This is a genomic window from Micromonospora sp. RB23, assembly GCF_053585025.1.
This window is the reverse complement of sequence record NZ_CM132111.1, coordinates 2,741,236-2,856,578: the sequence shown is the minus strand read 5'-3', so window position 1 is coordinate 2,856,578 and position 115,343 is coordinate 2,741,236. Positions and strand designations below refer to the sequence as shown.

Sequence of the window (115,343 nt, the reverse complement as noted above, 5' to 3'; positions counted from 1 at the left end):
CGAGGGCGTCCGGGCGACCGACAGCGTGCTGCTGGAGACCGCCGACTCGTACCGGATCTCCCGGTGGGAACGGGTGTGGCTGCTGATCCTCCCGGCGGCGAGTCCGCGCATCATGACCGGCGTACGACAGGCGCTCTCGGTGGCCCTGATCCTCATGGTCATCTCGGAGATGTTCGCGTCCTCGGCCGGCCTCGGCTACCGGATCGCCTACTTTCAGCGGAACTACCTCATCGCCGAGATGTGGAGCGGCATCCTCCTGCTCGGCCTCATCGGCGTCCTCCTCGCCGTGGCCTTCGGCGTCGTCGAACGCCGCGTCCTGCGCTGGTACCACGGAATGAGGGAGGCCACCCGTGCCTGACGCGCGTCCGCTGCTGCGGGTCGAACACCTGCGCAAGGTCTACGCCTCCGGCCGGGGCGAGGTCGAGGCGATCGGAGACCTCAGCTTCACCATGATGCCCGGCGAACTGCTGTGCGTCGTCGGCCCCTCCGGCTGCGGTAAGACCACCCTCCTGAAATGCCTCGCCGGACTGCTCCGGCCCACCAGCGGCCTCGTCGAGATGGACGGATCTCCGGTGACGGGCCCGAGCCCGGCGATGGCAGTGGTGTTCCAGGAGTACGGCCGCAGCCTCTATCCCTGGCTGACGGTCCGGGGCAATGTGGAGCTACCGCTTCGACACCAGAAGCTCTCCCGCGCCGAACGCGACCGGAGGGTCGCCGACGCCCTCGACGCGGTCGGACTGCCGCAGTCGGCACGCAGCCATCCGTGGCAGCTCTCCGGCGGGATGCAGCAACGGGTGGCCATCGCGCGCGCCATCGCCTACCGGCCCGAAGTGCTGATCATGGATGAGCCGTTCGCGGCGGTGGACGCGCAGACCCGCGCGGACCTGGAGGACCTCGTACGCGACCTGCACCTGAACCGCGGAATCTCCACCGTCTTCGTGACGCACGACATCGACGAGTCCGTGTATCTGGGCCAGCGCGTGCTCGTCCTGTCCCACTCGCCGACCCGGGTCCAGGAAGACCTCGTGATCGACCTCCCGCGGGAACGCGACCAGCTCACCACCCGGGCGCTGCCCCGGTTCACGGAGCTGCGGACCCACGTCTACGCGCAGATCCAGCGGGCCAAGCGCGCGCCGGCCTCAGCGCCCCACCCGGCACCGTGACGCGCCTCGCCGACCCCGGCAACGCCCGCGCACTATCCAGGGTATGGCCAGTGGCGTTCAGGCAGCACTTCCGTCGAACCGTCGGCCTCGATCACCCAGGTACGCGGCTGTGTTGTCATCGTCCCTCCCACCGGACGCCGATGGCGTCAGTACAGCGACGTCCTGCGAGCCACCACGGGACAGGCGGCAGCGACGTAAGCGCCACTTGACACGCAATCAAGAGCAGGCCTGCCGCTCCATCCAGGACGCAGACGAAGCGACAGGTCAGAGCGTTGTGCGGCAGGCACGTCGACGGCCAGGTCCCGTTGCGGGCGTTGCCCGAACCGGCACCGTCGGCACGGATCCAGCAACGGGATCCGTGCCGGGTGGGCCGATCAGACGAACGTGAGCGAGCTGAAGAACGCCGGGTAGCAGTCGACATAAATGTCGTAGACGCCGGGCGGCACGTGCACGGGGCCCAGGGTGGCCCCGTTGGAGCACCGGGCGCTGACCGCAGTCGTCGGCTGGCCGGTCAGGGTGCAGCCCTGGAACACGATCAGCCACGGGTCGATGTACTGCCCGGCGTACGGGCAGGAGCCCGACATCACCGAGAAACCGCTGCCCTTCGCCGGTGAGGCGGCGGTCGCCGTCGATGTCGTGACGCTCAACGTGCCGGCGGGGCTCGCCGATGCCCGCTCGGCTGCGATGGCGGCGACAGTCGCGTCGCCGCTCGGCGCGGGTGCCGCGACCGCCGCGGACGGTGCGGCCATGACCGCGGCGAGCATCGCCGTCGCGGCCAACAGCAGACTGGATGCGCGGAGAATGCCGGATCGTGCTCCGGCGGAGGGTCGACTACGCCATGTCACAACCAGAACCACCTTTCGAGTGCTGTGCGATCTGCGGATGCCGGGGCGCATACCTGGTCGCGCCCGACCTAGCCGGGCCGTCGTCCGACGTCCATGGCGAAGCGTTCCAGGGTGCCGGTGGCCGGGTCTTCGTGACAGGGCGAGAACCGGGTCGCCGGCGTACCCCGGTTCTTGCGAATGTCCGCAAGGCTGTCCGGTCCGCGTCAACCGGGCGGCGTGACCGGAACGCATCGATTACCGTCGACCGGCATGGGCGGTCTGTTCAGCCTCTGGCGGCAGCGAGTGGCCGACAACGCCCGCCGGGCGGTGGACGCCTACCAGGAGGAGTTGCTGGAATACCGCAACCTCGCGGCCATGCCGCAGGTGCGGTCGGAGATGCTCGATTTCGCGGTCTTCCTCCGTCAGCGCACGGTCGACCTCGCGGCGGACAGCGCGCCGTTCCACGTGCAGGATCTGGACCTGATGGCCGCGATGGGCTGCCAGCGCGGCGAGAAGGGACTTACCCTGACCGCGCAGCGGCAGGTGCTGCTCGTGCACACCCGGCTGACGCTGCGTGAGGTGTACGAGGCGGCCGGCCCGAACGACATCGCCGCGACGATGCACACGCTCGCCTGGCTGGCTCCCGCGGGACTAGCCGCCCAGGGCGCGTACACCCGGGGCTGGATCGAGGGGCAGCGGCGCACGCTGGCGACCGCTGCCCAGGTGCGGCTGCTGACGGTGATGCTGCTGGCCGGCGACGACAGCGCGACCGACCTGGCGCGCGGCCTGCACATGCCGGTCCCCGATGACGTCGTCGCGACGGTGGTCCGGGTGGCCGGCGGGTCGCCCGGGCCGGACCAGGCGGCGCGGGACGAGTTCGCCGGCGCGCTGCTGAAGACGCACTGGATGCCGCTGAGCTGGCCGGAGCCGCACGAGGTGGTCGCGCTGATCCCCAGCTCGCCGGGCGGCCGGCAGCCGGCGGCCGAGCGCGGGCTCGCGCTGGCCCGCGACGTGGCCTCGATGACCGGCCGGCCGTGCGCGGCCGGCACCGCGCCTGGGCGGGTGCGCGCGTTCGGCGACGCCGTGGCGCTGGCTCGGCAGGTTAGCGAGGTCGCACCGGTGCGGGCCGTGCCGCGCCACGCTTACACCGTCACCGACGTCTTCGCCGAGCTGGGAGCCGCCCGGCTGGCGGAGGTCGGGAAGTGGCTGCAGGTGGTGGGGGCGCAACTCGACGCCGGTCCCGACCTGGTCGCCACGCTGGACGCCTACTACCAGCACGACATGAACCGGCTCGACACCGCGGCCGCGCTGTGCATCCACCCGCGCACGCTCGACTACCGGCTGACCCGGGTGCGCGACCTGACCGGGCTGGAGCCGGGCTCGACCCGCGGCGTACGCGTGCTGAGCACCGCCGTCGCCCGGATCCTCGCCGGCTGAATCATCAGCCGGATGAGCTCCATGCTCTTCATACCGATGTAGCTCAGCTGGGCGTCCTGCGAGGTCTTGCCTCACAGGGCCCCGAGGATGCCAAGACCCAAACCGAATGCGGTCGCGAAAGCAGCTCCGGCGGCCATGGTGGCCTCGGCCGCTGAGGAGCCGGTGCTTGTCTTGAGCATCGCGGTGAGGAGCGCTACGACGAGTGACGACAGTCCCACCACGAGGATCCACAGGTGGGTGCTGCTGGAGCTGCTCAAGAGGGTTCCTCCCCGTTCAGAAGGACGGTGCCGTCGGCGAGGTGCCGGGTAAAGGCTGTCCGGGTGGCACGGGCAGCGGCGAGTCGTCGCTCGATCATGGAGATCTCGTCGTCGACCAGTTGAAGTGCGTTGAGGATCTGCCGCTGATCGGCGACCGGAGGTAGCGGCATCACCAGGTCGCCGAGTGTCGTGGTGCTCAGTGAGGTGGTGAGCGACCGGACTGATCGGTCGCGGATGAGGGCTTGCACGGCTGCCTGCGACAGGTACGCCAGCAGGTAGGCGGGATCCAGCTCGGCCGGTTTGGTAACGCGCAGCCGGAGCAGGTTGGTGTGGGGCAACCAGCCGGATTCGCTGGGACGCACGAGTGCCGTCTGTCCCATTGCTCCGGTCCGGACGTAGAGCACGTCGCCGGCCTGTAGCCGGTGCTGCTGTTCAACGGTGTCGAGGTCTGCGTCAGGGGCGTCGCCCGCCTCGATGAGGCCGTCCCGCAAATGCCGCGGGTGGACGACGGGCACTGCCTCCCGTGCGGTGTGCGCCTGGGACATCGCCCGCTTGATCGGGCGTGGCGGCACGCCGCTGCGGATCTCGCAGAGGTCGCGCAGACGATGCTCGGGCCAACCCTCATCGGTGCCCGTCGTGTAGGAGGGCAGATCGAGAGCGACGGTCAGCGCGTCCAGCTCCGCGCGCGCGGCATCCGCAGAGGGTCGCGCGAGCGTACGGTCCTGGTATTCCGGCGGGTTCAGCGAGTATCCGTGGGCCCGGACCTCGTCTGGCGCGACCACGACGCTGAAGGCGGATTGAGGCTCGGCCGCCGTGAGCGTCGCCGCTATCGTCGCGATGTCCGCCGCGTCAAGGACGTGCACACCCTTCGCCTGAGGGCCGGACGGCCGGCCTAGATGGCGCGCGTCCACCATGTGTACCGGCGCGGCGCGGCCTGTCGGCTTTCCCAGCAGCCAGACGCAGACGCCGATCGAGCTCCCTGGAAACATCCGTGCCGGTAACGCCACAACAGCGTGCACAGCACCCTGTTCGATGAGTTCACGGCGGGTGTCGTACGCCCGGGCACCAGCGGCGTACCCGGCGCCGTAGGGCATGAGCACAGCGGCACGACCGTCGTCGGCGAGTGCGGCGATGCATCGTCGCAACCAGGTGGGCTGTTCCTTCTTGTCGAACGGCGGGTTGGTCAGCAGGACGTTCGCCCCACCCGATGGCGGCGAGGACGTCACGGCCAGTTCGGGGGTTGCGCCCGTCGCCGCCAGCGACATGCCGGCAAGGCGCAGGTCGGCCGGGTGTGGGTGCTCGGCATACACCTGCACGACAGCCTCGCCAGCGGCGGTCCGCCTGAACTCGGTCAACAGCTCACCGAAGCGAGCGAAGGGGTCGTAGACCGTTACTTCGCCCCGGACGGTGCGGCCGGTCAGCAGTGCGACCATGGTGCGGGCGACGCTTGTCGGGGTAGATATGACGCCGTCGCGAGTGCGCGTCTCCCGCACATATTCGGCTAGAAGCTGGTGGTATGCGCCAGGATCGAGGTGGGCACTAAGCACGACCACCCTGCGCACCGGCTCGAAGGTGCGGGGCCGCAGCCGCGTCGGCGGGGCATCCGAGCTACTGAGCAGATCCGGGTGACCGAGGGACGCGTCGACTGTCGCCACCACGAACCGCAGCAGCTTGCGGGCTGTTGCCGCATCACCGGCAGCGGGGAGATGCCGGGTCACCTGCACCCAGCGATCCTGGTCATTCAGACGCAGGAACGCCAGGCAGAGCAGCAGGTAAAGGAAATCGGTCCGGGGCGCGCCACCGCAGACATCGGAAGCCAATGCGCGCAGTGATTGCAGGACCGGGTCCGTGTCAGCGCGCGGGGCGGGACGTAGGCGCTGCCTGACACGATCACCATAGGTGACCCTGACACCCTCGCCCGGCACCAGACGGTTTGCGGGAACGTCCCGCCCATCGAGCCAACCGATCACCTCGCCAAGATGGAACCGGTCGCCGCTACCGCTCACCGGCGGTGGGAAGTCGTCGTGCCGGCGCCATTGGGTGACGGCAGCCCTCGTGACTCCCGCGAACCTGGCCACGTCTGCCTGAGAAACCGCTCTCGCAAAGTCGTTCACGAGGCGAAGCTAAAGCCCAATTCAGAAGCCGTCGAGTGTGCACTCGACGGTGCGCCGGGATCTGTTAACAAATGAGGGTCCGGGATCGGGCATCTTGGACCTATCGACAGTGGCCCTGGTCAGGCCATCCAGCATGGTCCCGGTCGGCCAGCTCCGACGAACTGCCGCAGATTCGGGAGTCAGCACGAACCGGCGGGAAGCTTTACTGCCGTCCCGCCGGGGCTGCTCTCGATCCCGCCGCTGCGGCACCCGATGCAGCATCAGTCCCACCCACCAATCCTCAAGCGCGGGGTGAGTCGGCACCCCTGACGACGAGTGGTGCTGCGCCTCTCGAAGAGCAAGTCAGCGGCTGGCAAACGCGGTCTGCCGATGCCCGCGACGTAACGAGGGTGCTCAAGGCGTTCCACATCCTGCAGAGGCAGAAACGCCTGCAGACCGGTAACGGCTAGCGGCTACGTCTTGTCAACGAACTCGTCCAGCCACAGCGCACCAACTGGCTCCGCCACCGAATCTACGAGCTGATAGCTAAGGTCGGAGTCCGCAAGATCCGACCGTACGACGCGCGGCACGCCTGCCTGACCTGCCTCGCCAGCGCCGGAGCGCCCGACGTCGTCCTTGCGCCCTGGCCGGCCACGCCGACGGCGGCCCGCTCGCCAAGCGGGTCTACGTCCACCCCGACAGCAGGCCAAGGGGACGGCCAAGCGCCTTGAATCAGGGCTGTTCGGGTGACTCGAGCGCCCGAAAAATCAGCAGTACGCGCGCGCCTGAGAAGTTGTGGAACGAAACGGCAAAAGGCCTCGACTTACCAAAGTGGATCTGGCCTTCGACCTGCCGAATCCCTGTCGGGACGGCCGGATTCGAACCGACGATCCCTTGTTACCGTCCGCAGCCATCCCGACCCTGTCATTGACTGTCACTAGACACTGAGCTGCACTGACATGATCAGGCGTTGATCGCTACGTGTTACTGATTGTCGACCGCTGGCGAGAGTTTTCGGGGGGTAACGGGGGGAGGTGACACCACTTCGGCGGGTTCCGTCTCGTCCACCCTCCACGGCGCCGCCGCCTTCCTTCCCATTCTCGGGCAGAGATGCAAGCGCCTGCAGTAAGACCCTGTTGAGTGTTCACCTCAGCAGGGTTCTGATCCCGCAGTCAGGGTGTGATCGCCGGAGGCACCGACCGGTCAGAGCCTGCGTTCGGACCGTCTTCCGGCGAGACGCCGAGGGCAGGGCCCGTCGCGAGGAGCAGCCGTTGGACCGCCTCGTGCACCGTCCTCTCCGCAACATTGTCACCGCTGATCTCGATCCGCAGCGGATCCTCGCCGGCGCGCCACGCTGTGAGCGTGAGCGACCGGCGCCGGTCCCGGCTGAGCCACATCCGCATCGCGGTCACCGCCCCAGCCACCACGCTCGGTCCGCCGAGCGCGATCACCAGTTCCGTCCATTGACCCTTGCGGCCGACCACCGGAATGCCCTCCTCGGTGGTCCGCAGGCCGTCCACCTCGCGCAGATCCATGACCAGTTCGGCGGTCGCCGACTGCAGCGGATCGTCATCGGGTGTAAGTGTGGAGAGGCCGGGGAGCAGCACGATCCGGACGGGTGGCATAAAGGGACCTCCAGACATGCGACTGTGGTCGGCCGATAGCCGTAGGGTAAGGCACTCACCGCAGGAACGTGGGCCAGGAGCCGCCGATGTATCGGGCACTTCTCGTGTGCAACTCCCTGTACGAGGCCGACCCTAAGCTGCACGCCCTGCACGGCCCGCGCATCGACGCGCGGCTGCTCAGCGCCGCATTGACCGACGGCGAGATGGGCATGTTCGCCTCAGAGCACGTAACGATCCTCTTTGACGCTTCACGCGCCGAGATCGCGGAGGCCGCCAACCGGTTCTTCAGCGACGCCGAGCCGGACGACGTGCTGCTCTTCTACTTCAGCGGGCACGGCCGCAACCGTAACCAGAAGCTCTATCTCTGCGCCCGGGACACAACGGCCAGCCTGTTGCCCGGTACAGCGGTCTCCAACGACACGCTCAACGACATCATCGGCGATTCGTTGGCCCGAGCGAAGGTGATCGTCTTGGACTGCTGCCACAGCGGTGCGTTCAAGGGGTCGGTCGCCGTCGAGCGGCTGCTGGCCGGTAAGGGCCGGTTCGTGCTCACCGCCACCGCCGCATCAGAGACGGCTGCTGACGCCGATGATGAAGGCCTGCCGAGCCCGTTCACCAACGCACTGGTCGACGGACTGTTGCACGGCGCCGACGATAAGGACGGCGACGGTATGGTAGATCTCGCTGATCTGTATGAGTACCTGCAGGTCGCCCTGCGCGGCTCGTCGGAGCCTCGGCACCGCTTTGACGGGTTCGCCAACGTGCCGATCGCCCGACGGCCCGTGTCAGTCGCCGCCGACATGCCTGACGAGCGGAACGAAGCCGAGCGGCTTTCGACGCCCCCCGAGGACCCGGATCACCCTTTCCTGGATGGTACGACCACCGCCACCGTCCTCAGCCCGCGGCGGGTTAGCCGATTCCGAGCAGCCATGCGCAAGGATGTGGGCCGCCTGGTGCCGCGTCGCGGGTCGGCGGCCGACTTCATGCGGGCTGCCCTTCTGATGCGCGAGGGTCGGCTGACTCGGGCCGGTGCGCTGCTGTTCGGCGAGGATCCGACCGCAGTGGTGCCCACCGCCACTGTGCAGTGCACCCACTACCACGGTCCCGGCAAGGACGCGCCGATGGACAAGCGCACCTTGGGAGGGACGATTCCCGAGCAGATCAAACAGGCCCGTGACTTCGTCGCTGAACTCGCTCGACTCGGCGAGGTGCCAACCGCGGGCGCTGCCGTCACCGAGCCGGTCTACCGCTACCCGATGATTGCCGTCCGCGAGGTTATCGCAAACGCGCTCGCCCACCGCGACTACCAGCAGCGCGAGATGTGCGTACACGTCCGGGTTTTTTCCGACCGAATCGAGGTGACCAGCCCTGGACCCTGGACCGGAGCCGAGCTGGCCGACGGCGAGCAATGCCTGCTCAGCGAGCTTCGCGGCGAGTCGCGGCAGCGCAACTTCTGGCTAGCACATGTGCTGAGCTGGAACAAGTTGGTGGAGAGCGAAGGGGCCGGAATTCCCCGGGCGGTCGGAGATTGCCGCCAGCAGGGCGCCGCCGGGCCGATCGTGGTTCGTTCCGGGGAGGCGGTCACGGTTAAGATCTTCCCGTCTGCCCCGCAGGGCTCGGCTGCGTTCAAGGACGACTTCGCGGCCAAGGTGACCGGCGCGCTGGCCGACGTGCACGGCTGGGCCGGGTCGTCGATCAGGGTCTACATTTCCGCTACTCAAAAGGACTTGCTGGAATACCGGGCTGCCGTGCACACCATCGCTCGCCGTTTGGAGATCGACGACGTGGCCATGGAGGCGTACGGCGCCGACATCCGGCCGCCGCTGGAACGCTGCCTCGCGGACGTACGTCGCAGCGACCTCTACATCGGGCTTTTTGCCTGGCGGTACGGGTACCGCCCGCCGGGCCAGGAATCGTCCATCACCGAACTCGAGTACCGGGAGGCACTTGCCGCCGGCAAGCCTTGCCTGATCTTCCTGCTCGCCGAGGACACGCCCTGGCCGGTCGACATGATCGACCGGGACGCCGACTGGCAGCAGATCGTCGCTCTGCGCCGGGAGCTCAAGGAACGACACCTGTGCGCCTTTTTCTCCGGCGTGGACGACCTCACCGCCAAGGTGGCCGCGGCCCTGATCGACGTCCGCAGGCATCGATCCCCGGCCCGGGAGCCCGCCGACCCGGACTCCCACCTGCCGACGGTCGTCCGCAACCAGTACTACAAGCAGTTGGCGGTGAGGTACCAGGCGGTGCCGTTGGACGGCGTCTCACCGCGACCCACCAGCGGCTACCTCACCCTTGGACTGCCACAGGTGTTCGTAGAACCACGGGTGCGTGAGGACGCCCGGCCGGAGATGCCCCTCGCCTGGTGGCGCTTGGCCAGCTCCACATCCGACGGCGATGCTAGTGGGCTGCCCGCCGGGGTGGACCCGGACAAAGTGGGACGGCTCTGGGAAGAATATGCGGCCAAGGACCCGCAAGCGCTGTTCGACGTGGTGTGCGACCCGGGCCGGCGAACCACGGTGCTGCTCGGCGACCCCGGCTCCGGCAAGTCGGCTGCCGCCCGGTACGTCGCGCTGGCGCTGGCCGGCGCCTGCGCCGAGCCTCGACTGGCGGCACTGGACGGGTACCTACCGGTCCTGATCGAGCTGCGCTCCTACGCCGTGCACCTGAGCGACGGCCGGTGCGACGGCCTGCTGGACTACGTCGGCCACCGCCACCAGCAGGGGCTGCTCGGGATCGACCAGGAGATGCTGGTGGCGTATCTGCGCCAGGGAGGCCAGGCGCTGTTCCTGTTCGACGGCCTGGACGAGGTGTTCGACCCGGCGCAGCGGGAAGAGGTGGCCGCGCAGATCGCCACGTTCGCCGACGAATACGCGGGGGTCCGGACGGTGGTCACCTCGCGGACGGCCGGCTACCCGCGGCACACCTTCGCCAACGCCGGCTTCGACCACTTCACCCTGGAGGATCTCGACGACGAGCAGATCGCGAGGTTCCTCGACAACTGGTACCGCTACGTGATGCCCACGCCGGCCGCGGAGGCCGACCGGCAGCGGCGGCAGATCCTCGACGTGGTGGGCAGTTCCCGGGCGATGCGCGAGATCGCCGGCAACCCCCTGTTGCTGATGCTCATGGCGATCGTCGGCCGGGGTCATCCGCTGCCGCGCAACCGACGCCGGCTCTACGCGCACGTGACCGACGTGCTGATCTCCGAGTGGGACGTGACCAAGCAACTGCGCGAGAGCCACGGCGACGTGCCGTCACTGGACCTGCAGGCGAAGCGTCGACTGCTGCGTCACCTGGCGTATTGGATGCAGTTCCGCGAGTCGGGTCCCGCCGGGAACTACATCGAGTCCGACGAACTGGCGCGCATCTTCCGCGACAACCTCGTCGCGTTCTACGGTTTCGAGAATGAGCGGGCGCTCGCCATGGCTTATTCGATGATCGACAAATTGCGGCAGCGAAGCTTCATCCTGGAACGCTACGGGCTACGACTGTTCGGGTTCGTGCACCGCGCGTTCCTGGAGTTCTTCTGCGCCGAAGAGATCGTGGACAGATACGAGCATGATCCGACCACCTGGGGCCTCGATCACCTACGTTCGCTGTTTCGCGAGAACTGGGCCGATCCGTCGTGGCGGGAGGTGCTTCGACTGGTCGCCAGCGCCCTGCCCGCCCCGGCCGCCAACGAGCTGGTCACCCTGCTCGCCACCGAGGTCACTCCACCGTGGCCGCCCCTGAACCTGACCGGGCCGCCGTGGAACCTGGTGCTGGCGGCGCAGTGCGTGGCCGAGGCGCCGCAGCCCGCCGAACTGGCCGGCGCGGGCGACGCGGTCCTGCGCCAGGTCGTGCGGCTCATCGAGCACGGCATCTCCGCCGACGACCCGAACCTGGTCGATCTCACCGAGCAGGAACTGCTGTCTTCGATCCGAGCGCTCGGGCCGCAGTGGCCCAGCAAGGATACATTTCTGCACTGGTATCGGCGGAGCGGGGTACGGACCAGTTGGCGCTCCGGCTCCACGTTCGCCACCCGGGCCGCCGTTGTGCTGTCTTCCCCACAGGAGCATCTGGAGGAGCTGCTGGTCAGGGAACTCGGGCGGGGCCGCGACCGGCAGGCTGGCGTCACCCTGGTCGCCGGGCTGGCCGAGGCGGCTGGCCAGCTGGACACCACGAGCCGCAGCCGCCGCTACTGTCGGGACCAACTGCTCGTCCAGGCACGGGCAGTGCTCTCCACGGCAGTCCGGCAGGCCGCAGTACGGGCGTTAGTCGCCCACTTCAGCGCCGACCCCGACCTCATCGACATACTCCGCGACCTCGCCGATTCATCCGACCCCGCGGTACGCGCGATCGCCGTCCAGTCCCTCGGCGGACGGGCCGAATCGTCCGAAGAGATTCTTTAGTTGCTACTGGCGCAGGCCGTCGAGGAACGGGACGCCACCGCGCGTTGGCCCGTACCTGCACCTCGACGCGGGTCACTTCGCCGTCCCACAATGGGCAGATGCACTCTGCGCACGCGGAGTAACGCAAGAATGTCGGTGCAAGTAGCAGCCGGCGACTCCCTGCAGTCCGCCGCTTTGTTGGCCACGCCCGGCGTTCAGGGTTCGGCCGTGCAGGCCGTCCAAATGATTCCGCGTCCTCGTGCGAGGCGCACTGGAATCCAGCGAAGACTCTGCCAACCTCAACGCCGATCAGTTGGCCCCGGGGTTGAGGTGGCCGTCGTCGCTGCCGTACCTCGTCTGCAGAGCAGGCCAGGAGGGGCACCGTTGCTGCTAGGTCAGGGGTTGAAGCGCAGGTCCCTGTAACCGGATCTGCCGAGTTGATCCATGACCTGCGCGAGGTGGTGCGAGGTTGTCCAGGCTCGCCAGCTTGCGGCGTTACCAGGCCCGCCGACGCCCTCCGCCCGCGTGGCGATCTGGTGATCTCCCCAGGAGAAGTGTCGTCCTTGTATAGGCCAATGGTCGGAGCCAACTAGTTCTTTGCACAGGTCGTACATCGCATGCCTGTCGATCGCGCCTTGGGGCCGACGGTAGATCCACCACACCTCATCGTCGCTGTAGCGGAGACTGGGCATAGGTCGCCACTTCGCTCCGGCCATCCCTGGATGCGCGATACCGTAGTCCGCGTACTGGATGCCGAGGTCCTGCACGCGGTGCCACAGCTGCAGGTCCCACCGCCGTAGGGCTGTTGGTGTATGGATCTGAAGGTGGGAGATGCCTTGCGGCATCGCGCCGGCGGCGACCGTTACCGAACGCCAAGAGTAGCGCCGAGCCCAGGACACCCATTTGCGGACGACCGGTTCGACTCTGGTCAAGTCGCGTTCGGATCGCACCTCGGACGCGTCAAGGACCACATGGCAATGCTCGGTGATCAGGCTGAATTCATTCCGAAGGCGATCCAACGCCTCCCCGGCTTTCCCGTCGTCGGGGTCGCGGGTGTCGCTGCCCAGCCGGAGAATCGTGTGGCCGCTATGGACGTCGGCCGCGTGTCGCACGTCAGCCAACCGCGCCTCGGTGTCGTACAGGTGGAGGACTGGCAGCATCGGGATCCCCCAGGCGGCGAGGTCGTCGGCGATGTCGCGCATTGGCCGACGCATGCCCTCGGTTGGATCGGTGAGATGCCGAACATCAACCGCGATCGTCAGTTCGGCAGGTACTGACTCGCGAACCTGGTTGGCGAATCGGTAGGCATCCTTGATCGGGCCGTTAGCGGTCGGGGCCACCTCAAAGATCGGCAATATGTGCCGCACCAGGGCAGCGGGCAGGTGCTCGATCGCTTTGAACTCGCCTTCTCGGCCTTTGAGGATGGGCATGTACGTGACCATGAGTCCGCCCTTGCCAGCTTCGCCCTGGGTCAGCCACCTCCATCCATGGTCAACGATTAGTAGCTGATTGGCAACTCATCGTCTAACAAGTCGCCTGCGTGCCGAGACGCCCGACGTCGAGGGATGGTTGTTGATTGCGCGAGCCCGATCAGCACAACCCGCTGCGGCGAGAGAACCTCGAGCGCAGTGTGCAGTGGGCACGGGAGGCATCGCCTGCCATCCCGCTTACCCGTCAGCCCCTGACGAAGGGGGACGGGATCTACGCGATCTACTACACCGGCTCGTACGAGCTTTACCAGCCTGTATCCGCGCCGGGGTGCTCAACGCCCCTCTTCGTAGGATCGACTCGTCCCTCAGTGCCGCGTCAGAACTCCTCCGGGTTGCCTGCGGGCAGCGGGTTCAGACGCAGATTGCTACAACACCGAAGGACGATCGAGCGATGTGACAAGTTGCGCCTCGTTGACTTTCACGTCAGGTACCTACCCGTGGAGGAGATGTTCGTTCCCGGAGCGGTACGTCTACTGGTGGGCGACCACCAGCCCGTGTGGAACACCGTCCTAGAGGGCTTCGGCTTCCACGAGCCAGGCAAAGCTCGCATGGCACGGCGATCGCCCTGGGATGAGCTTCATCCAGGTCGACCGTGGGCAGCACATATGGCACCCAACGGAAACGGCGTACAAGAATTGCGTGCGGCTATCCGTCGTCATCTCTCAAGGGGCAGTGATGAGCACAGGTAGACGAGTTGAGCGCTCGGCAACCGCCGGCGACGGCGGTGAGATCCCGGGGGCTGCGTCTGCCGTCTAAAACCGGGCAGCGCTGATCGCCTCCGACTGCGGCCAGCTCAGCTGACCCGGGAGCGGTACCACCAACATGCCGGTGGATACCTGCGCGCCCTCCCCTTGAACGTGCAGGCCGCGCGACATGCCCCGAGGTACCTGGTTAACCTCATTCGACTGCACCTCAGAGACGGCCACGGCGACGGCGCTCTTGGCTCCTCAGCGACCCTTTCCTGGCTGCCTCATCCCCAGGTGGCAACCACAGCGATGTCCTGTCGGCGACCACGGGACAGGCGGCGCCGTAGGCACCACTTAACGCGCAATCAAGAGCAAACTGCCGCTCCATCCAGGACGCAGATGAAGCGGCAGGTCAGAGCGTTGCGCAGCGGGCACGTCGACGGCCAACCACCCACGCCGTTTCCGTCAACAAAGATCATCCGTTACCGGATGTTACCGCCGCAACCCGGAAGGATCTTCATCCCCCCAGGTCAATCGGTCGGGACGGCCGGATTCGAACCGACGACCCCTTGACCCCAAGTAGTCCGGTGGCCCAGCGGCATGCTCACGCACGCTTGTCCAGGTCGCGTGAAGTGTAAACCAGCCGAGTAAAGGAGTCGTCGCACCACTCCCCCGGACCGGATGCAACGCATGCTGAATGCGGGCGAACTGGCACACGGACGCTGTCCGGGACGACCTGCGTGGCTATCCGACGCAGGTCGTCGATGAGACCGGCTCGCTGAACAGAAAAACGTCTTACGTGATAGCTACGGCCACGACGGCCACGACGCCAACCACTAGCGCGCGGATGGACCAGGTAATCCGGGTGAACTTTCGATGGGCCACCATGTTCGCGGCCCAGATTTGCCCGACGACCGCCCGTTCGAACGCGTCCTCGTCGGCTGCCGCCTTTACCCAGGCGTCGATGAAGGCTTCCCGGTCGTCGCCGTACCGACGAACGACGTGGTCGTAGTAGTGCAGCGACCATGCGGTGGTTACCTGCCGTCGCGGCGCCAGCGTGTAGAGCGCCAGCAACGCGCTAAGCATGACACTGACGCTGGCGACGAGCAGTGCGCCTTTGGCCCAAGAGCCGTGAGCCGACGGTAGTTGCCCGGCCAGGATCCCGGCGGCAGCCAGGACGGCGGCCGCCTTCACATCGGCGAAGCGGATCATCTCATTCGCCTCCTGCAGCGTGGCTCGTTCCGCCTCCCTCATGAGGCTTCCAGTCGTTCCGCCAGATCGGGCCGGTCATACGAGGAGAAGAGCTGCCCCAGCTGCCCGAGCAGATATCGGCGGTCGCCGTCCTCAAGCCGCCCAAGAAAGTCACCGATCAGCTTGGCAATCACCAGAAACCGGGACTCGCCGACATCCCCGAACTTCTCAGCGATCTTCTCGAAGTTGATGGTGAGTAGCTCGTCTGGCTGGTCAGGGTGGTGGTAGAGCCAATAGCTGCGGGCGACGTCGGGACGAGAGTAGACCCTTTCCCGCAGGTACCGTATCCGCTCGAGCTCGGCCTGCTGCTTCAGCCGTTCGAGGGCGGCTTGCCGGTCGATCTCCAGGATGGCTTCCGCTGCGATACGGGCTTGCCGAGTAACCGTCAGCTTGACGCGGACGCCGTTGACCTTCCGGGTGTTGATCTCGATCTCTGCGTTGCCGGCCTGGGTGACGCTGTATTTGGCGGTCACCTGACCGGCCCACTCCGTGATCTTCTGCCGCACCGCCCAAAGGGCGGCCTGATCGTTTCTCTGCCATGAGACCTGAAAGGTCGCGTCGAACGCTACGTGTGGATGGCAGCTGGGCAGCTCGGCGGAGAAGGTAACCGGCTGTACGGGATCCTCGGGCCTCAGCCAGAGGCCCAACAGGCGGTCAAGCCAGTTCTCGCTCATGGGGCGACCAGTGGGTTCGCTCGGTGGAGCCGCTCGTTGAGCCGATCACGCGCTTCGCGGGCGGCCGGCGCCTCGGCGTCGCGGGCGAGTGGCTGCCAGTGGTAGAGCAGGTCGGACATGCGGGCGAAGCGGCTACTGGCACCCTGGCCGAACCCGCCAGCGCGGACCATCAGACCGGTGATGAGGTCCTCGTAGGCGGGACCCTCGACCGCCGCGTCTAGCCAGCGGAAGAGCGCCTCACGGAACTCGCCCTGCGGCCCTTCGCCGGTGAACAGAAGCGTGAAGGCTTGTACCAACCCAGCTTGCAGCTCCGCGTCGCTAGCCAGCTCGGCGAGGAGGAAGCCGGCCCGGTCCCGAGTTTCGGAAATCGCCGCCAGGGCGCGCAGCCCCGCGTCGTGCCTCCGGTCCTGCGCGGCCGTCCAGTCGATGACCCGGCGCAACGTCGCCTGCCGGTGCAGCGGCCGGTCCCACAGCGACCGCACCGCATCCACGACCCCGTCGGTGACAGCATCGATCCCCCGTCCGGCCAGATTATTCAGGCGGGTCAACACCGCCTGCGGATACGCGTCTGCCAACTCGCCGCCGCACACAGCGGCGATCGCGCAGAGCAGCGTCACGCTTCCCGACTGGACGGCCCACTGATTGAGCCGACTGCGCATCGCCGCCCCGGCCTCAGGGCTCATCGCAACCGCCGTCATAAGGTCGACAACCAGCGGTCGCAGTGTCTGGTACCCCCACCACCGCTCGGTCAAGGTACGCACTTCGGGCGCGTCCGCCCCGGGAAGCGCCAGGGTCACGGCGAGCATGGCTGAGGCCACCTGCCCGGCGACACGGACGTTCGGGGATCCTCCACGGCGCATCGGCAGGTCGGACGCCCAGCTCCAGAGGCGCGTACGGAAGGCCTTGGACTGGTCGCCATGTACATACCGCAGGATCGCGACGTCGTAGGACGGCAAGGTGAAGACGATCCGGTGCTCCTCGTCGATCCGGGCGTTGACGTTCTTGGCGAGCTGGCGGATCCCCGGGGCGCCGATGCCGCCGCGCACGTTCGCTGGTTCTGACAGCTTCTCGGCGAGTTTCTCCATGGCGTGAAGGACGTTGGTGGCCTGTCCCCCCTGTAGGAAGGCAAGGGCAATGAGGAAGAGCCTGGTCCGCGCATCGACGTTGTCTTCGAACCAGGTGGCCAGTTCTTCGTCCCAGTTCTGGTAGGCCTGGACCGACTTGCCGGCGATCTCGGCCAGCGGCTCCTGGGGATTCCCGACCGCGGCCCTGATCCTGTGGGACAGCCTCGCGATCTGGGCCGGAGTGGCACCCTCTAGCATCGCCGGTATCGGCGGAGTCCTGAGCAGTGTGTCCACGTCCAGGCGGGCTCGCTGGTCGTCCAGGAGTTGGCTCAGCAGTTTCTCGCGTTCAGGAGCGGTGACCGTGAGGACGGTGAAGCCCGGAACGTCCTCGGGCCTTTCGAGGCTCTTGCGGTCGACCAAAACGACGAGGTAAGAGTCCCCCTTTTCTACCGCCTCTCGGTAGGCGATGAGAAGCTCACGCAAGCGGCCGTTGCGGCTTCCGGGCGGCACCGTGAGCAGGTAGGCGGATGGGCCGTACGACGACCAAGGCACCTCGTCGACGGGCAGGAGCCGCTGCTGATCGTCGTCGGTCGGGATCTCCCGCCGGGGCGAGGGAACGCCGCCGAGCAGCCCGACCGCGGCGGTCCGCCGACCGGTGCCGGGTTCGGCCACCAGCAGAACGTGGCGCCGCTCCCGCAGGATTCCGGCGGCAGCTTCCCTGGGCAGTCCGCCCGGGCCGTAAAAGCGCTCTACGAAGGTCCTAATCGCCTCCTGAACGAAGGCGTCGGACAGCTCCCGGGCGGCCTTGTAGCGTCCGAGCCAGTTGTGGACGTTCTGCACCATATCGCCCTCGACGCGCGAAGCCGCCTGACCGCTGTTCTCTTCGATGTAGGGGCCGTCGTCGAGGTCGTCGGCGTAGGACTCGTCGATGTCCGGATCCATCGGCTGAATCGAGTCGGTAGTCATCACTCACCGCCCCGGTGCTGCGTCATGCTCTCGACCGTGGTGGCGACCTGACCATCGTTCCGCTTCACCCTCGGCCCGGAGATCCGAGGCCCTGGGCGCTTCCCTGCCATCGGCCTCGACGGCGGCGCGGCCAGCGGTTCGGCCGGCATCACGCCGAGGAGGCTCCCGGAGACCTCCGGGATGTAGAGCCACGCCTGTCGGCTAAACGCCTTGCCGTCGACCGTCGCCGTTACCGGGAGGCAGCGGTCGGGTTCCATCTCGGCGTACCCAGCGGCTATGACATCCTCGAAAACTCGATCGGAAAAGATGCAGGCCACGAACGTTACGCGCGGACTGGCTGCGGCGAGCACCGCCTTCACCGGCACGGAGTCGAGCAGGCGGTGCGTGTCGTTGCGTGAGTCACCGTTGCCGGTCCAATTCGGATTTTCCGGGTCGGCCGGTAGCGGCCCGACGTGCAGGCTGACCCTCAGCTGAAGGCGATCATGGGCCTGTCGGTTGTGTTCCGCCAGGCGTTCCTGCAGTAGGCGCGGGAACGGGTCCACCAGGTAGGGCAGGACACGCGGCGGGAGCCCGACGGCGAAGCCATCACCGGTAGGGCCGAGGAACGCCGGACGATCCCACTCTGCCCCGAGCCCGGCGCGGGTCAGGGCGTCACCCACAAGGTCGAGCAGATTCTTGCTGATCGCCTCTTGGGCGCTGCCTGGTTCGGCGGTAAAGCCCTTGGCGTCCACTGCCAGAATCGCCCGGTACGGTGGCAGATCGATCGAACGTGCGAACGGAATGTGTTCCACAGGAGTCCTTCCTCGAGAACGGGGACCCCCTCAGCTTCAGCCGGGTACACGCGGTTCTCTGCCCAGTTCTGGGCGGAAACCCTGTGACCGACAGCTCAGCGCTGCCGGATCCACGATGGTGATCTCCCGCCGCCTGGTAGCGACGATGCCTGCCTCGCGCAGGGCGGTGAGCTCGGCAACGACCGCGTTACGCGAGGTGCCAACCAGTTCCGCGAGTTCCGCCTGGGACAGCCGGATCTGGGGCTGCCCGTCGGCACGCCGGCTCTCGTTATCGAGCTGGATCAGCGCCCGAGCCAGCCGTTCCCGCACAGGCAGCACCGCTAGCGCCACACGCTGGGCGTCCGAGGTGCGCAGCCGACCCACCGTGTAGGCGGCGAAGCCCGCAGCGAACGCGGGTCGGGTCAGGAAACGCCGAAACTGCGGGCCAGTCAGCAGGCGGGTGACCGTATTGGTGAGGGCAGTGACCGTGGCTGACCGAGGTTGCAGGTCTACGGCGGCCAGGTCGCCGACGACATCGCCAGCGGCTCGCAGCGTCAGGATTGCGCGGCTGCCGTCAATCTCCGACCGTACGATTTTGACGCAGCCGGCGAGGACCACGTGGACGTGCTGGGTGGTATCGCCCTGGCGCAGGAGCACGTCGCGGGGTTCGAAGCGTACGGGGATCCCGGTTCCCTGCACTCGGCGCCACTCGTCTTCTGGGAGATGAGCAACGAGTCCGAATTCCCCGTGGTCACGCATGCACAGAATGTATCGCCGACGATCGCGAAGGGTGGCAACGGATCAACAGCGTTGCCAGGCTTGTCTCGGTTCCGCACCGCCACCCTTCGCCGCCTCGCCTCACTGAGCGGCGTCTTGGTGAAGACGGCATCCAACGGCCGATAGCCCCTGTCTGCGGCTAATGGCCGAGTTTTCCAGCGGGCTCGTCGTGCCTGCTCTGGGCCCGGAACCCTCCCGTCACCCGCGATGCCGATGGTGGTCGCTGCTGCGATTGATGCATCTCGGGATGGCGAACATCTTCGCGGCACCCCGCCTGCCAACGACGACGAGCGACTGGACCAAGGACATCGAGATCCTCGCCCTGCGACACCAGATCATTTTGCTTCAGCGCCAGCTCGGCGAGCAGCGCCTGCGGTTCGACCCGCGCGACCAGCCTTGCTGCCCGCGCCGGCACCGCGCAACGTGGTGCGGCGGCTGGGCCGCCGGTCCGTCCAGACACAATCCTTCGGTGGCATGGGCGATTCCGCCCCGCGCCGCCGTGCTCCCGGCCCAAGCGCCCGGATCGCCGCATCCTAGCCGGGCGCCAGCTGCCGGCACAGCTCCCCATCACCAGAAGAGCCGATAGGAGCGCAGGAAATCATGCCCTTTTTGTCCAAAATCGCCTGCGGTCAAAAGGTCCAGCAGCGATCACAACGATGCCGATCCAGTACGCCTACCAGGCGGTCCACAGCGGAGGCAACCAAGATCGGCTTGCAGAACCACCCGAGTTAAGGGTTCCGGCAGCGCCTCACACGCCACTACATCGAGACACAAAAATAGACTGAGGGTTTCCGCAAGCCACTGACCTGCGGAAACCCTCACGCTGTCGGGACGGCCGGATTCGAACCGACGACCCCTTGACCCCCAGTCAAGTGCGCTACCAAGCTGCGCCACGTCCCGCCCCCGCAGAGTTCCCCCTGCGACAGCCGGTACAGCTTAGCGCAGCACTCCTGCCCCGTCCGCACAGGCCCCACCCGCGTCGCAGGAGCAGCGAACCACCCCACAACCCCTAAAGCGTCCTAGGAGGGTGGGCCAGGAGAGAACCTGGCCCACGCCTTCAAAAAGGTCAGCCGTGCGCCTTGCCCCGGCCTCCGGGGCCGAGCTTCTTGCGGGGCCGTACGGAGATCTCGATGGGGCTGCCCTCGTACCCGAACTCCTCGCGGAGCTTGCGCTCGACGAACCGCTGGTATCCGGCGTCGAGCGGGCCCGTGGTGAAGAGCACGAACCGCGGCGGCGCCACTCCGGCCTGCGTGGCGAACAGGATGCGGGGCGCCCGTCCACCGCGCACCGGGTGCGGGGTGGCCTGTACGAGCGCGGTGAGCCACTGGTTGAGGTGCGCGGTCGGTACGCGGAGTTCCCAGCTCGCCAGGGCCTTGTTGAGGGCCGGGGCCAGCTTGTCGACCGCGCGGCCGGTCATGGCCGACAGGTTCAGCCGGATCGCCCAGGGGATGCGGCGCAACTCCCGGTCGATCTCCTTGTCCAGGTAGTACCGGCGGTCGGCGTCGACCAGGTCCCACTTGTTGAACGCGATGACCAGCGCGCGGCCGGCCTCGGTCACCATCGTGAGGATCCGCTGGTCCTGCTCGCTGATCGGCTCGCTGGCGTCCAGGAGCACGACGGCCACCTCGGCGGCCTCGATCGCGCCGGCGGTGCGCAGACTGGCGTAGTACTCGGTGCCGCTGGCCTTGCCGACCCGCTTGCGCAGACCGGCGGTGTCCACGAGCTGCCAGGTCTGGCCGCCGATCTCGACCAGGCTGTCCACCGGGTCCACTGTGGTGCCGGCGACCGAGTCGACGACGGCCCGGTCCTCGCCGGAGAACCGGTTGAGCAGGCTCGACTTGCCCACGTTCGGTCGGCCGACCAACGCCACCCGGCGCGGCCCGCGCGGCCGGTTCTCGACGATCGGCGGGGCTTCCGGCAGCGCCGCGAGGATGGCGTCCAGCAGGTCACCGGAGCCGCGCCCGTGCAGCGCGGACACCGGGAACGGTTCGCCGAGGCCGAGCGACCACAGCGACACGGCCTCCATCTCGATGGAGTTGTTGTCGGCCTTGTTGGCCACCAGGATGACCGGCTTGGCGCTGCGGCGCAGCATCTTCACCGCGGCCTCGTCCACGTCGGTGGAGCCGACCATCGCGTCGACCACGAAAAGGACCACGTCGGCGGTGAGCACCGCCGTCTCGGCCTGCGCGGCGATGGCCGCCGCACGGTCCTTCGCGTCCGGTTCCCAACCGCCGGTGTCCACCACGGTGAACGACCGGCCGTTCCACTGCGCGTCGTACGGCACGCGGTCCCGGGTCACGCCGGGAATGTCCTCGACGACCGCCTGCCGGCGGCCGATGATCCGGTTGACGAGTGTCGACTTGCCCACGTTGGGGCGGCCGACGACGGCGACCACCGGCTGCGGGCCGGTCGGCTCCTCGACGACGAGGTCAGGCTCCCGCAACTCGACCCACCCGGCCGAATCGGCGCTCATGCCACTCCCCGATCGGTGAGCAGGTCACGCAGCCGGGCCACGACCTCGTCGATGCCCAGCTCGGTGGTGTCCAGCACGACGGCGTCCGGCGCCTGGGCCAGCGGGTTGACCTTGCGGGTCGAGTCGAGCCGGTCACGGCGGGCCAGGTCGGCGGCGGTGGCCGTGACGTCGGACGCGTCCTCGGCGCTTCGCCGGGCGGCGCGGGCCGCCTCGGAGGCGGTCAGGAAGACCTTCAGGTCGGCGTCCGGCGCGACGACCGAGCCGATGTCCCGGCCCTCGACCACCATCCGGCCCGCGTTGACGATCATCTCGCGCTGCCGGGCGACCAGCAGCTCACGGACGGCCGGCACGGCGGCGACGGCGGAGACCGCCTGGGTCACCTCGGGCCCACGGATGTCCGCGTCCACGCTCACGCCGTCGACGGTCACGCCGTACCCCTGGGGGTCGGTGCCGACGCGCAGGTCCGCCTCACCGGCGACCTTGGCCACCGACGCGGCGTCGGTCAGGTCCACGCCGGAGCGCAGCACGGCCCACGTGATCGCCCGGTACATCGCGCCGGTGTCCAGGTAGCGCGCACCGATGCCGGCGGCGAGCCGCCGCGACACGGTGGACTTACCCGAACCGGACGGCCCGTCCACAGCGACCACACATCGCTCGGCCCGTACGTTTTCCTCCACCGTGTCCTCCTCAGCCCGTACCTCGCGGATCGCCCGGTGCTCTGACGCCGCAAGCGGTTGTCCATCGTCATCCATCATGCCCGGGGCCCGTGGCGAACCCACGCGCGCCACCGCCCGAGGCGACCCACGCCACCCTCCGGCGGCCGCTTCCCGGCCGCTGCGGAGCCTACCGGCAGCCGTACCCGCAAGCCCGGGGGTCAGTCACCCACCGCGCGGAACAGGGCGGCTACCTCCGCGTTGGTCAGGCGCCGCAGACGCCCGGTGCGCAGGTCACCCAACCGGACCGGACCGATGGAGGTACGCACCAGACGGGTGACCGGGTGCCCGACCTCGTCCATCAACCGCCGGACGATGTGCTTGCGCCCTTCGTGCAGGCTCAGCTCCACCTGGGCGCTCTTGCCCAGGGTGCCCACCACCTTGAACGAGTCGACCTTGACCGGCCCGTCCTCCAGCTCGACGCCCGCGAGGAGCCGCTTGCTCAGGTTGCGCGGGATCGGCCCGACAACCTCGGCCAGGTACGTCTTCAGCACCTCGTACGAGGGGTGCATGAGCTTGTGCGCGAGGGTGCCGTCGTTGGTGAGCAGCAGCAGGCCCTCGCTGTCCGCGTCAAGCCGCCCGACGTGGTAGACGCGCTGGTCCAGCCGCCTGCCGATGAAGTCGGCCAGCTCGGTGCGGCCCTTGTCGTCCGCCATGGTGGTGACCACACCGCGCGGCTTGTTCATCGCCACGTAGACGAGGCGGGTGTCGACCTGGAGGCGCTCTCCGTCGACGTGGATCACGGCGTTGGCCGGGTCGACCTTGTCGCCGAGCTTGGCGACCCGCCCGTCCACGGTGACCCGGCGCCGGAAGATCAGGTCCTCGCAGGCACGCCGGGAACCCACGCCGGCGGCGGCGAGCACCTTCTGCAGGCGTTCCGCGCCCTCGTAGACGGGGGCGTCGGACTTGGGGGAACGGTTATCGGGTCGCATCAGCAAGCTCTTCTACGTCGTCGGGCAGGAAGGGTGCGAGGGGTGGCAACTCGTGGACGGTGTTCAGCCCGAGCTTCTCCAGGAACAGCGTGGTGGTCCGGTACAGGAACGCCCCGCTGTCCGATTCGGTGCCGCACTCCTCGACGAGACCGCGAGTGACAAGCGTACGGATGACGCCGTCGCAGTTGACACCCCGGATGGCCGAGATCCGCGACCGGGTCACCGGCTGCTTGTACGCGATGACGGCCAGGGTCTCCAGAGCCGCCTGGGTCAGCCGCACGGACTGCCCGTCCAGGACGAACCGCTCGACGTACGTAGCGTATTCCGGCCGGGTGTACAACCGCCAACCGCCGGCGGCCCGACGCAGCTCGAAGCCGTTCCCGGCGGCCGTGTAGCCGGCGGCGATCTCGTCGAGCATCGGCCCGATCCGCTCGGCCGGCTGCTCCAGCACCTGGGCCAGAACCAGCTCGCTGACCGGTTCGTCCACCACCAGGAGGATCGCCTCCAGCGCGCCGCGTAGCTCGGCGTCGGGCAGCTCGGGCGCGGGCTCCGGCACGACGGTCGCCCGCCGCCGCCCGGCCGCCTGCCGCGGGGGTACGTCCCGACTCCCCGCCGCAGCCGCGACAGCCGGCTCCGTGGGCCCGCCCGGCACAGGCTCGGCGGGGATGGCGTCCACCGCCGGCTCGGTCGCCGGCTGCTCAGCCGGCCCGGCGGCCTCGGAAATGTCGGCCGTCGGGGCCGACTCGCCGGGCTCGACCGACTCCGCGACCGGGGCCGTCAGAGCCGTCTCGGCGGGCTCGGCGGGCTCGGCGGGCTCGGTTCCCGCAGGCGGCTCAACGGGCTCGTCGGCTTCCGGTTGCTCGGCGGGCACCGAGGTGGCCTCGGGGGTGGTCGGTGCCGTTGGACGGGGGCGATCCCACGGCGGAACCCAGGCGGCAGCCTGGTCGGCCAGCGAGTCCCGGCGTTCCTCGTCAGTCATCCCGCTCACCCTCTGTCGCTCGCGTCCCGGTGGCACCGCCGGCCTCCCCCGCGGTCTCCGGCCCCGCCGCCTCCGGCCCGGACGACTCCGCCTCCGCCGCCTCCGGTCCGGCAGGCGGGTCGGGCTCGGCGGCGGTGCCGGCGTACTCGTCGACGTGCAGTTCGGTCTCGCCGTCGGCGGGCCCGGTCCAGCGCACGGTCAGCTCCTCCAGGGCCTGCTCCTGCACGAAGGCCACCAGACCCTCCCGGTACAGCTCCAGCAGCGCCAGGAACCGCGCCACCACCTCCAGGGTGGCCTCGCAGTCCGCGCAGAGCAGCGAGAACGTGGCCGTGCCGGCGCGGCGGAGCCGGTCGGTGAGGATCGCCGCGTGTTCCCGGACACTGACCCGGACCATGTGCACGTGGGCGATGGACACCTCCGGCGACACCTTCGGGGTCATCGCCTTCACGGCCAGCTTCAGCAGCCGCTGCGGGCCGATGCCGAGCACCAGGTCGGGCAGCGCCTCGGCGTAGCGGGGTTCCAGGCTCACCGCGCGGGGATAGCGGCGGCCACCGACGGCCTCCAGCTCGGCGATGTGCGCCGCCGCCTCCTTGTACGCCTTGTACTGCAGAAGCCGGGCGAACAGCAGGTCCCGGGCCTCCAGCAGGGCGAGGTCCTCCTCGTCCTCGACGTCGGCGGCGGGCAGCAGCCGGGCGGCCTTGAGGTCGAGCAGGGTCGCGGCGATGAGTAGGAACTCGCTGGCCTCGTCCAGGTCCCAGTCGTCGCCCATGGCCCGGATGTAGGCGATGAACTCGTCGGTGACCGTGTGCAGGGCCACCTCGGTGACGTCGAGCTTGTGTTTGCCGATGAGCTGCAGCAGCAGGTCGAAGGGGCCGGTGAAGTTGGCCAGTCGCACCGTGAAGCCGGTCGGCTGCACACCGTCGACCACTGCCGGATCGGCGGTGTCGGGCGGGTCGAGGGGTGGCGCGGTCACCGCACGACCGTAGTCCACGAGACGGGCACCGGGACTTCCGGCTACCGCTCCGACTGGGCGGCGATCACCTCGCGGGCCAGCTGACGGTAGTTACGCGCCCCGGAGGAGGCCGGGTCCATCGTCGTGATCGGGGCACCGGCCACGGTGGACTCGGGGAACTTCACCGTCTTGGTGATGACCGTCTGGTAAACCTTGTCGCCGAACGCCTCGACCACCCGCTGGAGCACCTGGCGGCAGTGGGTGGTGCGGCTGTCGTACATGGTGGCGAGGATGCCTTCGAGTTCCAGGTCGAAGTTGAGCCGTTCGCGCACCTTGTCGATCGTGTCCAGCAGCAGGGCCACACCGCGCAGGCTGAAGAACTCGCACTCGAGCGGGATGAGCACGCCGTGCGCGACGGTCAACGCGTTGATCGCCAGCAGGCCGAGTGACGGCTGGCAGTCGATCAGGATGTAGTCGTACTCCTTGCGGACCGAGCGCAGCACCCGGGCCAGGGCCATCTCCCGGGCGACCTCGTTGACGAGCTGGATCTCGGCGGCGGAGAGGTCGATGTTGGCCGGCAGCAGGTGCAGGCCCGCGACGTCGGTCTTGATGAGGACGTCCTCGGCGGTCACGTCGTCCTGCATGAGCAGGTTGTAGACGGACAGGTCGAGGTTGTGCGGGTTGACCCCCAGGCCCACCGAGAGCGCGCCCTGCGGGTCGAAGTCGACGAGCAGGACCTTGCGACCGTACTCGGCGAGGGCCGCGCCCAGGTTGATGGTGGTGGTCGTCTTACCGACGCCACCCTTCTGGTTGGCCATCGCGATGATGCGCGCCGGACCGTGCCGATCGGTGGGCATCGGCTCGGGGATCGGCTTGCGCATGGTGTAGGCGGCCGGGTCGGCCGGACCCAGATCGTTGCCGAGCGCGGCCTGCTGCTCGCGGAGCTCCGACGTCCACGTCTCGGCACGGTCACCGTTGCCAGCCATGTCCTCGTTGCCCCCTCCCGACGACCCACCCGGCGTCGGAGCCGTCCGACGTCCTTCGCGGCGCCGCTGCGCACCCCGGTCGTGTCGCCCCAGGAGGTCCGCGCCGATGCCGACTGTACGCCACCGACCAGCAGGGCGTTCGGCACCGGCCCGGCGTGTCGGGACGGACACCCACCGGAGCTGTCAGTCGCGGGCGCGCGGGTGGGCGGTGGCGTACACCTCGCGCAACCGTTCGACGGTGACGAGGGTGTAGACCTGGGTGGTGGTCACCGAGGCGTGACCGAGCAGTTCCTGCACGACCCGCACGTCGGCGCCACCGTCGAGCAGGTGTGTCGCGTACGAGTGGCGCAGGGTGTGCGGCGACACCGCCGACGGTCCCTCGACCGGCAGGCCGGCGCGGGCGGCGGCGTGCCGCAGGATGATCCAGGCGCCCTGACGCGACAGGGCGCCACCCCGGGCGTTGAGGAACACCGCCGGGGTCCCCCGGCCGGCGGCGGCCAGCGCCGGGCGGGCCCGGACCAGGTAGGCGCGGACGGCGTCGACGGCGTACCCGCCGATCGGGACGAGGCGCATCCGGCCGCCCTTGCCGCGCAGCAGCGCGGTGCCCTCGTCGACGTCCAGGTCGTCGATCGCCGCGCCGACCGCCTCGGAGATGCGCGCTCCGGTGCCGTAGAGGAACTCCAGCAGTGCCCGGTCGCGCAGCGCGAGCGACGCGCCCTCACCGGTCGCGGTGACCGGGCCGGCGGTCTCCAGCAGCCGGACCACGTCGTCGACTCCCAGCGCGCGGGGCAGCCGGCGCGGCGGGGTGGGCGGGCGGACGTCGCGGCTCGGGTCGGCGCCGGCCAGCCCCTCCCGCAGGGCGAACCGGTGCAGGCCGCGGACCGCGCTGGCGGCGCGGGCGGCCGACGACACGGCCAGGGGCGGATGGTCGTCGTCGCCCGCGCGCAGTCGGGCCAGGTGTGACTCCACGACGCCGGGGGCGACCGACGCGAGGTCGCCGACACCGGCGTCGGCCAGGGTGGTGAGGTAACGGTCCAGATCACGGCGGTACGAGGCGAGGGTGTTCGCGGACAGGCCGCGCTCGACGGTGAGGTGGTCGAGGTAGCCGCGGACGGCACGGCGCAGGGCCGGTGCGGGTTCGACGCCCGCACCGGCCCTGCTCAGCGCGGGGTCGGTCAGCCCAGCACCTCGGCCAGCGGGAGCACGGGCATGCCGTGCGCCTCGGCGACCGGGCCGTAGGTGACCTGGCCGTCGTGGGTGTTGAGACCCAGCGCCAGCGCCGGGTCGTTGCGCAGGGCGTCGCGCCAGCCCTGGTTGGCCAGTTCGAGGGCGTACGGCAGGGTGACGTTGGTCAGCGCGTAGGTGCTGGTGTTCGGCACCGCGCCGGGCATGTTCGCCACGCAGTAGAAGATCGACTCGTGCACCTTGTAGACCGGGTCGGCGTGCGTGGTGGGGCGCGAGTCCTCGAAGCAGCCGCCCTGGTCGATGGCGATGTCGACGAGCACGCTGCCCGGCTTCATCCGCGAGACCAGCTCGTTGGAGATGAGCGTCGGGGCCTTCGCGCCGGGCACCAGCACCGCGCCGATGACCAGGTCGGCGTCGAGGACGGCCCGCTCGATCTCGTACGCGTTGGAGGCGACGGTCTGCAGGTGCCCCCGGTAGATGGCGTCGGCCTGGCGCAGGCGGGCCACGTTCTTGTCCAGCAGCAGCACCTCGGACTGCAGGCCCAGGGCGATGGCGGCGGCGTTCATGCCGGAGACGCCGGCGCCGATGACGACGGTCTTCGCCGCGTACACGCCGGAGACGCCGCCGGGCAGCACACCCCGACCGCCGCCGGTCCGCATCATGTAGAACGCGCCCACCTGGGGAGCGAGCCGGCCCGCCACCTCGGACATCGGCGCGAGCAGCGGCAGCGACTTATCGGGCAGCTCCACCGTCTCGTACGCGATGCCGGTGACCTTCCGGTCGACAAGCGCGTCCGTGCACTCCTTGGAGGCGGCCAGGTGCAGGTAGGTGAAGAGCACCTGCCCCTCGCGCATGCGGTGGTACTCCTCGGCGATCGGCTCCTTGACCTTGAGCACCAGCTCGGCGGTGTCCCACACCTCGTCGGCGGTGCCGAGGATCTTCGCGCCGGCGGCGGCGAACTCCTCGTCGGTGATGCTGGAGCCGACACCGGCGCCGGACTCGACGAAGACCTGGTGACCGCTGCGGGTGAACTCGTTGACGCCCGCCGGCGTGATCGCCACGCGGTACTCGTGGTTCTTGACCTCGCGTGGGATTCCGACCTTCACGATGCAGACACCTCTCTTCGGGGCTGCGATCCCCCGACTGCTCGGTGCCACGACGGCCCCATTGCCGCCGCGGTCCACCGGTCCCGCCGGCGGCAGTCTAGGCGCGTCCGGTGCCGCACCGAGCCAGCACAGTGGCATCCGGTGCCCGGGTGACCTGACGGATTGTCAGGGCACGGACCGGGCAGGCGGTGGACGTCACCTCAGCCGTCAGGACAGTGTTCGCCCATTATCGTCCCATCTGCCGGACGGCGGTACGGACAGCGGGTGAGTGGATCACTATTGTGTCCGCCCATGACCACTCCTGAATACCAGCCCGGGTACGCCCCGGGTTACTCCGACAAGAGCAAGGTCGTCGCGGGCATCCTCGGCATCCTGCTCGGCACCTTCGGGGCCGGTCGGTTCTACACCGGACACACCAAGATCGCCGTGCTCCAGCTCGTGGTGAGCCTCGTGACCTGTGGCGCCGGCGGCCTCTGGGGCCTCATCGACGGCATCCTGATCCTCGTCAACGGCGGCACGGACGCGCAGGGTCGCCCGCTGCGGGACTGACCTTCCGCTGGGACATACAGAGGGGCCCCGCCGATGGCGGGGCCCCTCTGGCGCGTACTCGATGATCGGCTGGACCGGCGGCGGCGCTCAGCGCGGCAGTGGCGCATCCGCCCGGCGCAGCGCCGCGAAGCCGGTGTCCCGGCCGCGCGCCGCCGCGAGCAGGCCGGCCACCGCGGAGGCGTTGGTGATCTCGCCGGCCAGGACCATGCCGACCGCCTCGTCCAGGTCGACACGGACTACCTGGAGGTCGGCCTCCTCGTCGTGGCGCTCGTGCCGCTCGTCGGCCGGCACGTCGGCGAGGTCGCGGGCCAGGAACACCCGGACGATCTCGTTGGTGAAGCCCGGCGAGCTGTGCAGGTCGACCAGCACGTCGACCCGCCCGGCGGTCAGGTCCGCCTCCTCGGCCAGCTCCCGCAGCGCGGCGGCCGGCAACTCCTCGCCGGAGACGTCCATCAGTCCGGCCGGCAGCTCCCACAGGTGCCGGCCCACCGGGTGCCGGTACTGGCGGATCAGCACCACCTGACCGGCGTCGTCGAGAGCCACCACGGCCACCGCCCCGACGTGCCGCACGAGGTCACGCCGCCCGGTGCCGCCGCCCGGCATGGTCACCTCCTCGGTGACCACGTCGAAGATCCGGCCGCGGTACCGCTCCTCGCGGGAGCGGACCTCGTACCGGTGCTCGCTCACGCCGACGCCTCGCTGCTGAGCCTGCTGGTTCGCTCGCTCCGCTCGCTCACGCCGACGCCTTGGTGGCGGCGCCGTTGCGGGCGGCGTTGCGGGCCGACGGGGCCTCCGCGGCGGCCTCGATGTCGACCGGCAACTGGTCGGCCTGCGAGTACGCCACGGCGGCCTTGACGAACGACGCGAACAGCGGGTGCGGACGGGTCGGGCGGCTCTTGAGCTCCGGGTGCGCCTGCGTGGCCACGAAGAACGGGTGCAGGTCGCGGTCCAGCTCGATGAACTCGACCAGCCGGCCGTCCGGCGAGGTGCCGGAAATGTGCAGGCCCGCCTTGGTCAGCGCGTCCCGGTAGGCGTTGTTGACCTCGTAACGGTGCCGGTGCCGCTCACTGATGTCGGTGCTGCCGTACGCCTCGGCGACGATCGAGCCCTCGGTCAACGTCGCCGGGTACGCCCCGAGCCGCATGGTGCCGCCCAGGTCACCCTTGCCGGCGACGATGTCCTCCTGGTCGGCCATCGTGGCGATGACCGGGTGCGCGGCCTGCTCGTCGAACTCCAGCGAGTTGGCGCCGTCCAGGCCGGCCAGGTGCCGGGCCACGTCGATCGTCATGCACTGCAGGCCGAGGCAGAGGCCGAGCAGGGGGATGCCGTTCTCCCGGGCGTACCGGGCCGTGCCGATCTTGCCCTCGATGCCGCGGACGCCGAACCCGCCCGGGATGAGGATGCCGTCCACGCCGGCCAGGGCCGCCGCCGCGCCCGCCGGGGTGACGCACTCGTCGCTGGGCACCCACTTGATCTGCACCCGGGACCGGTTACCGAAACCGGCCGCCCGGATCGCCTCGCTCACCGACAGGTACGCGTCGGGCAGGTCGACGTACTTGCCGACCACGGCGACCGTCACCGTGTGCCGGGGACGGTGCACCCGCTCCAGCAGGTCGTCCCAGCTCGCCCAGTCCACGTCCCGGAACGAGAGCCCGAGCCGGCGCACCACGTACGCGTCGAGCCCCTCGCGGTGCAGCACCTTCGGGATGTCGTAGATGCTCGGGGCGTCCGGGGCGGCGACGACCGCCTCGCGGTCGACGTCGCAGTAGAGCGACAGCTTCTCCTTGAGCTTCTCCGGGATCTCCCGGTCGCAGCGCAGCACGATGGCGTCCGGCTGGATGCCGATGTTGCGCAGCTGCGCCACCGAGTGCTGGGTCGGCTTGGTCTTCAGCTCGCCCGACGGCGCCAGGTACGGCACCAGCGAGACGTGCAGGTAGAAGCAGTTGTCCCGGCCCAGGTCGTGACGGACCTGACGGATCGCCTCCAGGAACGGCAGCGACTCGATGTCGCCCACCGTGCCGCCGACCTCGGTGATGACCACGTCGGGCAGGACGCCGTCCTCGTCCGGGTCCGCCATCGCCAGGATCCGCGACTTGATCTCGTTGGTGATGTGCGGGATGACCTGGACGGTGTCGCCCAGGTACTCGCCGCGCCGCTCCTTGGCGATCACGTCCGAGTAGATCTGCCCGGTGGTGACGTTCGCCTTGCCGGACAGCGCCCGGTCGAGGAAACGCTCGTAGTGCCCGACGTCGAGGTCGGTTTCGGCGCCGTCCTCGGTGACGAAGACCTCGCCGTGCTGGAACGGGTTCATCGTCCCCGGGTCGACGTTCAGGTAGGGGTCGAGCTTCTGCATCACCACGCGCAGGCCGCGCGCGGTCAACAGGTTGCCGAGGCTGGAGGCGGTGAGGCCCTTACCCAGCGAGGAGGCGACGCCCCCGGTGACGAAAATGTGCCTGGTCGTCCGTGCTGATGGGGCCAAGGCCTGCTCCCGTGTCGTCTGTCGCGGTCATGCAGACCGCCGTGCTCGATCAGCAAAGTGATCACGCGATCCACGGGATTCCACGGTAACACCTCCGCGACGGGTACTCGCAGGCCGCACCCCGCCCGGAGCCGGAACGGTCCACCTCGGCGACGCCCGGCGGTCAGGTGGCGGCAACCTCGCTCGATGGCACCGGCGGCTCCACCGGACGCCGCTGCGCCGGAGCGGTGGCCCCGCCGCCCGCCGTGGGACCCTCCGACCGTCCGGAGCCGTCGGCCACCGGCGAGCCCGGGGACGCATCCGTGTCCGGCCGCACGACGACCGTACGGGGCGCCGCGGCGGGCGCACCGCCGATCGGCCGGGGGTGCCCCGCTCCGAGCGGACCACCGCCGCCGGTCGGACCGTCTCCCCCACCGGCCGGCCCGTCGCCCCCGGGACCCGAGTCGTCGTCAGCCTCGTTCTCCCGGGCGCGGCCCGTGCCGGGACGGGTCCGGTCGGCGGCGTGCCCGAGGACCCGCAGCGACGTCAGCGCGGCCATCGGCACCACCAGGGCGGCCGCCGCGCCGGCCACGTCCAGTGCCGCGCCGTCGAGCACACCGCCCAGCACCGCCGCGACCGCCGTGCCGCCCAGCGCCGCCCGCACCGCCGGGTAGATGCCGAACAGCCGCATCAGCCCACCCCACGGCTGGAGAAGGGCGAACCACACCAGCAGCCCGCCGGCGAGCGCCAGCACCGTCAACGGGCTGTTCACCAACGTCTCGAAGTTCGCGGTGCTGGACCGGTGCACCGTGAACCCGCCGGTGCCGTCGCCCACCGCGGACAGGAACCGGCCGAGGCTCCCCCGTTCGGCCGCCGGCCGGCGCAGGTCCACCACGGCGAAGCCGATACCGACCGCCAGAGCGGCCATGGTGGCCCACGCCAGTCGACTGATGGTCAGCCAGCCGCCGGCGCTGATCGCCGCCGCCACGCTCAGGCCGGCGGTCAGCGCGATCGCGCCGACCGGGTCGGCGCCCAGGTACGGGCTGCCGACCACCACCACGGCGAGGCCACCCACGGCGACCATCACGGCGGGCCGCCAACGACGGTGCACCCGCTGGGCGAGCCACCCGCCGGTCACCAGCGCACCGGCGAGGAAAACCCCCAGCGCGACCGTGCTCAACCCGGCGTAGCGGCCACCCTGCAACGCCGAGTAGCCGACCACGCCGTTGAGCTGGAGGCGGGCCCCGGTCAGCACGTCCACGCCGACGACCAGGCTCGTGAGGCCGGCCACCGCGCCGAACGGGCCGAGGGTCCTGCCGTACCCGGGAGCGAACCGGACCGCGGCCGTGCCCCCCGCGACCAGCAGCGCGGTGACCCCGGCGAAGATCCACCCGGGGTGGCCGCCCCGCCACCAGGGGACGGCGTCGGCCAGCAACGCGGCCGGGACGGTCAACGCCGCCGCGACCAGCAGCAGCTCGACCACCGCCACGACCCGGGCGGGGATCGGGGTCGGGCCGGCCGGACCGGCGTGCGGTCGCGCGCGCCGCAGCAACGGCAGCACGGCCAGGGCCAGCAGCACCTGCACCCCGGCGAGCAGGGTGAAGAACCCGCCGGAGACGGTCCGCTGGGCGGCCGCCTCCCGGTCGGCGTCCGCCGGGGCGTTGATCGCCTCCGTCAGGTCCGCCGGTCGACCGCCGGTGCTGACCGCCGGTCGGCCGAGAAACAGCCGCTCCGGCATCGGCCGGCCCAGCGCGGCCAACGCCGTCGGCGCGAGGTCGACGAGCTGGAGGTAACCGTCACGGCCGGTGCTGGCCGAGGTGAGCCAGCCCCGATCCCACCCCGGCCCGTCGGCGATCGCCACGTGCAGCCGCGACGGCCGCTCGGTGTCGGAGATGCCGGCGACCAGCACCAGCGACCGCGGCGGGCGGGCCGCCAGGACCCGGGCCAGTTGGGCGTCGGCGGCCCGCGCCTCCTCGGCGCGCGCCGCCGGGTCGGTGCCCTCGATGGTGCCGAGGTCGACGATGCTCAGGACGCACGAGCCGAGCAGCCGACGCGGGTCGGCCGGCAGACCTGCCGCGTACCTGTCGACCCGGCCGAACGGCCGTGCGGCGGCCACGGCGGCGCCCGGCCCCACGGCGACCGAGCAGCGCACCGACTCCGACAGCGACCCGGGCAGGGTGCCCCATGGCAGCCGCTGCTGGTTGTACTGGACCACGCTCTCCTGGTCGGGGAGGTTCGCGCCGATCCCATCCGGCTGCTCCACCGCCACCGAGGCCGGCGGGCAACCGCCGTCCGGGCGGGCGCCGTTCCATCCGGCGAAACTACCCGCGCCGAGCGTCAGCCAGCCGTCCACCGGGCAGGTGGGCCGGTGCGCGGACCGCACCGACAGCGAGCCGATCGAGCCCTCCTGGGCCATCCGCCACAGCGTCGGCGTGCTCTGCTGATCGACGTCCTCCCAGCGCAGCCCCGCGACACCGGCGAGCACCACGAAATCGGCGGTGCGCTGCGGCGTGCCCTGCGGCGGTCGGACGGCCAGCGCGGCGACGCCCAACGCGACCACGAGCACCGTCAACAGGGCCGGGGCCAGCCGACGCGCCATCACCGGTGTCCCGTCAGGGGGGCGTCGGAGCCGGGCGCCGCCGGATGGGCGGCCAGTTCGGCGTAGAGGGCCGTCAGCACGGCCACCGTGTCCGCCTCGATGGGCCACGTCGCCGCGCGTTCGGCGCCGCGGCGACCCAGTTCGGCCCGGGCCGCCGGGTCGTCCAGCAGCGCGCGCACCGCCGCGTCGACCGCGTCCACGTCGACCGAGGGAACCAACGCGGCGGCGTCACCGACCAGCTCCGGAAGGCCCCCCACCGCCGTCGTCACCAAGGGCACGCCGGCCCGCATCGCCTCCTGGGCGAACAACTGCCGCGCCTCCCACTCGCTGGTGACCACCGCGAGGTCGGCGCCCGCGAGCAGGTCGGCCACATCGGTACGGTGCCCCAGCAGGGTCACCGGAGCACGGGCCGCCGAGATCCGGGCGGCCAACGCCAGATACGCCGGGCCGCTGCCCGCGATCACCACGACCGGCGGTGGGGTACGCGTCCGCCAGCGGGACGCCGCGTCGACCAGCACGTCGTAGCGCTTCTGCGGGTGCAGCCGCCCCACCGAGAGGATCAGCGGCTGCTCCGCTCCGACGCCGAACTCGGCGCGGACGGCGGCGCGACGCCGACGCGGCGCGGGCAACGCCGGGGCGGCGACCGGCGCGAGCCGCGCGTCGGCGGCGCCCAGCGCGGCGGCCCGCCCGACCAGGTCGGCGGACGCCCCGAGCGCCACCCGCGCCCCTCGGGCGACCACCCGCTCGACGAGCCGCGACACCCCGCCGCGCAATCCACCCGCGAGGACCGCGTTGTGCCAGGTCACCACGAGCGGGGCGGTCGGTCGGGCGAGTACGGCGACGAGACCGGCGCGCAGGCCGTGCGCGTGCACCACGTCGACACGGGTGGTGGCGAGCACCCGCCGCAGGGCGAGCACCGCGCGCGCGTCGGCCGGGGTCGGGCTGGCGGGGATCTCCACCGGTTCGAAACGCGCGCCGACACCGGTGAAGTCGAACTGCTCCTGCGTCGCCGACGGCCCGCAGACCACCACCGTCGCCCCGGACGCGACGAGCCCGCGCGCCACCGAACGAACGTGCTGGCCGACCCCGCCGGTGCTGGATGCCAGCACCAGCGCCACGGCACCCGACCAGCCGTTGGTCTCCGTCATGCCGGCCACCGCCGGTTGGTGTTGACAACGCTCACCGAACCGCCGTCTCCTTCCCGTCGCCGCCCCGCTCCGGGGGCACCGCGCCCGGCGTGGACGTGCCGGCCCGGCCCCGCTGGCCCCGCCGCAGGCGGCGGACCACCCCGGTCAGTAGCGGCCGTACGTCCCGCCGGTCGACGAACCAGACCACGACGAGGAACACGACACCGACCAGAACCCCGGACAGCATGCCCTGACCGAGCGCCACCGCCGTCGTCGGGGTGCCGCTGTCCAGCCTGTCGAGCCAGCGGCTCAGGCCCAGCCCGGCGAGCGCGGCGAGCAGCCCGGCGAGGATGCCGGCCACCCCGGCGCGCGCCGCGCCGGCCAGCGCGGCCGCACCGGCGGCCCGCGCCACGGCGACGACCAGCAGCACCCCGAGCACCACCATGCCCACCGAGTTCGCGGACGTCACGGCGAGCACCCGGTCGGTCAACGGCAGGATCCGGCCGAGCGCCAGCACCGCGACCGGCACCGTGAGGAAGCCGACGGCGGTCGCGACCGTCGCCGCCCGGGTCTGCCCGCGCGCGTAGAGCGCCCGGGTGAGGATCGCGAACAGGCCGTAGCCGATCAGGCCCGGGGCGTACCCGATGATCGCGGCGGCGGCGGTGGACGCGGTGGACGCGGGAAAGAAGAAGTGCCCGATCGGCCCCGCGGTCCCGACCAGCGCCGCCGCGCCGAGGCAGCTGAACAGCAGCACCCCGCGCACGGCCGGCGCCAGGGTCGCCCGGTAGGCGTCCTCGTCGCCGACCGAGCGTGCCGCCGCGAGGGTCGGATAGGCCGCCACGGCCAGCGGCACCGCCAGCACCGCCCACGGCAGCAGGTAGACGGTCTGCGCCAGGTTGTAGACGCCGGGATTGCTGCGCGCGCCCGCCGTCACCTGGTTGAGGCTGACGATCAGGGCGATCTGCTGCGTGGTGACGGTGACCGCGCCCGCCACCGCCAGGGCGCCGACCCGGCCCCGCACGTCGGTGGGGAACCCGAACCCGGGCCGCGCCCCCAGGCGCAGCCGGCGGACCGGGACGAGCAGCGACAGCGACAGCACCACCACACCCAGTGTCGTGCCGGCGGAGAGCAGCACCTCGCCGCCGGGGCTCACCCCGGCGACCGTGGCGTAGCGGCCCTGGGTGGCCGTGAACCCCAGGTAGACCACGATCACGGTGAGGCTGGACAGCAGCGGAGCGAGCACCGGCCAGGCGAAACGGCGGTGCGCCTGGAGCACCCCGGTGAGCACGATGCCGACCCCGTACAGCGGTAGCTGCGGCGCGAAGACCCGCAGCATCCGTACGCCGCTGCGCTGCTGGGCGTCGGTGAGATGGTGCCCCAGCGACTCGACCACCGGGCCGGCGAACAGCGCCACGAGCAGGGCGAGCGGCACCAGCAGGGCCAGCGTCCAGGTCAGCAGCGCGCCGGTGGTACGGGCGACCGTCGTACGGTCACCGGCCTCGACCGCACCGGCCAGCAGCGGTACGACGAGGCTGGCCAGCGCGCCACCGGCGACGATCTCGAAGATGAAGTTCGGCACCGCGTTGGCGACCACGTAGACGCCGCCGAGGTCGGTCGGGGCGAGGCTCCAGGTGAACACGGCGGTCCGGCCGAAGCCGGCGAGCCGGCTGAACACGGTGAGGACGGCGATGAGCGCGGCTGCCCCGGCCACCCGGCCGGCGCCGGCGAGGGGGGCCGGTCTGGTCACGTCAATCGGTGCGCCGGCCCAGCGCGTCGAGCTCCCGCAGACCCGGGGTCCGTTGGATCACCGCCGTGAAGCTGACCTTCTCGCTGGCGGCGGTGAGCCCGGCCAGCACGGCGAGCAGGCCGGCGCGGCCGAGCGGGCCGGTGCGGGCGGCGAGCGCCACACCGAGCAGCGCCCCGAGGGCGTTCGCGCCGCTGTCGCCGACCATGACGTCCTCGGACAGGTCGTCGCCGAGCAGGCCGGCAGCGGCGCCAGCGGCGCCGGCGGCGATCCCGCCGTGCGGGCCGCCGGTCAGCGGCACGCTCAGCAGCAGCCCGGACTTGATGGCCCGGCCGGGTCGCAGGTCGAGCAGGTTGAGCAGGTTGGCGGTGCCGGCGATCACACCGGCGCCGAGCAGCACGTCGACGCTCCGCCCGAACGCGCCCTGGCGCTGCCGGCGCGGGTGCGCGGCGACGCGGGGGTCGGCGGCGAGCAGCGCGGCGGCGCCCAGGCCGGCCGCGCCCACCCCGACCACCTTGACGAGCCCGGCGGTGACCCGCCCCTCGCGCAGCGCCGCGAGGTGCCCCGCGAAGCCCTTGGCCGCCTTCTGCTCCGGTCGCGCCCCGACCACGTCGTCGTAGAGCCCGACAGACCCTGCGCCGAGGCCGGCGACGAGGGCCGCGCCACCCGAGGCGGCGCTCGTCGCGCCGAACGCGCCCGCGGCGGTCGCCCCGGCCGCGAGCGCCGGCCCGGCGGCGAGGGTCACCGTCCGACCCCGGAAGTTGGTGCGCTCAAGCGCCGGCCCGATCGGGGCGGTCCGCACCTCGCGCAGCGCGTACCGGGCGGCGGCCGCTCCGGCGGCGGCGACCAGCAGCCGTCCCAGCGTGCTCATGCCGGCACCTCGTCGATTACGGACACGGCGGTACGTCGTTCGCTCACTGGGGCAGTCTAGGCAGCAGGGACGCGGCGTTGTCGCCGACGCCGTACTGGCCGGCCTTCTTCTCGGTGAGCTGCTGCACCAGGGCCAGGCTGGTGACCAGTTGGCCCTGGACGGTGTTGGCGTTGTCGACGGTCGAGATGGTCTGCGACAGCACCGGGTCGCCGCGGACCACGGACACCACGTTGCCGCCGGCGGAGCCGTTGCCGCCCACCACGATCGCCCCGGTCCGGTCGAACTGTTCGGCGATCTTGACGACCGACTCGTCCCGCTTCTCGGAGTCCTTGTCGACGTACGGCTGGCCGCTGACCACGACGACCGCCTCCGCCGGGCCGGTGACCTTGTTGTTGTCGGTGGTCAGGTAGCCGGCGTTGTTGTACGCGGCGAGCACCGCCCGCCGGTCGGCGTCGCTGACCGGCGCGGTGCCCTGGGCCCGGTCCAGCAGGACGCTGGCCAGGAGCGCGCTGGAGGTCTCCACACCGTGCCCGTTGCCCGGCAGGCCCGTGGTCTGCGCGGTGGGCCGGGCGGCGGTGACGGCCAACTCCAGCAGGTTGGAGTTGTTGTCCGGGTTGAGGAACTTGTCCTGCAGGTCCACCCGGCCGGTGATGGTGGCACCGGCGAGCTGGAGCTTCTTGAGCACACCCTCGGTGTGGTCACGCCCGTTCGGCAGGCTGAGCACCACCACCCGGCGGCCGCTGAGGGTGCCCGGCAGGACCACCTGCGACATCTCCTCGGCGAACTCCTCTTCCAGACCGAGCTGCTTCTCCATGTTGGCGACCTGCTGACGCCACTGCTGGTTGTCCTTGCGCAGCCCGGTGACCTGCTGTTTGAGCGAGTCGGCGACCGGGCCGTTGAGGGCGGCGGTGCCGACCACCAGGCCGATCGCCAGGGCCAGGAAGACCGCGGTGAGGGACACCACGTGGTAGCGGAAGTTGATCACGCTTGCAGCCTCTTGATCGGTCGGGAACTAGAAGAGCCGGTACAGCTGGAACACGAAATTGTCCCACCACTCGGCGACCACGCCCAGGTACGCCTTCCCGACGGTGGAGACCGCCACCGCGGAGGCCATCGCCGCGATCGCCGAGAGCACCAGCAGCAGCAACGACGAACCGGAGATGCTCTGCCGGTAGAGCCGACTCACGCCCTTGGCGTCGACCAGCTTGCCGCCGACCTTCAGCCGGGTCAGGAACGTCGAGGCCATCCCGCCGCGCCCCTTGTCGAGGAACTCGACGAGGGTGGCGTGGGTGCCGACCGCGACCAGGAGGGAGGCGCCCTTCTCGTCGGCCAGCAGCATCGCCAGGTCCTCGCTGGTCGCCGCCGCCGGAAACGTGATGGCGGGGACGCCGAGCCCGTTGACCCGGGGGAGGCCGGGCGCCCGCCCGTCCGGGTAGGCGTGCACGATCACCTCGGCGCCGCAGCGCAGCACGTCGTCGGTGACCGAATCCATGTCCCCTATGATCATGTCGGGCGTGTACCCGGCCTCGACCAGCGCGTCCGCGCCACCGTCCACGCCGATCAGCACCGGCTTGAACTCCCGGATGTACGGGCGCAGCACGTCCAGGTCGGCCTTGTAGTCGTAGCCGCGCACCACGATTAGGCAGTGCCGGCCCTGGATCTGGGTCTGGATGTCCGGCACGCCGACGCCGTCGAGCAGCAGGTCGCGTTCCTGGCGCAGGTAGTCCATCGTGTTGGCGGCGAACGCCTCCAACTGCACCGACAGCCCCTCCCGGGCGTCGGCCATCGCCTTGGCGACCGACTCGGCGTCCTGCAGTGTGCCGTGCGCCACCGGCTCCTCGCCCGCGAAGACGGTGTTGCCCTCGATGCGGACCTGGTCGCCCTCGCGGATGCGCTCGAAGACGCCCTCGCCGAGATCGTCCAGGAGCGGAATACCGGCGGCGATCAACACCTCCGGCCCGAGGTTGGGGTAGCGGCCGGAGACCGACGGCTTGGCGTTGAGGACCGCGGCGACACCGACAGCGACCAACGAGTCGGCCGCCACCCGGTCCAGGTCGACGTGGTCGATGACCGCGATGTCACCGGGACGAAGCCGGCCGACCAGGCGTTTCGTTCGGCGATCAAGGCGCGCGGTGCCGAGGACTCTGCCCGGTTCGGCATTCCGGTTCCGGCGCAACGTGGGTAGACGCATCGTGACCATCCTGGCATGTGAGGCAGGCTTTTCTGTCGCGACATGCCTGAGCAGGGCCGCCTACCCAGGGAAGCACACGCCGACGCGAGCCGGTGTGCTTGCGCCCACAATACGCGGCGTCACAACCGCCTTTCCTTCGCCGCGACCGCCAGAAGCTCCTCGGCGTGTGCGATACCCAGATCCGAATCGGGCAAACCGGCGAGCATCCGGGCCAGCTCGCGGGCGCGTTCGGTGTCCTCCACGACCCGTACGCCGCTGGTGGTCACCGCGCCGCCGGTGTCCTTCGCCACCACGAGGTGCCGGTCGGCGAACGCGGCCACCTGCGGCAGGTGCGTGACGACCAACACCTGGTGACTGCGGGCCAGCCGGGCCAGCCGCCGACCGATCTCCACGGCAGCCTGGCCGCCGACACCCGCGTCGACCTCGTCGAAGACGAGCGTGGGCGGGCCGCCGGACCCGGCGAAGACCACCTCGATGGCGAGCATCACCCGGGACAGCTCACCGCCGGAGGCGCCGCGCTGCAACGGCAACGACGGCGCGCCCGGGTGGGCCAGCAGGCGCAACTCCACCTCGTCACCACCGTCGGCCGCGACGCCCACCTCGACGCCGTTGACCGTCAACGACGGCTCGGCCCGGCCCGCCGGTCGGGGCAGCACCGCCACCTCGATCCGCGCGTGCGGCATCGCCAGACCCGCCAACTCGACGGTGACCTGGTCGGCGAAGCGGACCGCCGCCTCCTGCCGGGACACCGACACCCGGCCGGCCAGATCGGCCACCTCCGTGGCCAGCCGCTGCCCCTCCCGGTCCAGCTCGTCGAGCAGGTCGTCGGACGTGTCCAGGTCGGACAGTCGGGTGCGGGCCCGCTCGGCCCAGGCGACGACACCGTCGACGTCGTCGGCGTACTTGCGGGTCAACGTGCGCAACGCGGCCCGCCGCTCGTAGACGTGCTGCAACCGGGCCGGGTCCGCGTCCAGCGTCGCCAGGTACGCCGACAGCTCCGCCGACACGTCGGTGACGAGGGTGGCCGCCTCCTCCAGCCGGGCCGCCAGCTCACCCAGCGCGGGATCGGTGCCGGCCTGCGCCTCCAGGGTGCGCCGGGCCGTGCCGAGCAGCGACGCCGCGTCCGGCGTCTCGTCGGCCGCGTCCGCTCCACCCGCCACGCACTGCTGGGCCAGCTGCGCGGCCGTGCGCAGACCCTCGGCGTGCTCCAGCCGCTGCGCCTCGGTCTTCAGCTCGTCGTCCTCGCCGGGCTGCGGGTCGACGCGGGTGATCTCGTCGAGGCCGAGCCGCAGCAGGTCGGCCTCCTGGTTGCGCTCGCGGGCGTTGCGCCGCCGGTCGGCCAGGTCGTCGACGACCCGCCGCCAACCGGTGTACGCCTCGCGCAGCGCGTCGAGCAGCTTCTCGTGCGCCGGCCCGGCGAACCGGTCCAGGGCGGCCCGCTGCTCGGCCGGACGCAGCAGGCGCAGCTGGTCGGACTGACCGTGCACGGCCACCGCCTGCTCGCCGACCTCGCCGAGCATCGACACGGGCATGCTCCGGCCGCCCAGGTGGGCCCGCGAGCGGCCCTCCACCGTCACCGTACGGCTCAGGAGCAGCGAGCCGTCCTCGTCGGGCTCGCCACCGGCGTCGCCGATCCGGGCGTGCACCGAGTCGGCGACGCGCCCGGAGAGGCGCAGCCGCCCCTCGACCACGGCCCGGCCCGGCTGGGCACGCACCCGCCCGGCGTCGGCCCGGCCGCCGAAGAGCAGGCCGAGGCCGGTGACCACCATCGTCTTGCCGGCACCGGTCTCGCCGGTGATGACGTTCATGCCGCCGGTCAACGGCAGCGTGGTGTCCTCGATGACGCCGAGTCCGGTGATGCGCAGCTCTTCCAGCACAGCACCCGACAGTAGACGCGAGGGCCGACAGTTGACCAGCCGACGGGCCCCACGACCGGGCCCCGGTGCGGCCGTGACCTCGCCGACGTACAGTCTTGCCCCGTGTTGGACGTGATCGGCCTGACTCCCGCCGAGGAGGAGCTCTACCGCTGCCTGCTCCAGCTCACCACGGCCCGCGTCGACGAACTGGTCCGCCGGCTCGGTTGGCCCCGGGCGCGCGTCGTCGAGCAGGTCGAGGCGTTGCGGGCCAAGGGTCTCGTGCAGCCCACCGAGAACGATCCGGACGGCCCGCTGCGCCCGACCGCGCCGGACGTCGCCCTCGGCGCGACGCTGCTGCGCCGGCAGGAGGACCTGGAGGCCGCCCGTCGCCGGGTCACCCAACTGGCCGAGGAGTACCGCGCCGGCCTGCGCCGCCACCACGTCGACCACCTGGTCGAGGTGATCCGCGGCGGTCGGACGCTCCGCGACCGACTGCGCGACCTGCAGAACTCCGCCCGCGAGGAGGTGCTGTGGTTCTGCCGCGCCAACCCCCTCGCGATGGCCGGCCCGGAGAACGTCGAGGAGTTCGACGCCCTCGCCCGCGGGGTGAGCTACCGCGCCATCTACGAGCGGGACCTGCTGTTGGAACCCGGCGCCCTGACCGACCTGGCCAAGGGCGTCGCCGCCGGTGAGCAGGCCCGGGTGCTGGACCGGCTACCCGTCCGACTGGCCATCGTGGACGCGCGTACCGCCATCTGCCCGCTGGTGCCCGACCGGTACGGCGGCGAGCCGAGCGCCGCGGTGATCGGCCGCAGCCAGCTGCTCGACGCGCTGATCGCCCTCTTCGATAGTCACTGGCGGGTCGCCACCCGGCTGCGACTCGACGATCCGCTCCCCGGCGCGGCGACCGAGCAGCGCCGCGACACCGGCGACGACCGTCCGGCCGACGGCTACCGGCCCGACGCCGACGAGGCCCGGCTGCTGTCGCTGTTCGTCGCCGGCGTACCGGACAAGTCCATCGCCTCCCAACTCGGGGTGAGCCGCCGGACGGTGCAGCGCCGCCTCGCCGACCTGATGGAGGCCGCCGGTGTCGACACCCGGCCGGGGCTCGCGTTCCAGGTCGCCCGGCGCGGCTGGCTCTGACCTGGCGCTGCGGCCGTCGCGCGTCGACGGACGCGGCCGGGCTCACCGTCGCGGTGACGGTGGGCCCGGCCGGTCCGGCGGTCAGCGCAGCCCGTACGCCCGCAGCACCGTCTGGTCGACGGTGTTCCCGGCCCGGTCGGCGGCGTGCACCCGCAGCGACACCGTTCCGCGTCCGGCCGGCACCATCGCCGTGTAGCGCACGCCCGACCCGTGGGTCGGTACGGACCGCCAGGTGACGCCCTCGTCGAAGGAGACCTGCACGGTCACGCCGGTCCCCTTCGGCGCGGGCGCCCCGACCGGCTGACGCAGGGTCAGCCCCACCTGGTGCGGGCGGTTGCCGGGCACGGTGCCGGACAGGTCGGCCGGCACCCGGTAGTCCACCTGCAGCAGCGACAGTGGCGTCGCCGCGTCACCCGCCGGGCGGGCCGAGGTGAACTGCCACGCCGTGTCCGTCCGGGTGGCGTAGCGCCACCCGTCCGAGGCCCGGCGGGTCGTCACGTCGAGGCGGTAACGGGCCGCCTCCGCCGTGGTCGGCACCGGCGCCCAGCCGTCGGACAGGTCGGCGATCTGCCGCCCGTCGCGGCTGAGGCGGGCCTCGACGTCGTCCGACTCCTCGCTGTTGCCCGCCACGGTGTAGTGCCCGTCGGCGTCGACGAACTCGGGCACCCGCACGTCGAGGACGTCGCCCGTCCGCGTCGGCACCGGCGCTCCGCTGGCCGGCACGGCCGGACGCACCACCGGGGCGTGCCAGGACTCGGTCTCCCGGTCGTCGGCGGCGTACCGCCGGGGCTCCTGGGCGAGGCCGCCGGTCAACTGCCCCCACTGCATGAACATCTGCTTGTGCAGCACCCGGTGCTGCCACCAGTTGTCCCCGGCGCTGACGAACTCCTGCCGCGTGGTGCCGTTGTGGACCAGCCGCTGGTCGTCGTTCCAGGCGTACTCCTGCCACGGACGCCACCCGAACCGCTCCTCGGTGGCCCAACCCGCGCCGGTGTCGCCGTACCGCGCGGTCACCTCGGCGGTGTTTGCCGCGGTGACGGTGTGCACGACGCGCTCCGGCACCCGCCCCTTCGACACCTGCCAGACGTCGTACAGGTAGGGGCTGTCCACGGTCAGCGTGAGGTCCAGCGTGGCACGACCCCGGCGCGCCGCCGCGATCAGTCGCTGCCCGTCGTCGTACGCCACGACCATCGCCGGGACGGGTAGCCGCTCCCCGTCGGGGCGCCAGACCGTCCAGGCGCTCTGGTCCTCGGGGCGGACGATCAGCACCGCCGCCGCGCCGGCCGCAGCCGCCGCGGCCACCTGCTCCTCCTCGCTGCGGTTCTCATCGGTGGTGAGCAGCGCGGCCGCGCCCCGCACCCGGGTCAGCTCGGCGGGTGTTCCGGCGCCCGCCCAGACCAGCGGCAGCTTCCGTCGCCCGGTCGGCGCCGGGGACGAGCCCAGCAGGTTGATGTCCGACGGTCCGGACACACCGCTGATCCGGGCGTCCACCATGGGCGCGACGAGCTGCCAGCGGGAGGCGAACTCGAACTCGCCCTGGCGCACCGGTCGGGTCGGCGTGACGTTGACCTGCTGGACAGTGCTGTACGCCATGACACCGTGGTCGATCTGGCGTCCGTTGCCGAGCACCCGGTGCACGTAGAAGCTGAGCGTGGCCCGCTGCTCGCTGGGCTTCGGCGTCTCGACGCGTACCGGCGTGCCCGTGCGGGCGTCGAGCACGACCGTCAGGTCCCGGTCGACGGTCAGCTCGGGTTCGACGGTCTGCGTCAACTGCTCGTCCAGGGGCGCGCCGTGCTCGACCAGCGCGGTCAGCAGATAGGTGCCCTCCTCGACCCGTAGGGTGCCCTCGCCCGGCCACCAGCCCCAGTAGTCCGACTCGGGCTGCTCACCGAAGAGGGTCAGGGCGGGCGAGAGGGTCGGCTGACCCTGCCGGCCCAGCACCTTGATCGTGAGGTCGTGCAGCGGTCCGCTGACGGTCAGGCCGACCGGCGTGCGCACGGCGACGCCGTCCGCGCCGGTCGCCACCAGCCATCCTCCGTGCGGACCCCGGGCCAGCTTCGCCGGGTCGGCGCGCAGCGGCACGGTCACGCTGCCGCCGGCCGGCACGGTCACCTCGCCCGAGCCGACGGCGACGCCGTCGGTCTCGGCCGCGCCGCTGTCCAGGTTGCGCAGCTCCAGGGCCAGGCGCAGGGTCCGCGCGACGGACGTGCCATTGGTGTACGTCACACCGCGCTCCGCCACCGGTCCGCCGCTGGTGACCCGGCCGAAGTCGGCGGTGGCCGACGCGTACACCCGTTGCGTGAGCGCCCGCGCCACGTCGACCCGACCACCGCCCTGCTCGAAGACGGTCAGCTCCGGGTTCGCCTTCGTGGTGCTGACCAGCGCGTCCTTGAGCGCGCCGGCCTTCCAGTCCGGGTGGTCCTGAGCGAGGATCGCGGCCGCGCCCGCCACGTGCGGGGTGGCCATGGACGTCCCGGACGCCGCCGTGTAGTCGTCGCCGACCGGCGTACCCATGGTGGTGCCGGCGGCCCGCGCGGCGACGATGCCCACGCCCGGCGCGGTGATCTCGGGCTTGATGCCGTTGTCCCCGACGCGCGGTCCCCGGCTGGAGAAGTCCGCCAGGTTGTCGTCACGGTCGACCGCGCCGACGGTCAGCGCCGCCGCGGCCGCGCCCGGCGCGTTGACGCTCCGCGCCTGGCCCGAGTTGCCGGCGGCGATCACGAACAGCGCGCCCGTCTCGGCGGTCAGGTCGTTCACCGCCTGGCTCATCGGGTCGGTGCCGTCGGTCGGGCCGCCGCCGAGGCTCATGCTGATGACCTTCGCGCCGGAGTGGGCGGCCCACTCCATGCCGGCGATGATCGCCGAGTCGTAGCCGGAGCCGCCGTCGTCGAGCACCTTGCCGACCAGCAGCCGCGCGCCCGGCGCGACGCCCTTGCGCAGCCCCGCCGACGCCGCTCCGCTGCCCGCGATGGTGGCGGCGACGTGGGTGCCGTGGCCGTGGCCGTCACGGGCGCTGCCGCTGCCGGAGAAGTCCCGCTCCTCGGCGATCCGCCCGGCCAGGTCGGGGTGGGTGGCGTCGACACCGGTGTCGAGCACGGCCACCGTCACGCCGCTGCCGTCGCGGCCGGCCGCCCAGGCCGCCGGAGCGCCGATCTGCGGGACGCTGTGCTCCAACGTCGGGCGCACCCGACCGTCCAGCCAGACGTGGGCGACACCGCCGCCCAGCCGAGGGGTCGTGGTCCGGGTCGTCGGCGTGCTGGCGAGCGTGGTCCACAGGTCACCCAGCTCGGCCTTGCCGACCCGTACCGCGGCGCCGTTGATGCTCGGCAGGGGCCGGGCGTCGGTGACGCCGCCGAGCGGCCGGACCCGACCGGCGGACGGCTCCTGGTAGCGCACGATCAGCGGCAGCGCGCCCTGCGCGGCGTCGCCGTAGCCGTCGGCGGCCAACTCCTGCACGTCGAACAGGTTGGCGTCGAGGAGGCCGCCGGAGATGTAGGGCGCCGCGTCGCTGGGCACGACCCGCAGCCCGCCGTCGACCTCGAGGGTCTGGAAGATGATCCGCTCCCGCCCGGGTCCGGGGCGTACGGTGGCGGCGACCCGGCCCGGCGCGGCCGGCGACAGTTCGACCTGGTCACCGGTGATGAGGGTGATGCGGACGGGCGCGACGGCCGGGGCGGCTGCGCCCAGGCTCGGGCCGGTGGGCCGGACGGGCGGCTCGGCGGACGCCGGCGCGGCGAGGCCGACCACCAACGCGCCGACCGCGCCGGCGTTGAGCCAGCGGGGGGACCAGTGCATGCGATGCGCTCCTTCACTCCTTCGGGCCCGACATCCGTGGATGAGGACCGATGGGAGTCTGCGACGCAGCGCACAACCAGGTCACTAGCCTCTCGCCGCCGCAGCGGCGACATGTCGTCAGGTGGACAACCGCCGGACACCGACGGTGTGCGCCACCGTCACCGGCGGCTGCCCCGCCAGCCGTGCACCGGCAGGCCGAACTTGGCGACCAGCCGGTCGGTGAACGGGCGGGCACGCAGCCGCACGATGCGCACCGGCAGGGCACCGCGGCGCACGGTCACCCGAGCGCCCGGCGGCAGGTCGTACACCCGCCGGCCGTCGCAGGCGAGCACGGCCAGGGTCGTGAACGGGTCGACGGTGATGACGAACGTCGAGGTGGGTGCCGTGACCAGTGGACGGCTGAACAGCGCGTGCGCGCTGATCGGCACCAGCAGCAGCGCTTCGACCTCCGGCCAGACGACGGGGCCCCCGCCGGAGAACGCGTACGCGGTGGAGCCGGTGGGGGTGGCGCAGACCACGCCGTCGCAGCCGTAGCGGGACAGCGGCCGGCCGTCCACGTCGACGAGGAGTTCGAGCATCTGCGCCCGTTCGCCCTTCTCGACGCTGATCTCGTTGAGCGCCCACGACTCGATGGTCGGCCCGCCGTCGAACTCGGCCGTGACGTCGAGCGTGAGCCGCTCGTGCACGGTGTAGTTGCGCTCGACGACGTCGCGGACCGCGGTGTCCAGGTCGTCGATCTCCGCCTCGGCGAGGAAGCCGACCTTGCCGAGGTTGATGCCGAGCAGCGGCGCCTTCGCCGGACGGGCCAGCTCGGCCGCCCGCAGGAACGTCCCGTCCCCGCCCAACGCGAAGACGATCTCGGCGCCCTCGGCGGCCTCCGGGCCGCCGACCGGCACCACGCCGGGCAGGTCGAGATCATCGGCCTCGTCGGCGACGACCCGCACCTCGAATCCCGCGGCGATGAGGTCGGCGGCGACCGACCGGGCGTGCTCGGTGCTGCGCCGACGACCGGTGTGGGTCACCAGCAGCGCCGTGCGGCTCATCGGACGGGCCGCCCGTCCGCGACCGCACGCCCCGATGGCCACGCCCCGGCACGCCCGCATGCCGTCGTGTGCCGCTCGCTGTACGCGTTCACCCTGCGACCTCCTCCGCCGCCACGCCCGGCACGTCGCCGGCCGTCGTCGGGCCGTCCGGTCCGGCGTCCACCACGGCCCGTACCCGCTGCGGGTCGGCCGCCGGCGCGCCCCGGCGCAACCATACGAAGAACTCGACGTTGCCGCTGGGCCCCGGCAGCGGACTGGCCGCCACGTCCGCCAGGCCGAGGCCGAGCTGGGCCGCCGCGGCTGCCACGTCGAGCACCGCCTCGGCGCGCAGCGCCGGGTCGCGGACCACACCGCCGGCCCCGACCCGTTCCTTGCCCACTTCGAACTGCGGCTTCACCATCAGCGCCAGGTCGCCGTCCTCCCGGGTGCAGCCGGCCAACGCCGGCAGCACCAACCGCAACGAGATGAACGACAGGTCGGCCACCGTCAGGTCGACCGGCCCGCCGATCGCGTCCGCGACGAGGGTACGGACGTTTGTGCGTTCCAGGACCCGGACGCGCTCGTCGGTCCGCAGGGACCAGGCGAGCTGCCCGTAGCCGACGTCCACGGCCACCACCTCGGCGGCGTCGGCGCGCAGCAGCACGTCGGTGAAGCCCCCGGTCGAGGCGCCGGCGTCCAGGCAGCGCCGCCCGGCGACGTGCAGCCCGCCGAACGCGGCGAGGGCGCCCGCGAGCTTGTGTCCGCCCCGGGAGACGTACTCCTCGGTCGGGTCGTCGCCGGTGACCAGCAGCGGGTCGGCGGGGTCGACCATCGCGGCGGCCTTGCGCGCGGGCACTCCGCGCAGTTGGACCCGGCCGGCCTCGACCAGCGCGGCGGCCTGCTCACGCGAGCGGGCCAGCCCGCGACGGACGAGTTCGGCGTCCAGCCGGTTGCGACGTGCCATGGGTGTTTCTCCGGTCTGTCGGGCGGGGTCGCCCTGTTCAGGTCTGGTCGATGGTGGCGAGGGTTTCGCGCAGCGTCTCGTAGGCCGCCTCGTACTGCGCGATCTGGTCGGCCGGGGCGAGCGCCGCCGCGTTGTCCATGGCGCGCACGGCCGCCTCGACCGCCGGGTGGCTCGCCGCGTCGTCGGCGCCGGCCGCCAGGTCGGGCGGCGGGCCTGGGCGGACGCCGGGCGGCGGGCCAGGGCGGGCCGCGAACGAGCCGGCCGGCGGCGGGCCGGGCCGGAAGCCCCCGGGCGGGCCGGGACGCGGGACGTCGCTCACGACTCACCGTCCGGGCGGCGCTTGCGGACGGCCTTCTTGGCCGGCATGACCGCCGGGGTCGGGGTGTCGTCCTGGCTGACGGGCGTCGGCGTCTCGTCGCCGGTCCTGCTGATCGTCGCGGGAGGCTTGCGGGCGATGGCCTTCTTCGCGACGGCCTTCTTCGCGATCGCCTTCTTGGCGACGGGCGCGGGGGCCTTCGTGACGACCGGCGGCGCGGCCTCCTGGGCGACCGGTGCTCCGGCGGGGCCGTCGGACGGCACCAGGGGGTCACCGGGTGGCGCCGCGCGGGTCGGGTCGGGCTGCGGCGTGGCGGCGGACGGACCGCTGGCCGTCGTCGCGGCAGATGACTCGACGGCCCGCGCCTCGCGCAGTTGACGTTCCAGGTCGCGGACCCGCCGGGTCAGCTCGGCCACCTCGTCGGCGGTCGCCAGACCGACCGCGCCGAGGGCCCGGTCGACCTCGAAGCGGACCAGCTTGGTCAACGCCTCCCGGTTGGCGGCGCTGGTGCTGACCAACTCCTCGCCGAGCGCCTGCAACTGCGCGGCGGTGGCCCCGCCCGTGCCGACGACACGACGGACCGCGTCCTGTGCCTTCTTCCGGGGCGCCTCCGCCAGGCCCAGGGCCAGTTCGAGGTAGGCGCGCCACGCGTCCTGCATGCCTTGGTCCTTCCATCGGGCGGGGTCTGCAGGTGTCACGCTACCGGGCACCCCGGACTGTCCCGTGCGGTACGGTGCCGGGGACGGCGTGGCGATCGGCGAGGGGGACATGTGGCCAGCGTGGACGAGTGCCGGCAGGCGTTGCAGGAGCTGGCCGCCCGGTTGGACCGCAACGCCGAGACGGTCCGTGAGCGTATCGACCTGGAGCGCACCCTGGCCTGCCGCATCACCGACCTCGACACGGCCTTTCACGGACGGATCAGCGGTGGCCGCCTGGTCGAGCTGACCGACGGCGACGACCCGAAGGCCAAGATCGCCTTGAGCACGTCCAGCGACGACCTGCTCGCCCTGGTCCGCGGCGATCTGGACGTCACCAAGGCGGTCACGTCCCGCCGGGTGTCGATCAAGGCCAACCCGTTCGACCTGATGAAGCTGCGCAAGCTCCTCTAGAGGTTCGCGCTCGACCGGCCCGCCGTGGCGGTCGCCGGCCGCACGCCGTGCGGACCGCTCCGCGCGGCGGCCAGCCGCACGCGTCGGCGGTCTGCCTCCCGCCCGGGTGGCGGCCTCACGCGTCGGTGGCCAGCCCGAAGCTCTTCAGGGCGGCAGCCGCGTCCGGGCCCGCCGGGCGGATCGCCGGCACCGCCGGGGCCGCCCAGGCCGCCGCGCACAGGGCTGCCAGCGCGTCCAACGCGCGGCCCGCGCCGGCCAGCTCCAGCGTGCCGTCACGGTCCGTGACGGACCACCCGCCGGCGTCCGTCGGGCCCGGGACCCGCACCGCCGCCGCCGGGTCGAAGAGCCCGGCCAGGTCCCGCGCGACGTACGTGGGCCGCCGTCGTGGCTCGGCCGCGAGCAGCTCGGGTACGTCGCTGACACCGGTCAGGACGAGCAGGCTGTCCAGCCCCGCGCGGCGGGCGCCCTCGATGTCGGTGTCCAGTCGATCGCCAACGACAAGTGCCTTCCCGCCGTCACCGCGTCGGGCGGCCGTCTCGAACAGCGCGGACTCCGGCTTGCCGACCACCAGGTCCGGATCCCGCTCCAACGCGGTACGCAGCACCGCGACCAGTGACCCGTTGCCCGGCAGCGGGCCACGGGCGCTGGGCAGCGTCCGGTCGGTGTTGGTGGCGACCCAGAGCGCGCCGGCACGCACCGCCACCGACGCCTCGGCCAACTCGGCCCAGCCGACCTGCGGGCCGTAGCCCTGCACCACCGCGGCCGGCTTCTCGTCGGCACGACTGACCGGGGTCAGCCCGACCGCGCGCAGCTCGGCGCGCAACGCGTCCGCGCCCACCACGAGCACCGGCGCGCCAGCCGGCAGCCGGTCGCGCAACAGCTCGGCAGCCGCCGCGGCGGAGGTGAGAACCTCCTCCGGCCGCGCCGGCACACCCATCCCGGTCAGCAGGTCGGCGACATCGCTGGAGCGGCGTGAGGCGTTGTTGGTGGCGTACGCGACCGTCCGCCCCTCGGCGTGCAGCCGGGCCACCGCCTCGACGGCGCCGGGAATCGGCCGGTCGATCAGGTAGATCACACCGTCCAGGTCGAAGACGACCAGGCTGTACCCGTCGATCAGCCGCTTCCCGGCGTCCGCGCTCACCGCTGCGTCGACTCCGGCTCGTCACCCCGGGTGGGGGCGGCTTCGTCGCCGTTCGCCACACGGCCACCGTCGTCGGCGGGCGTGGTCAGCGCCGGGGAGACGTCGTCCTTCAGAGGGCTGCGGACGTCGACATCCTCGTCATCACCGTCGACGTCCTCGGCGTTTACCCGGTCGGCGTCCTGCGCCAACCGGCCGGTGACGCCGTCCTCCTCGACGTCGTCGAAGTCCTCGTCGCCGTCGTCATCAGCGTCGTCGAAGTCGTCCTCGTCGTCCTCAGCGTCGTCGTCGAAGTCGTCCTCGTCGTCGACGTTCTCGTCGTCGCCCGCGGTCAGGTCCGTGTCCGGCTGAACCGGTACGGCGCCCGGCGTGCCCGGGCCGGTGGCGATCTCCTCGGTCTCGTCCTCGTCGTCGCCCTCGATGAGGACGCCGTCGAGTTCCAGCAACCGCTCAGCGGCGTCGGTCTCGCCCTCGGTGTCCACGTCGGCGGCGCGGGAGAACCACTCGCGGGCCTCATCGCGCCGGTCCACCGCGAGCAGCGCGTCCGCGTACGCGTACCGCAGTCGCGCAGTCCACGGCACCGTCGTCTCGCTGGTGAGGTCGGGCACCTGGAGCATCGCGACAGCCGCGTCCTTCTGGCCGAGGTCACCCCGTGCTCCGGCGGCGACGATCAGCAGCTCGATCGCGACGGCCTGGTCCAGCTTCTCCTGGTCGGCGCCCCGGTACAGGTCGATCGCCCGCTCCGGCCGGCCGAGCGCGCGCTCACAGTCGGCGAGCACTGCAAGGTGACTCTGCAAACCGGTCATCCGGTGGTACGTCCGCAGCTCGGCGATCGCGGTCTGCCACTCCCCCGCGTGGTACGCGGCCAGGCCGACCGCCTCACGGACAGCGGAGATCCGCGACGCCAGCCGCCGCGCGGCCAGCGCGTGGGCCAACGCCTCGGCCGGGTCATCGTCGATCAGCTGACCGGTGGCGACCAGATGCCGGGCCACGGTCTCGGCGACCGGCTTGTTCAGCGAGAGCAGCTCGGCACGGACGTCCTTGTCGAGGTCGGTCGCGACGATGTCGTCCGGCAGTGCCGGGGCACTACCGCGCCCACCCTCGGACGCCTCCGGGCCCACGCCACGCTCGTCGCGGCGGTGGTCGTCCTCGCGACGCGGCCGCTCGTCGGTCCGGTATCCGCGGTCACGGTCTCCACCGCGGTATCCGCCCTCACGACGGTCGCCACCGCGGAAACCACCCTCGCGGTCGCCACCACGGAAACCACCCTCGCGCGGCGCGCCCGGACGCGAGGCGCCACGCTCGCCGCCGCGGAAGCCACCGGAGTCACGGTCGCCGCCCCGGAAGCCGCCCTCGCGGGCCGGACCGGAACGACCACGGTCACCACCGCCCTGGTAACCACCCTCACGACGGTCGCCACCACGGAAGCCACCCTCACGGCGGTCACCGCCGCGGAAACCACCCTCGCGGTCGCCGCTGCGGAAGCCACCCTCGCGGCGCTCGCCGCCCCGGAAGCCACCCTCGCGGGACGGACCGGAACGACCACGGTCACCACCGCCCTGGTAACCACCCTCACGACGGTCACCACCACGGAAACCGCCCTCGCGGTCGCCACCCCGGAAACCGCCCTCGCGGTCGCCACCACGGAAACCACCCTCGCGGTCGCCGCCCCGGAAGCCACCCTCACGACGGTCGCCACCACGGAAGCCGCCCTCGCGGTCACCACCACGGAAACCACCCTCACGGGACGGACCGGAACGACCACGGTCACCACCGCCCTGGTAACCACCCTCACGGCGGTCACCACCACGGAAACCACCCTCGCGGTCGCCGCCCCGGAAGCCACCCTCACGACGCTCGCCACCACGGAAGCCGCCCTCGCGGTCGCCGCCGCGGAAACCACCCTCGCGGGACGGACCGGAACGACCACGGTCACCACCGCCCTGGTAACCACCCTCACGACGGTCACCACCACGGAAACCACCCTCGCGGTCGCCACCACGGAAGCCGCCCTCGCGGTCACCACCACGGAAACCACCCTCACGGGACGGACCGGAACGACCACGGTCACCGCCACCCTGGTAACCACCCTCACGACGGTCACCACCACGGAAACCGCCCTCGCGCGGCCCACTCGAACGCGCGGCGTCGCGGGAGCCACCCTCGCGCCGGTCGCCGCCGCGGAAGCCGCCCTCGCGGTCGCCGCCGCGGAAACCGCCCTCGCGGGCCGGACCGGAACGACCACGGTCACCGCCACCCTGGTAGCCACCCTCACGACGGTCGCCACCACGGAAACCACCCTCGCGGTCACCGCCGCGGAAACCACCCTCACGGGACGGACCGGAACGACCACGGTCACCGCCACCCTGGTAGCCACCCTCGCGGCGGTCACCACCGCGGAAGCCGCCCTCGCGGGACGGACCGGAACGACCACGGTCACCGCCACGGAAGCCACCGTCACGGTCGCCACCACGGAAACCGCCCTCACGGCGGTCGCCACCGCGGGCCGCGTCATCGCGACCGCCGGTGTAGCCGCCCCGGGCACCGCCGGCGTTGTCACGGTCTCCCCGGTACGGGGGCCGGTCGTCGCGGCGCGCTCCACGGTCGCGTCCACCCGGGCCGTCGGTGCGGTCCTCGGAGCGACGGGGACGGTCTCCGCCCTGCGGTCCTGAGCTCACAGGTACATCCTTCCTGATTGCGCCACCAATGGCGCTACGCAGTCGAGGGCCGACCCTGATGGGGCGGCCCTCGACTGAAAGATTGTCCGGCGGTGTCCTACTCTCCCACACCCTCACGAGTGCAGTACCATCGGCGCTGGAGGGCTTAGCTTCCGGGTTCGGAATGTAACCGGGCGTTTCCCCTCCGCCATGACCGCCGTAACTCTATGAACATATCAACCAATCCCCGGCACGTTCACGGGTGGTGTTTGTTCAGAGTTGCACAGTGGACGCGTAGCAGCTTAGTAGTCAAGTCCTCGGCCTATTAGTACCGGTCAACTGAACCCGTTACCGGGCTTACATTTCCGGCCTATCAACCCAGTCGTCTAGCTGGGGGCCTTACCCCACAAAGTGGGTGGGATACCTCATCTTGAAGCAGGCTTCCCGCTTAGATGCTTTCAGCGGTTATCCCTTCCGAACGTAGCTAACCAGCCGTGCCCCTGGCGGGACAACTGGCACACCAGAGGTTCGTCCGTCCCGGTCCTCTCGTACTAGGGACAGCCCTTCTCAAGTATCCTACGCGCACGGCGGATAGGGACCGAACTGTCTCACGACGTTCTAAACCCAGCTCGCGTACCGCTTTAATGGGCGAACAGCCCAACCCTTGGGACCTGCTACAGCCCCAGGATGCGACGAGCCGACATCGAGGTGCCAAACCATCCCGTCGATATGGACTCTTGGGGAAGATCAGCCTGTTATCCCCGGGGTACCTTTTATCCGTTGAGCGACACCGCTTCCACTCGCAAGTGCCGGATCACTAGTCCCGACTTTCGTCCCTGCTCGACCTGTCAGTCTCACAGTCAAGCTCCCTTGTGTACTTGCACTCAACACCTGATTGCCAACCAGGCTGAGGGAACCTTTGGGCGCCTCCGTTACCCTTTAGGAGGCAACCGCCCCAGTTAAACTACCCACCAGACACTGTCCCTGAACCGGATAACGGTCCGAAGTTAGATACCCAAATCAACCAGAGTGGTATTTCAAGATTGCCTCCACCCATACTGGCGTATGGACTTCACCGGCTCCCACCTATCCTACACAAGCTAACTCAAGTACCAATGTCAAGCTATAGTAAAGGTCCCGGGGTCTTTCCGTCCTGCCGCGCGTAACGAGCATCTTTACTCGTACTGCAATTTCGCCGGGCCTGTGGTTGAGACAGTGGGGAAGTCGTTACGCCATTCGTGCAGGTCGGAACTTACCCGACAAGGAATTTCGCTACCTTAGGATGGTTATAGTTACCACCGCCGTTTACTGGCGCTTAAGTTCTCCGCTTCGCCCCCGAAAGAGCTAACAGGTCCCCTTAACGTTCCAGCACCGGGCAGGCGTCAGTCCATATACATCGAATTACTTCTTCGCATGGACCTGTGTTTTTAGTAAACAGTCGCTTCCCCCTGCTCTCTGCGGCCATACAACGCTCCACCCGCGCGGGGCTTCACGTCTCCGGCCCCCCTTCTCCCTAAGTTACGGGGGCAATTTGCCGAGTTCCTTAACCACAGTTCGCCCGATCGCCTCGGTATTCTCTACCTGACCACCTGTGTCGGTTTGGGGTACGGGCCGCTAAGAACTCGCTAGAGGCTTTTCTCGGCAGCATAGGATCACTGACTTCACCTGAATCGGCTCGGCATCACGTCTCAGCCTTCATGCGCCACGGATTTGCCTATGGCACGGCCTACACGCTTACCCCGGCACAACCACCGGCCGGGCTCAGCTACCTTCCTGCGTCACCCCATCGCTTGACTACTACCCGCCAGGTTCCCACGCTCCCCACCCGCAGTCCGAAGACATAGGATGGATTGGGTGGTTAGCACAACGAGGTTCATCAGGGACGCTCTTTCGCGGGTACGGGAATATCAACCCGTTGTCCATCGACTACGCCTCTCGGCCTCGCCTTAGGTCCCGACTCACCCAGGGCGGATTAGCCTGGCCCTGGAACCCTTGGTCATCCGGCGGAAGGGTTTCTCACCCTTCTTTCGCTACTCATGCCTGCATTCTCACTCGTGCCGCGTCCACAACTGGGTCACCCCGCTGCTTCACCCCCGGCACGACGCTCCCCTACCCATCCACACACCTGCACAACACATCAAGGCGTTGCGTGGTTAAAATGTGAATGCCACAGCTTCGGCGGTGTGCTTGAGCCCCGCTACATTGTCGGCGCGGAACCACTTGACCAGTGAGCTATTACGCACTCTTTAAAGGGTGGCTGCTTCTAAGCCAACCTCCTGGTTGTCTATGCGACCCCACATCCTTTTCCACTTAGCACACGCTTAGGGGCCTTAGCTGGTGATCTGGGCTGTTTCCCTCTCGACTACGAAGCTTATCCCCCGCAGTCTCACTGCCGCGCTCTCACTTACCGGCATTCGGAGTTTGGCTGATTTCGGTAAGCTTGTGGGCCCCCTAGACCATCCAGTGCTCTACCTCCGGCAAGAAACACGCGACGCTGCACCTAAATGCATTTCGGGGAGAACCAGCTATCACGGAGTTTGATTGGCCTTTCACCCCTAACCACAGGTCATCCCCCAACTTTTCAACGTTGGTGGGTTCGGCCCTCCACGCGGTCTTACCCGCGCTTCAGCCTGCCCATGGCTAGATCACTCCGCTTCGGGTCTAGAGCATGCGACTAAAGGCGCCCTATTCAGACTCGCTTTCGCTACGGCTCCCCCACACGGGTTAACCTCGCCACATGCCACTAACTCGCAGGCTCATTCTTCAAAAGGCACGCCGTCACCCCGCAAGGCTCCGACGGATTGTAGGCGAACGGTTTCAGGTACTATTTCACTCCCCTCCCGGGGTACTTTTCACCATTCCCTCACGGTACTCGTCCGCTATCGGTCACCAGGAAGTATTTAGGCTTACCAGGTGGTCCTGGCAGATTCACGGCAGATTTCAGGGGTCCGCCGCTACTCGGGAACACCCACAGAAGGTCAGCAACTTTCACCTACCGGACTCTCACCGTCTACGGTCAGCCATTCCAGACTGTTCGACTAGCCACTGACTTTGTAACTTCTCCAACAGATGTCAGCCTGTTGAGCAGGGTCCCACAACCCCGACCACGCAACCCCTGACAGGTATCACACGCAGCCGGTTTAGCCTCAATCCGCTTTCGCTCGCCACTACTCACGGAATCACTATTTGTTTTCTCTTCCTACGGGTACTGAGATGTTTCACTTCCCCGCGTTCCCTCCACACACCCTATGTGTTCAGGTGTGGGTGACACCACATGACTGGTGCCAGGTTTCCCCATTCGGACACCCTGGGATCACAGCTTGGTTGACAGCTCCCCCAGGCCTATCGCGGCCTCCCACGTCCTTCATCGGCTCCTGGTGCCAAGGCATTCACCGTTCGCCCTTGACAACTTGACCACAAAGATGCTCGCGTCCACTGTGCAATTCTCAACAAACAACCAACCCACAACCCGATACGCCCCACACCAAACCCAGCCCTCTCGGACCAACGGTATGCGAGGCCAGGCCATGCCTGGCAGACTCCCAACCCCACAGGGCTGGACCAGTCTCTGAAAGACAACCATCGGTTGTTCTTTCAGGACCCAACAGGGTGCTTACATCCCTCCTCAGCCGCACCAGAACCCATCCGTTCCCACCACCGGTGAGGGTGGCTGTACTAGGTGATCCCAGCCGTTGCCAAGGACAAACTTGCCAGTGTCTCCGCCATCTGAGCACCCCGACCCGACATTCGCGGACCGCGGGCTCCTTACCACCTTTCGGTGGAAGGTGCTCCTTAGAAAGGAGGTGATCCAGCCGCACCTTCCGGTACGGCTACCTTGTTACGACTTCGTCCCAATCGCCAGCCCCACCTTCGACGGCTCCCTCCACAAGGGTTGGGCCACCGGCTTCGGGTGTTGCCGACTTTCGTGACGTGACGGGCGGTGTGTACAAGGCCCGGGAACGTATTCACCGCAGCGTTGCTGATCTGCGATTACTAGCGACTCCGACTTCACGGGGTCGAGTTGCAGACCCCGATCCGAACTGAGACCGGCTTTTTGGGATTCGCTCCACCTCACGGTATCGCAGCCCATTGTACCGGCCATTGTAGCATGCGTGAAGCCCTGGACATAAGGGGCATGATGACTTGACGTCATCCCCACCTTCCTCCGAGTTGACCCCGGCAGTCTTCGATGAGTCCCCGCCATAACGCGCTGGCAACATCGAACGAGGGTTGCGCTCGTTGCGGGACTTAACCCAACATCTCACGACACGAGCTGACGACAGCCATGCACCACCTGTGACCGCCCCCGAAGGACCCCCCATCTCTGGAGGTTTTGCGGCCATGTCAAACCCAGGTAAGGTTCTTCGCGTTGCATCGAATTAATCCGCATGCTCCGCCGCTTGTGCGGGCCCCCGTCAATTCCTTTGAGTTTTAGCCTTGCGGCCGTACTCCCCAGGCGGGGCGCTTAATGCGTTAGCTGCGGCACAGGGAACCGGAGAGGCCCCCCACACCTAGCGCCCAACGTTTACAGCGTGGACTACCAGGGTATCTAATCCTGTTCGCTCCCCACGCTTTCGCTCCTCAGCGTCAGTATCGGCCCAGAGACCCGCCTTCGCCACCGGTGTTCCTCCTGATATCTGCGCATTTCACCGCTACACCAGGAATTCCAGTCTCCCCTACCGAACTCTAGCCTGCCCGTATCGACCGCAGGCTTGGGGTTGAGCCCCAAGTTTTCACGGTCGACGCGACAAGCCGCCTACGAGCTCTTTACGCCCAATAAATCCGGACAACGCTCGCACCCTACGTCTTACCGCGGCTGCTGGCACGTAGTTGGCCGGTGCTTCTTCTGCAGGTACCGTCACTCTCGCTTCGTCCCTGCTGAAAGAGGTTTACAACCCGAAGGCCGTCATCCCTCACGCGGCGTCGCTGCATCAGGCTTCCGCCCATTGTGCAATATTCCCCACTGCTGCCTCCCGTAGGAGTCTGGGCCGTGTCTCAGTCCCAGTGTGGCCGGTCGCCCTCTCAGGCCGGCTACCCGTCGTCGCCTTGGTAGGCCATCACCCCACCAACAAGCTGATAGGCCGCGAGCCCATCCCAAGCCGAAAAACTTTCCACCACCAGCCATGCGACCAGCAGTAATATTCGGTATTAGCCCCCGTTTCCGAGGGTTATCCCAAAGCTTGGGGCAGGTTGCTCACGTGTTACTCACCCGTTCGCCGCTCGAGTACCCCGAAGGGCCTTTCCGCTCGACTTGCATGTGTTAAGCACGCCGCCAGCGTTCGTCCTGAGCCAGGATCAAACTCTCCAACAAAAAATTAGTTGAACAGCAAACCCTGACAACAAACAAATGTTGCCAAAGGAATCCCAACCAACAACCCACCAAAAGCAGGCTGCCAGTCCGGGGTATAAATCATAATTGGCACTGGCTTTACAAGCACCCTGTTGAGTTCTCAAAGAACAACCACACACCAACCCGAAGCCCCATCTCTGGGACCCCAACTTGGGGCTTTTCGTTCGCGTGTCCGGCGCTTTCAGCGCCAGGCACTTTTACTACGTTACCCGCTGGTTTCCGCCGTGTCAAACCGGTGTTTCCCGGTTCGTCGTGCTTTCCACCGCGTTGCGGGCACCATGGCTCGACCGGCTCGCGCCGCTCTCATCATGGAGTGGCAGGCCGGCCGCAGCGGTTGCCCGCTTGCTCGCCCGTTTCCCTGCCGGCTGACTACCTTACCCGGTCGGTTCCGCCGCACCAAATCCGCCTCGCGGCGTTTCCGTGGGCACCACCCGGTCGGCGATCTGGCGGCGAACCCGCCCGACCCCGAGGCCGTCACCGCGCTCCGGCCGCTTCAGGCTTTCGCCTGTTTCGTCCGTTCCGCGCTGGCAGAGAGAAAGTTACGCGTCCGGCCGGATGATCGTCAAATCCGCCGGACGCGTCCCCCGTCACATCGTCGACGATCGACTATTCGCCCAGCTCAACGCCGGCGAACGACCGCTTGCCCCGGCGCAGCACCAGGTACCGACCGTGCAGCAGGTCGCCGGTCGACACCGTGGCGTCCACCTCGGTCACTCTCGTGTTGTTCACGTAGGCGCCGCCCTCCGCGATGACCCGCCGGGCCTCCTTGAGGCCGTTGACGAGCCCGGAGTCCCGCAGCAGGCCCGCCACGTCCGGCAGTTCGCCGGAGAGCCGCACCAGGCCCGCCTCGGTGAGCGCTGCGCGCAGCGTCTCCGGGGCCAGGTCGTCGAGGGAACCCCGTCCGAACAGCGCCTGGCTGGCGGCAACCGCCTGCCGGGTCTCCTCGGCGCCGTGCACGAGCGTGGTCAACTCCTCGGCCAACGCCCGCTGGGCCAGCCGGGCCGCCGGCCGTTCGGCCGTCTCCTTTGCCAGCTCCTCCAGCTCCTCGCGTGTACGGAAGCTGAAGTACCGCAGGTAGCGGTCGACCTCACGGTCGTCCACGTTGAGCCAGAACTGGTAGAACGCGTACGGACTCGTCAGCGTGGGGTCGAGCCAGACCGCCCCGCCCTCGGTCTTGCCGAACTTCGTACCGTCGGCCTTGGTGACCAGCGGCGTGGTGAACGCCTGCACCGGCCCCGCGCCGCGCCGCCGCACGTAGTCGACGCCCGCCGTGATGTTGCCCCACTGGTCGGAGCCACCGAACTGGAGCTGGCAGTCATGCCGCCGGTGCAGCTCGAAGAAGTCGTTGGCCTGCAACAGCTGGTAGCTGAACTCGGTGAAGCTGATGCCGGTCTCCAGCCGCGCCCGCACCACCTCCCGCGCGAGCATCTTGTTCACGGGGAAGTGCTTGCCCACGTCGCGCAGGAACTCGACCACGGACATCTCGCCGGTCCAGTCCAGGTTGTTGACGAGCTGGGCCGCGTTCGCGCCGGTGTACGAGACGAAGGGCGCGAGCTGCTCACGGATTCGCTCGACCCAGCCAGCGATCACCTCGGGCGGGTTGAGCGTCCGCTCGGCGCTCTCCTTCGGGTCACCGATCTGCCCGGTCGCCCCGCCCACCAGCAGCAGGGGGCGATGACCCGCGAGTTGCAGCCGCCGGGCCGTGGTGACCTGCATGAGCGAGCCGACGTGCAGGCTCTGCGCGGTGGGGTCGAAGCCCACGTAATAGGTGGTGGCCGTCCCGCCGTCGAGCAGCTCGCGCAGCTCGTCGAGGCCGGTCGAGTCCTGGATGAGGCCACGCCAGAGCAGGTCGTCGGTCAGGGAGTCCCGCCCGGTCGGCGGGGGGTTGCTGTCGGTCACGGTCACCGATTCTCCCCCATCGCCGGCATCGACCCGTACCGGGTTTGGGGCAACGCGCCCGGTTACGCTTGCGCCCCACTGTTCCCAGGAGGGCTCTGCCGTGGATATGCCGGATCTGACGGGTGGTTTCGTCAACCTACTCGGCCTGAAATTCGAGGAGGCGACCCCCGACCGCGTCGTCATCAGCTGGCAGGTCCGTCCGGAACTGCACCAGCCGTTCGGTATCCAGCACGGTGGGGTGTACTGCTCGGTCGTGGAGACGGCGGGCAGCGTCGGCGGTTCGCTCTGGCTGGCCGGCCGGGGCACGGTGGTCGGGGTGTCGAACCAGACCGACTTCCTGCGGGCCGTGTCCGACGGTGAGCTGCGGGCGGTCGGCACCCCGGTGCACCGGGGCCGTAGCCAGCAGCTCTGGCAGGTGGAGATCGCCGACGCCAGGGAGCGCCTGGTCGCGCGCGGTCAGGTCCGGTTGCAGAACCTCTCGCGCGACTGATCGGCGGGCTCGGTCAGCTCCGGGCCTCGTCCAGCACGGGCTCGGCGGCCTCGTCGGCGGCGTCACCGCCGTCGGCCGCCTCGTCGGCGGCGGGAACCTGCCGCAGGCGTACCTCCGTGATGGCCCGGTGGTCGATGTCGGCCACCGTGAGCACCCAGCCGTCGAGGGTGACGTCCTCCCCGGCGACGGTCGGGATGTGCCCGAGGCGGGCCAGCACCAGCCCGGCGACGGTGGTGTAGTCGCCGGCCGGGCGCGAGGGCAGTTCGACGCCGATGTCCGGGAGGTCGTGCACGGGGAAGGTGCCGGGCAGCACCATCGCGCCGTCCGGCTCGCGCCGGACCGTGTAGCCGTCCCGGTCGGTCTCGTCGTAGATCTCTCCGACGATCTCCTCCAGGATGTCCTCCAACGTCACGATCCCGTCGACCGCGCCGCGTTCGTCCACGACGAGGGCGATGTGCTGGCGCTCGGCCTTGAACTGGCGCAGCGCGTCCACCACCGGCAGCGAGTCGGGCAGCAGCATCGGTGGGCGGGCGATCTCGTCGATCGGCCGATCGTCGGGCACGCCGACCAGGTCACGCAGGTGGATCACGCCGGCGGTGTCGTCCAGGCCGCCGTGGCGCACCACGGGCGCCCGGGAATGCCCGGTCGCGGCCAGCACGAGCCGCGCGGCCTCCGCGGTGGTCCCGCTGTCGAGCGTGAAGACCTGCAACCGGGGTACGAGCACAGCCCGCAACCGCCGGTCGGCGATCTCCACCGCGCCGGCGATGATCGTGCGCTGTTCCTTGGTGAAGCCGTGGTTGCCGGCGACGATCTCGCGCAGCTCGTCCGGGCCGATCTCCTCAGGCTCGTGCTTCGGGTTGAGCCCGACCAGGCGGACGACAAGGTCGCTGGTGGCGCCGAGGGCCCAGACGGCGGGGCGGGTGAGGCTGGCGAGCACGTCGAGCGGGCGGGCCACCAGCAGCGCCCACCGCTCGGCGGACTGCATGGCGATCCGCTTGGGGGCCAGCTCGCCGAAGACCAGGGTGACGAAGGTCAGGGCGAGGGTGACCACCACGATCGCCACCGTGTCGGCGGCGCTGCCGAACACGCCGAGCAGCGGGACGAGGGGCTTGGCGAGGGAGACCGCCGCAGCGGCGGAGGCCAGGAAACCGGCGAGGGTGATGCCGATCTGGATGGTGGCGAGGAAGCGGTTCGGGTCCTTGGCGAGTCGGGCCAGGACCCCTCCGGCCCGGCTGGTGCGTTCGAGGCGCTGGATCTGGCTGTCCCGCAGTGACACCAACGCCATCTCGCTGCCGGCGAAGAGCGCGTTGATCACGATCAGGATCCCGACCAGGGCCAGTTGGCTCCCGTAGCTCTGCACGCCCGGTTCGCTCCCTCTGCGATGGTGACGCCGGCCGTACGCACGGCGCCCGCCGGTCGGCGAGCCCGCCCGGCGTACGCGCTTCTGTGCCCCGTGCGGTCGCGGCCGAATCCTGCCCGGGTGACGCTACGCCGATCCGACGGCCGGTGACGCGGGTAGGTCGAGGACGTACGAGTCGCCCTCGGGGCGGAACCCGAGCCGGTGGTAGTAGGGGGCGACCATGCCGGGCGGGCTGACGACCCGGTGAAAGCCGCGTTCGGTGAAGAGGCGGCTGCGCCGGTAGACGAACTCGCCGGGGGTGAAGTCCCGGAACTTCGGGGTCACGTAGTCCAGGTCGATCTGGGCGACCCCGCGTGCCTCGGCGTGCGACAGCACCACCCCCACCACCTCGTCGGCGGTGACCACGAGGAAGGCCGAGCGGTCGGCGCTGGCCGGGTCCCAGTGGAAGTCGGGGTTGAAGCGGGCGATGTCCGGCCCGTGCACCCGCAGCGTGTGGGCGAGGAACTGGTCGTCGACCCCGACCTGCACCACCTGGTAGGTCTGCTCGTCGTGGCGGGTGGCGAGCATTCCCCGCAGGTACCAGATGTTGATCAACGCGAGGACGATGTTGAGCCCGACCATGGGCCACACCTCGATGGCGGCGTTGTAGCCGATCAGCACGGCACAGCCGACGAGGTTCAGGGCGCGCAGCCGCAGAATGCGCGACTGCAGCAGCGACCAGACCAGTACCGCGGAGCCGGCCCAGCCGACCAGATCCAACCAGTTCACCCCGCGAGACTAGTGCCAGCCCAGGTCAGAGGTGTCGGCGGGCAGCTCCAGCAGCCACTCCTCGACCTCCGTGCCGCGCCCGTTGGCGTACCCGGAGTCCTCGCCGATGACGACGAACCCGCACTTGCGGAGCACCGCGAGGGAGGCGGCGTTGTCCTTCGCGGCTCGTGCGTGCACCGGCCGGGGCAGCTCGCGCAGCAGGGCGGCCAGGGCCGCGGTGGCGTGGCCCCGGCCCCAGCGGGCCGGGTCGATCCAGTAGCTGACCTCGGTCTGGTCGTCGACCGGGAAGGCGCTCACGTAGCCGACCACCTCGCCGTCGGCCTCGACGGTGCGGACCCGGTTCGCCGGGTTGGTCAGCACCCGCGCCCAGTGCCGGGCGAACTCGCGGTGATCCGTCGGGTCGGCGGGGCCGAACGCCGCCATCCGGTTCGCCTCGGGATCCTGCTGGTGCAGGAAGAACTCCACGAGATCGTCCTCACGAACGGGGCGCAGTCGCACCTCAGAGGTCATCCACCAAACCTAACCCCCACCCCTCCCCCGCGCCGATCTTGCACTTCCTGTCGTTGCACAAGTACGTCAACCCGGCATTTCGTCGACAGCAACTGCAAGATCGACGCGGGAGTGGGGGACGAGTCAGGGGAGCTGATGAACCGACAGGTTGTGGTGGGTGTGGACGGCTCGCCGTCCAGTCTCGTCGCCGCGGAGCACGCGGCCCGCGCCGCCCAGCTGCGGTCCCGGTCGCTGCTGGTGGTGCACGGCTACCTGCACGCGTCGCTGAACCCGTACGACCTGACGATGCCGGCGCCGTCCGCGGAGGCGCAGAAGATGGTCGAGGGCGTGGCGGCCGATCTCACCGAGCGGTTCCCCGGCCTCGCCGTCGAGGTACGCCAGATCGCCGGCGGGCCCGGCGCGACGATGGTCGAGGAGTCCCGCCGGGCGGAGCTGGTCGTGGTGGGCAGCCGCGGGTTGGGCGGGTTCACCGGTCTGCTGCTCGGCTCGGTGGGCGCGCAGGTCGCCGCGCACGCGCACTGCCCGGTGCTGGTGGTCCGTCCCGAGGGACGGCCGATCGACGTGGACGGGCCGGTCGTCGTCGGCGTGGACGGATCCGAGTCGTCCCAGCTCGCCGTCGGTTACGGGGCCGTCGAGGCGACGTTGCGCGACGTGCCGTTGGTGTTGGCGCACGTCGGCCCGCCGGGCGGCGACCGGTCGGTGCCGGACGAGATCGAGGAGGCGCAGGCCGCCGGGCAGGCCGAGGCGGTGCGGTTGCTGGCCGACGCGTCCGCCGTCGTCCGGGCCGAACATCCCGACCTGGTGGTACGGGAGCACCCGGTCCGGGCGTCCAGCCCGGCCCAGGGGCTCGTCGAGGCCAGCGGCGCGGCGTCGCTGCTGGTCGTCGGCACCCGGGGTCGGGCCGGATTCGCCGGGCTGCTGCTCGGCTCGGTCAGTCAGGCCGCCGTCCAGCACGCGCACTGCCCGGTGCTGGTGGCCCACCCGGTCAGCTGACCGGGTTGTCGCCACCTCGGCCGAGCATCTGGAGGAAGTCGGTGGTGAGGGCGAACGGGTCCGTCGGGCCGCTGGTGGGCGGCCGGCGTTCGACCTGGTCGGCCAGCTCCCCGGCGGCGCGGCGGATCCGACCTCGCAACGCGCCGTCAGCGGTGCCGTCGGACCAGTCCTCCGGTGCGGCGAAGACCGCCGTGGGGACCACCACCGCCCGCAGGTAGCTGAACATCGGTCGGACCGCGTGCTCCAGCGCGAGGGAGTGCCGGGCGGTGCCACCGGTGGCGGCGATGAGCACCGGCCGGTCGACCAGCGAACCCGCGTCGAGGACGTCGAAGAACGACTTGAACAACCCGTTGTACGAGGCGCTGAAGATCGGGGTAACGGCGATGATGCCGTCCGCCCCGGTCACCGCGTCGATAGCCTCGCGCAGCGCGGCCGGCGGGAACCCGGTGAGCATGTTGTTGACCACGTCGTGGGCGTACTCGCGCAGGTCGATCGCGCGCAACTCCGCGTCGTGGCCCCGCCGGACCAGCTCGTCGCGGGTCGCCCCGGCGAGCTGGTCGGCGAGCAGCCGGGTGGACGACGGCTGACTCAGCCCCGCCGACACCACGGCCAGCGTACGGCGGGTCATCGGGTCGCCCCCTCCGGCGCCTTGCCCGTGACGTCGTCGACGGCGTGCACGGTGCTGTCCTTCGCGCCACCGGCCGCGGCGACGAGGGAGGCGTGCGTGGGCGCCTCCGGGACGTGCACCGGACGCAGGGCCGCGAACTCCTTGCGCAGCACCGGCACGACCTCCTCGCCGAGCAGGTCGAGCTGCTCCAGCACCGTCTTGAGCGGCAGGCCGGCGTGGTCGACAAGGAAGAGCTGCCGCTGGTAGTCGCCGACGTACTCGCGGAAGCCGAGCGTGCGGTCGATGACCTGCTGCGGGCTGCCGACGGTCAGCGGGGTCTCGCGGGTGAACTCCTCCAGCGACGGCCCGTGCCCGTAGACCGGGGCATTGTCGAAGTACGGCCGGAACTCCCGGACGGCGTCCTGCGAGTTGCGGCGCATGAACACCTGACCGCCGAGGCCGACGATGGCCTGGTCGGCGGAGCCGTGGCCGTAGTGGGCGTACCGCTCGCGGTAGAGGCCGACCATCCGCTGGGTGTGCTCCTTGGGCCAGAAGATGTGGTTGGCGAAGAACCCGTCGCCGTAGTACGCGGCCTGCTCGGCGATCTCGGGGCTGCGGATCGAGCCGTGCCAGACGAACGGCGGCACCCCGTCGAGCGGGCGCGGCGTCGAGGTGAAGGACTGCAACGGCGTGCGGTAGCGGCCCTTCCAGTCGACCACGTCCTCGCGCCACAGCCGGTGCAGCAGGTCGTAGTTCTCGATGGCCAGGGGGATGCCGGCGCGGATGTCCTTGCCGAACCACGGGTACACCGGGCCGGTGTTGCCGCGGCCCATCATCAGGTCCACGCGACCGTCGGACAGGTGCTGGAGCATCGCGTAGTCCTCGGCGATCTTCACCGGGTCGTTGGTGGTGATCAGCGTGGTCGCGGTGGACAGCAGCAGCCGCTCGGTGCGGGCCGCGATGTGACCGAGCATGGTGGTCGGGGACGACGGGACGAACGGCGGGTTGTGGTGCTCACCGGCAGCGAAGACGTCGAGCCCGACCTCTTCGGCCTTGAGCGCGATGGCGACCATCGCCTTGATCCGCTCATGCTCGGTCGGCTCCCGACCGGTGGTCGGATCGACCGTGACGTCACCGACGGTGAAGACTCCGAACTGCATGACCAGCTCCTCGCGTGTCAACCGGGATGCCGTCGTGGTACCCGGACGCAGCTCACAACTTATTTGACGAGTCAACTATTCCGTCGGCGACGTGCCCGGCAGTGGCACCGGTCACCCTCGAGCAACCCGACAATCGGGTCGACAGCTCGCTCAGCCGCCCGCCACAGAAGGCAACACCTGCACCTCCGCGCCGTCCACGACCGTCGTGGCCAGGCCACCGGAATGCCGGCAGTCCTCCCCGTCGACGAAGACGTTCACATAGCGGCGCAGCTCGCCGCGCTCGTCGCGGATGCGCCGAGCCAGCCGGGGATGCGCGACGGCCACCTCGTCCAGGACCGCCCGCAGCGTCCCGGCGGCGGTGACGTTCAGCCGACTCGCACCCCCGGCCTCGCCGCGCAACGGGCCGGGCAGCAGCACGGTGACCACGCTCAGATCTCCGCGGCGCGGACGCAGAGCACGTCGGGCAGGTGCACGGCGACCGACGACCAGGAGTCGCCCTCGTCGCGGCTGGCGAATACCGAGCCGGAGCGGGTGCCGAAGTAGACCCCACCCGGGGTCGCGTCATCGGCGCACATCGCGTCGCGCAGCACCGCCGGATAGAACGGCCCCTCGGGCAGCCCCACCGACTGCGCCTCCCACTTGCCGCCGGCGTCGACGGAACGGAACACCCGGCAGCGGTGGTCAGCCGGAAACCGCTCGCTGTCGGCCACCAGCGGGAAGGTCCACACCGTGCCGCCGCGCCCGGGGTGAGCCACCATCGGGAAGCCGAAGTCGCTGGGCAGCCCGTCGGCGATCGAGGACCAGGTGCGGCCGTCGTCATCGGAACGGTAGACGCCGTGGTGGTTCTGCGCGTACAGCCGCTCGGGATTGTCGGCGTCCCGGGCGACCTTGTGCACGCACTGGCCGAACTCCGGCCACTCGTCGGGCATGAAGTAGGCGCGGATGCCGGTGTTGCCCGGCGTCCAACTCGCCCCGGCGTCCTCCGAGCGGTAGACCCCGCCGGTGGACATGGCGACCAGCAGTCGAGCCGGGTCACGCGGGTGGGGCAGCACGGTGTGCACGGCCTGACCGCCGAACCCGGCGCCCCACCGGGGGCGGTGCGGGTGGTCCCAGAGGGAACGGACCAGCTCGAAGCTGCGGCCGCCGTCGGTGGACTTGAACAACGCCGAGGGCTCGGTGCCGGCCCAGATGACGTCCGGCTCGTCGGGACCGGCCGGCATCAGCTGCCAGACCCGCCCGAGGGAGACGTCGGTGTCGGCCGGGAACGCGACCGGCGCCCGGTCGGGCTCGTCCCAGGTAGCGCCGAGGTCGTCGCTGGTGGCGACACTCGGGCCGAAGTGCGAGCTGGTCAACCCGGCGAACAGCCGCGGGGTCGGACGGCGGGTGTCCACCGCCACCGAATAGACACCGGTCATCGGAAAGTGCGGACCGGTGATCTCCCAACTGCGTCGGTCGTCGGCGCTGGTGGCGAGGAAGAGGCCCTTCGCCGTACCGATCGCGAGCAGCGTTGCCATGGACGTCCTCCGAAGCGTCGGTGAGCAGGTGGGGTGATTATGGCCACACCCCCCGACAGACTCCGGCGCCCACACGCCGGACGGCTCCCTCAGCGCCGGACGCGGGGTACGTGCCGCCGGTACGCGCTGACCGTCGGATCGCCGTCGAGCCAGAACCGCCAGGGCAGATCGTGCGCGCCCGTCACGCCGACCCGCGGCCCCGCGACCACCGCCTCGTGCGGCACCGGCTCGACCGGCGGTCGCAATCGGACCGGGCCGTCGGCGAGCAGGTACGCGCCGTACGCCGCGCGGTCGATGCCGAGCGTGGCGCAGAGCCGGGCCGGCCCACGGGCCAGGTCCACCTCGCGCCGCACGGCGGGCCGCCGCTCGAATGCCGTGTCCAGCCCGTCGACGACCGCGCCGGCGCGCAGGAGCACGGCGGCGGCCTCCCCCTCGTCACCGGTGACCACGTTCATGCACCAGTGCATTCCGTAGGTGAAGTACACGTAGGCGTGCCCGGCGGGACCGAACATCACCGCGTTGCGGGGCGTGCGCCCCCGGTGGGCGTGGGAGGCGGGGTCACCGGCCGTGCCCGCGTACGCCTCGACCTCGGTGATCCGGACGGTGACGCCGCCGGCGGTCAGGCGGCAGCCCAGCAGGCCGCGCGCGGCCGGGAGCAGCGGACCGGCGAGCAGGTCAGCCAGCTCCGCCAGACCGGTGTCGGCGGCGCGGTCGTCCGGCACGAGATCCATGGACCGAACGGTACCCACCCCGTCGGACTTTGAACATTGTGTTGACAACAGCGCGTTGATGGGGTGTGCTCGGAACATGACGACCCCGGACCTCTTCACGGCGCCCGACCCGGGTCGGGCCCGCGCCCACCGCACCTACGAGGCGCTGCAACGGATCAGCGAGCGGCACGCCGGCTCCGACGCGCGGCGCGGGCGCTGGGCCCACCCGTACGTGCTGGACCCGTGGGAGGCGGTCGCCCTGGTCACCGCCCTCGCGGCCGGCGGCGCGGAGCGGGAGCCCACCGAGGAGCCGGTCGACACGGCCGACCTGACCGCCGCGCTGACCCTGCTCCCACACGTGCGCGCCGAACTGGACGCCCTGGAGGCGGGACTGCTCACCCTCGCCCGCGACCGGGGCCTGACCTGGCAGTCCATCGCGTACGGGCTGGGGCTGGGCAGCGCGCAGGCAGCCCGCCAACGCTACGAACGGGTCGCCGCCCGCTCCACCGAGCAGACCACCTGATCCCGACGAGGAGACGCTTGTGGAACGCGCGGAGATGTTGTCGTACTGCCTGGCCAAGCCGGGAGCGTGGCTCGACCGGCCGTGGGAGGACGACGAGGTGGTGAAGGTGGGCAGCCGGATCTTCGCGTTTCTCGGCAACGGGGACGCCGAGCCCACCGTCGGCGTCAAGTGCGGCGCGAACCGCGAGATCGCCGACGAGTGGCTGCACCGCCACCCCGACGACGCGCGACCGATGCCGTACATCGGCCGGTCCGGCTGGAACACGCTGCGCCTCGACGCCGGGATCGACGCCGACGAGCTGACCGAGGCGGTCGACTCGTCGTACGACATGGTGGTGGCCAAGCTCCCGAAGCGGGAGCGCCCGACGGCCTGAACCACCGTGGCGCCGGCGGCACGCGCCGACGCCACACGTCTGGCGTCAGCGGGGTACGACCCGCTCGGTGGCCCACTCCCGCCAGCCGGCCAACCGGTCCGCCGCGGCGGCGAGCTGGTCGGCGACCGGGCCGGGGCCGGTCGAGCCGGGGGTGGTCCGGGCCGCGAGGGCCGAACGCACCGAGAGCACGTCCCGCACGGACGGGTCGAGGTGCTCGCTGACGGCGGCCAGGTCGGCGTCGGAGACGTCCTCCAGCTCGCACTCGCGGGCCGCGCAGAGCGCCACCAACCGGCCGGTGATCTCGTGCGCGTCACGGAACGGCACGTTGCGCCGGACCAGCCAGTCGGCGACCTCGGTGGCGAGGGAGAAGCCCACCGGGGCGGCGGCGACGAGCCGGTCCACCCGGACGGTCATCGTGGAGATCATCCCGGCCAGGGCCGGGAGCAGCAGCTCCAGCGTGTCGACGGCGTCGAACGCGGGCTCCTTGTCCTCCTGCATGTCCCGGTCGTACGTCATGGGCAGACCCTTGAGCATGGTCAGCACCGTCATCAGGCCGCCCACCAGCCGACCGGACTTGCCCCGGGCCAGCTCCGCGATGTCCGCGTTCTTCTTCTGCGGCATGATCGACGAGCCGGTGGCGAACGCGTCGTCCAGCTCCACCCAGCCGAACTCGTGCGACGTCCACAGCACCACCTCCTCGCCGAGGCGGGACAGGTGCACCCCGATCAGCGCGGTGGTGAAGAGGAACTCGGCCACGAAGTCCCGGTCGGCGACCGCGTCCATCGAGTTGGCGAACGACGTCCGGAAACCCAGCTCCTTGGCGACCGCCACCGGGTCCAGCGGAAGCCCCGACCCGGCGAGCGCGCCCGCGCCGAGCGGGCTGATGGCCGTCCGGTGGTCCCAGTCGCGCAGCCGCTCCAGGTCGCGCAGCAGCGGCTGCACGTGCGCCAGCAACCAGTGCCCGAAGGTGACCGGCTGGGCGTGCTGGAGGTGCGTCATGCCGGGCGCGGCGGTCTCGACGTGCCGCTCGGCCTGCTCGACGAGCGCCTCGGCCAGCTCGACGACGCGGCTGGCCACGCCCCGCGCGTGATCACGCAGGTAGAGCCGCAGGTCGGTGGCGACCTGGTCGTTGCGGGACCGGCCGGCGCGCAGCTTGCCGCCGAGGCTGCCCAGGCGCTCCAGGAGCCCCCGCTCCAGGGCGGTGTGCACGTCCTCGTCGTCGACGGTGGGCCGGAACGCCCCCGACGCGCAGGCCGCCTCCAGGTCGTCCAGGGCCGCCAGGATGCGGCCCAGCTCCTCCGGGTCGAGCAGGCCGGCGCCGGCCAGGACCCGGGCGTGGGCCCGGGAACCCGCGATGTCGTACGGGGCCAGACGCCAGTCGAACTGCACGCTCACCGACAGTCGGGCGAGCGCCTCGGCGGGGCCGCCGGCGAACCGGCCACCCCACAGGCTCGTCCGGTTGGTGCCGGCGCTGTTCTCGGTGAGGCTCTTGTCGTCCACGTCGCCCATTGTGGTCCCCATGCTCGTCAGCCCCCCATCCGGGCGTCGCGGACCGCAGCCGTCCGGCTCGGCGTGCCCCACACGTGCGCGGTCATGGTGCGCTGTTCCCTTCGACGCTGTCGTCCCGGCGGGCCCAGCCGGCGAGCTTGTCACCGAGCGCAGCCCCACCGACGGCCTCACGGGCCACGACGAGAATGGTGTCGTCGCCGGCGATGGTGCCGACGACCTCGGGCAGGCCCGCCCGGTCCAACGCGCTGGCCAGGTACTGGGCCGCGCCCGGCGGGGTACGCAGCACCGCGATGTTGCCGCTGGCGTCCACCCCGTTGAGCAGTTCGCGCAGCAGCCGTACCAGCCGGGCCGGCGCGGCCTCGGCGTCGCGCAGCGGCCGGTTGCCGTCCTCCGGGATCAGATAGACGGCCGGGCCGTCGCCGCCACGTACCTTGACCGCGCCCAGCTCCTCCAGGTCGCGCGACAGGGTCGCCTGGGTGACCCCGACGCCGTCGGCGGCGAGCAGGTCGGCCAGTTCGGTCTGCGACCGTACGGGCCGGTCCCGGATCAGCTCGACGATCCGGGCGTGCCGGGCGGCGCGGGTCAACGGTGCGGTCATCGCTGCTCCCCCGTCGTTGTCAGCAGGAACGTCAGCAGCGCCTTCTGGGCGTGCAGCCGGTTCTCCGCCTGGTCGAACACCGCGCTCTGCGGACCGTCGAGCACCTCGTCGGTGATCTCCTCGCCCCGGTGGGCGGGCAGGCAGTGCAGCACGATCACGTCCGGCGCGGCGTGGTCGAGCAGCTCCTTGTTGACCTGGTACGGCAGGAACGGGGTGACCCGGTCCAGCCCGTCGGTCTCCTGACCCATCGAGGTCCAGGTGTCGGTCGCCACCACGTCGGCGTCACGGACCGCCTGCGCCGGGTCGGTCAGCACCCGTACCGATCCGCCGGTGCCGGCGGCGATCTCGGTGGCCCGCCGCACGACGGCCTCGGCCGGGGCGAACCCGGCCGGACCGGCGATCCGCACGTGCATCCCGGCCGTCACCCCGGCCAGCAGGTACGACTGCGCCATGTTGTTCGCGCCGTCGCCCACGTAGGTCAGGGTCCGGCCGGACGTGCCGCCGCACCGCTCCCGGATGGTCAGCAGGTCGGCCAGCAGTTGGCAGGGGTGGAACCCGTCGGTGAGCGCGTTGACCACCGGAACGGTCGCGCCGCTGGCGACCTCGGCGATCCGGTCGTCGCCGTGGGTACGGAGAACGATGGCCGCGACGTAGCGGGACAGCACCCTACCCGCGTCGGCGAGCGTCTCGCCCCGGCCGAAGTGGGTGACCTGGGTGTCCACGACCAGCGGATGCCCGCCCAGCTCGGCGATGCCGGCGTCGAACGAGATCCGGGTCCGCAGGCTCTGCTTGTCGAAGAGCACCGCCACCGAACGGGGGCCGGCCAGCGGCTGGTGGCCGAACCGGTCGGTCTTCATCCGGGCCGCCAGGTCGAGCACGCTCGACTGCTCGGCGGGCGTCAGGTCGTCGTCGCGCAGGAAGTGCCGGATCATGCGATCGTCCTCGTCGTGGTGGGCTGGGTGGAGGATACGGTCCTCGCGGGGGCGCTCGTACCAGCCGCCGGGGCCGCCGCGTCGAGAGCCGCCGGAAGCGCGGCCAGGAACGCGTCGACCTGCTCGGTGCTGAGGATCAACGGCGGGGCGAGCCGGAGTACGCCCGGCTGCACCGGATTGGTCAGGAAGCCGGCCTCCCGCAGCGCCTCGGCCAGGACCGTCGCCACCGGCGCGGCGAGCACCACGCCGAGCAGCAGACCGGCCCCGCGTACGCCCGCGACGAGCGGGTGGTCCAACGCCTCGATGCCGCGACGCAACCGTTCCCCGACGCGCTTGACGTGGTCGAGCAGTCCTTCGTTGGCGATGGTCGCCACCACGGCGAGCGCGGCGGCGCAGCTCACCGGGTTGCCGCCGAAGGTCGTACCGTGCGAGCCGGGCGTGAGCAGGTCGGCGGCCCGGCCGAAGGCGAGCGTCGCGCCCAGCGGCAGCCCGCCACCCAGACCCTTGGCCAGGGTCACCACGTCGGGCTCCACGCCCTCGGCCTGGTGGGCGAACCAGTGCCCGGTCCGGCCGATGCCGGTCTGCACCTCGTCGAGCACCAGCAGCGCCCCGTGCCGGGCGGTGATCCGCCGAGCCGCCGTCAGGTAGCCGGTCGGCGGTACGACCACGCCGTTCTCACCCTGCAGAGGCTCCAGGATCACCATGGCGGTGGCGTCGGTGACCGCCGCCTCCAGAGCGCTCACGTCGCCGTAGTCGACGTGGGTCACCTCGCCGGGCAACGGCCGGAACGGGTCCGCCTTGGCGGGCTGACCGGTCAGGGCCAGGGCGCCCATGGTGCGACCGTGGAAACCGCCGTTGGTGGCGACCACATGAGTGCGCCCGGTGCGCCGGGACAGCTTGAAGGCGGCCTCGTTCGCCTCCGCGCCGGAGTTGGCGAAGAAGACCCGGCCGGGTCGGCTGCCGGCGAGCGCCAGCAGCAGCTCCGCGAGAGCCACCGGCGGCTCGGCGACGAAGAGGTTGGAGACGTGCCCCAGCGTGGCCACCTGCTTCGACACGGCGGCCACCACCGCCGGATGGGCGTGACCGAGGGCGTTCACCGCGATCCCGCCGACCAGGTCCACGTACTCGCGGCCCGCCTCGTCGACCACCACGGCGCCAGCGCCGGAGACCAGCGCCAGCGGCGGCGTGCCGTAATTGTCCATCATGGACTGCGTCCACCGTTGCACCAGGCTGCTCATGCCCCGACCGTCCCGTTCTGCGGCACCACCATCGTTCCGAACCCTTCCGACGTGAACACCTCGAGCAACGTGGAGTGCGCCACCCGGCCGTCGACCACGTGCGCGGCGGGCACGCCCCCGCGCACGGCCCGCAGGCAGGCCTCCATCTTCGGCACCATCCCCGACTCCAGGCGGGGCAGCAGCTTCGCCAGGTCGTCCGCGGTGATCTCCGAGACCAGGCTGGCGGTGTCCGGCCAGTCGGCGTACAGGCCGGCCACGTCGGTGAGGACGACCAGCTTGCGGGCCCGTAGGGCGACGGCGAGCGCGGCGGCGGCGGTATCCGCGTTGAGGTTGTGCAGGACACCGTCGGCGTCCGGCGCGACCGTCGAGATCACCGGGATCCGACCCGCGTCGATCAGGTCGGTGACCGCCGAGGTGTCCACCGACTCGACGTCGCCGACCTGGCCCACGTCGACCGGCTCCCCGTCCACGTACGCCGGGCGGCGCACCGCCGTGAACAGCCGCGCGTCCTCGCCGGAGAGGCCGACGGCGTACGGGCCGTGGGAGTTGATCAGCCCGACCAGCTCCCGGCCGACCTGCCCGACGAGCACCATCCGGACCACGTCCATCGCCTCGGCGGTCGTCACCCGCAGGCCGCCGCGGAACTCGCTCGCGATACCGAGCCGGCCCAGCATGGCCGAGATCTGCGGGCCGCCGCCGTGCACCACGACGGGCTTCAGACCGGCGTAGCGCAGGAACACCATGTCGGCCGCGAACGCCCGTTGCAGCTCCGGCTCGGTCATGGCGTTGCCGCCGTACTTGACCACGACGGTGGAGCCGGAGAAACGCGCCAGCCAGGGCAGCGCCTCGATCAGCGTCTCCGCCTTCACCTGGGCACGGGTGAGATCACTACTGAGATTCACGGGGCCGGCCTTTCCTTCGCGACTGCGGTACTCCGCTGCGCTGCGTTCCTCGCGCTCACCCTGCCGGCCTTTCGTTCGCGACTGCGGTACTCCGCTGCGCTGCGTTCCTCGCGCTCATGTTGAGTAGGCCGAGTTCTCGTGCACGTACGCGTGGGACAGGTCGTTGGTCCAGATCGTGGCCGTCGAATCGCCCGCGTGCAGGTCGATCCGGATCGTCACGTCCCGTCCGGTGAGGTCGACCTTCGAACGGTCCTCGGCGGCGGACCCTCCCCGGCACACCCACACCCCGTTGACGGCCACGTCCACCTCGTCCGGCTCGAACGCGGCGGACGTGGTGCCGACGGCGGCCAGGATCCGGCCCCAGTTCGGGTCGTTGCCGAACAGCGCCGTCTTGACCAGGTTGTTGCGGGCCACCGAGCGACCCACCTCCACCGCGTCGTCCTCGCTCGCCGCCCCCGCGACGTCGATGGCGACCTGCTTGGTGGCGCCCTCCGCGTCGGCGATGAGCTGCTGCGCCAGATCGTGACAGGCCGTCGTGACCGCGGCGACCAGCTCGGCCGGGGTGGGCTCGATGCCGCTCGCGCCGCTGGAGAGCAGCAGCACCGTGTCATTGGTGGACATGCAGCCGTCGGAGTCGACCCGGTCGAACGTGACCCTGGTCGCCGCGCGCAGCGCCTCGTCCAGCGCCGCCGGCCCCGCCACCGCGTCGGTGGTGAGCACGCAGAGCATGGTGGCCATGCCCGGCGCGAGCATCCCCGCGCCCTTGGCCATCCCGCCGACCGTCCAGCCGCTGCCCCGCGCCACCGTCGTCTTGGGCCGGGTGTCCGTCGTCATGATGGCCTCGGCGGCGGCCGGGCCGCCGTCGCGCGACAGCTCCCGGATCGCCGTACGGACGCCCGGCAGCAGCTTCTCCATGGGCAACCGCTCACCGATCAGCCCGGTGGAGCAGACCGCCACCTCGCCGGCGCCGAGGAGCAGGCGCGGGCTGACCGCGCTCAGCGCCGCGGCGGTGTGCTCGGCCGTGGCGTGCGTGTCCTGGAAGCCGGCCGGGCCGGTGCAGGCGTTCGCGCCACCGGAGTTGAGCACCACCGCGCGGACCACACCGCCCTGCACGACCTGCTGGCTCCAGAGCACGGGCGCGGCCTTGACCCGGTTGGTGGTGAAGACACCGGCGACACCGGCGTCCGGGCCGTCGTTGACCACCAGCGCGACGTCCGCGCCACCGCTGGCCTTCAGTCCGGCGGTCACTCCGGCCGCCCGGAACCCCCGAGGGGTGGTGACACTCACGGGGTGACTCCCCAGATCGACAGACCCGTCGTCTCCGGCAGTCCGAGCATCAGGTTGGCGTTCTGCACGGCCTGTCCGGCGGCGCCCTTGCCCAGGTTGTCCAGGGCGCTGAGCACGATCAGCCGACCGGAGTCGACGTCGACGGTCGCCTGCAGATGACACGAGTTGGAGCCCAGCGTGGCGGCCGTGTGCGGCCAGCGCCCCTCCGGCAGCACGTGCACGAACGGCGCGTCGGCGTACGCCTGCGCCAGCACCTGCTGCGGGTCGACGCCGCGGGCCGGCACGGCGGTGACCGTGGCGAGGATGCCGCGTGGCATCGGCGCGAGGACCGGGGTGAGCGACAGGCCGGTCGCCCCGGACGCCTGCTTGATCTCGGGCACGTGCTGGTGGGTGCCGACCCGGTACGGCGACAGGTCGCCCATCACCTCGCTCGCCAGCAGGTGCGGCTTGGCCGCCCGGCCCGCGCCGGACGTGCCCGAGGCGGCGACCACGACCACGTCGGCGGGGCTGGCCGCCCCGTCGGCGATCAGCGGCGCGAGCGCGAGGGTGATCGCGGCGGCGTAGCAGCCGGTGTTGGCGACCCGGGTGGAGCCGGCGATCAGCTCCCGCTGGCCGGGCAGCTCGGGCAGGCCGTACGTCCACTGGCCGGCGTGTGTGCCGCCGTAGTACTGCGCCCAGGCGTACGGGTCGGCGAGCCGGTGGTCGGCGCCCAGGTCGACGACGCGTACCTCGGGCGGGAGTTGGGCCGCGAGGGCCGCCGACTCGCCGTGCGGCAGCGCCAGGAAGACCAGGTCGGCGTCGGCGAGGGTCGACGGGTCGGTCTCGCCGAGCACCAGGTCGAGCCCGGTGAGCTGCGGATGCACCACGTCGACGCGGTGCCCGGCCTGGCGGTGCGCGGTGGCGGCGACCAGGTCGAACTCCGGGTGCCCGGCGACCAGACGCAGAAGCTCACCGCCGGCGTACCCGCTCGCTCCGGCGACCGCGACTCGAATCCCCATACTTACCTCCGCATGACTATGCAGAGGAGACTAGCAAGGGCGATTGTTTCCTGCAAGTTAATACAGCCTACTGCATGGTGATGAGCGAGGGTGACGCTCGGCCCAGAGGGCCCCCATCTGCGGCGCCTCCGAGACGTCCATCCAGAAGGTGCTTCGAGAGCTGCGGTTGGACGGGTTGGTCGACACCGACTACCGGCGGATCACGGTCCGCGATCTGCCGGGCCTGCGCAAGCTCGGTGACCTGGGCCCGAGCGACGACTGACCCGTCTGGGCCACGACGGCGAGCGACGGACACGGAAGGCTCCCCAAAACGAATCGACTGAGTGACCACTCAATCGACTAGCATCATTCTCCGACGGTGGTGGGCCGGTTGTCCGGTCCGCGTGGGGGCACCTGACGGAGGCGCCGGTGGGGCTGTCTTTCGAGATCCTCGGTCCGGTCCGCGTACACCGCGACGGGCAGGCCCAACGGGTGCCGGCCGGTCGGCCCGCCGCCCTGCTGGTCACCCTCCTGCTGAACGCCGGCGTGGCGGTGCCTGTCGAACGACTACGCGAGGAGCTGTGGGGCAGATGCCCGCCGGCCTCGGCCCTGGCGAACCTGCGCAGCCACGCCAGCCAGCTACGCCATCTGTTGGACTCCCCCGGTCACGCCGCCCGGCTGCCCGCCGAACACGGCGGTTACCTGCTGCGGGTCGAGCGGGGTGAGCTGGACGCCGCCGAGTTCGAACGGCTGGCCACCGAGGGACACGCCGCCCGCGTCGGCGGGGACCCTGAGCTGGCCGCCACCCTGCTGGGCCGTGCGCTGGCGCTGTGGTCGTCGACCGACCCGACCCTGGCGTACGGGCCGGCCACCTCGGCCGCGTTCGACCGGCTGCGCGAGCGGCGGGCCACCGCCCGGGAGACGTACGCCGCCTGTCGGCTGGACCTGGGCGACCCGGGCACGCCGGCGCTGCTGAGCCTGCTGCGCGACCACGTCACCGAGCACCCGCTGCGTGAGCCGGCGTGGGTTCTGCTGATGACCGCCCTGCACCGCGCCGGCGACCAGGCAGGCGCGGTGCAGACCTACCGGGCGGCGTGCCGGAGTCTCGACGGGGAGTTGGGCGTCGCGCCCGGACCGGAGCTGACCGAGCTGTACCGGGAGGTCCGCCGGCACGCGCCCCGGCCAGCGGTCCCGCCCCGGCGGCGCGTCGCGCCGCACCCCCGTGAGCGCGTGGACGCGCGAGAGCGCTCGGACGCCGGCGACCGTCCCGCCGACCAGCGCGTGCCGCACGAGCTGCCCTGCCCCACGGCCCCGTTCGTCGGCCGGCGCGCCGAACTGGCCCGACTGCGCGACGCCCTGGGCGATGCCCGGCGGCAGCCGGTCACCGTCGCGGTCTTCGGTATGGCCGGCACCGGCAAGTCGGCCCTGGCCCTGCGCGCGGCCGCGGAAGCGCTGGACGCCTTTCCCGACGGCCAGCTCCACCTCGACCTCGGCGGGTCGGTCGCCGGCACACCACCACCGCCGTTGCAGGTGGCCACGCGCGTCCTGCGGGCACTGCGCCCGGGCAGGGACGAGCCGGAGCCGTCAGGTATCGCGGAGGCCCGGGCCCGCGTCCGGTCTCTGCTGTTCGACCGCCGGGTGCTGCTCGTGCTCGACAACGCCACCGACGCCGTGCAGGTCGACGGTCTACTCCCGGTACGCGGCGGATGCGCCCTGCTGGTGACCAGTCGTACGCCGATCACCAGCGGTGAGGCGCCGGCGCTGCGGCTCGACCCGCTGCCCGCGGCGGACGCGTTGGCGTTGCTGCGCGCCACCGCCGGCGACCGCCCGGTGGACGACGAGCCGGAGGCGGCGTCGGCGGTGGTCAGCCTCTGCGAGCGGCTGCCGCTCGCGCTGCGTACCGCGTCCGGCCGGCTCAGCGAGGGGCCGCACTGGTCGTTGAGCCGGTTGGCGCGACTGCTGGGCGACGAGCGGTACCGCCTCGCCGAGACCGGGCTGGGGCCACGGCTCGGCGCGAGCTACCGGCGGCTCGGTTCGGCGGCGCCGATCTTCCGCCGGCTCGGCCGCGCCCACCCGGGGCCGGTCACCGCGGAGCTGACCGCCGCGCTGACCGGAGCGGCGCCGGAGGACGCCGCACGGGCGCTGGATCGGCTGGTCGCCGCGCAACTCGCCGAACCGGCCGGACCGGGCCGTTTCCACATCGGCGACCTCGTCCGGCTCTACGCCGCCGAACTCGCCGCCGACGAGGCGGGGGTGGACCGTAACGGTCAGACCGGGGCCGGCGCGTCCTGGCGGTAGCCCTGGGCCTGAAGTGTGAAGAGTCGGGCGTACCCACCACCGGCGGCCAGCAGCCGGTCGTGGTCACCGCGCTCGACGACCTGGCCGTCGGAGAGCACCACGATGGCGTCCGCGTCACGTACGGCGTTGAGTCGGTGCGAGATGAGCAGACTCGTCCGGCCCCGTCGCAACTCGCGCAGCCGCTGGTTGAGGTCGTGCTCGGCCTCGGCGTCCAGGCCCGAGCTGGGCTCGTCGAGGATGAGCAGGTCCCGGTCGGCACGCAGGAATCCCCGCGCCAGCGCGACCCGCTGCCACTGCCCGCCGGAGAGCACCACCCCCGCCTGCGGGCCGTCCCGGTCCGTGCCGTCGAAGAAGATCCGGGTCAGCAGGGTGTCGTAGCCCCGGGGCAGCGCGGCCAGCGCGTCATCGATGCCGGCGTGCCGGGCGGCGGCGCGCAGCCGCTCCGGGTCGTCGCGCGCGCTCAGATCGCCGAGGGCGATGTTCTCCGCGGCGCTGAGGTCGTACGGCATGAAGTCCTGGAACACCGCCCCCAACCGTTCGCGCAGCGCCGCAGGGTCGAGGTCACGCAGGTCGACCCCGTCCCACCGGATGCTGCCGCGCTCCGGGTCGTAGAACCGGCAGAGGAGCTTGACCAGGGTGCTCTTGCCAGCGCCGTTGAGGCCGACCAGCGCGGTGGTGCTGCCGGCCGGCAGGTGCAGGTTCACGCCGCGCAGCACCCACGGGTGCTCCGGCGAGTAGCGGAACCACACGTCGCGCAGCTCGATGCCCTCGCTCAGCGGTGGCACCGGACGCGGACTGGCCGGCACCGGCAGGTCCGGCTCGACGTGCGCCACCTCGTCGTAGTGGTCGAACAGCAGCAGCGCCTGGTGGATCGCGCCGAGTTGCCCGACCAGGCCACCCAGGGCACCCTGCACGCCCGGGAGGGCGGCCAGGTAGATCACGACGTCGCCGGGGGTCAGCCGGCCCGCGCCGGCCATCGAGATCGCGTAGATCACCCCGACGCCGGCCACCGTGGCGCCGAGCAGGCCGAGCACCGCCTGGGCGCGTACCTCCCGGCGGTCGAGCCGCTGCTCCACCCGGTGCATGCCGTGCAACTCGTCGAGCATCCGGTCGCCGAAGAACCGGCCCAGACCGAACAGCCGTACCTCCTTCGCCGCCGGCACGCCCACCAGCAACTGGGCGAAGAACAGGTCCCGTCGCTGAAAGTGCTCCAACCGGAGGACCATCGCCGCGCGGGCGCGGTTGAGCCGTAGCTGCATCCACAGGGTGGGCAGCGCCGCCAGCAGCACCAGCGCCCCGATCAGGGGATTGAGCACGAGCAGGACGCCGAGGAAGCCGGCCACCGCCAGCACGCTCTGCACCGCCCCGAACAGGTTGCCGGTCAACTGTGTGGGCCCGATGTGGCCGGTCTGCTGGGCGGCCTGCAACCGGTCCTGGAACTCCGGATCCTCGAGCCGGACGAGCCCGACGAGGCGCTGCACCGCGTCGTACAGCCGGCGGCGCACCAGCCGTGACACCGCGCGGGTCCGCTCGGCCGCCACGTAGGTGCGCAGGTGCGGCAGGACCGCGCCGAGCGCGGCGGCCACCGCCAGGCCGGCACCGAGGGCGGTCAGCAGTACACCGGTCGTGTCCGCGCCGGTGAGCCGGTCCAGCAGCAGTTTGGTCAGCCCGGCCACCAGCACCGGGGTCACCCCGGCCAGGACCGCGAACACCAGGTCCGCCGCCGTGCCCACCGGAGCGGCACGCCAGGTCAGGCCAAGGGCCGCCCGGGCGTGCCGGGCGGCCCTTCGCGGTACCAGCCGCGGCCCGCTCACCGGGCCACCGGCAGATCCAACCGGGCGATGCCGAACGCCGTCGACGCGACGATCCCGCGCTCGTCGAGCAGGCCGAACGCGGGGAACCCCTTGACGCCGAAGGCCAGCGGAAGCGCGCCGGTGCCGGGTTCGACGAAGACGGTTGCCAGGCCCGCGAACTGCTCGGCATACGGCTGGGTCTCCGGGCCCTTGCCGACGACGACGATCCAGACGTGCTCCGCGCCGCCGGGCATCGTCCGCGCCCGGTCCACCAGCACGGGCAGCTGCTCCTCGCAGTGTTCACAGCTCGGCGAGAGGAACGCCACCAGGGTCATCGGGGGCAGTTCGGCGCGCGAGAACACCCGACCGTCCACTGTGGTCGACACGAAGTCGCCGGGGATCGAGCCCACCTCCAGCATGACCGCCGGCGGCTGGCCCTGCTGGTCGCTGAGCAGGTCGGAGTGTTCGCGCAGCCGCCGGATCACGCCGAGCATCAGGACCAGGTTGAGCAGGCCGAGGGCGGCGACGAGTACGACGGCGACGGTCAACAGCGCCATGGGGACTCCTTCGGGGGATGCGGAGAGGTGAACCGGTGTCAGCGCCGTCCGACCGGGCGGGACGGCCGCGAGGGCGTGGAGGCGAAGAGGGCGACCAGGTCGTCGAGGCGGACCACCACGGCGGCGAGCGGAACCGCGACGCCGACGGCGAGCAGCACGGTCGGCGCCGACGGCGGCGGCCCGGTGGCGGTAGCCCAGCCGAGCAGGCCGAGCAGCGCCACCGCGAAGAGGAGGACGTTGCGCGTCACGTGCCGGGCGCCGATCGGCGTGTCGGCGGCGCCGAAGCAGCGGCAGGCCGGGCGGGCGTCCCGGCGCAGCGCCGAGACGATCGCGGCGGTCAGCACACCGAGCAGCCCGGCGGCGAGCAGCAGCCCGAGCGGCGCGGTACGGGCGACGGCGACCAGCAGCACCACGGCGGCCTCGACGGCGACCGCGAGTCGGGCGACCGGCCCGGTCCAGCGCGTCGGTACGCCGAACTGGCCGACCGAACCGACGAACTCGGCGAATCCCGCCCGGGTCCGTAGCTTGCCGACGACCGCGGCGAGGAACACGAGGGCCAGCAGCAGTCGCGCGGTCAGTTCCAGGGCTCGCATCGGTGCATCACCTCCTTGCCGGAGGGCCCACGCTAGGAGCGGTGGATACATCGCAAATACATCGAGGCATGTCGACGTCATGCGCGGCTGTACGAGCGGTGTACCGGCCCGCCGTAGCGTCCCGACCCACAACTCGATCTCGGGAGGAGGTGAACGGATGTTCCGTCGACTGGAGACCCTGGGCGAGCGGATGCTGGGGGTGTTCGTCCCGAAGGTGACGGCGGCCGCCGGCTGTCCGCCGGACCCGTACTGCGCGCTCTGCGGGACGTGCTACTTCAAGCGCTGCAGCACGAACGGCGCCTGCAAGACGACCTGCGGTAGCTGCGGCTACTACTGCAGCGCGGGCGCGAGCACGATGAGCGCTCTCTGCTGAGGCGCTGACGGCGTGCCATCCGGCCCGGGCCGGGTGGCACGCCGTTCCCGCGTTTCCGCGTCGGCGGTCAGTCCGCGCGAGGTCGCGGTCGGACCGTCACGCCGAGCACGTCCGGCTCGGAGATGTAGCCGCACTCGCGGGAGTCGTAGCTCTGCGACGGGTTGTCCCCGAGCACCACCAGCCGGCCGGGCGGGACGACCTGCTCGCCGCCTCGGCGCAGCAGCGGCACCCGGTCCACCGGCACCGGATCGCCGGGCACGGCGTACGCCCGTTTGATCAGCAACCCGGGCGTGCCAGCCGCATCCGGGCGGGTGGGCCGCCCGGCGGTCATCTCGGCCGGGGCCACCACCACGACCACGTCGCCGGGCCGGATCCGGGCCAACGGCACCCGCCGGGCCAGCACCCGGTCACCGGAGCGCAACGTCGGCTCCATGCTGCGCCCCACGACCGCGACCAGCAGCAGATGCCGGCGGGCCCAGAGCAGGCCGACGGTGGCCACCGTGAGCACGGCGGCCACCGCGAGCCATCCCACCAGCGGCATGCTCAGGCGCCGCGCAGGGTCGCGCCGAAGCGCTCGGCCGCGACGGCGACCGCGGCGTCCCGGGCGGCCAGCGCCTCCTCGACGGTCAGCGTCCGGTCCGGCGCACGGAACGTCAGCTTGTACGCCAGCGACCGTCGACCCTCGCCGAGCTGCGCGCCGGAGTACACGTCGAACAGCCGTACGTCCTCCAGCAGCTCGCCGGCGCCCGCCTCCAGCGCCCGGCGAACCTGCTCGGCCGGGACGGACTCGTCGAGCACCAGCGCCACGTCGATCAGCGCCGGCGGGAACCCGGACACCGTCGGCGCGGGCGTCACCGGCACCGGCGGCAGCACGTCCAGGTCCAACTCCATGGCGCAGGTGCGGCGGGGCAGCTCCAACGCCGCCACCGCCGCCGGGTGCAGCTCACCGGCGTACCCGACGACGGTGTCGTCGACCCGCACCTCGGCGCAGCGACCCGGGTGCCACGGCGCGTGCTCGGCGGCGCGCACCTCGACGCGCTCGTCGGGGACGCCGGCGGCGGCCAGCACGTCCCGGGCCGCCTCGATGGCGTCCGCCCAGCCGGCCGGGCGGCCCCCGCCCCACCAGCCGGCCGGGTCCACGTCACCGGCGAGCACCGCTGCGACGTGCACCGGCTGGGCCGGCACGACCGCGTCGGCGGCCGCGAACTCCTCGTCGGTGGGTCGCCGGTCCACGCCCATCGCCGGCGGGCTGCCGGCGTCGGCACGCGGGTGGAAGACCGCGCCGATCTCGTAGAGGGCGAGGTCGCGCTGCCCTCGGCCGATGTTGCGCTTGAGGACGCCGAGCAGCGGGCCGAGCAGCGTGGTCCGCAGCAGCGGCTCCTCCTCGGACAGCGGGTTGGCGAGCCGCACCGCGGGCCGGCGCGGGTCGTCGGCCGGCAGACCGAGCTGGTCGGCCAGCTCCGGCGACACGAACGGGTGCGCGAGCACCTCCACGTACCCGCGCTCGGCCAGCGAGTACGCGACAGCCCGCCGGCGACGCTGGCGCGGGGTCAGGCCACTCCCGGGCGGTGCGCTCGGCAGCACCGACGGCACCCGGTCGTACCCGTCGAGGCGGACGACCTCCTCGACCAGGTCGGCCGGGTCGGTCAGGTCGGGCCGCCAGGTCGGCGGGGTGACGCTCAGCGTCGTCCCGGCGCCGCTGGCCGTGCCGACCGCGCCCGGGTCCTCGGACAGTCGATCGGAACCCTGCGCGACGGTGCAGCCGACCTGCTCCAGCAGGGCGACCACCCGCGCCGGCGGGTACTCGACGCCGATCCGCCGCGTCGGCAGGTCCGCCGGCAGGGTGATGGGGGTACGCGGACGGACGTGGTCGATGTCCAGGATCTCCGCGCTCGGGGTGCCGCCGCCGTGCTCGGTGAGCAGCCGAACGGCACGGTCCAGCGCGACCAACGCCACGGCCGGGTCGACGCCCCGCTCCCAGCGCTTCGCGGCCTCGCTGAACAGCTTGTGCCGGCGGGCCGTGCGCCCGACCATGGCGGGGTCCCAGTGGGCGGCCTCGAAGAGCACGTTCGTGGTGCCGCCGGTGACGACCTCGCTGGTCTCGCCACCCATCACCGCGGCGAGGGAGATCGGTCCGGTGTCGTCGCAGATGACCATGTCGTCGGGGGTGAGCACACGGTTGACCCCGTCCAGGGTGGTCAGCTTCTCCCCCGCCTCGGCGCGGCGGACCACCAGCGGCCCGGCGATCCGGTCGGCGTCGAACGCGTGCATCGGCTGGCCCAGTTCCAGCATCACGTAGTTGGTGATGTCGACGGGCAGCGAGATGCTGCGGATGCCGGCGGTGACGAGGCGCTGAGCCATCCAGGACGGTGTGGGCGCGTTCGGGTCGACGCCGCGGACCAGGCGGGCGGTGTACCGGTCGCACCCGACCGTGTCGCGGACCTCCACCGGGTACGCCGGGGTCGGCGTGCCGCTCGGGGCGGGTACCAGGGCCGGGTCGTGCAGCGGCACGTCGAACGCGTGCGACAGCTCACGGGCCAGGCCGCGCAGGCTCAGCGCGTATCCCCGGTCGGGGGTGATCTCCAGCTCGAACACGACGTCGTCGAGGCCCACGACGGGCCGCGCGTCGTCGCCCGGCTTGGCGGCCACCTCGGGCGGCAGCACGATGATGCCCGAATGGTCGTCACCCAGGCCCAACTCCTTGGCGGAGCAGATCATGCCGGCCGAGTTGTGCCCGTACGTCTTGCGGGCGCCGATCGCGAACCCACCGGGCAGCACGCCGCCGGGCAGGATCACCACGACCCGGTCACCGACGGCGAAGTTGCGCGCCCCGCAGACGATCTCCTGCGGCTCGCCGGTGCCGTTGGCGTCGCCCACGTCCACGCGGCAGAACCGGATGGGCTTCTTGAAGCCGGTCAGCTCCTCGATCTCGCGCACCTCGCCGACGACGAGCTGACCGGTGACGCTCGCGCGCAGGTCCTGCACGGATTCGACCTCGATGCCGAGGTCGACCAGAGCCTGCTCGAGGTCGCCGGTGGGCAGATCGGCGGGGAGGTCGACGTACTCCCGCAGCCAACTGACAGAAACTCGCATGACTTCAGACCACCGTTCCCGTGTCTCGTACCCGCATCGCCCTACGCCCCGGTCCCGAGCGCGCGGCTGAACCGCACGTCGCCCTCGAAGAGATGGCGGATGTCGCTGACCCCGTGCCGGACCATCAGGGTCCGGTCGATGCCCATGCCGAAGGCGAAGCCGGAGTAGACCTCCGGGTCGACCCCGCAGGCGCGCAGCACCCGGGGGTTGACCATCCCGCAGCCACCCCACTCGACCCACTGCGGACCGTCGCGGTGCTCCGGGAACCACACGTCGAACTCCGCCGACGGCTCCGTGAACGGGAAGTAGTGCGGCCGCCACCGGGTCTTCGCCCCGGGGCCGAACATCGCCCGCGCGAAGTGGTCGAGCGTGCCCCGCAGGTGCGCCATCGTGATGCCCTTGTCGACGACCAGGCCCTCGGCCTGGTGGAACACCGGGCTGTGGGTGGCGTCGATCTCGTCGGTGCGGTAGACGCGGCCGGGCACGATCACGTAGATCGGCGGCTTGCGGCTGAGCATGGTGCGCGTCTGCACCGTCGACGTGTGCGTTCGGAGAACGAGCCCGGAGCCCTCCGGCGCGATGTGGAACGTGTCCATCAGACCGCGCGCCGGGTGGTCGGCGGGGATGTTCAACGCGTCGAAGTTGACCCACTCCAGGTCGACCTCGGGGCCCTCGGCCACCTCGTAACCCATCCCGACGAACAGGTCGCTGATCGACTCCATCAGCGTGCTGAGCGGGTGCCGGGCCCCGCGGGGGCGCCGGGCGTACGGCAGGGTGACGTCCACCCGCTCCTCGACGAGCACCCGCGCCGCCTGCTCGCGCTCCACCACCTCGGCGCGCTCGGCGTACGCGGACTCGATCGCCCGGCGGGCCTCGTTGACCCGCTTGCCGGCGTCGGACTTCGCGGCCGGCGGCAACGCGCCGATCTCCCGGCGCGCCAGGGAGACCGGAGAGCGGTCACCGAGGTGTGCGGGGCGCAGCGCGGTCAGCGCGTCCGGGTCGGCGGCGGCGTCGAACGCCTTCGTGGCGTCGGCGACGGCCTCGGCCAGGGCGGCCGGGTCGAGCAGGGCGACCTGCTTCGGGTCGTACGGATCGTTGCGGTAGCTCATGGCGTACGGGCACTCCCTCACGGCGGCGCCAGCCCGTCATCGGGGCGGCGAAGCGAGTCTACGGACGCGCGGCTGTGCCGCAGCCCGCCGGTAGGAGTTGCGCAGGGAGCAGGTCAGGCCCGCCGCCCGCCGACACCGGCGGGCTGGCTAAACGAACGCCGTGGCGCGTTCATGGACGGACGCTCTCCCCTGCTGTCAGTCGCGCCGAGGGTCACCCTCAGCGCTGTGCTCTCGCTGAAGCGTACAGGCAGACGGCCGCGGCGGCAGCCAGGTTGAGGCTCTCGGCGCGCCCGTACAGCGGCACCCGCACCCGCGCGTCGGCCGCGGCCGTCAACTCCTCGGGCAGCCCGTGCGCCTCGGAACCGAACAGCCAGGCGGTGGGCCCGACGAGTCGGCCGTAGTCGGTCAGGTCGTCGAGGTCGCTGTCGCCGTACCCGGTGGTGGCGAAGATCGACATCCCGGCGGCCCGCAGCGCGGCGACCACCTCGACCGGGTCGGGCGCGCGGACCACGTCGACGTGGAACAGGCTGCCGGCCGAGGCGCGGACACACTTGCCGTTGTACGGGTCGACGGCGTCGCCGGCGAAGACCACCGCTCCCGCGCCGGCCGCGTCGGCGGTACGCAGCACGGTGCCGGCGTTACCCGGGTCGCGGATCTCGGCGAGCACCGCCACCAGCCGGGGAGCACCCGCGAGGGCCCGCTCCAGCGGCACGTCCAGGTGCCGGCAGACGGCGACCAGCCCCTGCGGGGCGACCGTCTCGGCCAGCGCCGCGAGCGCGTCGTCGGTCACCTCGGAGACCGGCACGTCGGCCCGGGCCGCCGTGGCGGCCAGTTCCGGGTACCGGTCCAGCGCGGTGGCCGTACCAAAAAGCTCGGTGACCACTCCCGGCCGCGCCAGGGCCTCGCGGACCGCCTGCGGGCCCTCGGCCAGGAACCGGCCGGCCGCGTCGCGGTCCCGGCGGCGTTGCAGGCGGCGGGCGGCGACAACCCTGGGGGTACGCGGGGTGAAGGCCATGGTGTGCGCTCCTCGGGCACGATCGAGGCGCCCCCCGGACGGCGGTGCCGACGCGGGAGACGCCTCGTTCTGGTGCGTGGGGATCAGGCGGCCTGAGCCGCCGCGCCGCCGGTGCCCTCGGCCGCGACCGCGGCCCGGGCCAGCTCGACGATCGCCGCGAACGACGCGGCGTCGTTGACGGCCATGTCGGCCAGGATCTTGCGGTCGACCTCGATGCCGGCCAGACGCAGGCCCTGGATCAGGCGGTTGTAGGTCATCCCGTTGGCCCGGGCGCCCGCGTTGATCCGCTGGATCCACAGCTGCCGGAAGTCGCCCTTGCGGTCGCGACGGTCCCGGTAGGCGTACTGCATCGAGTGCAGCACCTGCTCCTTGGCCTTGCGGTACAGCCGGGAGCGCTGGCCGCGGTAACCACTCGCGGTCTCCAGCAGGGTACGACGCTTCTTCTGGGCATTCACAGCCCGCTTGACGCGTGCCATCTCAACTCCTTCTTACGTAAAGGTGGCGCGCGTCAGCGGCCGAGCAGCTTCTTGATGCGCTTGACGTCGGCCTTGGCCAGCACGACCGTGCCGGTCAGCCGGCGGGTCTGGGTGGAGGGCTTCTTCTCCAGGTTGTGGCGCAGGCCAGCCTGCTGGGCAACGACCTTGCCCTTGCCGGTCAACCGGACCCGCTTACCCATACCCGTGTGGCTCTTCATCTTCGGCATGTGGAACGTCTTCTCCCCTGTTACTCGCCGCTGGTGGCGGCGGTGCCGGTGTCGCCGGCTGCTGCGGTCTCGCCGACCGCCGCGGTCTCATCGGCTGCCGGAGCGGCGGACTCGTCCCCGACCCGGTCCCGAGGACCACCGCGCGACGCCGTGGCGGCGACCGCGGAGGCCTTCACGGCCCGGTGCGGAGCGAGAACCATGATCATGTTTCGGCCGTCCTGCTTGGGAGCGGCCTCGACGTATCCCAGGTCCGTGATCTCGGATTCGAGCCGACGCAGGAGCCGGTAACCCAGCTCCGGGCGGCTCTGCTCGCGACCGCGGAACATGATCGTCACCTTGACCTTGTCGCCCGCCTTGAGGAACCGCACCACGTGACCCTTCTTGGTCTCGTAGTCGTGCGGGTCGATCTTCGGCCGAAGCTTCATTTCCTTGATGACGGTCTGCTGCTGGTTACGCCGCGCTTCGCGCGCCTTCAGTGCGCTCTCGTACTTGAACTTGCCGAAGTCCATGAGCTTGCACACCGGCGGGCGCGCCATCGGCGCAACCTCGACCAGGTCCAGATCGACGTCCGCGGCCAGCTGAAGGGCGCGCTCCAGCGGGACGATGCCCACCTGCTCACCCTCTGGGCCGACCAGTCGGACCTCACGTGCCCGGATCTGCTCGTTCACGCGTGGTTCGACGCTGATGGGGCCTCCTCGAGTCGTTTCTGCTCAGGTGCCGACCCCTGCGGCTCCCGGATGGGAACCGACCTGGAAAACAGAAGGCCCCGGCGCATGCCAGGGCCCGCTCGACCGGTCGGCACGATCACAGGATCGCGCATCCGGGACCGGGACATGCCCGGAACCGGTGACCGGACCCGGCCACCGTGGCGGCGACTCGGGTGGGAGCAGGCGCTCCGCTTTCAAGGCTGCCTGCTCGCACGCGGAGACAGCCTGGTCGACTCGACAACAGTACACCGCCGCACCGCCCACCCCCAAACCGGACACCACCTGGCATTGCGCCGGTGGCCTCGGCCCATGGGCGGCGGCGGTTGGCGCGGGCCGCGTTGGTGGCCGCGTTGCCGCTCGGCGGGCCCTCACGATCCGCGCAGTTTCCCGGAAGTTGCGGCATCCGGGCACCCAGGAGGCAGCCGTTTCCGGGAAGTTGCTGCCTCGGGGCGGGGCCGCCTCGGGGCGGGGCTTAGTTGCCGACGGCGCGTTCGGCGAGGCGGGACTGGTGGGCCTCGAACAGCCGGCGCAGGGCGCGCACGCCGTCGACGGCCCGCTCCTTGTCGGCTGCCTGGAGGGCGATCAACGGCAGCAGGTCGTCGTCGTGCAGCTCCAAGCTGGCCCACGGCGCGCCACGGTCGAAGCGAATGCCCCGGACGACCTCCCAGGGCAGCTCGTACGAGCTGATGACGTTGCGCACCCGGATGCCCCGCCCGTCCGCCTCGATGCGCGGTCGGGTGAACAACAGGAAGCCCAGCGCGCCGAAGACACCCAGGCCGATCATGGCGATCTGGTCGCCGCGTTGGAAGCTGCCGTACCCGTCGCCGGTCGGCCCGCTCAGCGAGGTGGCGACCAGGGCGAACACCACCACCAGCACGATCGCCGCCGACCAGCACACCACCCGGATGCGGCGGGGCTTCAGGCGGACCAGCTCGGTGTCACTCACTCCCCCAGTCTGCCACTCACGTCCGCCCCACCGGCGCACCACCCGCCGAGCTGCCACCCGCCGCCGCAAGATCGTGCTCGATCCACGATGTAGTGGTATCGGTGGCGGGTTGACGCCACTACATCCTGGATCGAGCGCGATCTTGCCTCCGGGAAGCCGGACGCGGGACGCCGGACGGCGTCGCGCCGGGCGCCGGGCGGACCTCCTGCACCGCGCCGGCGCAGGACAGCGGTGATCCACCCGAGGTCGGCGAAGTGGGGGTGACCCGCGCGGCCGGACACCCCCACTTTCGCGATGTCGGGTGGATCAACCAGCCGTCAGAGGCGGCAGGCGTGGATGTTGGTGACCAGGATGGCGCGGGCGCCCAGGTCGTACAGCTCGTCCATGATCCGGTGCACGTCGTCGCTGAGCACCATGGCCTGCACGGCCACCCAACCCTCGCGGTGCAGCGGCGACACGGTGGGCGACTCGATGCCGGGGGTCAACCCGCTGGCCCGGTCCAGCAGACCGGCCGGCACGTCGTAGGCGAGCATCACGTAACGGCGGGCCACCAGCACGCCGTGCAGGCGGCGCAGCAACTGCTCGGCTTGCGCGTGGGCCGGCGCGCCGGCACGGCGTACCAGCACCGCCGACGAGAGCAGCAGCGGCTCGCCGAACACCACGAGGCCCGCCTGACGCAGCGTCGCGCCGGTCTCCACGACGTCCGCGATCACGTCGGCGACCCCGAGGCGTACGGCGTTCTCCACGGCGCCGTCGAGACGGATCACCTCGGCCTTGACGCCCGCCTCGTCGAGGTGCCGCTCGACCAGCCCCGGGTACGCGGTGGCGATCCGGTGCCCACCCAGCTCCTGCACGGAGGCGATGTCGTCGGGGCGGGCCGCGAACCGGAAGGTGGCCCGGCCGAAGGCGAGGTCGACGACCTCCTCGGCGGGCGCGGCCGAGTCGATCAGCAGATCGCGGCCGGTGATGCCGAGGTCGAGATCACCGGAGCCGACGTAGGTGGCGATGTCCTTGGGACGCAGGTAGAAGAATTCGACGTCGTTGGCCTCGTCCCGGCAGACGAGGTCCTTGGGGTCGGTGCGCTGGCGGTAGCCCGCCTCGCGCAGCATCTGGGCGGCCGGCTCGGCCAGGGTGCCCTTGTTGGGGATGGCGACACGCAGCATGACGGAGTGCTCCTTCGATCGAATCTGATCAACGACGGGGCGCACTCACAGATGTCGGTAGACGTCCTTCAGCTCGAGACCGCTGGCGAGCATCAGCACCTGAACCTGGTAGAGCAGTTGGGAGATCTCCTCGGCGGTGCGCTGGGGCCCCTCGTGCTCGGCGGCCATCCACGACTCGGCCGCCTCCTCGACGACCTTCTTGCCGATGAAGTGCACGCCCTTGTCCAGAGCGGCGACGGTGCCCGAGCCCGGGGTGCCGGCGGCGGCCTTGGCCTGCAGCTCGGCGAACAACTCCTCGAACGTCTTCACGGGGAACGATTCTTCCAGCCGCCGGGCCGCCACCGGACGTCCGGGTCGGGCCGAACCCAGCAGGCGGACAATTCCCTGTCGCCGCGGTGGGAAGATCTTCGATCGATGGCCGTGGAGCTTTACGCTGTCCGCCATGGCCAGCCGCTCACGTCTGCTCGCGCTCACCCTCGTCGGCGCCGTCGTCGGCGCCGTCGCCGCTTGCGCGCCACAGGACGAACCGACGCCCACCGTCACCGCCGCGCCGTCCTGCGCCAAGGACAACCTGCCCACCCGTACGCCGGGCAAGCTCACCATCGCCACCGACCAGCCGGCCTACGAGCCGTGGTTCCGGCAGGACAAGCCGGAGAACGGCGAGGGTTTCGAGGCCGCCGTCGCGTACGCGGTGGCCGAGAAGCTGGGCTACGCCCGGGGTGACGTCACCTGGACGCGGGTGAAGTTCGACACCGCGATCGCGCCCGGGGCGAAGACCTTCGACTTCGACATCAACCAGTTCTCGGTCACCGACGAGCGCAAGCAGGCGGTGGACTTCTCCGCGCCGTACTACCTGGTGCGGCAGACCGTCATCGCGCTCAAGTCGTCGAAGATCGCCGGCAAGAGGACCATGGCCGACCTGAAGGGCGCCAAGCTCGGCGCCCAGGTCGGCACGACCAGCTACCAGGCGATCACCGACGTCATCAAGCCGACCGCGAAGCCGCAGGTCTACAACAGCAACGACGACGCCAAGAAGGCCCTGCAGAACGGGCAGATCGACGGTCTCGTCGTGGACCTGCCGACGGCCTTCTACATCACCGGCGCGGAGATCACCGACGCGGTGATCGTCGGTCAGGTGCCGCAGGTCGGCGTGCCGGAGGTGTTCGGGCTGCTGCTGGACAAGAATTCGCCGCTGACCCGCTGTGTGAGTGGCGCGGTCGGTCAGCTCAGCGAGGCCGGCACGCTGAAGCAGTTGGAGCAGAAGTGGCTCGCGCAGGTGGCGGGCGCGACCGAGCTGACGTGACGCCGCGGGAAACCACCCCGTCCGTAGCGCCACCGGAGCACACCCCCTCGGCGGCGCAGGTGCGGCGAGCGGCGTACCGGCGTCGACAGACCGTCTACAGCGTGCTCGTCGCGGCCTCCTCCACGGCGGCGCTCGGCACCCTGCTGGTCGTCGCGGTGACCGGCGCGCCGGGCTGGGACCGGGTACGGCAGTCGTTCCTGGACCCGGGGATCGCCGCCGACGCGGTGCCGGCCGTGCTGGACGGGCTCTGGCTCAACGTACGGCTGCTGGTCTGCTGCGCGGCCGGGGCCCTGCTGCTCGGGCTGGTGATCGCCGTGCTGCGGACGCTGCGCGGCCCGATCTTCTTCCCGGTCCGCGCGCTTGCCGCCGGCTACACGTACACGTTCCGCGGCCTACCGCTGATCATCGTGCTCTACCTGCTCACCCTGGGCGTGCCCGGGCTGCGGCTGCGCGGCATGCCGTCGGTGCTGGTGCTGGGCGGGCTCGCGCTGGTGCTCACCTACGGTGGCTACCTCGCCGAGGTGTTCCGGGCCGGCATCGAGTCGGTGCACCCCAGCCAACTCGCCGCGGCCCGTTCGCTGGGCCTGACCTACCGGCAGACGATGCGGCACGTGGTGCTGCCGCAGGCCGTCCGGCGGGTGGCGCCACCGCTGCTCAACGACGTGGTGGCCCTGCAGAAGGATGTCGGGCTGGTCTCGCTCGCCGGTCCGATCGACGCGGTCCGGGCCGCCCAGATCGCCACCGCCCAGACGTTCAACTACACGCCGTACATCGTGGCGGGCGTGCTGTTCGTGCTGCTCGCGATCCCGCTGATCGCGGTCACCGACTGGGTGACGCTGCGCTCGGCCCGCCGCCAGTCGGGAGGCTGACCATGACGCTGCTGCGCTGCCGGGGGCTGCGCAAGGAGTTCGCCGGCCACGTCGTGCTGGACGGGCTCGACCTGACGGTCGCCGAGCACCGGGTGGTGGCGCTGATCGGGGCGTCCGGGTCGGGCAAGTCCACGTTGCTGCGGTGCGTGAACCTGCTGGAGGACATCGACGACGGCACGATCGAGCTGGACGGGGAGGACATCTCCGACCCCCGGGTCGACGCCGACCGGGTACGCCGGCGGATCGGGATGGTGTTCCAGGCGTACAACCTGTTTCCGCACCTGAGCGTGCTGGACAACATCACCCTCGCGCCCCGGCGCGTACACCGGCGGGCCCGTGCCGAGGCCGAGGCCCAGGCCCGCGACCTGCTCGACCGGGTGGGGCTGGGCGCGAAGGCGCACGCCTACCCGGACGGGCTCTCCGGCGGGCAGCAGCAGCGGGTGGCGATCGTCCGGGCGCTGGCGAACTCGCCCCGGCTGATGCTGCTCGACGAGGTCACCTCGGCGTTGGACCCGGAACTCGTCGGCGAGGTGCTGACGATGATCCGGGACCTGAAGGCCGACGGGATGACCATGGTGCTGGCCACCCACGAGATGGGCTTCGCGCGGGAGGTCGCCGACGAGGTGTGCTTCCTCGACGCGGGGCGCGTCGTCGAGAGCGGGCCGCCGGAGCAGGTGCTCGGCGAGCCGACGCAGCCACGGACCCGGCAGTTCCTGCGCCGGATCATCGAGGCCGGCCGGCTCTGAGACCGGACGGCCGCCGCCGTGGGTCCGGGCGCCACCGGGTGCCCGGCCGCCACCGGGGACGGGCCGAGCGGGTCAGCCGCCGAAACCGACCCGCTGGGCGTTGCCGGCGGCGACGGCACGCACGGCCAGCGCCGCGTCGAGCGCCGCGACGGTCGCCGCCCAGCCCTTGTCCTCCGCCGAGCCGGGCAGGCCGGCCCGGTCCCGGGCCTGCTCGATGGTCTCCACGGTGAGCACACCGTGCGCGACCGGCTTGCCCTCGTCCAGCGCCACCCGGGTCAGACCGTCGGTGACCGACCGGCACACGTAGTCGAAGTGGGCGGTCGCGCCGCGCACGACCACGCCGAGGGCGACCACCACGTCGCAGCGGCGGGCGAGGGCCTGCGCGACGACGGGCAGCTCGACCGAGCCGGCGACGCGGGCGACCACGGATCGCGCCCCGCACGCCTCGGCGGCGGCCACCGCGCGCTCCAGCATGTGGTCGGTCAGGTCACCGTGCCACCGCGCGGCCACCACGCCGACGGTCAGCCCGGCGGCGTCCACCGCGTCGACTCCCGGCTCACCGAATCCCGCCATCGTCATGCTCCGATCTCGTCGTTGGCGACGGGACGCCCCAGCGGCGCCTCGGACACCTCGTCCAGCTCGTCCAGCAGGTGACCCATCCGGTCCCGCTTGGTGCGCAGGTAGCGCAGGTTCTCCGGGTGCGCGCCGGCCGGCAGGCTCTCCCGGCCGGTGATGGTGAGCCCGTAGCCCTCCAGCCCGGCCCGCTTGGCCGGATTGTTGGTGAGCAGCCGCATCGAGCGCACGCCCAGGTCGTAGAGGATCTGCGCGCCCGTGCCGTAGTCGCGGGCGTCGGCCGGCAGGCCCAGGTCGAGGTTGGCGTCGACGGTGTCGCGGCCCAGGTCCTGCAACTGGTACGCCTGGAGCTTGTGCAGCAGCCCGATGCCGCGCCCCTCGTGCCCGCGCACGTAGAGCACCACCCCCCGGCCCTCACGGGCGACCCGGGCCAGGGCGGCGTCCAACTGCGGCCCGCAGTCGCAGCGCAGTGAGCCGAACACGTCACCGGTGAGGCATTCGGAGTGCACCCGCACCAGCACGTCCTGGCCGTCGCCGAGGTCGCCCATCACCATCGCGACGTGTTCGGCCGGGTCGTGTTCGGCGCGGTAGCCCAGCGCCCGGAACACGCCGTGCCGGGTGGGCATCCGGGCGTCGGCGACCAGCTCGACCTGCTTCTCGGTGTGCCGCCGGTGGGCGATCAGGTCGGCGATGGTGACCAGCATGAGGCCGTGCTCGGCGGCGAACTTCTCCAGGTCGGGCAGCCGCATCATGGTGCCGTCGTCGTTGATCAGCTCGCAGAGCACGCCGGCCGGGCGCAGCCCGGCCAACCGGGTCAGGTCGATCGCCGCCTCGGTGTGCCCGGGGCGGCGCAGCACCCCGCCCTCGCGGGCGCGCAACGGCACGATGTGCCCGGGCCGGGCGAGGTCGGTCGGGTCGGTCGCCGCCCCCGCGAGCAACCGGCTGGTGTGCGCGCGGTCGGCGGCGGAGATGCCGGTGCTGACGCCCTCCCGGGCGTCCACCGTCACCGTGTACGCGGTGCCGCGCCGGTCCTGGTTGGTGTGGTGCATCGGCGGCAGGTCGAGGCGGTCGGCCTCGCTCTCGGTCAACGCCACACAGACGTACCCGGAGGTGTAGCGCACCATGAACGCCATCAGCTCCGGTGTGGCCAGCTCGGCCGCGAAGATCAGGTCGCCCTCGTTCTCCCGGTCGGCGTCGTCGACCACGACGACCGGCCGTCCGGCCGCGATCTCGGCGATCGCCTGCTCGATATCGGCGAAGCTGCTCATGCCACCACTCCGCTTCGCCGAACGGTCCGAGCCCCGGCCGGGTCGGTCTGGACCGGGAGGGCCACGCGGCCTCGGCCGGGGGTCGGACTGTGAGCAGTGGCGTCATGAGGCACCATGGCGCTTGACCTGATGATTCGCTCGCTGTGCTCGCTCATGCGACGGCCTCCGTGTAGGTGGGCGGGAGCGTGGCGGCCGGACGGGTGACGCGCGACGTGTGCCACCAGGCGGCGAAGCCCCAGGCGCAGAGGGCGCCGTAGATCAGGTACATGGCCGCCGACGGGTAGAACCCGCCGCGCAGCAGCAGCGGCACGCCGACCGCGTCCACCGCGATCCACACCAGCCAGAACTCGACCCAGCCGCGGGCCATGCCGTAGGTGGCGAGCAGACTGCCGGTGAGGATCCAGGCGTCCGGCAGGGGACCCCAGGAGCCCAGCGCCTTGAGCAGCGGGTACGCCGCGGCGGTGCCGACGACGGCGGCCAGCAGCATGGCGAGCCGTTCCCGCCCGGTGGCCCAGCGCGGCAGCACCGCGGCGTGCTGGGAATCGGCCCGACGGTTGCGCTGCCAGCGCCACCACCCGTAGACGCTCACCGCGAAGAAGAAGACCTGCCGACCGGCCTGCCCGTAGAGGTCGTGGGCCTGCGGGGTGGCGAACACCCCGCCGAGGAAGACGGTGAACAGCAGCGCGTTTCCGATCATGCCGACCGGCCAGGCCCAGACCAGCCGGCGCAGCCCGAGCAGCGCCGAGATCAGGCCGAACGCGTTGCCGACGATCTCCCGGACCAGTACCGCCGAGCCGCCCACCTGCACCTGGGCGTCGAGGAGCCAGCCGAGGGCGCCCATCAGGCCACCTCGCCGGTCTCGGCGAGCCGACTGCCCAGCAGCCGCTCGACGTACTTGGCCACCACGTCGACCTCGAGGTTGACCGGGTCGCCGACGCTCTTCGCGCCGAGGGTGGTGAGTTTGAGGGTGGTCGGGATCAGCCCGACGGCGAACTCGTCGACGTCGACGGCTGCCACGGTCAGCGACACGCCGTCGATGGTGATCGAGCCCTTCTCCACCACGTAGCGCGAGAGGTCGGCGGGGAGACGGAACCGTACGGTCTCCCACTGCTCGGCCGGCTCGCGGGAGAGCAGCTCGCCGACGCCGTCGACGTGGCCCTGCACGAGGTGCCCCCCGAGGCGGCTGCCCAGCGCGGCGGCCCGTTCCAGGTTGACCGGGTCGCCTGGGCGCAGCGCGCCCAGCGCGGAGCGGCGCAGGGTCTCGCCCATGACGTCGGCGGTGAAGACACCGTCGGTGGCGTCCACGACGGTCAGGCAGACACCGTTCACGGCGATGGAATCACCGTGGCGGGCGTCGGAGGTGACCAGCGGGCCACGCACGGCGATCAGCGCGGAATCGCCCGCCGTGGCCGTGACGCGCACGATCTCGCCCAATTCCTCGACAATGCCGGTGAACATGTCAGCCCTCCCTCTTTCGGGGCAAAGCGGTGATCCGGAGATCCGGACCGACCTGCGTAACGTCGACGAGTTCCAGATCGATGGCCTCAGCGATGGTCGTCACTCCCGCGTCGACCAGGGCGGCGGGGCCGGCGCCGAGCAGCCGCGGCGCGACGTACCCGACGATCTTGTCCACCAGGCCGGCGGCCAGGAACGCGCCGGCCAGCCGGGGCCCGCCCTCCAGCAGCACCGCGCGGACGCCGCGCTGGTGCAGCGCCGCGAGCAGCGCCGCCAGGTCCACCCGGCCGTCCGGGTCGGCGCCGACCTCGGCGGCGGTCGCGATCCACGTCCGCGCGGCGCCGTCGCGGACCCGGGCGTCCACCGGGGTACGCCCCGAGCTGTCCACCACGACCCGCAGCGGCTGCCGGATGGCCAGGCTGCCGTCGCGCAGGTTGCGGGCGGTCAGACGCGGATCGTCGGCGAGCACGGTGCCCACCCCGGCGATGACCGCGTCGACCGTGCCGCGCAGCGCGTGCACGTCGATCCGGGCCGCCTCCGAGGTGATCCACATGCTGGTGCCGTCCTCGGCGGCCGACCGGCCGTCGAGGGTGGCGGCGTACTTCCAGATGACGTACGGCCAGCCCCGGCGCATCGAGGTCAGCCAGGCGACGTTCCCGGCCTCGGCCTCCTCCCCGCGTACCCCCAGGTCCACCTGGACCCCGGCGGAGCGCAGCGTGGCGGCGCCGCCGGTGGCCACCGGGTTCGGGTCCGGTACGGCGATGACCACCCGGCCCACGCCGGCCTGGACCAGCGCGGTGCTGCAGGGGCCGGTGCGGCCGGTGTGGTCGCAGGGTTCCAGTGTGACGACCGCGGTGCCGCCCTTGGCGCGCCGGCCGGCCTGGGCCAGCGCGACGATCTCGGCGTGCGGTCCGCCCGCGTAGGCGTGGAATCCCTCACCCACGACCTGGCCGTCCGCGTCGAGCAGCACGCACCCGACCACCGGGTTGGGGCTGGTGGTGCCCAGCCCGCGCGCCGCCAGCTCGATCGCACGCCGCATCGCCTCGTCGACGGAGACGCTGGCCATCGCCCTGTCCTGCCCTCTCACTCGCCTCATCGCGCGGGCGGTCAGGGAGGCGGTATGGACCGCGGGCAGGCGGCGGCGGATTCCGGGTACGGCACAGCCGTCCCGGGAGGGCGGCACGGCACGCTGACGCCAGCGGCCGGCTCGACCCGTCCGTCCCGCGCGCTGTCTCCCATCCGGACTGTCTGGGCGCGGACGAGCCGCACCCAACCGTCGGCCCCGGATTTTCACCAGGTCCACCGGGCGGCAGAGCCGTCCGGGTCGCGGGCTGACCACGGGTGGACCGTGGATCACCGCCGGTTCGGAATTTCACCGAGTCCCGCCAGCGCGTGGTGGGTACTTCGCAGTCTTACACGCCGAACCCGGCGTGTCGTTATTCAGGCGAGCTACTTCACAGCGGGATCACGCGTCAGGTGACACCGCGCCGCCGGTCCACGGCGACGTACGACCCCGGTTGGCTCTTGGCGACCGTCTTCATCTCCGAGGCCACCGCGATCGCCTCGAGCGGGTCGGTGAACCGCTTGCCGGCGTCGGACAGCGAGACGCCGATCGAGAGCGTGACCAGGGCCGCCCGGCGGATGTTGCCGCGCCGGTCCTTCAGCTCGACGAAGCCGCGCTCACGGTCGGTCGCGTCGTAGAGGGTGTCGGCGGACTTCTCGAAGTCGATCACGGCCCCGGAGGTGAGCGGGCGGACCTGGTCGGGCGCGCAGACGATCACGAAGTCGTCGCCGCCGACGTGGCCGAGGAAGGCCGGCGGCAGACCCACCGCCACCACGGCACGGTGCAGGCTGCGGGCCAACGCGGAGATGAAGTCGTCGCCCCGGACGAAGCCGTACCGGTCGTTGACGCTCTTGAACCGGTCGATGTCGATGTAGCCGACGGCGTAGTCCACCCCCTGCCGGACCCGGTCGCTGATCTCCCGCCGGATGCGGCTGTTGCCGGGCAGTCCGGTGAGCGGGGAGACCTCCCGGAACTCCTTGTTGCGGCGCAGCGTCGAGGAGACCCGGGCCACCAGCTCGGCGGTGTCGAACGGTTTGACCAGGTAGTCGTCCGCGCCCGCGCTGAGGCCGTGGACCTTGTCCACGGTCATCCCCTTGGCCGTCAACATGATCACCGGCAGGGCGGAGGTCATCGGGTCGGCGCGCAGCCGCCGGGTCAGCTCCAGGCCGTCGATCCGGGGCATCATGAGGTCGACCACTGCCAGGTCCGGCCGCTGCCGCTCGATGACCTCCAGCGCCTCCTGACCGTCGCTGGCGTGGATCACCTCGAAGCCGTGCAGCCGCAGGTTGAACTCGACGAACCGGGCGATGTCCTCGTCGTCGTCGACGACGAGGATGACGTCCTTGCGGTCGGCCTCGGGCTCCATCTCAGGCCTCGGGCGCCGCGCGTTCCGCCAACGCCCGCAGGTGCCGTACCGCCTCCGCCGGGTCGGCGGCGCCGTAGACGGCGGTGCCGGCCACGAACGCGTCGGCGCCGGCTGCCGCCGCCTGCTCGATGGTGTCGGCGGCGATCCCGCCGTCCACCTCGATGCGCAGCTCCAGGTGCCCGGCGTTGACGTGCCGGCGGGCGGCGCGAACCTTGTCCAACAGCTGCGGGATGAACCGCTGCCCGCCGAAGCCCGCCTTGATCGTCATGATCAACAGGGTGTCGAAGCTGGGCAGCAGGTCCAGGTACGGCTCGATCGGGGTGTCCCGGTCGATGGCCAGTCCGGCCTTCGCGCCGGCCGAGCGCAGGTCCTTGGCCAGGGCAACCGGGTCGTCGGCCGCCTCGGCGTGGAAGGTGACGTTGTATGCCCCGGCGTCGGCGTACCCGGGCGCCCACCGACGCGGGTCGTCGATCATCAGGTGCACGTCGAACGGCATCGTGGTGGCGGCCCGCAGGCTCTGCACCACGGGCAGCCCGATGGTCAGGTTGGGTACGAAATGGTTGTCCATCACGTCCACGTGCAACCAGTCCGCGGCGTCCTCGACGGCACGGACCTCTTCGGCGAGGCGAGCGAAATCGGCGGCCAGGATGCTCGGCGCGACGATTGGCGGCGGTACGGTCACGGGGCCAGTGTACGAACGCGGTCACCCGCCGCCCGCAGCACGGCACCAACTCCGACACGCTGTGATCCAGCAGTGACCAGTAGTGCAGAATGAGCCGGTCCGGGCCATCGATTCCGGACGAACAGACATCAGTGGCTGGCCGATCGACCCAAACGCGACGACACTCCAAGCGGGACGGTGCCGTAGGCTGCACGCCCGCCGGGGTCGCGCCGCGGGGCGCGGCGACCGGTCGCCAGCTCCCGGGAGGGCGGACGATGCGACGGTGGCTTGCAGCGCTGGCGCTGGTCGGCGTCACGACGATGCTGCTGTCCGGCTGCGCGCCGGCACGAGGCGCCGACGGTGATCTCACCGACGACTGGCCGGACCTGCGGGTGCCCCGACCGTTCACCCCGGCCACCGACACCTGCCTGCCCCGGATCACCTCGGTCGTGCAGGCCAGCACGTACGAGACCGTGGACTGCGCCCGCAGCCACCTCGCCGAGGCGATCCACGTCGGCACGTTCACCGGCGCGGCCGCGCGGGCCGGCACCCGGCCGGGCCCGGGTTCGACCGCCCTGCGCGCGGCCCGCGCCGAGTGTGACCAGCGGGCCCGGGACGTGCTCGGCGGCGACTGGCACACAGCCCGGCTCACCCTGACGCTCTCGCTGCCCTCGGCGCCGGCGTGGACCGGCGGCGCGCGCTGGTTCCGCTGCGACCTCAGCGAGACCGACAGCATCGACAACACCCGCCCGGTGAACCGCGTCGGCAGCCTGCGTGGCGCGTTGATCGGCGACAGCCCGCTGACCCACCGTTGCTTCGACCCCAAGCTGATCGGCGACAACCTCAACTACATGGCCCCGGTGCTCTGCACCGAGCCGCACCGCGCCGAGTTCGTCGGCGTCTACGAGGAGAAGGACATGACCTGGGCGGCCTTCGCCCGCGCGGGCGAGCAGGCGCACCGACGCTGCATGGCGCTGATCGCCGCGTACGTGGCCGTGCCCAACAACAGTGAATTGCCGTACCGGGCCGGCTCCATCTACTACCCACCGTCGCAACGGGAGTGGGAGGAGGGTGATCGCGGGGTGCGGTGTTTCCTGTGGAGCGACGACCGCAAACTCACCCGTTCGATGCGCGGCGCCGGCCCCGAGGGACTACCCGCGATCTGAGCTACGGTGCCGTATGCTGCTGCGCCGGGGCGCTACCGGCCGGCTGGGGGTCGACCGGAGGTCACCGGCGGCGGGAGGTCGAAGATGCGACGGTGGTTGACGGCGATTGCCGGAGGCGCGGTGGTGGCCCTGATCCTCACCGGCTGTGGCACGCCCGCCGGAGTGGACCGGAACCTCACCGACGACTGGCCGGCGCCCGTGGCGGCGCAGCAGTTCGTCCCCGCCGCGGGAGTCTGCCACCACTCCTCCCAGCAGGTCGGCTTCCTCAGCGGCTACAACCCGATGGAGTGCAGCGAGGCGCACCGGGTGGAGACCATCCACGTCGGCACCCTCACCGGTCCCGGCGCCCAGCGCGGCACCACGCCGCCCCCCGGCTCCGAGGGCATGCGGGCCGCGCAGGCCGGCTGCGAGAAGGAGGTCACCAAGGCGGTCGGCGGCGACTGGCGCTCCGGACGCCTCGGACTGACCGTCGTGCTGCCGTCGGCGCCCGCGTGGGCCGGCGGCGCCCGCTGGTACCGCTGCGACGTCACCGAGATCGCCAGCATCGACGACACCGCCGTCGACCTGCGCACCGGCAGCCTGCGGGGTGCGCTGACCGGCGCGGCCCCGCTGGCCTACCGCTGCTTCAACCCGAAGCTGGTCAAGGACGACATCGAGGCGATGACGCCGGTGTCCTGCACGGCGAAGCACCACGCCGAGTTCGTCGGCATCTGGCAGGCCCCGGACATCAGCTACGCGGAGTTCAACCGCACCACCAAGCGCACCCACCGGGCGTGCCAGTCGGTCACCGCCAAGTACGCCAAGGTGCCGGACGACTCCAAGCTCGACTTCCGCGCCGGAACGATCTACTACCAGCCGTACGAGCAGGAGTGGAAGAACGGCAACCGTGGGGTGCAGTGCTTCCTGTGGATCAGCGACCGGAACCTGACCCGCTCGATGCGCAACGCCGGCACCAAGGGCCTCCCGGTCACCTGACCCCGACCTGTGACGACCGCACCCGGCCGGATCGGCCGGGTGCGGTGTCGTGTTCAGCCCGTGCGCCCGACAGCGGTCAGCCCTTGCGCAGGACGGCGAGGAACATCGCGTCGGTGCCGTGCCGGTGCGGCCAGAGTTGCACGGTGGGACCGTCACCCAGACCGGGCATGCCGGCCGGCAGCAACGGTCGGGCGTCGACGAAGTCCACCGCCACACCGCTGCGGCGGGCCGCCTCGGTGACCGTCACGTGCGTCTCCACGGTGTGCGGCGAGCAGGTCACGTAGGCGACCAACCCGCCCGGCCGGACCGCCCGCAGCGCGGCCCCCAGCAGCTCGCGTTGCAGCCGGGTCAGCGGCGGCAGGTCCGACGGCTGCCGCCGCCAGCGCGACTCGGGCCGCCGACGCAGCGAGCCCAACCCGGTGCACGGCGCGTCCACCAGCACCCGGTCGAAGTGGCCCTCCGGCAGCTTCGGGTCGCCGCCGACCTCACGGCCGTCCATCGTCAGCACGGTCACCGGAAGATCGCGGGTCGCCAGGGACACCAGGCGGGCCCGGTGCTCGGCCACCTCCACGGCGGTCAGGCGGGCGCCCCGCTGCGCGGCCAGCGCGCCGAGCAGCCCGGCCTTGCCGCCGGGGCCGGCGCAGAGGTCCAACCAGCGCCCGTCCGGGCCGTCCAGCGGCGCGTCGGCGAGCGCGGCGGCCACCAGTTGGGAGCCCTCGTCCTGGACGTGGGCGCGGCCGTCGGCCACCGCCGGCACGTCGCCGGGCGCGCCGCCAGGCAGATAGACGGCGTACGGGGAGAAGGCGCCGGGCGCCCCGCCGACCGCGTCGGCCAGCTCGATCGGGTCGATCAACCCGGGCCGGGCGCACAGGTGCACCGGGGGACGCTCGTTGTCCTCGATGAGGAGTCGTGCCGTCTCGCCCAGGTCACCGCCGAGCGCCTCGGAGAAAGCCCGCACGATCCACTGCGGGTGGCTGTACGCCAGCGCCAGGTGCCCGACCGGGTCGGTCTCGATCGGCGGGGCGAGCTTGACCACCCACGCGTCGATGTCCCGGGTCGACACCTCGCGCAGCACCGCGTTGGCGAACCCGGCGGCGCCCGGCGCGACCGAGCGGACCAGGTCCACGGTCGACGACACGGCCGCGTGCGCGGGCACCCGCGTGTGCAGCAGCTGGTACGCCCCGATCCGCAACGCGTCGCGTGCCGGCGGGTCGATCCGGGCCACGTCCCGGCCGGCCGCGTCGCTGAGGATCGCGTCCAGCGTGCCCAGGTGGCGCAGCGTGCCGTAGGTCAGCTCGGTGGCGAAGGCGGCGTCGCGGCCGTACAACCCCTCCTCGCGCAGGATGGTGGGCAGCACCAGGTTGGCGAAGGCGTCGTCGCGGTGCACGGCGGCCACCGCCTCGTACGCCGCGCGTCGCGGCCGGTCGAGCGGAGGCCGGGCCGGCCGCCGGTCGCCACCACGGCCGGTCGACGGACCGCCCCGGAACGGACGGGTTCCCTCCGGGGCCGTCACGCGAGGGCCTCGCCGGCGCTCACGCGGGCGCCGCGCGCCCAGTCGGTGGCCGCCATGGCACGCTTGCCCGCGGCGCGGACCTCGCCGAGGCGCACCGGCCCGGTGGCCGTACCGGCCAGCACCCGGGTCTTCTCCACCAGCAACTCCCCCGGTTTCAGGTTCGGGTCGTCGGCCACCGGAACCACCGGACCGAGCTTCACCCGCTCGTCGCGGAAGGTCGTCCACGCGCCGGGCGCCGGCGTGCAGGCGCGGATGCGCCGGTCCACCGCGAAGGCCGGGTCGCCCCAGCGGACCCGGGCGTCCTCCACGGTCAGCTTGGGCGCCAGGGACACCCCGTCGGCCGGCTGCGGCTCGGCGCGGGCGGTGCCGTCGGCGATCGCGTCGAGGACCGCCACGAGCAGCCCCGCGCCGCTGTCGGCGAGGCGTTCCAGCAGGTCGCCGGAGGTGTCGGCGGGGCGGATCTCGTCGGTCAGCGTGCCGTAGACCGGCCCGGTGTCCAGGCCCTGCTCCAGCTGGAAGACGCTGGCCCCGGTCAGCTCGTCGCCGTGCAGCACCGCGTGCTGCACGGGCGCGGCCCCACGCCAGGCCGGCAGCAGCGAGAAGTGCAGGTTGATCCAACCGTGCCGGGGGATCTCCAGCGCGGACGGCGGCACCAGCGCGCCGTAGGCCACCACCGGCACGCAGTCCGGGGAGAGCGCGCGCAGCCGGTCGAGGAACTCCGGGTCGCGGGGTCGGGCCGGCGTGAGCACCTCCACGCCGTGCTCGTCGGCCCACGCGCCCACCGGGGAGCGGGACAGGCCCCTCCCCCGGCCGGCGGGCGCGTCGGGTCGGGTGACCACGGCGACCAGCTCGTGTCGGGACGCCGCGACGGCGGCGAGGGCGGGGACGGCCACGGCCGGCGTACCGGCGAAGATCACACGCATCCGGGTCACCGCCCCAGACCGAAGGGGTCGCTGATGTGCGGGCTCAGCTTGACCGTGGGCGGGGCCGAACCGTCGTACCACTCGGCCTGGCGGATCGCCTTCATGGCCTCCTTGCGCCCCTGCGCGTCCAGTCGGTCCAGGAAGAGCACCCCGTCGAGGTGGTCGGTCTCGTGCTGCACGCAGCGCGCCATCAGACCGCTGCCGACGATCTGCATCGGGTCGCCGAACGAGCTGAAGCCCTTGGCGACGACGTTCTGCCGGCGCTTGGTGTCGAAGTAGAGCCCGGGGATCGACAGGCAGCCCTCCGGGCCGTCCTGCTCCTCCTCGTCGGGGAACTCCAGCACGGGGTTGATCAGGTGCCCGAGCACGTCGTCGACGTCGAAGGTGAACACCCGCAGGCTCACGCCGAGCTGCGGCGCGGCCAGACCGGCGCCGTTCTGCTCCCGCATCGTGTCGGTGAGGTCGGCGACGAGCCGACGTAGCTCGGCGTCGAAATCGACCACCGGATCGGCCGGCGTGCGCAGCACCGGATCCCCAAACAGACGGATGGGCTGGACGGTCACGCGGGACGGCTCCTTCGTAGGGCGGGCGGTGCCGTACCAGTCTACGGAGTACCCGGCAGCGCGCCGGCCGGCGTACCTCGATCGGCCACCGCCGGTGTGCCCGGCGTCACGGACCCGGCCTCCGTGGGCGCGGCCCGGGCCAGCAGGGCACGGACCCGCTCGGCGTCGGGATGGCCGAGGTCGTCGAGGATGCGCAGGGCACGCCGCCAGGTCCGCGCCGCGCCGACGGTGTCCCCCGCCGCCTGCCTGCTCTCGCCGAGCCGGGACAGGGTGTCCGCCTCGTCGTAACGGTCGCTGATCCGCCGGTAGAGCCGCAGCGCACGCCCGTAACAGCGGATCGCCTCGGCGTGCTCACCGAGGCGGGCGTGGATGAAGCCGAGGCTGTCCCAGGTGTTCGCCTCGCCGTGCCGGTCACCGGTGCGGCGCAGCAACGTCAGCGCCTGCCCGCAGTGCGTGAGCGCCGGGGCGTACTGGCCGAGCTGGGCGTGCGCCCAGCCCACCGCGTTGCGGGCGCTCGCCTCCCCGGCGAGGTGACCGGCGTCACGGTACAGCGCCAGCGCCCGCTGCCCGTGCTCCAACGCCTCGGCGTGCCGGCCGAGGCCGTCGAGCATCGCGCCGAACGCCCGGTGGGTACGCGCCTGCCCGGTGTGGTCGCCCAACGCCCCGAAGATCGCCAGGGCCTGCCGGTAGTTGGTCGCCGCCTCGTCGATCCGGCCCAGCCGGGACAGCACCCGGGCGAGGTCGCGGTGGGCGTTCGCCTGCCCGAGCCGGTCTCCCGCCCGGCGGGCCCCGGCCAGGGCGGTCCGCTGGGCGTCGGCGAGGTCCGGCCATCGCCCCCGGCGTTGCAGGAAGTCCACAAGCGTCCACGCCAACTGCCAGGCGTGGCCGTCGAACCCGATGTGCTTGGCGTGCGCGACCGCCGCCAGGAGCACCGGGTACTCGGTGGTGAACCAGGCGAGCGCCTGACCGTGGTCGGTGATCTCCTCGGGCGCCACGTCGGGTGGGGCGGGGGCCAGCGTGACCGGATCCCGGCCCGGTTGCAGCAGCAGGGCGGCCGCGTGGGCGGTGTGCAGGTAGTGGTCCAGTCCGCGCCGGATCGCGGCCCGCCGGGCCGGCTCCGGCTCGAATCGTTCGGCCTGCTGCGCGGCGTACGCCCGGAGCAGGTCGTGCGCGCCGAACCGCCCGGGCGCGTGCTCGGTGACGAGGTGCGCGTGGGCCAGCTCCGCGAGCAGCCGGGGCGCCTGGTCCCGGGGCAGCCCGGCGAGGCTGGCCGCCGCCGCCACGCCGATGTCCGGACCCGGGTGGCAGCCGAACAGCCGGAACAGCCGTGCGGCCGGAGGTGTGAGGCTCTGGTAGGACCAGGAGAAGACGGCCTGGACGTCGGTGCCGGCGTCACCGGCGTCGAACGACTCCAGCGGGCGGGGTGCCCTGCGCAGCTCGGCGGCGAGACTGGCCAGGGGGAACGCGGGGTTCGCCGCGCCCCGCGCGGCGAGCACCGCCAGCGCCAGCGGCAACCGCGCGCACCGCTCGATGATCTCGTCCACGGCCCGTGGTTCGAGGGCCAGCCGGTCCGCGCCGAGTCGGCGGGCCAGCAGCTGCCACGCCTCGGCGGCGCTGAGCAGCTCCACGCCCAGCGGCCGGGCGCCCTCGGCGGCGATCAGACCGGCCAGGCGGTTGCGGCTGGTGACCAGGACCAGGCAGGTCGGGCTGCCGGCCAGCAGCGGCCGGACCTGCTCGGCGTCGCGGGCGTTGTCCAGCAGCACCAGCATCCGACGGCCGGCGAGCAGGCTGCGGTACAGACCCACCTGCGCGCTCAGGTGCGTGGGGATTCGTTCGGGCGGCACCTCGAGGGCTTCGAGGAAGCCCCGGATCGCCTCGACAGCCGTCACCACCGTTCCGGTGGAGTCGAAGCCCCGCAGGTCGACGTAGAGCTGACCGTCCGGGAAGCGATCGGCGACCCGATGCGCCCAGTGCACCGCCAGGGTGGTCTTGCCGACCCCGGCCGTACCGGACAGCGTCACCACCCGGGCGGGCGCCATGCCGTCGTCGTCGGAGGCGTCCGGACCGGCACAGGCGGCGTCGAGTTGGGCGAGCTGGGCGGCACGTCCGACGAATCCGGGCAGTGCCGGGGGCAGTTGGCGGGGTACGGGCAGGCGGTTCGACCCGGCGGTGGCCCGTGTGCCGCCGCCGCGGGTGCGCGCCGCTCCGGCGCCCGGCCGTACGTCGGTCGCGTGGTCACCGGTCGGGCGGCGGCGTCGCTCCTCGATCCGGTCCCGCGCGGTGGCCAGCACGCCCTGCTCGGTGGGGCTCGCCCCGAGCAATCGGATGAGGGCGTCGAACCGTTCCGGCGGCGGCAGCACGTTGCCGGCGAAGTACTCCCCGATGATGCCTCGTGACCAGCCGGTCTTCGCCGCCAGCTGGCGGTATGTCAGCCGGGTCTCGCCCTGCTGCCGCGCCTCGCGACGGCGCAGTTGGCGGAGCAGCCCGGCCAGGTCCTGCAGGGTCTGCGCGGCGACGGCGCGGCGCGCCACCTCGCACGCCTCGGGCGACTCCTGCGACCTGGATCGAACGCCAGGAGGAACCCACTGGTCGGACATGCGGCCCCCACCCCCCTCCCGGTCACCCGGCCGCCCCGGATGCCGACACGGGCAGGCTAGTTGCGGCCACCGTCAGTGAGATAGGAGACCGCCGATGTCTGACAGTTCACATCGGACCTTTCGGCGTCCGCCGGTGTCCGACCGTGTCCAATCCCGTCCAGGATCGCCGTCCGGAACGGACGTCCCGTGCCACCGTCCTGGAGCGGGCCCGGCCCGCACCACGAACCCTGGGGAAGGGGTACAGATGATCCGTCCACACCCGAATGCCCGACGGTCCACGTCGATGCTGCGTCGCGTCGCCGTGGCCGCCTTCGGCCTCACGCTGCTCGTCACGGGCGTGACCGCCACGTCGGCCACCGCCGCGCCGAAGGGCAAGGCCGCCACCACCGGATCGTTCGTCGACAGCACCGCGGTGCCGGGCGGCTTCGCCTCCTGGTCCGAGCTGTTGACGTTGCAGGAGCGGATGAACACCGCCGCCGCCCAGATCACCAACGCCGCGCAGCGCAGCGCGAACTCCGGCTTCGCCGGGATCGTCGCCGATCCCACCACGCGGCACCTCCAGGTCTACTGGAAGGGCGAGCCGCCGGCCCGCCTGGTGGCCAACGCCCGGGCCACCGTCGCGACGACGGTGCTGCCCGCCGCGTACTCGCAGCGGGAGCTGATGGCCGCGGCCGACAAGCTGCGCGCCTCGGCCGGTGACAAGATCACGACGGTCGGGCCGCGCGCCGACGGCGCCGGCCTGCTCGTGGGTACGCAGAGCGGACTGCTCGGCGCGACGGCCCTCGCCGGCGTGCCGGTCACCGTCCAGACCGGCGTCGCCGCCGCTCCCGCCACCCGGTGGGACGACTCGCCGCCCTGGTGGGGTGGCGCCGCGTGGCGCAACACCTCCACCGGTGGCGGCTGCTCGACCGGCTTCGGCGTCTGGGCGGGCGGGGTGACTCGGGTGCTCTCCGCCGCGCACTGCGCCAACCTCAACGTCGTCGCGGCCGACCCGACCGGGCAGACCATCGGCACCGTCATCAGCCGCAACGTCAGCAGCGACACGCTGCTCATCGCGGGCTCCGGGGGCGGCCGGGTCTTCAACAACAGCACGGACGCGGCCGGCGCGGTGGTCAGCGAGTTCAGCAACCAGGTGATCGGCGCGCAGGCCAGCCAGGTCGGCAACTGGGTGTGCAGTTCCGGCGCGTACTCCGGCACCCGGTGCTCGATCCAGGTGAAGGCCCGCAACCTGTGCATCAACGTGCGCAACTTCGGCACGGTCTGCGGTCAGGTGCAGGCCGAGAACACCGCCCACACCAACGCCGTCGGCCAGGGCGACAGCGGCGGACCCGTGGAGATCGTGAACCCGGCGAACACCCTCCAGGTCTGGGCGACCGGCACCAACACCGCCATCGACGACACCAACACCTCGACGGCGTGTACCGGCTACGTTCCGACCGGGCGGGTGTGTGCCTGGCGGTTCTACTACGAGGACATCTTCTCCGGCATGGCCGGCGTCGGCGCCTCCGGAGTCGTCCTGGGCTGACGCCTCCGCACGACCATCGTCCAACCCGACAGCCGGGCCGGTGCGCATCCCGCGCGCCGGCCCGGTGCCGCGCTGGGGCTCCGCCTAGGCGCCGACGCCCGTGTCCGCGGCGAGCACGGCGTCGCCGCCGAGCAACGACGGCTCCGGCAACGGCAGGTGGATCTTGTGGGCCGCCTCCCAGTCGTAGACCAGGTCGGGCCGTACCTGCGCGGCGAAGTAGTCCACGGCGCTCATCCCGCCGACCACCGGCTCGTCGACCTCCGCGACCAACTGGGCCGGGACCAGGGTGAAACCGTTCTGCAGGGCCGCGCTGAGCCGACGGTGCCCGTCGACGACGAAGAAGTACTCCCCGGAGAAGCCGATCTTCAGCGGCTCCAACGACTCGTCGCCGGCCTCGGCCACGTCGCCGACGAACTCGCTGTCCCAGAGCCCGCGCAGGGTGGCGATGTCCTCGGTCGGGTAGATCCGGGCCGGGTCCAACAGCAGCAGCGGCGGACCGTCGCGCAGCACGTCGGCGCCGAGCGTGCCCTCGTACGCGGCGATGATGTGCTCGACCACCTCGGCGGCGGAGGCCCGGGTGGTGTCACAGATCAGGTCGTAGTTGCGCAGCCGCGCCTTGTCCACCCCGTAGCGAAGGATGAACCGGTTGCGCTCGCTGGCGCTGCGCTCGCGGAGCTTCGCCTTGGCCTCGTCGTGCGAGGTGTAGCTCTCCGCCGGGCCGGACGGGCGGGCCAGCACCCGGCGGGCCGCCTCACCCGGCTCGGTGATCATGTGCACCTTGAGCGCGTCGGTGAAGAAGTGCCAGGCCAGCCGCGAATCCATGATCAGGTGCTCGCCGGAGGCGGCGATGTCGCGCTGGAGCTGGTCGACGTACCCGTCGACGGCCTGGTCCAGCTCGGCGTGCAGGTTGAGTTGCAGGGCGGTCATCTGCCGCTGCTGCGCCATCTCCCGGTAGAGGTCACCCACGCTGACCCGGCGCATCCCGAGCCGCTTGGCGATCTCCACCGACACGGTGCTCTTACCGCTGCCGAGGTCGCCGTTGAAGACGATAGATTGTCGAACGGTCACGACTGGTCCACCCCTGATAACCGGCTTCCTGACATCATCGACATCGCCCGAGCATGACGGGCGATGCTACCACCTCGCCGCCAGCGCACCGCCGGACGCGGTGTGCGGGCAGCGGCCGCCGCGTCGGCCCGCCACCACCCGGAAAACGGTCAGAACAGGCTCAGCGGATCGACCTGGAGACGAACCGGGTCGGCGGCCTTGCGGGCGGCACGCAGTCCGGCGGCCGAGTGCAGGGCCTCGGCGAGCGCGGCGGCCCGTGCGCGGGGCACCCGCAGGAGCATCCGCTCGCGCCCCTCGTCGGCCGGCACCGGCCCGAGCACCTCGGCGTCGGCGGGGAGTTGCGCGGCGGCGAGCAGGTCGGCAACCGCCTCCGCCGGGCCGGTGACACTCGCCATCCGTACGGCCGGCGGGAAGCCCAGCTCGCGGCGCTCGGCCAGCTCCCGGTCGGCGAACCAGGCGGCGTCCCAGCGCAGCAGCGCCTGCACCGGGGCGAGCGCGCCGTCGGCGACGACCACCACGCGGCCGGCCGGCGCCGGGCGGGCCAGGGCAGCCGCGGCCAGCCAGCGGCGCAGCGCCTCCTCACCGGCGCGCAGGTCGGCCCGGGTCAGCAGGGCCCACGAGTCGAGCAGCAGCACCGCGCCGTAGCCGCCCGCCGCGACCGGTTCGGCACCGGGCGTGGCAACGACCAGGGCAGCCGTGCCGGGCACGTCGGTCAGGACCTCCTCACGTCCCGAGGTCCGCACCGGCACGTCGGGAAACGCCCGGCCCAGCTCCTCGGCGGTACGCCGGGCGCCGGTCACCGCCGCCCGCAGCCGCCGCCCGCCGCACTGGGGACAGGCGTACGCGGCGGCGACCCGGGCGCACCACCGGCAGACGGGGGTGCCACCGGCGGACGGCAGCGCGAGCGGCCCGGCGCAGTGCGCGCAGCGGGCCGGGGTGCGGCAGTCGGCGCAGGAGACCGAGGGCAGGTAGCCACGGCGGGGCACCTGCACGAGCACCGGCAGATCGCCGCGGAGCGCGTCACGGGCGGCCGTCCAGGCCAGGCTGGGCAGCCGGGCGGTGGCCGCACCGGGATCGCGGGCGAGCTGCGGGTCGTCGCCGGTCGGCGCGATGGCCGGTATCCGCGCCCGCACCGTCGCCCGGTCGGCGACCACCTCGCGGGCCCAGCCGGTCTCCAGTAGCAACTGCGCCTCGGCCGTACGCGCGTACCCGCCGACCAGCGCGGCGGCGTCAGTGAGCTGCGCCCTGGTGAGCAACACGTCCCGCGCGTGCGGGTACGGCGCGCGGGGTTCGGAGTGCAGGTCGTCCCCGTCGTCCCAGACGGCGACGAGACCGAGCCGGCGCACCGGGGCGAACATCGCCGCCCGGGTGCCGATGACCACCGGCACCTGCCCGCGGCGGGCGGTGAGGAACGCCCGGTAGCGCCGGGCCGGCCCGAGCGCGGCCGAGAGGGTGACGTGCCGCCCCGGGCCCAACACGTCCGTCAGCGCCGCGTCGAGGCGGTCGAGATCACGGGCGTCGGGCACCACGACCACGGCCCCGCGCCCACCGGCGACGGTGGCCGCAACGGCGTCCGCGTAGCGGGCGGCCCAGTCCTCGCCGGGCAGCGCCGACCAGACCGCACGGGCCGGCCGGCCGTCGGTGAGCGCCCGCAGCAGAGCCGGCCCGGCCGGATAGTCCCGCCATCCCCTCGGATCGACGGTCTCCCCCGGCACGGTCGCCGGCGTGGACTCCTCGTCGTGGGGTTCCTTCTCGACGCGGGCGTGCCGGGGTGGCACGGCGAGCCGGAGGACGTCGGCGAGGTTGCCCGCGTACCGGTCGGCGACCGCGCGGGCCAGGCCGGCGACCTCGGGCGTCAGCACCGGCTCGGACGAGACGACCTTCTCCAGGTAGGCGAGCCGGCCGGTGTGCCCGGAGTCGTCCGCCCGCGCCAGCAGCCAGCCGTCGACCAACTGTCCCGCGAAGCGCACCTTGACCCGGGTGCCGGGCACCGCCACCTCGTCCAGCTCGGCCGGCACGAGGTAGTCGAACGGGCGGTCCAGGTGCGCCAGCGGCACGTCCACGCAGACGCGCGCGACCGGCGACCCCGGTGCGGGTCGCCGGTCGCTACGCCTGGTGGCGGTCAGGCTCCTGCGGCCGACTTGAGGTCGGCGGCCCGGTCGGTGCTCTCCCAGGTCAGATCCGGCAGCTCCCGGCCGAAGTGGCCGTACGCGGCGGTCTGCTGGTAGATGGGGCGGAGCAGGTTGAGGTCCCGGATGATCGCGGCCGGGCGCAGGTCGAACACCTCGGAGACGGCGCTCTCGATCGAGGCGACCGGCACGGTCTCGGTGCCGAACGTCTCGATGAAGAGGCTCACCGGGTGCGCCTTGCCGATGGCGTAGGCGACCTGCGCCTCGCACCGCTCGGCGAGGCCGGCGGCGACCACGTTCTTGGCCACCCAGCGCATCGCGTACGCGGCCGAGCGGTCCACCTTGGACGGATCCTTGCCGGAGAAGGCGCCGCCGCCGTGCCGGGCGTACCCGCCGTAGGTGTCGACGATGATCTTGCGACCGGTGAGGCCGGCGTCGCCCATCGGGCCGCCGATCTCGAACCGGCCGGTCGGGTTGACCAGCAGGCGGTACCCGTCGGTGTCCAGACCGAGACTCTCCAGCTCGGGCGCGATGACGGAGTCACGAACGTCGGGGGTCAGCAGCGACTCCAGCGAGATGTCCGCGGCGTGCTGGCTGGACACCACGACGGTGTTCAGCCGGACCGGGCGCAGCCCCTCGTACTCGATGGTGACCTGGGTCTTGCCGTCCGGGCGCAGGTACGGGATGGTGCCGTCCTTGCGGACCGCGGCGAGCCGACGCGCCAGCCGGTGGGCCAGGGCGATCGGCAGTGGCATCAGCTCCGGCGTCTCCGAGCAGGCGAAGCCGAACATCATGCCCTGGTCGCCGGCGCCCTGCGCGTCCAACGCGCTCTCCGACGCGCCGGTACGCAGCTCGAAGGCGTTGTCGACGCCCTGCGCGATGTCCTCGGACTGCGCGCCGATCGAGACGCTGACCCCGCAGGAGGCGCCGTCGAAACCCTTCTTCGACGAGTCGTAGCCGATGTCGAGGATGGTCCGGCGGACGATCGTCGGGATGTCGGCGTACGCCTTGGTGGTGACCTCGCCGGCGATGTGCACCTGGCCGGTGGTGATCATGGTCTCGACCGCGACCCGGCTGTGCGGGTCCTCGGCGAGCAGCGCATCGAGGATGCCGTCGCTGATCTGGTCGGCGATCTTGTCCGGGTGGCCTTCCGTGACCGATTCGGACGTGAAGAGGCGGCGTGTCACGGCACTCCTAAGCGTGTGAGGTCGTTCC

Annotated in this window: 99 protein-coding genes, 1 tRNA gene, 3 rRNA genes and 1 riboswitch (1 of these 104 running past the window's edge); of the genes, 22 read left to right on the top strand and 81 right to left on the bottom strand. The window is 71.5% G+C overall.

Annotated features, from left to right (window positions below):
- Both ACTFTM_RS13090 and ACTFTM_RS13085 read left to right on the top strand, forming a co-directional pair.
- Window positions 1–358, top strand: partial view of an ABC transporter permease gene (locus ACTFTM_RS13090; RefSeq protein ID WP_449566035.1) — the 3' portion only. Its footprint begins 458 nt before the window's first position; only the last 358 of its 816 coding nucleotides appear in the window; the start codon falls outside the window, past its left edge; the stop codon is at window positions 356–358.
- Window positions 351–1,163 carry an ABC transporter ATP-binding protein gene (locus ACTFTM_RS13085; protein ID WP_449566034.1) on the top strand — a complete coding sequence of 271 codons (813 nt, stop codon included), beginning with the start codon at window positions 351–353 and terminating at the stop codon, window positions 1,161–1,163. Before ACTFTM_RS13090 ends, ACTFTM_RS13085 begins: the two co-directional genes overlap by 8 nt.
- A gap of 374 nt (window positions 1,164–1,537) precedes the next feature.
- On the opposite strand, the gene ACTFTM_RS13080 is transcribed toward ACTFTM_RS13085, so the two are convergent.
- Window positions 1,538–1,942 carry a hypothetical protein gene (locus tag ACTFTM_RS13080; RefSeq protein ID WP_449566033.1) on the bottom strand — a complete coding sequence of 135 codons (405 nt, stop codon included), beginning with the start codon at window positions 1,940–1,942 and terminating at the stop codon, window positions 1,538–1,540.
- 315 nt (window positions 1,943–2,257) lie between these two features.
- Between ACTFTM_RS13080 and ACTFTM_RS13075 the strand changes: the two genes are divergently transcribed.
- Window positions 2,258–3,424: a PucR family transcriptional regulator gene (locus tag ACTFTM_RS13075; RefSeq protein ID WP_449566032.1), complete on the top strand. Its 1,167-nt coding sequence runs from the start codon at window positions 2,258–2,260 to the stop codon at window positions 3,422–3,424.
- 71 nt (window positions 3,425–3,495) lie between these two features.
- On the opposite strand, the gene ACTFTM_RS13070 is transcribed toward ACTFTM_RS13075, so the two are convergent.
- From ACTFTM_RS13070 to ACTFTM_RS13060, 3 genes are all read right to left on the bottom strand, one after another.
- Complete coding sequence (locus tag ACTFTM_RS13070; protein WP_449566031.1) at window positions 3,496–3,681, bottom strand: hypothetical protein; 186 nt, start codon at window positions 3,679–3,681, stop codon at window positions 3,496–3,498.
- Window positions 3,678–5,795 (bottom strand): N-6 DNA methylase, encoded by a 2,118-nt coding sequence (locus tag ACTFTM_RS13065; RefSeq protein WP_449566030.1) that lies wholly within the window; start codon window positions 5,793–5,795, stop codon window positions 3,678–3,680. The genes ACTFTM_RS13070 and ACTFTM_RS13065 overlap by 4 nt, the downstream gene beginning before the upstream one ends.
- 1,151 nt (window positions 5,796–6,946) lie before the next feature.
- Window positions 6,947–7,399, bottom strand: coding sequence for an effector-associated constant component EACC1 (locus ACTFTM_RS13060; protein ID WP_449566029.1), 453 nt, complete (start codon window positions 7,397–7,399; stop codon window positions 6,947–6,949).
- 86 nt (window positions 7,400–7,485) lie between these two features.
- Here ACTFTM_RS13060 and ACTFTM_RS13055 point away from each other — a divergent pair, with 86 nt between their 5' ends.
- Window positions 7,486–11,793: a caspase, EACC1-associated type gene (locus ACTFTM_RS13055; RefSeq protein WP_449566028.1), complete on the top strand. Its 4,308-nt coding sequence runs from the start codon at window positions 7,486–7,488 to the stop codon at window positions 11,791–11,793.
- A gap of 374 nt (window positions 11,794–12,167) precedes the next feature.
- Here the strand turns inward: ACTFTM_RS13055 and ACTFTM_RS13050 are convergent, their stop codons facing one another.
- Entirely contained in the window at window positions 12,168–13,202 is a 1,035-nt protein-coding gene (locus ACTFTM_RS13050) for a beta family protein (RefSeq protein ID WP_449566027.1), read from the bottom strand.
- A gap of 200 nt (window positions 13,203–13,402) precedes the next feature.
- Here ACTFTM_RS13050 and ACTFTM_RS13045 point away from each other — a divergent pair, with 200 nt between their 5' ends.
- The gene (locus ACTFTM_RS13045) at window positions 13,403–13,951 is read left to right on the top strand and encodes an Eco29kI family restriction endonuclease (protein WP_449566628.1); all 549 of its coding nucleotides are present in this window, start codon (window positions 13,403–13,405) and stop codon (window positions 13,949–13,951) included.
- A gap of 792 nt (window positions 13,952–14,743) precedes the next feature.
- Here the strand turns inward: ACTFTM_RS13045 and ACTFTM_RS13040 are convergent.
- From ACTFTM_RS13040 to ald, 14 genes are all read right to left on the bottom strand, one after another.
- Window positions 14,744–15,160: a Pycsar system effector family protein gene (locus tag ACTFTM_RS13040; RefSeq protein WP_449566026.1), complete on the bottom strand. Its 417-nt coding sequence runs from the start codon at window positions 15,158–15,160 to the stop codon at window positions 14,744–14,746.
- Between the two features lie 38 nt (window positions 15,161–15,198).
- Window positions 15,199–15,873 carry a hypothetical protein gene (locus tag ACTFTM_RS13035; RefSeq protein WP_449566025.1) on the bottom strand — a complete coding sequence of 225 codons (675 nt, stop codon included), beginning with the start codon at window positions 15,871–15,873 and terminating at the stop codon, window positions 15,199–15,201.
- Entirely contained in the window at window positions 15,870–17,879 is a 2,010-nt protein-coding gene (locus tag ACTFTM_RS13030) for a hypothetical protein (RefSeq protein ID WP_449566024.1), read from the bottom strand. The genes ACTFTM_RS13035 and ACTFTM_RS13030 overlap by 4 nt, the downstream gene beginning before the upstream one ends.
- A 23-nt stretch (window positions 17,880–17,902) precedes the next feature.
- Window positions 17,903–18,694, bottom strand: coding sequence for a hypothetical protein (locus ACTFTM_RS13025; protein ID WP_449566023.1), 792 nt, complete (start codon window positions 18,692–18,694; stop codon window positions 17,903–17,905).
- 36 nt (window positions 18,695–18,730) lie between these two features.
- On the bottom strand, window positions 18,731–19,432 hold the full coding sequence (locus ACTFTM_RS13020) for a Crp/Fnr family transcriptional regulator (protein ID WP_449566022.1): 702 nt from the start codon (window positions 19,430–19,432) through the stop codon (window positions 18,731–18,733).
- Window positions 19,433–20,276: 844 nt separating this feature from the next.
- A tRNA-Pro gene (locus ACTFTM_RS13015) sits at window positions 20,277–20,350 on the bottom strand.
- A 166-nt stretch (window positions 20,351–20,516) separates the two neighbouring features.
- Window positions 20,517–21,923: a ribosome biogenesis GTPase Der gene (gene der / locus ACTFTM_RS13010; protein WP_449566021.1), complete on the bottom strand. Its 1,407-nt coding sequence runs from the start codon at window positions 21,921–21,923 to the stop codon at window positions 20,517–20,519.
- Window positions 21,920–22,600 (bottom strand): (d)CMP kinase, encoded by a 681-nt coding sequence (gene cmk / locus ACTFTM_RS13005; RefSeq protein ID WP_449566020.1) that lies wholly within the window; start codon window positions 22,598–22,600, stop codon window positions 21,920–21,922. Before cmk ends, der begins: the two co-directional genes overlap by 4 nt.
- Window positions 22,601–22,797: 197 nt before the next feature.
- Entirely contained in the window at window positions 22,798–23,568 is a 771-nt protein-coding gene (locus tag ACTFTM_RS13000; protein WP_449566019.1) for a pseudouridine synthase, read from the bottom strand.
- Complete coding sequence (scpB, locus tag ACTFTM_RS12995) at window positions 23,555–24,547, bottom strand: SMC-Scp complex subunit ScpB (protein ID WP_449566018.1); 993 nt, start codon at window positions 24,545–24,547, stop codon at window positions 23,555–23,557. Before scpB ends, ACTFTM_RS13000 begins: the two co-directional genes overlap by 14 nt.
- Complete coding sequence (locus ACTFTM_RS12990) at window positions 24,540–25,520, bottom strand: segregation/condensation protein A (protein ID WP_449566017.1); 981 nt, start codon at window positions 25,518–25,520, stop codon at window positions 24,540–24,542. Before ACTFTM_RS12990 ends, scpB begins: the two co-directional genes overlap by 8 nt.
- A gap of 41 nt (window positions 25,521–25,561) precedes the next feature.
- On the bottom strand, window positions 25,562–26,485 hold the full coding sequence (locus tag ACTFTM_RS12985; protein ID WP_357120878.1) for a ParA family protein: 924 nt from the start codon (window positions 26,483–26,485) through the stop codon (window positions 25,562–25,564).
- A 183-nt stretch (window positions 26,486–26,668) separates the two neighbouring features.
- Window positions 26,669–27,649 (bottom strand): site-specific tyrosine recombinase XerD, encoded by a 981-nt coding sequence (locus ACTFTM_RS12980; RefSeq protein WP_449566627.1) that lies wholly within the window; start codon window positions 27,647–27,649, stop codon window positions 26,669–26,671.
- Window positions 27,650–27,660: 11 nt separating this feature from the next.
- On the bottom strand, window positions 27,661–28,776 hold the full coding sequence (gene ald, locus ACTFTM_RS12975) for an alanine dehydrogenase (protein WP_449566016.1): 1,116 nt from the start codon (window positions 28,774–28,776) through the stop codon (window positions 27,661–27,663).
- A gap of 225 nt (window positions 28,777–29,001) precedes the next feature.
- Here ald and ACTFTM_RS12970 point away from each other — a divergent pair, with 225 nt between their 5' ends.
- Window positions 29,002–29,325, top strand: a complete 324-nt coding sequence (locus ACTFTM_RS12970; RefSeq protein WP_449566626.1) for a TM2 domain-containing protein — start codon at window positions 29,002–29,004, stop codon at window positions 29,323–29,325.
- 87 nt (window positions 29,326–29,412) lie between these two features.
- Here ACTFTM_RS12970 and ACTFTM_RS12965 read toward each other — a convergent pair whose 3' ends face one another.
- The 9 genes from ACTFTM_RS12965 to recN all read right to left on the bottom strand — a co-directional run bounded on the left by ACTFTM_RS12965 (window position 29,413) and on the right by recN (window position 42,192).
- A complete protein-coding gene (locus ACTFTM_RS12965; RefSeq protein WP_449566015.1) occupies window positions 29,413–30,012 on the bottom strand; it encodes an NUDIX domain-containing protein in 600 nt (199 codons plus the stop codon).
- Window positions 30,013–30,058: 46 nt separating this feature from the next.
- A complete protein-coding gene (locus tag ACTFTM_RS12960; protein ID WP_449566014.1) occupies window positions 30,059–31,804 on the bottom strand; it encodes a CTP synthase in 1,746 nt (581 codons plus the stop codon).
- A 163-nt stretch (window positions 31,805–31,967) separates the two neighbouring features.
- Window positions 31,968–34,382, bottom strand: coding sequence for a hypothetical protein (locus ACTFTM_RS12955; protein WP_449566013.1), 2,415 nt, complete (start codon window positions 34,380–34,382; stop codon window positions 31,968–31,970).
- Entirely contained in the window at window positions 34,382–35,530 is a 1,149-nt protein-coding gene (locus tag ACTFTM_RS12950; RefSeq protein ID WP_449566012.1) for a glycosyltransferase family 4 protein, read from the bottom strand. Before ACTFTM_RS12950 ends, ACTFTM_RS12955 begins: the two co-directional genes overlap by 1 nt.
- A gap of 31 nt (window positions 35,531–35,561) precedes the next feature.
- Window positions 35,562–37,256 (bottom strand): murein biosynthesis integral membrane protein MurJ, encoded by a 1,695-nt coding sequence (murJ, locus tag ACTFTM_RS12945; protein WP_449566011.1) that lies wholly within the window; start codon window positions 37,254–37,256, stop codon window positions 35,562–35,564.
- A gap of 1 nt (window position 37,257) precedes the next feature.
- The gene (locus tag ACTFTM_RS12940; RefSeq protein ID WP_449566010.1) at window positions 37,258–38,124 is read right to left on the bottom strand and encodes a hypothetical protein; all 867 of its coding nucleotides are present in this window, start codon (window positions 38,122–38,124) and stop codon (window positions 37,258–37,260) included.
- A 43-nt stretch (window positions 38,125–38,167) separates the two neighbouring features.
- Entirely contained in the window at window positions 38,168–39,109 is a 942-nt protein-coding gene (locus tag ACTFTM_RS12935; RefSeq protein WP_433538341.1) for a copper transporter, read from the bottom strand.
- Between the two features lie 27 nt (window positions 39,110–39,136).
- Window positions 39,137–40,315 (bottom strand): putative cytokinetic ring protein SteA, encoded by a 1,179-nt coding sequence (gene steA / locus ACTFTM_RS12930; RefSeq protein ID WP_405433895.1) that lies wholly within the window; start codon window positions 40,313–40,315, stop codon window positions 39,137–39,139.
- A gap of 119 nt (window positions 40,316–40,434) precedes the next feature.
- Window positions 40,435–42,192, bottom strand: a complete 1,758-nt coding sequence (gene recN, locus ACTFTM_RS12925; protein WP_449566009.1) for a DNA repair protein RecN — start codon at window positions 42,190–42,192, stop codon at window positions 40,435–40,437.
- Between the two features lie 102 nt (window positions 42,193–42,294).
- Here recN and ACTFTM_RS12920 point away from each other — a divergent pair, with 102 nt between their 5' ends.
- Window positions 42,295–43,314 (top strand): helix-turn-helix domain-containing protein, encoded by a 1,020-nt coding sequence (locus ACTFTM_RS12920; RefSeq protein WP_449566008.1) that lies wholly within the window; start codon window positions 42,295–42,297, stop codon window positions 43,312–43,314.
- Between the two features lie 81 nt (window positions 43,315–43,395).
- Here the strand turns inward: ACTFTM_RS12920 and ACTFTM_RS12915 are convergent, their stop codons facing one another.
- From ACTFTM_RS12915 to ACTFTM_RS12895, 5 genes are all read right to left on the bottom strand, one after another.
- Window positions 43,396–47,109 carry a S8 family serine peptidase gene (locus ACTFTM_RS12915; protein ID WP_449566007.1) on the bottom strand — a complete coding sequence of 1,238 codons (3,714 nt, stop codon included), beginning with the start codon at window positions 47,107–47,109 and terminating at the stop codon, window positions 43,396–43,398.
- A 158-nt stretch (window positions 47,110–47,267) separates the two neighbouring features.
- Window positions 47,268–48,152 carry an NAD kinase gene (locus tag ACTFTM_RS12910; protein WP_449566006.1) on the bottom strand — a complete coding sequence of 295 codons (885 nt, stop codon included), beginning with the start codon at window positions 48,150–48,152 and terminating at the stop codon, window positions 47,268–47,270.
- Between the two features lie 88 nt (window positions 48,153–48,240).
- On the bottom strand, window positions 48,241–49,095 hold the full coding sequence (locus ACTFTM_RS12905) for a TlyA family RNA methyltransferase (protein ID WP_449566005.1): 855 nt from the start codon (window positions 49,093–49,095) through the stop codon (window positions 48,241–48,243).
- A gap of 37 nt (window positions 49,096–49,132) precedes the next feature.
- Window positions 49,133–49,414 (bottom strand): hypothetical protein, encoded by a 282-nt coding sequence (locus ACTFTM_RS12900; RefSeq protein ID WP_449566004.1) that lies wholly within the window; start codon window positions 49,412–49,414, stop codon window positions 49,133–49,135.
- A complete protein-coding gene (locus tag ACTFTM_RS12895) occupies window positions 49,411–50,070 on the bottom strand; it encodes a hypothetical protein (protein ID WP_449566003.1) in 660 nt (219 codons plus the stop codon). The genes ACTFTM_RS12900 and ACTFTM_RS12895 overlap by 4 nt, the downstream gene beginning before the upstream one ends.
- A gap of 111 nt (window positions 50,071–50,181) precedes the next feature.
- Here ACTFTM_RS12895 and ACTFTM_RS12890 point away from each other — a divergent pair, with 111 nt between their 5' ends.
- A complete protein-coding gene (locus ACTFTM_RS12890; protein ID WP_007458481.1) occupies window positions 50,182–50,520 on the top strand; it encodes an SCP2 sterol-binding domain-containing protein in 339 nt (112 codons plus the stop codon).
- Window positions 50,521–50,635: 115 nt separating this feature from the next.
- Here the strand turns inward: ACTFTM_RS12890 and ACTFTM_RS12885 are convergent, their stop codons facing one another.
- Both ACTFTM_RS12885 and ACTFTM_RS12880 read right to left on the bottom strand, forming a co-directional pair.
- Window positions 50,636–51,661, bottom strand: coding sequence for an HAD-IIA family hydrolase (locus tag ACTFTM_RS12885; RefSeq protein ID WP_449566002.1), 1,026 nt, complete (start codon window positions 51,659–51,661; stop codon window positions 50,636–50,638).
- Window positions 51,658–52,650, bottom strand: a complete 993-nt coding sequence (locus tag ACTFTM_RS12880) for a hypothetical protein (RefSeq protein WP_449566625.1) — start codon at window positions 52,648–52,650, stop codon at window positions 51,658–51,660. The genes ACTFTM_RS12885 and ACTFTM_RS12880 overlap by 4 nt, the downstream gene beginning before the upstream one ends.
- Window positions 52,651–52,797: 147 nt before the next feature.
- On the opposite strand from ACTFTM_RS12880, the gene ACTFTM_RS12875 reads away from it, so the two are divergent.
- A complete protein-coding gene (locus ACTFTM_RS12875) occupies window positions 52,798–54,330 on the top strand; it encodes a hypothetical protein (RefSeq protein ID WP_449566001.1) in 1,533 nt (510 codons plus the stop codon).
- A 90-nt stretch (window positions 54,331–54,420) separates the two neighbouring features.
- Here the strand turns inward: ACTFTM_RS12875 and rrf are convergent.
- The 4 genes from rrf to tyrS form a co-directional block, all read right to left on the bottom strand.
- Window positions 54,421–54,537: ribosomal RNA gene (rrf, locus tag ACTFTM_RS12870) — 5S ribosomal RNA — on the bottom strand.
- 83 nt (window positions 54,538–54,620) lie between these two features.
- Window positions 54,621–57,731 (bottom strand): 23S ribosomal RNA (locus ACTFTM_RS12865).
- Between the two features lie 380 nt (window positions 57,732–58,111).
- A 16S ribosomal RNA gene (locus ACTFTM_RS12860) occupies window positions 58,112–59,626 on the bottom strand.
- Together the 16S, 23S and 5S rRNA genes form the textbook arrangement of a ribosomal RNA operon.
- Window positions 59,627–60,271: 645 nt before the next feature.
- Window positions 60,272–61,564, bottom strand: a complete 1,293-nt coding sequence (tyrS, locus tag ACTFTM_RS12855) for a tyrosine--tRNA ligase (RefSeq protein WP_449566624.1) — start codon at window positions 61,562–61,564, stop codon at window positions 60,272–60,274.
- Window positions 61,565–61,670: 106 nt separating this feature from the next.
- Between tyrS and ACTFTM_RS12850 the strand changes: the two genes are divergently transcribed.
- Window positions 61,671–62,054 (top strand): PaaI family thioesterase, encoded by a 384-nt coding sequence (locus ACTFTM_RS12850; protein WP_449566623.1) that lies wholly within the window; start codon window positions 61,671–61,673, stop codon window positions 62,052–62,054.
- Between the two features lie 13 nt (window positions 62,055–62,067).
- On the opposite strand, the gene ACTFTM_RS12845 is transcribed toward ACTFTM_RS12850, so the two are convergent.
- From ACTFTM_RS12845 to ACTFTM_RS12835, 3 genes are all read right to left on the bottom strand, one after another.
- Window positions 62,068–63,414: a hemolysin family protein gene (locus tag ACTFTM_RS12845; RefSeq protein WP_449566000.1), complete on the bottom strand. Its 1,347-nt coding sequence runs from the start codon at window positions 63,412–63,414 to the stop codon at window positions 62,068–62,070.
- A 126-nt stretch (window positions 63,415–63,540) separates the two neighbouring features.
- Window positions 63,541–64,182 carry a hypothetical protein gene (locus ACTFTM_RS12840; RefSeq protein WP_449565999.1) on the bottom strand — a complete coding sequence of 214 codons (642 nt, stop codon included), beginning with the start codon at window positions 64,180–64,182 and terminating at the stop codon, window positions 63,541–63,543.
- Between the two features lie 9 nt (window positions 64,183–64,191).
- Window positions 64,192–64,692: a GNAT family N-acetyltransferase gene (locus tag ACTFTM_RS12835; RefSeq protein ID WP_449565998.1), complete on the bottom strand. Its 501-nt coding sequence runs from the start codon at window positions 64,690–64,692 to the stop codon at window positions 64,192–64,194.
- Between the two features lie 135 nt (window positions 64,693–64,827).
- On the opposite strand from ACTFTM_RS12835, the gene ACTFTM_RS12830 reads away from it, so the two are divergent.
- Entirely contained in the window at window positions 64,828–65,685 is an 858-nt protein-coding gene (locus tag ACTFTM_RS12830; protein ID WP_449565997.1) for a universal stress protein, read from the top strand.
- On the opposite strand, the gene ACTFTM_RS12825 is transcribed toward ACTFTM_RS12830, so the two are convergent.
- The 5 genes from ACTFTM_RS12825 to ACTFTM_RS12805 form a co-directional block, all read right to left on the bottom strand.
- The gene (locus ACTFTM_RS12825; protein WP_449565996.1) at window positions 65,678–66,313 is read right to left on the bottom strand and encodes an FMN reductase; all 636 of its coding nucleotides are present in this window, start codon (window positions 66,311–66,313) and stop codon (window positions 65,678–65,680) included. The two genes, ACTFTM_RS12830 and ACTFTM_RS12825, sit on opposite strands and share 8 nt — an antisense overlap.
- Window positions 66,310–67,452, bottom strand: coding sequence for an LLM class flavin-dependent oxidoreductase (locus tag ACTFTM_RS12820; protein WP_449565995.1), 1,143 nt, complete (start codon window positions 67,450–67,452; stop codon window positions 66,310–66,312). The genes ACTFTM_RS12825 and ACTFTM_RS12820 overlap by 4 nt, the downstream gene beginning before the upstream one ends.
- 150 nt (window positions 67,453–67,602) lie before the next feature.
- Window positions 67,603–67,878 carry a ubiquitin-like small modifier protein 1 gene (locus ACTFTM_RS12815; RefSeq protein ID WP_355053134.1) on the bottom strand — a complete coding sequence of 92 codons (276 nt, stop codon included), beginning with the start codon at window positions 67,876–67,878 and terminating at the stop codon, window positions 67,603–67,605.
- Window positions 67,879–67,880: 2 nt separating this feature from the next.
- The gene (locus ACTFTM_RS12810; protein ID WP_449565994.1) at window positions 67,881–68,966 is read right to left on the bottom strand and encodes a WD40/YVTN/BNR-like repeat-containing protein; all 1,086 of its coding nucleotides are present in this window, start codon (window positions 68,964–68,966) and stop codon (window positions 67,881–67,883) included.
- An 89-nt stretch (window positions 68,967–69,055) separates the two neighbouring features.
- On the bottom strand, window positions 69,056–69,697 hold the full coding sequence (locus tag ACTFTM_RS12805; protein ID WP_449565993.1) for a DNA-3-methyladenine glycosylase: 642 nt from the start codon (window positions 69,695–69,697) through the stop codon (window positions 69,056–69,058).
- A gap of 76 nt (window positions 69,698–69,773) precedes the next feature.
- Here ACTFTM_RS12805 and ACTFTM_RS12800 point away from each other — a divergent pair, with 76 nt between their 5' ends.
- Both ACTFTM_RS12800 and ACTFTM_RS12795 read left to right on the top strand, forming a co-directional pair.
- On the top strand, window positions 69,774–70,199 hold the full coding sequence (locus ACTFTM_RS12800) for a DNA-binding protein (RefSeq protein WP_449565992.1): 426 nt from the start codon (window positions 69,774–69,776) through the stop codon (window positions 70,197–70,199).
- A gap of 19 nt (window positions 70,200–70,218) precedes the next feature.
- Entirely contained in the window at window positions 70,219–70,572 is a 354-nt protein-coding gene (locus ACTFTM_RS12795) for an MmcQ/YjbR family DNA-binding protein (RefSeq protein WP_449565991.1), read from the top strand.
- 45 nt (window positions 70,573–70,617) lie between these two features.
- Here the strand turns inward: ACTFTM_RS12795 and argH are convergent, their stop codons facing one another.
- The 7 genes from argH to argC form a co-directional block, all read right to left on the bottom strand.
- Complete coding sequence (gene argH, locus ACTFTM_RS12790) at window positions 70,618–72,081, bottom strand: argininosuccinate lyase (protein WP_449566622.1); 1,464 nt, start codon at window positions 72,079–72,081, stop codon at window positions 70,618–70,620.
- An 82-nt stretch (window positions 72,082–72,163) separates the two neighbouring features.
- Complete coding sequence (locus tag ACTFTM_RS12785; protein WP_449565990.1) at window positions 72,164–72,679, bottom strand: arginine repressor; 516 nt, start codon at window positions 72,677–72,679, stop codon at window positions 72,164–72,166.
- Window positions 72,676–73,611, bottom strand: a complete 936-nt coding sequence (gene argF / locus ACTFTM_RS12780; RefSeq protein WP_449565989.1) for an ornithine carbamoyltransferase — start codon at window positions 73,609–73,611, stop codon at window positions 72,676–72,678. The genes ACTFTM_RS12785 and argF overlap by 4 nt, the downstream gene beginning before the upstream one ends.
- A complete protein-coding gene (locus tag ACTFTM_RS12775; protein WP_449565988.1) occupies window positions 73,608–74,849 on the bottom strand; it encodes an acetylornithine transaminase in 1,242 nt (413 codons plus the stop codon). Before ACTFTM_RS12775 ends, argF begins: the two co-directional genes overlap by 4 nt.
- Window positions 74,846–75,751 carry an acetylglutamate kinase gene (argB, locus tag ACTFTM_RS12770; protein WP_449565987.1) on the bottom strand — a complete coding sequence of 302 codons (906 nt, stop codon included), beginning with the start codon at window positions 75,749–75,751 and terminating at the stop codon, window positions 74,846–74,848. The genes ACTFTM_RS12775 and argB overlap by 4 nt, the downstream gene beginning before the upstream one ends.
- Window positions 75,752–75,865: 114 nt before the next feature.
- Window positions 75,866–77,038 carry a bifunctional glutamate N-acetyltransferase/amino-acid acetyltransferase ArgJ gene (argJ, locus tag ACTFTM_RS12765; protein WP_449565986.1) on the bottom strand — a complete coding sequence of 391 codons (1,173 nt, stop codon included), beginning with the start codon at window positions 77,036–77,038 and terminating at the stop codon, window positions 75,866–75,868.
- The gene (argC, locus tag ACTFTM_RS12760) at window positions 77,035–78,036 is read right to left on the bottom strand and encodes an N-acetyl-gamma-glutamyl-phosphate reductase (protein ID WP_449565985.1); all 1,002 of its coding nucleotides are present in this window, start codon (window positions 78,034–78,036) and stop codon (window positions 77,035–77,037) included. The genes argJ and argC overlap by 4 nt, the downstream gene beginning before the upstream one ends.
- A gap of 115 nt (window positions 78,037–78,151) precedes the next feature.
- Between argC and ACTFTM_RS12755 the strand changes: the two genes are divergently transcribed.
- Window positions 78,152–78,298 carry a helix-turn-helix domain-containing protein gene (locus tag ACTFTM_RS12755; RefSeq protein WP_449566621.1) on the top strand — a complete coding sequence of 49 codons (147 nt, stop codon included), beginning with the start codon at window positions 78,152–78,154 and terminating at the stop codon, window positions 78,296–78,298.
- 146 nt (window positions 78,299–78,444) lie between these two features.
- A complete protein-coding gene (locus ACTFTM_RS12750; RefSeq protein ID WP_449565984.1) occupies window positions 78,445–80,313 on the top strand; it encodes a BTAD domain-containing putative transcriptional regulator in 1,869 nt (622 codons plus the stop codon).
- Here ACTFTM_RS12750 and ACTFTM_RS12745 read toward each other — a convergent pair.
- Genes ACTFTM_RS12745 through ACTFTM_RS12735 form a run of 3 tightly spaced genes read right to left on the bottom strand, consistent with a single transcriptional unit; the run spans window position 80,283 to window position 83,256 of the window.
- Window positions 80,283–82,127: an ABC transporter ATP-binding protein gene (locus ACTFTM_RS12745; RefSeq protein WP_449565983.1), complete on the bottom strand. Its 1,845-nt coding sequence runs from the start codon at window positions 82,125–82,127 to the stop codon at window positions 80,283–80,285. The genes ACTFTM_RS12750 and ACTFTM_RS12745 overlap by 31 nt on opposite strands.
- Window positions 82,124–82,663, bottom strand: a complete 540-nt coding sequence (locus tag ACTFTM_RS12740) for a TlpA family protein disulfide reductase (protein WP_449565982.1) — start codon at window positions 82,661–82,663, stop codon at window positions 82,124–82,126. The genes ACTFTM_RS12745 and ACTFTM_RS12740 overlap by 4 nt, the downstream gene beginning before the upstream one ends.
- A gap of 38 nt (window positions 82,664–82,701) precedes the next feature.
- Window positions 82,702–83,256, bottom strand: coding sequence for a MauE/DoxX family redox-associated membrane protein (locus ACTFTM_RS12735; RefSeq protein WP_449565981.1), 555 nt, complete (start codon window positions 83,254–83,256; stop codon window positions 82,702–82,704).
- Window positions 83,257–83,413: 157 nt separating this feature from the next.
- On the opposite strand from ACTFTM_RS12735, the gene ACTFTM_RS12730 reads away from it, so the two are divergent.
- A complete protein-coding gene (locus ACTFTM_RS12730) occupies window positions 83,414–83,629 on the top strand; it encodes a hypothetical protein (protein WP_355053115.1) in 216 nt (71 codons plus the stop codon).
- Window positions 83,630–83,696: 67 nt separating this feature from the next.
- On the opposite strand, the gene ACTFTM_RS12725 is transcribed toward ACTFTM_RS12730, so the two are convergent.
- From ACTFTM_RS12725 to ACTFTM_RS12680, 10 genes are all read right to left on the bottom strand, one after another.
- Entirely contained in the window at window positions 83,697–84,161 is a 465-nt protein-coding gene (locus ACTFTM_RS12725; RefSeq protein WP_449565980.1) for a S26 family signal peptidase, read from the bottom strand.
- 11 nt (window positions 84,162–84,172) lie between these two features.
- On the bottom strand, window positions 84,173–86,722 hold the full coding sequence (gene pheT / locus ACTFTM_RS12720) for a phenylalanine--tRNA ligase subunit beta (RefSeq protein WP_449565979.1): 2,550 nt from the start codon (window positions 86,720–86,722) through the stop codon (window positions 84,173–84,175).
- A gap of 41 nt (window positions 86,723–86,763) precedes the next feature.
- Window positions 86,764–87,831: a phenylalanine--tRNA ligase subunit alpha gene (gene pheS / locus ACTFTM_RS12715; RefSeq protein ID WP_449565978.1), complete on the bottom strand. Its 1,068-nt coding sequence runs from the start codon at window positions 87,829–87,831 to the stop codon at window positions 86,764–86,766.
- 217 nt (window positions 87,832–88,048) lie between these two features.
- The gene (locus ACTFTM_RS12710; RefSeq protein WP_449565977.1) at window positions 88,049–88,846 is read right to left on the bottom strand and encodes a TrmH family RNA methyltransferase; all 798 of its coding nucleotides are present in this window, start codon (window positions 88,844–88,846) and stop codon (window positions 88,049–88,051) included.
- A gap of 83 nt (window positions 88,847–88,929) precedes the next feature.
- A complete protein-coding gene (gene rplT / locus ACTFTM_RS12705; RefSeq protein ID WP_091087503.1) occupies window positions 88,930–89,322 on the bottom strand; it encodes a 50S ribosomal protein L20 in 393 nt (130 codons plus the stop codon).
- Between the two features lie 32 nt (window positions 89,323–89,354).
- On the bottom strand, window positions 89,355–89,549 hold the full coding sequence (gene rpmI, locus ACTFTM_RS12700; protein ID WP_449565976.1) for a 50S ribosomal protein L35: 195 nt from the start codon (window positions 89,547–89,549) through the stop codon (window positions 89,355–89,357).
- Between the two features lie 20 nt (window positions 89,550–89,569).
- The gene (gene infC, locus ACTFTM_RS12695; protein WP_355053109.1) at window positions 89,570–90,217 is read right to left on the bottom strand and encodes a translation initiation factor IF-3; all 648 of its coding nucleotides are present in this window, start codon (window positions 90,215–90,217) and stop codon (window positions 89,570–89,572) included.
- Between the two features lie 511 nt (window positions 90,218–90,728).
- Entirely contained in the window at window positions 90,729–91,202 is a 474-nt protein-coding gene (locus tag ACTFTM_RS12690) for a PH domain-containing protein (RefSeq protein ID WP_449565975.1), read from the bottom strand.
- A 317-nt stretch (window positions 91,203–91,519) separates the two neighbouring features.
- Window positions 91,520–92,365, bottom strand: a complete 846-nt coding sequence (gene hisG, locus ACTFTM_RS12685) for an ATP phosphoribosyltransferase (protein ID WP_449565974.1) — start codon at window positions 92,363–92,365, stop codon at window positions 91,520–91,522.
- A gap of 45 nt (window positions 92,366–92,410) precedes the next feature.
- Complete coding sequence (locus tag ACTFTM_RS12680; protein WP_089016570.1) at window positions 92,411–92,674, bottom strand: phosphoribosyl-ATP diphosphatase; 264 nt, start codon at window positions 92,672–92,674, stop codon at window positions 92,411–92,413.
- 133 nt (window positions 92,675–92,807) lie between these two features.
- Here ACTFTM_RS12680 and ACTFTM_RS12675 point away from each other — a divergent pair, with 133 nt between their 5' ends.
- The 3 genes from ACTFTM_RS12675 to ACTFTM_RS12665 are packed head-to-tail and all read left to right on the top strand — an operon-like array spanning window position 92,808 to window position 95,283.
- On the top strand, window positions 92,808–93,668 hold the full coding sequence (locus tag ACTFTM_RS12675; protein WP_449565973.1) for an ABC transporter substrate-binding protein: 861 nt from the start codon (window positions 92,808–92,810) through the stop codon (window positions 93,666–93,668).
- On the top strand, window positions 93,665–94,537 hold the full coding sequence (locus ACTFTM_RS12670) for an amino acid ABC transporter permease (RefSeq protein ID WP_449565972.1): 873 nt from the start codon (window positions 93,665–93,667) through the stop codon (window positions 94,535–94,537). The genes ACTFTM_RS12675 and ACTFTM_RS12670 overlap by 4 nt, the downstream gene beginning before the upstream one ends.
- A gap of 2 nt (window positions 94,538–94,539) precedes the next feature.
- The gene (locus ACTFTM_RS12665; RefSeq protein WP_449565971.1) at window positions 94,540–95,283 is read left to right on the top strand and encodes an amino acid ABC transporter ATP-binding protein; all 744 of its coding nucleotides are present in this window, start codon (window positions 94,540–94,542) and stop codon (window positions 95,281–95,283) included.
- Window positions 95,284–95,355: 72 nt separating this feature from the next.
- Here the strand turns inward: ACTFTM_RS12665 and ribH are convergent, their stop codons facing one another.
- The 7 genes from ribH to rpe form a co-directional block, all read right to left on the bottom strand.
- Window positions 95,356–95,856 carry a 6,7-dimethyl-8-ribityllumazine synthase gene (gene ribH / locus ACTFTM_RS12660; RefSeq protein WP_449566620.1) on the bottom strand — a complete coding sequence of 167 codons (501 nt, stop codon included), beginning with the start codon at window positions 95,854–95,856 and terminating at the stop codon, window positions 95,356–95,358.
- A gap of 2 nt (window positions 95,857–95,858) precedes the next feature.
- The gene (locus ACTFTM_RS12655; RefSeq protein WP_449565970.1) at window positions 95,859–97,124 is read right to left on the bottom strand and encodes a bifunctional 3,4-dihydroxy-2-butanone-4-phosphate synthase/GTP cyclohydrolase II; all 1,266 of its coding nucleotides are present in this window, start codon (window positions 97,122–97,124) and stop codon (window positions 95,859–95,861) included.
- A gap of 151 nt (window positions 97,125–97,275) precedes the next feature.
- Window positions 97,276–97,965: a nicotinamide riboside transporter PnuC gene (gene pnuC, locus ACTFTM_RS12650; RefSeq protein ID WP_449565969.1), complete on the bottom strand. Its 690-nt coding sequence runs from the start codon at window positions 97,963–97,965 to the stop codon at window positions 97,276–97,278.
- Window positions 97,965–98,582, bottom strand: a complete 618-nt coding sequence (locus ACTFTM_RS12645) for a riboflavin synthase (protein ID WP_449565968.1) — start codon at window positions 98,580–98,582, stop codon at window positions 97,965–97,967. The genes pnuC and ACTFTM_RS12645 overlap by 1 nt, the downstream gene beginning before the upstream one ends.
- Window position 98,583: 1 nt before the next feature.
- A complete protein-coding gene (gene ribD, locus ACTFTM_RS12640) occupies window positions 98,584–99,645 on the bottom strand; it encodes a bifunctional diaminohydroxyphosphoribosylaminopyrimidine deaminase/5-amino-6-(5-phosphoribosylamino)uracil reductase RibD (protein WP_449565967.1) in 1,062 nt (353 codons plus the stop codon).
- A 157-nt stretch (window positions 99,646–99,802) separates the two neighbouring features.
- Window positions 99,803–99,973: riboswitch (FMN riboswitch) on the bottom strand.
- Between the two features lie 78 nt (window positions 99,974–100,051).
- Complete coding sequence (locus ACTFTM_RS12635) at window positions 100,052–101,008, bottom strand: GGDEF domain-containing response regulator (RefSeq protein ID WP_449565966.1); 957 nt, start codon at window positions 101,006–101,008, stop codon at window positions 100,052–100,054.
- Window position 101,009: 1 nt separating this feature from the next.
- Window positions 101,010–101,690, bottom strand: coding sequence for a ribulose-phosphate 3-epimerase (gene rpe, locus ACTFTM_RS12630; RefSeq protein ID WP_396802311.1), 681 nt, complete (start codon window positions 101,688–101,690; stop codon window positions 101,010–101,012).
- Between the two features lie 254 nt (window positions 101,691–101,944).
- Here rpe and ACTFTM_RS12625 point away from each other — a divergent pair, with 254 nt between their 5' ends.
- A complete protein-coding gene (locus tag ACTFTM_RS12625; RefSeq protein WP_449565965.1) occupies window positions 101,945–102,835 on the top strand; it encodes a septum formation family protein in 891 nt (296 codons plus the stop codon).
- A gap of 84 nt (window positions 102,836–102,919) precedes the next feature.
- On the top strand, window positions 102,920–103,810 hold the full coding sequence (locus ACTFTM_RS12620) for a septum formation family protein (protein WP_449565964.1): 891 nt from the start codon (window positions 102,920–102,922) through the stop codon (window positions 103,808–103,810).
- 76 nt (window positions 103,811–103,886) lie between these two features.
- Here the strand turns inward: ACTFTM_RS12620 and ACTFTM_RS12615 are convergent, their stop codons facing one another.
- Genes ACTFTM_RS12615 through ACTFTM_RS12600 form a run of 4 tightly spaced genes read right to left on the bottom strand, consistent with a single transcriptional unit; the run spans window position 103,887 to window position 109,340 of the window.
- On the bottom strand, window positions 103,887–105,323 hold the full coding sequence (locus tag ACTFTM_RS12615; RefSeq protein ID WP_449565963.1) for an RsmB/NOP family class I SAM-dependent RNA methyltransferase: 1,437 nt from the start codon (window positions 105,321–105,323) through the stop codon (window positions 103,887–103,889).
- Window positions 105,320–106,246 (bottom strand): methionyl-tRNA formyltransferase, encoded by a 927-nt coding sequence (gene fmt / locus ACTFTM_RS12610; protein WP_449565962.1) that lies wholly within the window; start codon window positions 106,244–106,246, stop codon window positions 105,320–105,322. Before fmt ends, ACTFTM_RS12615 begins: the two co-directional genes overlap by 4 nt.
- Window positions 106,247–106,251: 5 nt before the next feature.
- Entirely contained in the window at window positions 106,252–106,809 is a 558-nt protein-coding gene (gene def, locus ACTFTM_RS12605; protein ID WP_355053093.1) for a peptide deformylase, read from the bottom strand.
- A gap of 41 nt (window positions 106,810–106,850) precedes the next feature.
- The gene (locus ACTFTM_RS12600) at window positions 106,851–109,340 is read right to left on the bottom strand and encodes an ATP-binding protein (RefSeq protein ID WP_449565961.1); all 2,490 of its coding nucleotides are present in this window, start codon (window positions 109,338–109,340) and stop codon (window positions 106,851–106,853) included.
- A gap of 310 nt (window positions 109,341–109,650) precedes the next feature.
- Between ACTFTM_RS12600 and ACTFTM_RS12595 the strand changes: the two genes are divergently transcribed.
- Entirely contained in the window at window positions 109,651–110,931 is a 1,281-nt protein-coding gene (locus tag ACTFTM_RS12595; RefSeq protein WP_449565960.1) for a hypothetical protein, read from the top strand.
- Window positions 110,932–111,015: 84 nt separating this feature from the next.
- On the opposite strand, the gene ACTFTM_RS12590 is transcribed toward ACTFTM_RS12595, so the two are convergent.
- The 3 genes from ACTFTM_RS12590 to metK all read right to left on the bottom strand — a co-directional run bounded on the left by ACTFTM_RS12590 (window position 111,016) and on the right by metK (window position 115,315).
- Window positions 111,016–111,999 (bottom strand): AAA family ATPase, encoded by a 984-nt coding sequence (locus ACTFTM_RS12590; RefSeq protein WP_449565959.1) that lies wholly within the window; start codon window positions 111,997–111,999, stop codon window positions 111,016–111,018.
- A 149-nt stretch (window positions 112,000–112,148) separates the two neighbouring features.
- The gene (locus ACTFTM_RS12585) at window positions 112,149–114,062 is read right to left on the bottom strand and encodes a primosomal protein N' (RefSeq protein ID WP_449565958.1); all 1,914 of its coding nucleotides are present in this window, start codon (window positions 114,060–114,062) and stop codon (window positions 112,149–112,151) included.
- 59 nt (window positions 114,063–114,121) lie between these two features.
- Window positions 114,122–115,315 carry a methionine adenosyltransferase gene (metK, locus tag ACTFTM_RS12580; RefSeq protein ID WP_355624166.1) on the bottom strand — a complete coding sequence of 398 codons (1,194 nt, stop codon included), beginning with the start codon at window positions 115,313–115,315 and terminating at the stop codon, window positions 114,122–114,124.
- Window positions 115,316–115,343 lie beyond the last annotated feature (28 nt).

Bases quoted from the DNA above. Each gene is read 5' to 3' on its own strand.
- ACTFTM_RS12785 (WP_449565990.1), bottom strand. From the start codon at position 72,679: ATGACCGCACCGTTGACCCGCGCCGCCCGGCACGCCCGGATCGTCGAG.
- argC (WP_449565985.1), bottom strand. From the start codon at position 78,036: ATGGGGATTCGAGTCGCGGTCGCCGGAGCGAGCGGGTACGCCGGCGGT.
- ACTFTM_RS13060 (WP_449566029.1), bottom strand. From the start codon at position 7,399: ATGCCACCCGTCCGGATCGTGCTGCTCCCCGGCCTCTCCACACTTACA.
- ACTFTM_RS12595 (WP_449565960.1), top strand. From the start codon at position 109,651: ATGATCCGTCCACACCCGAATGCCCGACGGTCCACGTCGATGCTGCGT.
- ribH (WP_449566620.1), bottom strand. From the start codon at position 95,856: ATGGCGGGATTCGGTGAGCCGGGAGTCGACGCGGTGGACGCCGCCGGG.
- ACTFTM_RS12625 (WP_449565965.1), top strand. From the start codon at position 101,945: ATGCGACGGTGGCTTGCAGCGCTGGCGCTGGTCGGCGTCACGACGATG.
- ACTFTM_RS13035 (WP_449566025.1), bottom strand. From the start codon at position 15,873: ATGAGCGAGAACTGGCTTGACCGCCTGTTGGGCCTCTGGCTGAGGCCC.
- ACTFTM_RS12805 (WP_449565993.1), bottom strand. From the start codon at position 69,697: ATGGATCTCGTGCCGGACGACCGCGCCGCCGACACCGGTCTGGCGGAG.
- ACTFTM_RS12910 (WP_449566006.1), bottom strand. From the start codon at position 48,152: ATGAGCCGCACGGCGCTGCTGGTGACCCACACCGGTCGTCGGCGCAGC.
- ACTFTM_RS12675 (WP_449565973.1), top strand. From the start codon at position 92,808: ATGGCCAGCCGCTCACGTCTGCTCGCGCTCACCCTCGTCGGCGCCGTC.
- ACTFTM_RS12730 (WP_355053115.1), top strand. From the start codon at position 83,414: ATGTTCCGTCGACTGGAGACCCTGGGCGAGCGGATGCTGGGGGTGTTC.
- argH (WP_449566622.1), bottom strand. From the start codon at position 72,081: ATGGGCGACGTGGACGACAAGAGCCTCACCGAGAACAGCGCCGGCACC.
- steA (WP_405433895.1), bottom strand. From the start codon at position 40,315: ATGCGTCTACCCACGTTGCGCCGGAACCGGAATGCCGAACCGGGCAGA.
- ACTFTM_RS12830 (WP_449565997.1), top strand. From the start codon at position 64,828: ATGAACCGACAGGTTGTGGTGGGTGTGGACGGCTCGCCGTCCAGTCTC.
- ACTFTM_RS12645 (WP_449565968.1), bottom strand. From the start codon at position 98,582: ATGTTCACCGGCATTGTCGAGGAATTGGGCGAGATCGTGCGCGTCACG.
- ACTFTM_RS12655 (WP_449565970.1), bottom strand. From the start codon at position 97,124: ATGAGCAGCTTCGCCGATATCGAGCAGGCGATCGCCGAGATCGCGGCC.
- scpB (WP_449566018.1), bottom strand. From the start codon at position 24,547: ATGACTGACGAGGAACGCCGGGACTCGCTGGCCGACCAGGCTGCCGCC.
- argF (WP_449565989.1), bottom strand. From the start codon at position 73,611: ATGATCCGGCACTTCCTGCGCGACGACGACCTGACGCCCGCCGAGCAG.
- ACTFTM_RS13030 (WP_449566024.1), bottom strand. From the start codon at position 17,879: ATGGATCCGGACATCGACGAGTCCTACGCCGACGACCTCGACGACGGC.
- rplT (WP_091087503.1), bottom strand. From the start codon at position 89,322: ATGGCACGCGTCAAGCGGGCTGTGAATGCCCAGAAGAAGCGTCGTACC.
- der (WP_449566021.1), bottom strand. From the start codon at position 21,923: ATGAGCGCCGATTCGGCCGGGTGGGTCGAGTTGCGGGAGCCTGACCTC.
- ACTFTM_RS12620 (WP_449565964.1), top strand. From the start codon at position 102,920: ATGCGACGGTGGTTGACGGCGATTGCCGGAGGCGCGGTGGTGGCCCTG.
- ACTFTM_RS12825 (WP_449565996.1), bottom strand. From the start codon at position 66,313: ATGACCCGCCGTACGCTGGCCGTGGTGTCGGCGGGGCTGAGTCAGCCG.
- ACTFTM_RS12810 (WP_449565994.1), bottom strand. From the start codon at position 68,966: ATGGCAACGCTGCTCGCGATCGGTACGGCGAAGGGCCTCTTCCTCGCC.
- pheT (WP_449565979.1), bottom strand. From the start codon at position 86,722: ATGCGAGTTTCTGTCAGTTGGCTGCGGGAGTACGTCGACCTCCCCGCC.
- ACTFTM_RS12800 (WP_449565992.1), top strand. From the start codon at position 69,774: ATGACGACCCCGGACCTCTTCACGGCGCCCGACCCGGGTCGGGCCCGC.
- ACTFTM_RS13000 (WP_449566019.1), bottom strand. From the start codon at position 23,568: ATGCGACCCGATAACCGTTCCCCCAAGTCCGACGCCCCCGTCTACGAG.
- ACTFTM_RS12940 (WP_449566010.1), bottom strand. From the start codon at position 38,124: ATGAGCACGCTGGGACGGCTGCTGGTCGCCGCCGCCGGAGCGGCCGCC.
- fmt (WP_449565962.1), bottom strand. From the start codon at position 106,246: ATGCGTGTGATCTTCGCCGGTACGCCGGCCGTGGCCGTCCCCGCCCTC.
- ACTFTM_RS12735 (WP_449565981.1), bottom strand. From the start codon at position 83,256: ATGCGAGCCCTGGAACTGACCGCGCGACTGCTGCTGGCCCTCGTGTTC.
- ACTFTM_RS12740 (WP_449565982.1), bottom strand. From the start codon at position 82,663: ATGGCGCTGTTGACCGTCGCCGTCGTACTCGTCGCCGCCCTCGGCCTG.
- ACTFTM_RS12905 (WP_449566005.1), bottom strand. From the start codon at position 49,095: ATGGCACGTCGCAACCGGCTGGACGCCGAACTCGTCCGTCGCGGGCTG.
- hisG (WP_449565974.1), bottom strand. From the start codon at position 92,365: ATGCTGCGTGTCGCCATCCCCAACAAGGGCACCCTGGCCGAGCCGGCC.
- ACTFTM_RS13050 (WP_449566027.1), bottom strand. From the start codon at position 13,202: ATGCCCATCCTCAAAGGCCGAGAAGGCGAGTTCAAAGCGATCGAGCAC.
- ACTFTM_RS12985 (WP_357120878.1), bottom strand. From the start codon at position 26,485: ATGGCTGGCAACGGTGACCGTGCCGAGACGTGGACGTCGGAGCTCCGC.
- pnuC (WP_449565969.1), bottom strand. From the start codon at position 97,965: ATGGGCGCCCTCGGCTGGCTCCTCGACGCCCAGGTGCAGGTGGGCGGC.
- rpmI (WP_449565976.1), bottom strand. From the start codon at position 89,549: ATGCCGAAGATGAAGAGCCACACGGGTATGGGTAAGCGGGTCCGGTTG.
- ACTFTM_RS13020 (WP_449566022.1), bottom strand. From the start codon at position 19,432: ATGCGTGACCACGGGGAATTCGGACTCGTTGCTCATCTCCCAGAAGAC.
- ACTFTM_RS12850 (WP_449566623.1), top strand. From the start codon at position 61,671: ATGCCGGATCTGACGGGTGGTTTCGTCAACCTACTCGGCCTGAAATTC.
- ACTFTM_RS12775 (WP_449565988.1), bottom strand. From the start codon at position 74,849: ATGAGCAGCCTGGTGCAACGGTGGACGCAGTCCATGATGGACAATTAC.
- ACTFTM_RS12820 (WP_449565995.1), bottom strand. From the start codon at position 67,452: ATGCAGTTCGGAGTCTTCACCGTCGGTGACGTCACGGTCGATCCGACC.
- ACTFTM_RS12895 (WP_449566003.1), bottom strand. From the start codon at position 50,070: ATGCAGGACGCGTGGCGCGCCTACCTCGAACTGGCCCTGGGCCTGGCG.
- pheS (WP_449565978.1), bottom strand. From the start codon at position 87,831: ATGAGCTACCGCAACGATCCGTACGACCCGAAGCAGGTCGCCCTGCTC.
- ribD (WP_449565967.1), bottom strand. From the start codon at position 99,645: ATGGCCAGCGTCTCCGTCGACGAGGCGATGCGGCGTGCGATCGAGCTG.
- ACTFTM_RS12915 (WP_449566007.1), bottom strand. From the start codon at position 47,109: ATGCACTGGTCCCCCCGCTGGCTCAACGCCGGCGCGGTCGGCGCGTTG.
- ACTFTM_RS12665 (WP_449565971.1), top strand. From the start codon at position 94,540: ATGACGCTGCTGCGCTGCCGGGGGCTGCGCAAGGAGTTCGCCGGCCAC.
- ACTFTM_RS12955 (WP_449566013.1), bottom strand. From the start codon at position 34,382: ATGGCGCGTCGGCTGGCCCCGGCCCTGTTGACGGTGCTCGTGGTCGCG.
- ACTFTM_RS12710 (WP_449565977.1), bottom strand. From the start codon at position 88,846: ATGGCCTTCACCCCGCGTACCCCCAGGGTTGTCGCCGCCCGCCGCCTG.
- ACTFTM_RS13040 (WP_449566026.1), bottom strand. From the start codon at position 15,160: ATGATCCGCTTCGCCGATGTGAAGGCGGCCGCCGTCCTGGCTGCCGCC.
- ACTFTM_RS12835 (WP_449565998.1), bottom strand. From the start codon at position 64,692: ATGACCTCTGAGGTGCGACTGCGCCCCGTTCGTGAGGACGATCTCGTG.
- ACTFTM_RS13055 (WP_449566028.1), top strand. From the start codon at position 7,486: ATGTATCGGGCACTTCTCGTGTGCAACTCCCTGTACGAGGCCGACCCT.
- ACTFTM_RS12950 (WP_449566012.1), bottom strand. From the start codon at position 35,530: ATGACGGAGACCAACGGCTGGTCGGGTGCCGTGGCGCTGGTGCTGGCA.
- ACTFTM_RS13075 (WP_449566032.1), top strand. From the start codon at position 2,258: ATGGGCGGTCTGTTCAGCCTCTGGCGGCAGCGAGTGGCCGACAACGCC.
- ACTFTM_RS12635 (WP_449565966.1), bottom strand. From the start codon at position 101,008: ATGGAGCCCGAGGCCGACCGCAAGGACGTCATCCTCGTCGTCGACGAC.